This is a genomic window from Eubacterium album (genome assembly GCF_025336545.1).
GTDB classification, from domain to species: domain Bacteria; phylum Bacillota; class Clostridia; order Lachnospirales; family Lachnospiraceae; genus Eubacterium_U; species Eubacterium_U album.
In genome coordinates, this window is record NZ_JAODBU010000003.1 from 173,014 (window position 1) to 288,356 (window position 115,343).

The 115,343-nt window shown below is 32.6% G+C and carries 94 protein-coding genes and 1 other annotated feature (2 of these 95 only partly in view); of the genes, 84 read left to right on the forward strand and 10 right to left on the reverse strand.

Features of this window, described 5'->3' with window-relative positions:
- The 25 genes from N5B56_RS03400 to N5B56_RS03520 form a co-directional block, all read left to right on the forward strand.
- A protein-coding gene (locus tag N5B56_RS03400) for an HD domain-containing phosphohydrolase (RefSeq protein ID WP_260978388.1) crosses the window boundary here: on the forward strand, positions 1–992 show its 3' portion. It extends 1,399 nt beyond the left edge of the window; 992 of the gene's 2,391 nt are visible here — the last part of the coding sequence; its start codon lies off the left edge, out of view; its stop codon occupies positions 990–992.
- A gap of 142 nt (positions 993–1,134) precedes the next feature.
- Positions 1,135–4,152: a hypothetical protein gene (locus tag N5B56_RS03405; RefSeq protein ID WP_260978389.1), complete on the forward strand. Its 3,018-nt coding sequence runs from the start codon at positions 1,135–1,137 to the stop codon at positions 4,150–4,152.
- A gap of 1,053 nt (positions 4,153–5,205) precedes the next feature.
- On the forward strand, positions 5,206–6,291 hold the full coding sequence (locus N5B56_RS03410) for a HEAT repeat domain-containing protein (RefSeq protein ID WP_022089672.1): 1,086 nt from the start codon (positions 5,206–5,208) through the stop codon (positions 6,289–6,291).
- The gene (locus tag N5B56_RS03415; protein ID WP_260978390.1) at positions 6,288–7,691 is read left to right on the forward strand and encodes a glycosyltransferase family 2 protein; all 1,404 of its coding nucleotides are present in this window, start codon (positions 6,288–6,290) and stop codon (positions 7,689–7,691) included. The genes N5B56_RS03410 and N5B56_RS03415 overlap by 4 nt, the downstream gene beginning before the upstream one ends.
- A gap of 15 nt (positions 7,692–7,706) precedes the next feature.
- A complete protein-coding gene (locus N5B56_RS03420; RefSeq protein ID WP_260978391.1) occupies positions 7,707–9,881 on the forward strand; it encodes a family 2 glycosyl transferase in 2,175 nt (724 codons plus the stop codon).
- Between the two features lie 63 nt (positions 9,882–9,944).
- On the forward strand, positions 9,945–12,083 hold the full coding sequence (locus N5B56_RS03425; protein ID WP_260978392.1) for a family 2 glycosyl transferase: 2,139 nt from the start codon (positions 9,945–9,947) through the stop codon (positions 12,081–12,083).
- Between the two features lie 530 nt (positions 12,084–12,613).
- Positions 12,614–13,675, forward strand: a complete 1,062-nt coding sequence (locus tag N5B56_RS03430) for a leucine-rich repeat domain-containing protein (RefSeq protein ID WP_260978393.1) — start codon at positions 12,614–12,616, stop codon at positions 13,673–13,675.
- A 91-nt stretch (positions 13,676–13,766) separates the two neighbouring features.
- Complete coding sequence (locus tag N5B56_RS03435; RefSeq protein WP_346432187.1) at positions 13,767–14,606, forward strand: polysaccharide deacetylase family protein; 840 nt, start codon at positions 13,767–13,769, stop codon at positions 14,604–14,606.
- A 29-nt stretch (positions 14,607–14,635) separates the two neighbouring features.
- On the forward strand, positions 14,636–15,673 hold the full coding sequence (locus tag N5B56_RS03440) for a leucine-rich repeat domain-containing protein (RefSeq protein ID WP_117908644.1): 1,038 nt from the start codon (positions 14,636–14,638) through the stop codon (positions 15,671–15,673).
- An 84-nt stretch (positions 15,674–15,757) separates the two neighbouring features.
- Complete coding sequence (locus N5B56_RS03445; RefSeq protein ID WP_022089679.1) at positions 15,758–16,714, forward strand: glycosyltransferase family 2 protein; 957 nt, start codon at positions 15,758–15,760, stop codon at positions 16,712–16,714.
- A gap of 162 nt (positions 16,715–16,876) precedes the next feature.
- Positions 16,877–17,311, forward strand: coding sequence for a hypothetical protein (locus N5B56_RS03450; protein ID WP_022089680.1), 435 nt, complete (start codon positions 16,877–16,879; stop codon positions 17,309–17,311).
- The gene (locus N5B56_RS03455) at positions 17,311–18,285 is read left to right on the forward strand and encodes a hypothetical protein (protein WP_260978394.1); all 975 of its coding nucleotides are present in this window, start codon (positions 17,311–17,313) and stop codon (positions 18,283–18,285) included. Before N5B56_RS03450 ends, N5B56_RS03455 begins: the two co-directional genes overlap by 1 nt.
- Before the next feature lie 37 nt (positions 18,286–18,322).
- On the forward strand, positions 18,323–19,219 hold the full coding sequence (gene cdaA, locus N5B56_RS03460; protein ID WP_147585528.1) for a diadenylate cyclase CdaA: 897 nt from the start codon (positions 18,323–18,325) through the stop codon (positions 19,217–19,219).
- Positions 19,176–20,429, forward strand: a complete 1,254-nt coding sequence (locus N5B56_RS03465) for a CdaR family protein (protein ID WP_022089683.1) — start codon at positions 19,176–19,178, stop codon at positions 20,427–20,429. The genes cdaA and N5B56_RS03465 overlap by 44 nt, the downstream gene beginning before the upstream one ends.
- 15 nt (positions 20,430–20,444) lie before the next feature.
- Entirely contained in the window at positions 20,445–21,470 is a 1,026-nt protein-coding gene (gene galE, locus N5B56_RS03470; protein WP_022089684.1) for a UDP-glucose 4-epimerase GalE, read from the forward strand.
- A 15-nt stretch (positions 21,471–21,485) separates the two neighbouring features.
- Positions 21,486–22,799, forward strand: coding sequence for an LCP family protein (locus N5B56_RS03475; RefSeq protein ID WP_260978395.1), 1,314 nt, complete (start codon positions 21,486–21,488; stop codon positions 22,797–22,799).
- 239 nt (positions 22,800–23,038) lie between these two features.
- Complete coding sequence (locus N5B56_RS03480) at positions 23,039–24,655, forward strand: S1C family serine protease (protein WP_260978396.1); 1,617 nt, start codon at positions 23,039–23,041, stop codon at positions 24,653–24,655.
- A gap of 337 nt (positions 24,656–24,992) precedes the next feature.
- On the forward strand, positions 24,993–26,558 hold the full coding sequence (gene clpX / locus N5B56_RS03485) for an ATP-dependent Clp protease ATP-binding subunit ClpX (RefSeq protein ID WP_117908654.1): 1,566 nt from the start codon (positions 24,993–24,995) through the stop codon (positions 26,556–26,558).
- Positions 26,559–26,811: 253 nt separating this feature from the next.
- The gene (locus tag N5B56_RS03490) at positions 26,812–29,019 is read left to right on the forward strand and encodes a glycosyltransferase family protein (protein WP_260978397.1); all 2,208 of its coding nucleotides are present in this window, start codon (positions 26,812–26,814) and stop codon (positions 29,017–29,019) included.
- 4 nt (positions 29,020–29,023) lie between these two features.
- The gene (locus N5B56_RS03495; protein WP_243053238.1) at positions 29,024–30,229 is read left to right on the forward strand and encodes a nucleotide sugar dehydrogenase; all 1,206 of its coding nucleotides are present in this window, start codon (positions 29,024–29,026) and stop codon (positions 30,227–30,229) included.
- 32 nt (positions 30,230–30,261) lie between these two features.
- On the forward strand, positions 30,262–30,951 hold the full coding sequence (locus N5B56_RS03500) for a glycosyltransferase family 2 protein (protein WP_022089690.1): 690 nt from the start codon (positions 30,262–30,264) through the stop codon (positions 30,949–30,951).
- 3 nt (positions 30,952–30,954) lie between these two features.
- Entirely contained in the window at positions 30,955–31,314 is a 360-nt protein-coding gene (locus tag N5B56_RS03505; protein ID WP_022089691.1) for a DUF2304 domain-containing protein, read from the forward strand.
- 284 nt (positions 31,315–31,598) lie between these two features.
- The gene (locus N5B56_RS03510; protein ID WP_260978398.1) at positions 31,599–33,314 is read left to right on the forward strand and encodes a S8 family peptidase; all 1,716 of its coding nucleotides are present in this window, start codon (positions 31,599–31,601) and stop codon (positions 33,312–33,314) included.
- Positions 33,315–33,458: 144 nt separating this feature from the next.
- Positions 33,459–35,192: a proline--tRNA ligase gene (locus tag N5B56_RS03515; RefSeq protein ID WP_118565381.1), complete on the forward strand. Its 1,734-nt coding sequence runs from the start codon at positions 33,459–33,461 to the stop codon at positions 35,190–35,192.
- A 309-nt stretch (positions 35,193–35,501) separates the two neighbouring features.
- Positions 35,502–36,815 carry a HEAT repeat domain-containing protein gene (locus N5B56_RS03520; RefSeq protein ID WP_260978399.1) on the forward strand — a complete coding sequence of 438 codons (1,314 nt, stop codon included), beginning with the start codon at positions 35,502–35,504 and terminating at the stop codon, positions 36,813–36,815.
- Between the two features lie 151 nt (positions 36,816–36,966).
- On the opposite strand, the gene N5B56_RS03525 is transcribed toward N5B56_RS03520, so the two are convergent.
- Positions 36,967–37,503: a hypothetical protein gene (locus tag N5B56_RS03525; protein ID WP_117908662.1), complete on the reverse strand. Its 537-nt coding sequence runs from the start codon at positions 37,501–37,503 to the stop codon at positions 36,967–36,969.
- A 355-nt stretch (positions 37,504–37,858) separates the two neighbouring features.
- Here N5B56_RS03525 and N5B56_RS03530 point away from each other — a divergent pair, with 355 nt between their 5' ends.
- From N5B56_RS03530 to N5B56_RS03640, 23 genes are all read left to right on the forward strand, one after another.
- Positions 37,859–38,278, forward strand: a complete 420-nt coding sequence (locus tag N5B56_RS03530; protein ID WP_022089696.1) for a Fur family transcriptional regulator — start codon at positions 37,859–37,861, stop codon at positions 38,276–38,278.
- An 81-nt stretch (positions 38,279–38,359) separates the two neighbouring features.
- A complete protein-coding gene (locus tag N5B56_RS03535) occupies positions 38,360–39,400 on the forward strand; it encodes a metal ABC transporter substrate-binding protein (RefSeq protein WP_260978400.1) in 1,041 nt (346 codons plus the stop codon).
- 9 nt (positions 39,401–39,409) lie between these two features.
- The gene (locus tag N5B56_RS03540; protein WP_117908668.1) at positions 39,410–40,105 is read left to right on the forward strand and encodes a metal ABC transporter ATP-binding protein; all 696 of its coding nucleotides are present in this window, start codon (positions 39,410–39,412) and stop codon (positions 40,103–40,105) included.
- A complete protein-coding gene (locus N5B56_RS03545) occupies positions 40,105–40,944 on the forward strand; it encodes a metal ABC transporter permease (protein WP_178515310.1) in 840 nt (279 codons plus the stop codon). Before N5B56_RS03540 ends, N5B56_RS03545 begins: the two co-directional genes overlap by 1 nt.
- Positions 40,945–40,971: 27 nt before the next feature.
- Positions 40,972–43,398, forward strand: a complete 2,427-nt coding sequence (locus N5B56_RS03550; protein ID WP_260978401.1) for a DUF4125 family protein — start codon at positions 40,972–40,974, stop codon at positions 43,396–43,398.
- Between the two features lie 16 nt (positions 43,399–43,414).
- Positions 43,415–45,490: a YgiQ family radical SAM protein gene (locus tag N5B56_RS03555; protein ID WP_260978402.1), complete on the forward strand. Its 2,076-nt coding sequence runs from the start codon at positions 43,415–43,417 to the stop codon at positions 45,488–45,490.
- A 129-nt stretch (positions 45,491–45,619) separates the two neighbouring features.
- Positions 45,620–47,566, forward strand: coding sequence for an OPT family oligopeptide transporter (locus N5B56_RS03560; RefSeq protein ID WP_117908677.1), 1,947 nt, complete (start codon positions 45,620–45,622; stop codon positions 47,564–47,566).
- Between the two features lie 85 nt (positions 47,567–47,651).
- A complete protein-coding gene (locus N5B56_RS03565; protein ID WP_022089703.1) occupies positions 47,652–47,993 on the forward strand; it encodes a PqqD family protein in 342 nt (113 codons plus the stop codon).
- On the forward strand, positions 47,990–48,337 hold the full coding sequence (locus tag N5B56_RS03570) for a hypothetical protein (protein WP_118565373.1): 348 nt from the start codon (positions 47,990–47,992) through the stop codon (positions 48,335–48,337). The genes N5B56_RS03565 and N5B56_RS03570 overlap by 4 nt, the downstream gene beginning before the upstream one ends.
- Before the next feature lie 239 nt (positions 48,338–48,576).
- Positions 48,577–50,073: a coiled-coil domain-containing protein gene (locus N5B56_RS03575; RefSeq protein ID WP_117908683.1), complete on the forward strand. Its 1,497-nt coding sequence runs from the start codon at positions 48,577–48,579 to the stop codon at positions 50,071–50,073.
- 22 nt (positions 50,074–50,095) lie between these two features.
- A complete protein-coding gene (locus N5B56_RS03580; protein WP_117908685.1) occupies positions 50,096–50,533 on the forward strand; it encodes a GatB/YqeY domain-containing protein in 438 nt (145 codons plus the stop codon).
- Positions 50,534–50,955: 422 nt separating this feature from the next.
- Positions 50,956–51,936: a LacI family DNA-binding transcriptional regulator gene (locus N5B56_RS03585; RefSeq protein WP_260978403.1), complete on the forward strand. Its 981-nt coding sequence runs from the start codon at positions 50,956–50,958 to the stop codon at positions 51,934–51,936.
- A gap of 286 nt (positions 51,937–52,222) precedes the next feature.
- Complete coding sequence (locus N5B56_RS03590) at positions 52,223–52,873, forward strand: ribulose-phosphate 3-epimerase (RefSeq protein WP_022089709.1); 651 nt, start codon at positions 52,223–52,225, stop codon at positions 52,871–52,873.
- A 125-nt stretch (positions 52,874–52,998) separates the two neighbouring features.
- Positions 52,999–53,889 carry an allose kinase gene (alsK, locus tag N5B56_RS03595; RefSeq protein WP_117908691.1) on the forward strand — a complete coding sequence of 297 codons (891 nt, stop codon included), beginning with the start codon at positions 52,999–53,001 and terminating at the stop codon, positions 53,887–53,889.
- 325 nt (positions 53,890–54,214) lie between these two features.
- On the forward strand, positions 54,215–55,135 hold the full coding sequence (locus N5B56_RS03600) for a sugar phosphate isomerase/epimerase family protein (RefSeq protein WP_117908692.1): 921 nt from the start codon (positions 54,215–54,217) through the stop codon (positions 55,133–55,135).
- Positions 55,136–55,170: 35 nt separating this feature from the next.
- On the forward strand, positions 55,171–56,286 hold the full coding sequence (locus N5B56_RS03605; RefSeq protein WP_117908694.1) for a sugar ABC transporter substrate-binding protein: 1,116 nt from the start codon (positions 55,171–55,173) through the stop codon (positions 56,284–56,286).
- Positions 56,287–56,369: 83 nt separating this feature from the next.
- Positions 56,370–57,866 (forward strand): sugar ABC transporter ATP-binding protein, encoded by a 1,497-nt coding sequence (locus N5B56_RS03610; RefSeq protein WP_117908696.1) that lies wholly within the window; start codon positions 56,370–56,372, stop codon positions 57,864–57,866.
- A 1-nt stretch (position 57,867) separates the two neighbouring features.
- Entirely contained in the window at positions 57,868–58,845 is a 978-nt protein-coding gene (locus N5B56_RS03615; protein ID WP_117908698.1) for an ABC transporter permease, read from the forward strand.
- Positions 58,846–59,059: 214 nt separating this feature from the next.
- Positions 59,060–59,959, forward strand: a complete 900-nt coding sequence (locus N5B56_RS03620) for a ribokinase (protein ID WP_117908700.1) — start codon at positions 59,060–59,062, stop codon at positions 59,957–59,959.
- Positions 59,960–60,115: 156 nt separating this feature from the next.
- Complete coding sequence (locus N5B56_RS03625) at positions 60,116–60,856, forward strand: DeoR/GlpR family DNA-binding transcription regulator (RefSeq protein WP_260978404.1); 741 nt, start codon at positions 60,116–60,118, stop codon at positions 60,854–60,856.
- A gap of 80 nt (positions 60,857–60,936) precedes the next feature.
- Complete coding sequence (rpiB, locus tag N5B56_RS03630; RefSeq protein ID WP_022089717.1) at positions 60,937–61,389, forward strand: ribose 5-phosphate isomerase B; 453 nt, start codon at positions 60,937–60,939, stop codon at positions 61,387–61,389.
- 18 nt (positions 61,390–61,407) lie between these two features.
- Positions 61,408–61,644, forward strand: coding sequence for a hypothetical protein (locus N5B56_RS03635; protein WP_022089718.1), 237 nt, complete (start codon positions 61,408–61,410; stop codon positions 61,642–61,644).
- 118 nt (positions 61,645–61,762) lie between these two features.
- Entirely contained in the window at positions 61,763–63,394 is a 1,632-nt protein-coding gene (locus tag N5B56_RS03640; protein WP_022089719.1) for a Na+/H+ antiporter NhaC family protein, read from the forward strand.
- Between the two features lie 85 nt (positions 63,395–63,479).
- Here N5B56_RS03640 and N5B56_RS03645 read toward each other — a convergent pair whose 3' ends face one another.
- Positions 63,480–64,292 (reverse strand): polysaccharide deacetylase family protein, encoded by an 813-nt coding sequence (locus tag N5B56_RS03645; RefSeq protein ID WP_243002995.1) that lies wholly within the window; start codon positions 64,290–64,292, stop codon positions 63,480–63,482.
- A gap of 139 nt (positions 64,293–64,431) precedes the next feature.
- On the opposite strand from N5B56_RS03645, the gene N5B56_RS03650 reads away from it, so the two are divergent.
- The 7 genes from N5B56_RS03650 to N5B56_RS03680 all read left to right on the forward strand — a co-directional run bounded on the left by N5B56_RS03650 (position 64,432) and on the right by N5B56_RS03680 (position 72,593).
- Positions 64,432–65,064 (forward strand): peptidoglycan recognition protein family protein, encoded by a 633-nt coding sequence (locus tag N5B56_RS03650; RefSeq protein WP_260978405.1) that lies wholly within the window; start codon positions 64,432–64,434, stop codon positions 65,062–65,064.
- A gap of 90 nt (positions 65,065–65,154) precedes the next feature.
- Complete coding sequence (locus N5B56_RS03655) at positions 65,155–65,328, forward strand: hypothetical protein (RefSeq protein WP_260978406.1); 174 nt, start codon at positions 65,155–65,157, stop codon at positions 65,326–65,328.
- A 141-nt stretch (positions 65,329–65,469) separates the two neighbouring features.
- Complete coding sequence (locus tag N5B56_RS03660; RefSeq protein WP_260978407.1) at positions 65,470–67,245, forward strand: Ig-like domain-containing protein; 1,776 nt, start codon at positions 65,470–65,472, stop codon at positions 67,243–67,245.
- Positions 67,246–67,769: 524 nt separating this feature from the next.
- Complete coding sequence (locus N5B56_RS03665) at positions 67,770–68,354, forward strand: manganese efflux pump MntP (protein WP_260978408.1); 585 nt, start codon at positions 67,770–67,772, stop codon at positions 68,352–68,354.
- 109 nt (positions 68,355–68,463) lie between these two features.
- The gene (locus N5B56_RS03670) at positions 68,464–69,438 is read left to right on the forward strand and encodes a calcium/sodium antiporter (protein WP_178515323.1); all 975 of its coding nucleotides are present in this window, start codon (positions 68,464–68,466) and stop codon (positions 69,436–69,438) included.
- Between the two features lie 214 nt (positions 69,439–69,652).
- Positions 69,653–69,889: a binding site (T-box leader), on the forward strand.
- Between the two features lie 110 nt (positions 69,890–69,999).
- Positions 70,000–71,757, forward strand: a complete 1,758-nt coding sequence (gene aspS, locus N5B56_RS03675; RefSeq protein ID WP_260978409.1) for an aspartate--tRNA ligase — start codon at positions 70,000–70,002, stop codon at positions 71,755–71,757.
- A 185-nt stretch (positions 71,758–71,942) separates the two neighbouring features.
- A complete protein-coding gene (locus N5B56_RS03680) occupies positions 71,943–72,593 on the forward strand; it encodes an HAD family hydrolase (protein ID WP_260978410.1) in 651 nt (216 codons plus the stop codon).
- Positions 72,594–72,736: 143 nt separating this feature from the next.
- Here N5B56_RS03680 and N5B56_RS03685 read toward each other — a convergent pair whose 3' ends face one another.
- Positions 72,737–75,406 carry a YfhO family protein gene (locus N5B56_RS03685; protein WP_260978411.1) on the reverse strand — a complete coding sequence of 890 codons (2,670 nt, stop codon included), beginning with the start codon at positions 75,404–75,406 and terminating at the stop codon, positions 72,737–72,739.
- 423 nt (positions 75,407–75,829) lie between these two features.
- On the opposite strand from N5B56_RS03685, the gene N5B56_RS03690 reads away from it, so the two are divergent.
- Positions 75,830–76,549: a PIG-L family deacetylase gene (locus tag N5B56_RS03690; RefSeq protein WP_260978412.1), complete on the forward strand. Its 720-nt coding sequence runs from the start codon at positions 75,830–75,832 to the stop codon at positions 76,547–76,549.
- Positions 76,550–76,597: 48 nt separating this feature from the next.
- Here N5B56_RS03690 and N5B56_RS03695 read toward each other — a convergent pair whose 3' ends face one another.
- Together N5B56_RS03695 and N5B56_RS03700 are read right to left on the reverse strand one after the other, a co-directional pair.
- Complete coding sequence (locus N5B56_RS03695) at positions 76,598–77,278, reverse strand: ribonuclease H family protein (RefSeq protein WP_260978413.1); 681 nt, start codon at positions 77,276–77,278, stop codon at positions 76,598–76,600.
- Positions 77,279–77,298: 20 nt separating this feature from the next.
- Positions 77,299–78,258, reverse strand: a complete 960-nt coding sequence (locus N5B56_RS03700) for a L,D-transpeptidase (RefSeq protein ID WP_260978414.1) — start codon at positions 78,256–78,258, stop codon at positions 77,299–77,301.
- A gap of 272 nt (positions 78,259–78,530) precedes the next feature.
- Here N5B56_RS03700 and N5B56_RS03705 point away from each other — a divergent pair, with 272 nt between their 5' ends.
- The 4 genes from N5B56_RS03705 to N5B56_RS03720 all read left to right on the forward strand — a co-directional run bounded on the left by N5B56_RS03705 (position 78,531) and on the right by N5B56_RS03720 (position 83,482).
- Positions 78,531–79,859 (forward strand): glutamine synthetase family protein, encoded by a 1,329-nt coding sequence (locus N5B56_RS03705; protein ID WP_117908717.1) that lies wholly within the window; start codon positions 78,531–78,533, stop codon positions 79,857–79,859.
- A 17-nt stretch (positions 79,860–79,876) separates the two neighbouring features.
- Positions 79,877–80,425 (forward strand): ANTAR domain-containing response regulator, encoded by a 549-nt coding sequence (locus tag N5B56_RS03710; RefSeq protein WP_118565352.1) that lies wholly within the window; start codon positions 79,877–79,879, stop codon positions 80,423–80,425.
- Positions 80,426–80,459: 34 nt separating this feature from the next.
- Positions 80,460–81,680 carry an LL-diaminopimelate aminotransferase gene (locus N5B56_RS03715; RefSeq protein WP_022089735.1) on the forward strand — a complete coding sequence of 407 codons (1,221 nt, stop codon included), beginning with the start codon at positions 80,460–80,462 and terminating at the stop codon, positions 81,678–81,680.
- Between the two features lie 305 nt (positions 81,681–81,985).
- A complete protein-coding gene (locus tag N5B56_RS03720) occupies positions 81,986–83,482 on the forward strand; it encodes a pilus assembly protein TadG-related protein (protein ID WP_260978415.1) in 1,497 nt (498 codons plus the stop codon).
- A 106-nt stretch (positions 83,483–83,588) separates the two neighbouring features.
- Here N5B56_RS03720 and N5B56_RS03725 read toward each other — a convergent pair whose 3' ends face one another.
- Positions 83,589–84,428 carry a PD-(D/E)XK nuclease family transposase gene (locus N5B56_RS03725; RefSeq protein WP_118565349.1) on the reverse strand — a complete coding sequence of 280 codons (840 nt, stop codon included), beginning with the start codon at positions 84,426–84,428 and terminating at the stop codon, positions 83,589–83,591.
- Positions 84,429–84,762: 334 nt separating this feature from the next.
- Positions 84,763–85,410, reverse strand: a complete 648-nt coding sequence (locus N5B56_RS03730) for an orotate phosphoribosyltransferase (protein ID WP_117908729.1) — start codon at positions 85,408–85,410, stop codon at positions 84,763–84,765.
- Positions 85,411–85,817: 407 nt separating this feature from the next.
- On the opposite strand from N5B56_RS03730, the gene gatC reads away from it, so the two are divergent.
- The 16 genes from gatC to N5B56_RS03810 all read left to right on the forward strand — a co-directional run bounded on the left by gatC (position 85,818) and on the right by N5B56_RS03810 (position 104,575).
- Positions 85,818–86,111: an Asp-tRNA(Asn)/Glu-tRNA(Gln) amidotransferase subunit GatC gene (gene gatC / locus N5B56_RS03735; RefSeq protein WP_022089739.1), complete on the forward strand. Its 294-nt coding sequence runs from the start codon at positions 85,818–85,820 to the stop codon at positions 86,109–86,111.
- 32 nt (positions 86,112–86,143) lie between these two features.
- Positions 86,144–87,610 (forward strand): Asp-tRNA(Asn)/Glu-tRNA(Gln) amidotransferase subunit GatA, encoded by a 1,467-nt coding sequence (gatA, locus tag N5B56_RS03740; protein ID WP_118565348.1) that lies wholly within the window; start codon positions 86,144–86,146, stop codon positions 87,608–87,610.
- Positions 87,611–87,622: 12 nt separating this feature from the next.
- Entirely contained in the window at positions 87,623–89,050 is a 1,428-nt protein-coding gene (gene gatB / locus N5B56_RS03745) for an Asp-tRNA(Asn)/Glu-tRNA(Gln) amidotransferase subunit GatB (protein ID WP_118565347.1), read from the forward strand.
- A gap of 67 nt (positions 89,051–89,117) precedes the next feature.
- Entirely contained in the window at positions 89,118–90,560 is a 1,443-nt protein-coding gene (purF, locus tag N5B56_RS03750) for an amidophosphoribosyltransferase (protein WP_022089742.1), read from the forward strand.
- A 23-nt stretch (positions 90,561–90,583) separates the two neighbouring features.
- Complete coding sequence (purB, locus tag N5B56_RS03755) at positions 90,584–92,014, forward strand: adenylosuccinate lyase (protein WP_022089743.1); 1,431 nt, start codon at positions 90,584–90,586, stop codon at positions 92,012–92,014.
- Between the two features lie 130 nt (positions 92,015–92,144).
- Positions 92,145–93,398 (forward strand): FKBP-type peptidyl-prolyl cis-trans isomerase, encoded by a 1,254-nt coding sequence (locus tag N5B56_RS03760; protein ID WP_118565346.1) that lies wholly within the window; start codon positions 92,145–92,147, stop codon positions 93,396–93,398.
- Between the two features lie 32 nt (positions 93,399–93,430).
- Positions 93,431–94,603, forward strand: a complete 1,173-nt coding sequence (locus tag N5B56_RS03765) for an FKBP-type peptidyl-prolyl cis-trans isomerase (protein ID WP_022089745.1) — start codon at positions 93,431–93,433, stop codon at positions 94,601–94,603.
- 24 nt (positions 94,604–94,627) lie between these two features.
- Positions 94,628–96,565, forward strand: coding sequence for a DUF2142 domain-containing protein (locus tag N5B56_RS03770; protein ID WP_118565345.1), 1,938 nt, complete (start codon positions 94,628–94,630; stop codon positions 96,563–96,565).
- 16 nt (positions 96,566–96,581) lie between these two features.
- On the forward strand, positions 96,582–98,021 hold the full coding sequence (locus tag N5B56_RS03775) for a uracil-xanthine permease family protein (RefSeq protein WP_118565344.1): 1,440 nt from the start codon (positions 96,582–96,584) through the stop codon (positions 98,019–98,021).
- Between the two features lie 412 nt (positions 98,022–98,433).
- Entirely contained in the window at positions 98,434–99,033 is a 600-nt protein-coding gene (locus N5B56_RS03780; RefSeq protein WP_158574507.1) for a papain-like cysteine protease family protein, read from the forward strand.
- A gap of 5 nt (positions 99,034–99,038) precedes the next feature.
- Positions 99,039–99,515 (forward strand): hypothetical protein, encoded by a 477-nt coding sequence (locus N5B56_RS03785; protein WP_022089749.1) that lies wholly within the window; start codon positions 99,039–99,041, stop codon positions 99,513–99,515.
- 628 nt (positions 99,516–100,143) lie between these two features.
- Positions 100,144–100,449, forward strand: coding sequence for a transcriptional regulator (locus N5B56_RS03790; protein WP_022089751.1), 306 nt, complete (start codon positions 100,144–100,146; stop codon positions 100,447–100,449).
- Between the two features lie 271 nt (positions 100,450–100,720).
- Positions 100,721–101,374, forward strand: a complete 654-nt coding sequence (locus N5B56_RS03795; RefSeq protein WP_022089752.1) for a response regulator transcription factor — start codon at positions 100,721–100,723, stop codon at positions 101,372–101,374.
- 95 nt (positions 101,375–101,469) lie between these two features.
- Positions 101,470–102,897 (forward strand): sensor histidine kinase, encoded by a 1,428-nt coding sequence (locus N5B56_RS03800; protein WP_117908744.1) that lies wholly within the window; start codon positions 101,470–101,472, stop codon positions 102,895–102,897.
- Positions 102,898–103,689 carry a hypothetical protein gene (locus N5B56_RS03805; protein ID WP_117908745.1) on the forward strand — a complete coding sequence of 264 codons (792 nt, stop codon included), beginning with the start codon at positions 102,898–102,900 and terminating at the stop codon, positions 103,687–103,689.
- A 91-nt stretch (positions 103,690–103,780) separates the two neighbouring features.
- A complete protein-coding gene (locus tag N5B56_RS03810) occupies positions 103,781–104,575 on the forward strand; it encodes a M15 family metallopeptidase (protein WP_118565342.1) in 795 nt (264 codons plus the stop codon).
- 98 nt (positions 104,576–104,673) lie between these two features.
- On the opposite strand, the gene N5B56_RS03815 is transcribed toward N5B56_RS03810, so the two are convergent.
- On the reverse strand, positions 104,674–104,976 hold the full coding sequence (locus N5B56_RS03815; RefSeq protein ID WP_118565341.1) for a DUF6120 family protein: 303 nt from the start codon (positions 104,974–104,976) through the stop codon (positions 104,674–104,676).
- Between the two features lie 29 nt (positions 104,977–105,005).
- A complete protein-coding gene (locus tag N5B56_RS03820; RefSeq protein WP_022089757.1) occupies positions 105,006–105,338 on the reverse strand; it encodes a PadR family transcriptional regulator in 333 nt (110 codons plus the stop codon).
- Between the two features lie 297 nt (positions 105,339–105,635).
- Between N5B56_RS03820 and N5B56_RS03825 the strand changes: the two genes are divergently transcribed.
- From N5B56_RS03825 to coaBC, 5 genes are all read left to right on the forward strand, one after another.
- Positions 105,636–106,544 (forward strand): Rossmann-like and DUF2520 domain-containing protein, encoded by a 909-nt coding sequence (locus tag N5B56_RS03825; RefSeq protein ID WP_428979579.1) that lies wholly within the window; start codon positions 105,636–105,638, stop codon positions 106,542–106,544.
- Entirely contained in the window at positions 106,541–107,368 is an 828-nt protein-coding gene (panB, locus tag N5B56_RS03830; RefSeq protein WP_022089759.1) for a 3-methyl-2-oxobutanoate hydroxymethyltransferase, read from the forward strand. Before N5B56_RS03825 ends, panB begins: the two co-directional genes overlap by 4 nt.
- 154 nt (positions 107,369–107,522) lie before the next feature.
- Positions 107,523–108,365: a pantoate--beta-alanine ligase gene (gene panC / locus N5B56_RS03835; RefSeq protein WP_260978416.1), complete on the forward strand. Its 843-nt coding sequence runs from the start codon at positions 107,523–107,525 to the stop codon at positions 108,363–108,365.
- A 308-nt stretch (positions 108,366–108,673) separates the two neighbouring features.
- Positions 108,674–109,069 carry an aspartate 1-decarboxylase gene (gene panD, locus N5B56_RS03840; protein ID WP_022089761.1) on the forward strand — a complete coding sequence of 132 codons (396 nt, stop codon included), beginning with the start codon at positions 108,674–108,676 and terminating at the stop codon, positions 109,067–109,069.
- Positions 109,070–109,150: 81 nt separating this feature from the next.
- The gene (coaBC, locus tag N5B56_RS03845) at positions 109,151–110,341 is read left to right on the forward strand and encodes a bifunctional phosphopantothenoylcysteine decarboxylase/phosphopantothenate--cysteine ligase CoaBC (protein ID WP_117908753.1); all 1,191 of its coding nucleotides are present in this window, start codon (positions 109,151–109,153) and stop codon (positions 110,339–110,341) included.
- A 117-nt stretch (positions 110,342–110,458) separates the two neighbouring features.
- Here the strand turns inward: coaBC and N5B56_RS03850 are convergent, their stop codons facing one another.
- A complete protein-coding gene (locus tag N5B56_RS03850; RefSeq protein ID WP_117908755.1) occupies positions 110,459–111,265 on the reverse strand; it encodes a zinc dependent phospholipase C family protein in 807 nt (268 codons plus the stop codon).
- A 204-nt stretch (positions 111,266–111,469) separates the two neighbouring features.
- Between N5B56_RS03850 and N5B56_RS03855 the strand changes: the two genes are divergently transcribed.
- The 3 genes from N5B56_RS03855 to N5B56_RS03865 all read left to right on the forward strand — a co-directional run.
- Positions 111,470–113,056 carry a putative DNA modification/repair radical SAM protein gene (locus tag N5B56_RS03855; RefSeq protein WP_428979577.1) on the forward strand — a complete coding sequence of 529 codons (1,587 nt, stop codon included), beginning with the start codon at positions 111,470–111,472 and terminating at the stop codon, positions 113,054–113,056.
- On the forward strand, positions 113,056–113,820 hold the full coding sequence (locus N5B56_RS03860) for a TIGR03915 family putative DNA repair protein (RefSeq protein ID WP_118565337.1): 765 nt from the start codon (positions 113,056–113,058) through the stop codon (positions 113,818–113,820). The genes N5B56_RS03855 and N5B56_RS03860 overlap by 1 nt, the downstream gene beginning before the upstream one ends.
- Before the next feature lie 109 nt (positions 113,821–113,929).
- Positions 113,930–115,343, forward strand: partial view of a phosphoribosylformylglycinamidine synthase gene (locus N5B56_RS03865; RefSeq protein ID WP_118565336.1) — the start only. The gene runs 2,339 nt beyond the window's last position; 1,414 of the gene's 3,753 nt are visible here — the first part of the coding sequence; the start codon lies at positions 113,930–113,932; its stop codon lies beyond the right edge, outside the window.

Consider the following 115,343-nt stretch of genomic DNA (forward strand, 5'->3'; position numbering starts at 1 on the left):
CATGTCAGATTTTTACGGATGTGATAAAGAGAAATGAATTAGCAGCATCAAATGTTGTTACAGATGATGAAACAAATGAAAAAATAGTTATTCCTTCCTGTGCAGCAGTCCGTCGTGAAGATGGAACTTTTGAAGAAGTATTTAATCAGGGTGGAATAGAGGGGTGCGATTATGAAAAAATAATGTCAATGTATGATGGAACAGAAAAATCGAAAGTAAAGTTTGCACAGACATACATGGACTTAATATTTGTAAGAATTGATCAGGTTCAGATTATTTTTCATATAGAAAATTATAAAGATGGATTATCAGAAACATTCCAAAGTACGGCAATGATGATACATCACATAATGGAAATTGCTTTTTCAAATTACAATTTAAAAAGCAGAATAAAAACTGTACAGGAAGATGCCATTATATCATTAGCTGAAATGGTAGAATTCAGAGGAAAGCAAAATAAAGTACATTTATATTCTGTAAGTGCAGTAACAAAAGTTATTTGTAAAGCATTAGGATTGTCAGAAGAAGAAACACGTATTATTTCTATGGCGGCTATCGCTCACGATATTGGAAAGATAGCAATTCCAAATGATATATTAAATGGAGATAAACCATTGACTGATAAAGAGTATGAAATAATGAAAAAACATGTTGTATATGGATATAACATTTTGTCAAAAAACAGTGGTGACTTTATGGAAGCCGCAGCAGTAATAGCATATCAACATCATGAAAATTATGATGGAACAGGATATTTAGGGCTTTCAGGCGAAAATATTCATTTGTATGCAAGAATTGTAAAAGTGGCAGATGTATTTGATGCGTTAATGGAAAAAAGAACTTATAAAAAAGCATGGCCACCGCAAAAGGTTAGAGAATATATATTAGAAAAATCGGGAATTGAATTTGACCCGGCAATAGTTAAAGTATTCGATAAAGTATTTGATGAAGCAGTTGAGGCATCAAAGACTGCAAGAGAAAAGTATAAATAGCAATTAAAGTGTATGAAAAAACATACGAAAACCGTATAAAAATTATATGGGAATAATGCAAATTTAAATTACCAAAGATAATGATAACATAGCTTTAAATCTACAGGTATAAGCAGTATGGTTTTGAATTGAAAGGGATAAAATGAAAAAGACAAAAGGTAAGAAAAAGTTATTACTTATAATACCATTAATAATTTTGTTGGTTTTGGCTATTTCTTTTATAGGATGGATTGTAAAGCCGGCTAAGAAAATGAACATAGCTGTTTTGGATGCTACTGTTCCTGCGACAGATGGACAGGGAGTAAATCAGACTGACAGGTATTATAGAAAACATAGTGGATTTTTCTGGCTTTTAAATCAACAAAAATATGTTAAATCAAATGGAAAAAAATATAACTATAAAAAGGATTATTTTGGACCACAGATAAATGAAAATGGGGAATACACAGGAGAAAATCAGCTAGCTGACTTTGATAAAGTGCCGGATTTTCTATATTTGGCTGATGTTTATGGTTCTGAATTATATGACAATAAATATTCAGGGCTTTCATCGAAGGATATGAACATAGTTTCCCTTACTTATAGTACAGGCGGAACGGTTGTAGCTGAAACCGAACTTTTAGGCTCAACAACAGACGAAACCGTATGCAATGAAATCAAATCAATGTTTGGATTTACAACAACATCATGGAGCGGAAGATATGTTGTTGATTTAAATGATCTTTCAGATGTGCCTAAATGGGCACCGTCTACATATGAAAATCAGTATGGTGTGAAATGGCAGTTCTCAGGTCCGGGGCTTATACTTGCATCATCAGAAGGCGAAATAATTGTTTTAGAAGAAAAGACAGATTTTAAAAGCAAAAATTTAGTAAGCATAAGTATAAGTGATGAATTTAAAAAAGAATTTTCAGGCTCTAAAAAAAGCAATTTTTACAATTGGTTTGAGTTAGTTGAAGCAGAAAATGGAACGGATACTATTGCAAATTTTAAAATTAATGTAAATGCAACAGGAATGGAAAAGATAAAGGAAATTTCATCTACAAATAAATTTGCGGCAATAATAAGAAAAAGAAATAATAACAGCGGTGACACTTACTATTTTGCAGGAGATTTTAATGACTGTACAAGTGATAGCAGAATATATAGATTTCTAGCAGCAGACAAATTTTTCAAAGCTTTATCATTTGATAAAGAAGGAGACCTTAACCAATTTTATTGGAAATTTTACAATCCATTAATGAAGAAAATTTTGAAAGATACTTATAAGGGATTAGATGAGAAAAATGAAAAACAGTCTGAAAATGAAAAACAACTTGCAGTCCGTGTAAATGAAAACAAATTTCAGATTAAGAAAAATGATGATTATGAAAACCTTAATTTAAAAGCGGTAAATGTAAATCTTGATGAACCGGGAAGTGCTAATGCAACAAGAAATTACGGATATTACAAAGAACTGTTAGAGCAGGCAGTGGAAATGGGAGTAAATACCGTTAGAGTATATGAACTTGCACCACCTGAATTTTACAGGGCTTTATTTGAAATTAACCAGAACAGCGATGATAAATTATATCTTATTCAGACTATAAAAGGTATGGTAGCAGATACACAGGAAGAATGGCAAAAAACAATCGACACAATTATGAGTTCAATTCACGGAAATGGTGAAACCAAGAATGATTCAACTGATGAAGGGCAGGAAGATATTTTAAAATACCGACATGATGTGTCAGAGTATCTTTTGTCATATGTTTTAGATATATCGCCATCAGGTGAAGAATTGCAGACATTAAGCAATCAGGGTGAAACATACGATGGAAATTATGTTTCATCAATGGAAGGAATAGGAAGTTTATATGCAAAACGTCTGGACTATATTTATAAAAAATGTAGTGAAAACTATGGCGGATTAGTTCCGGTCGGAATGCATGTAAATGTTGAAAATCTTGAAAGTGCGTTTTGGAATGAAGACAATTACAATGGAGTTGTCAAATTAAGCAGTTTACAGTTAAATCAGGATGTACAGCAGTATTATTATGTTTCAACCAAGTTAAATGTGACAGATAATATTTTAAATAATAACCTTAATAAATTTGTCGGATTTACTGATTCTCAGGGTAATTTTAATTATGGAAGCTACGTTGAATACGTGAAAGAAAAAGTTTCACCATATGGACTTATGATAGACGGATTTGGAATTTCTACAAATGCAAATATATATGCGACAAATGGCATTTATTCAGGATTGGATGAAACACAGCAGGGAGAAATAATTGTCAGAATGTTGGATGCAATTCTTACTAATGGATGCATGGGAGGAATAATTTCTGATTTAAATGATTCATGGTCAGCAGTTTCAGATGAAGCAAAGGCATCAATTGTACCATTGACAAATAACCCACTTTGGCATGATTTGGGAGATCCTGCACAGACAACAGGAATTCTTGCAGTGAAAGCAGAAGAAAAAGAAGATGTCGGTCTTGAGTTAAAAGACTTCGAAGTAATGAGAAAAATGCAGTTAAGCGTAAATCCTGAATATTTATATGTGACGGTTGCGTTAGAAAAAGAAATAGATTATACAACAAATGAACTTATTGTAGGATTAGATACTTACGAAAGAAACAACGGAGAATATTTTTATAATAAAGGATATTTTGCAAATAGTTTATCAGGAATGGAATATATAATAAAAATTACCAGTGCGAAAGATGCAGCATTATATGTATGCTCATCATATGCAAGAGGTCAGGAGACAGTATCTTCTACAGAAAGTTATGATGGCAATTGGACAAAGGTAATGGACTTGACATATGGCAACTTCTCAACAAGTACATCACAATTTTTCATAGGAAGTACAAATGTTAGAATTAGAATTCCATGGACAGCATTAAATGTAACTGATCCGTCACAAAGAGTTGTAATTGAACAGAAAACACCGTTTGATGGAATTCAATATAAGACAACAATCACAAATGGATTTATTCCGTCATTATTTGTTGGTAATAGAGAAAGTGGAGATACAGAATATATTTTCCCACTTTCAAAGGATGCAGTTGGATATAAGACTTATAAGTATGAAACTTGGAAAGAGGTGGATTATACGGTTGAGCGAAAAGGTTCGTTTGGAACAATCCAAGCTTATCTCAAAAGCTATAATTAACCTTTTCGCTACTTGCCGTTGTATACGACATAATTAAAATAAAGAACGCTTTCGCTGCTTGTCGCTCGTAGCGGTACTGAAACTCCATCACATAGTTTGACTATTAAGCCAAACTATGCGCTGTCGTTTTGTACCGACGGCGCCAAATGCCCTTTATTTTAATTATGTCTATACCAGCGTCAAGCGGAATAAGGTTTTATAGAATTTTGTTGGGTAGATAGCGTCAAGCGGAATAAGGTTTATAGAATTTTGTTGGATAGATAGCGTCAAGCAAAATAAGGTTTTATAGAATTTTGTTGGGTAGATAGCGTCAAGCGGAATAAGGTTTTATAGAATTTTGTTGGGTAGATAGCGTCAAGTGGAATAAGGTTTATAGAATTTTGTTGGATAGATAGCGTCAAGCAAAATAGAGCTTTATAGAATTGTGTTATGAGTATAAGCATGGATGATGTAGTTTAATAAAACCAGGCTATGGTTAAAAGCAGGTAGGATACGCATTCATAGAACTGCGTAGAAAATTAGAGAAACCTGTAAAGCTTACAACTCAGGCGATTAATCGCTAGGGACATCTGTCCGGTTTATTGTTAGACACTTCACCGCTAGAGGAATCTGTTTAATTTATCACTCAGACACTTTACAGCTTGTGAAGCCTGTTTAGCTTATAGTTAGACACTTCACCGCTAGAGGAATCTGTTTAGTTTATCACTCAGACACTTCACAGCTTGTGAAACCTGTTTAGTTTATCGATAGGGCATTTGTCCCCGTCGGTTCAAAACGACAGCGCATAGTTTTGTAAAAAACTATGCGTTGGAGTTTCAGAACCGTTACGAGGGACAAGCAGCGAAAGCGTCCTAGAGATAAAGTAAACAGGGCCCCACAAGCAGCAAAAGCGTCCTAGAGATAAACTAAACAGGGCCCCACAAGCAGCGAAAGCGTCCTAGAGATAAACTAAACAGGGCCCCACAAGCAGCGAAAGCGTCCTAGAGATAAACTAAACAGGGCCCCACAAGTGAAAGTGTAGTGTAGGGCATTAAGAAAAAAGGAGGTGTGAATATGCGCTTTGAACTATTCTTAGTAATGATATTTTTCTTAAGCATATTACTAATATGCGCAGAACTTCTATGGTTGTATTTACTTGCAGACAATCAAGAAGAAAGCAAAGCAAAATTAAATAAAAAAGAAGCAAGATGCAGAAGAATTCTCGAGGCGATAATATGTGCACCAACTCAATCCGCTTGGGAATGCGAAATAAATGAATTAGTAAATCTTGTAGATAAAGATGATAGCTATATGGAGATACTTACAGACGTTTTTATGGAAAGTCTTGAAAAGTATGAAGAAATGAGCGAAAAAGACAAAAAAATAATCGGGAAAATAATAGAAAAAGTAAACCCTATAACTTACTACGAAAATATGATTAAAGAAAATGATGTAGTAAAAAAATGTTATGCATGCCAAAGATTAGCAGCTTTAGGGGCAGCAAATGACATAGAGGGAATAAGAGAATTGCTTAAGAGTCGAAACAGACAGTTAAGATATGCAGCAGGTAATTCACTTGCAGCATTAGGAGATAAAGAGGGAGTTGAAGAATTTATATTAGGTTTTCAGGATGATTATAAATATTCATACAGAGTAATTAATGAAGTTATTGACAGATATACAGGTGATTTGTATGAAATATCAAAGGATTTGATTGAAAAGGGAGATTCGTATTTAAAAGCAACAGTTATAAAAAGTATAGGAAAATATAAGATTAAAGAATTGGTGCCATATGTACTTGAGTGTACAAATGACACTGATATAAATATAAAAATTGCGGCGACGAAAGCAATGTGCTTTTGCGCTGAAAAAGAACATATTTTAACTTTAATAAGATTGTCAAAAGACCAAAACTGGGTAGTTAGGGAATTTGCCGTAAAGGCATTAGGCAATCTTAATACTGATGAGGCTATAGAAGCAGTTAAACAGGCAACTCAGGATGAACAATGGTGGGTTCGACAGACAGCTGCTGAGTCTTTAATTAAAATGGATTATTCTCTTGAACACATTGAAAGTGTAATAAAGGGATACGACAGATACGCAAGTGAAGCAGTGAAATATTCACTGTATAAGGTACTTAACATGGAGGAAAAGAATTGAACATAATAAGAAATTTTATTTTGTTTTTTAACTATTTCTGTATGGGGTATACAATTCTTCTTTCCTGTATTTATATTTTACAGATAATTATTTCATTTATAAAAATCAGGGAAGATGTAAAGATAGGTAAATCATCAGACTTTATGGAATATAAAGATTCCGAGAATCTGCTTCCGATATCTCTAATTATTCCGGCATATAATGAAGAAGATAACATTGTACAAAATGTAAAATCTCTGATGAAACTTAATTATCCTGAATTTGAACTAATAGTCGTAAATGACGGCTCAAAGGATAAAACCCATGATAAAATGATTGAAGCTTTTAAACTTTACCCAATAGAAAGTGCGCATATGAGACCGCTTGAAACAGCAAAGGTCAGAAATGTTTATTACAATGTGGAATATCCAAATCTGATTTACGTTGATAAGGAAAATGGTGGAAAATCAGATGCCTTAAATGCAGGTATAAATGCGTCATCATATCCGCTATTTGCCTGTCTTGATGCAGATTCAAGATTAGAGAGTGATTCTTTGTTAAGGCTTGGAAATGAATTTATTAAGGATACTACAACAGTAGTAGCCGGAGGACTTGTAAGAATTGCAAATGGTGGTGTAATCAAAGATGGAATATTTGAATCTTACAATTTGCCTGAAAAAGCAATAGAAAGATTTCAGACTGTAGAATATTTCAGATCATTTTTAGCAGGAAGAACAAGCTGGGGAGTGACAAATTCAATGCTTATTGTTTCAGGGGCATTTGGTGTGTTCAAAAAACAGGTTGTAATAGATGTGGGTGGATATAAGACAGATACAATTGGTGAAGATATGGAGATTGTAGTCAGAATTCACGAATATATGCTAAGAAACAAGATTAAATATAAAGTCAAATTTGTGGAACAGGCAATTTGCTGGACACAGGGACCGATGAGCTTAAATGACGTAAGAACGCAGAGAAGACGTTGGCAGGTTGGTCTTATGGATACATTACTTCATTACAAGAAATTAATTTTTAATCCTAAATATAAATGGATAGGAATGATGGCAGTGCCATATAATTGGCTTTTTGAATTGTTAGGTGCTGTGGTAGAAGTTTTTGGATATTTTATTATTCCATTTTCACTTATCATGGGAGAACTTAACATATTCTTCTTTGTAATGTATTTTCTCATGGCATCAATGCTTGGAATTATGATTTCTTTTGGCGGACTTATATTGGAACAGTACACAAAAAGAGGCGTAATGTCAGCAAAACAATGCGTACAGCTTGCACTTTATGGTATTTTGGAAAATTTCGGATACCGTCAGGCTATTACAATTTTCAGAGTAGAAGGAATGATTAAATATAAAAAGCTTAAAAACAGATGGGGTTCAATAAAGCGTAAAACAGTAGGGGATTAATGGAAAGGATGGCATATGAAAAAAGTAATAATTTCCGTTATTTCAACATTGCTTGTACTGGCTTTTATGGTGCAAATGGGCTGGCTGCAGGTGATAGGAATTAACAGATTTTCATTTGAAAAAAGTGACAATACACAGAATAAATTAGATTTTGAATGTGCAAGTGAAAATAATATAAACTATAGCTTTAGAACACAGGGAGATTATTTTTATCATTACGAAGATAATGAATGGAAAAAGATATTTATTACAGGAGTAAATATAGGTGCTACTGAACCGGGACTTTTCCCGGGAGACTTGACAATATCATATGACACGTATTTAAGATGGTTTAAATATATAAAAGAGATGAATGCAAATGTAATACGTGTTTATACAGCACTTAGTCCTGATTTTTACAGAGCATTATATGATTACAATATTGATAATGATGATCCGTTATATCTGATTCAGGGTGTGTGGATGGACGAAGAAGATATTGAAACATATGGTGATGTTTATGCGGAAAATGAAAAAATAAAAACAGAATTTACAAAAGATGCGTTAAATATGGTGGATATAATTCATGGAAATATCACTTTGCCTGAACGTTCAGGATATGCTTCGGGCACATATACTGCTGATGTTTCAAGATGGCTTGCAGGATGGCTTATTGGTATAGAATGGGACCCTAAATTAGTCGAAAATACAAATGTTTCAAATCCGGATAACATAAACTATGACGGAGATTATTTGTACACACAGGGAGCCTCAACATTTGAAGCATTTCTTTGTGAGGTTGGAGATAAAGTAATTGAAAGAGAAACAAAAGAGTATAAATGGCAGGCACCTGTAGCTTTTTCAAACTGGGTTACAACTGACCCTCTTACTCATGAAGATGAGCCACATCCGGATGAAGATTCAGTAACAGTAAATTTTGAAAATGTAAAATATAAGAACACATTTTTATCTAAAATGTATCTTTCATATCATATTTATCCATATTATCCGGATTCTTTGAATTATCAGAGAGATTATTTGGCATACCGCGATGACAGTGGAAAAGTAAATACTTATGAAGCTTATTTAAAAGATTTAAAATCTGTACATTCGATGCCTATTTTAGTTGCTGAATTTGGTGTGCCTACTTCAAGAGGCATGGGGCATGAAAGTGTTATGGGATATAATCAGGGACAAATAGATGAAACAAAACAGGGTGATATTTTAATAGATTTATTTGACTCTATTTACAAATGTAATTATGCCGGAGGTCTGGTGTTTACATGGCAGGATGAATGGTTTAAAAGAACTTGGAATAATGTTAATTTTGACATTGCAGATGAAAGACCTTTCTGGTCAAATCCTCAGACAACAGAACAGTGCTTTGGTTTAATGACATTTGACCCGGGAACAGATAACTGCATAAGTTATGTTGATGGTGATGTATCAGAATGGGGTAATGATACTCCTATAGTTGAAAACAGCTTAGGGAAATTGTATATGAAGAGTGATGAAAAGTATGTATATTTTATGGTGGATACATCGGATTACAATTTCAATTCAGATACATTATATATACCGATAGATATAAAAAATAATCAGGGAAATGATAGTTATGCTGATGCAGGTATTACATTTGATAAGCAGGCTGATTTCGTGATTTCAATTAATGGGAAAGATAACAGCAGAATTGTTTGTGATCAGTATTATGATGCATTCACATATCAGTATGGAGTGCAATATGGAATGATTGATGTTACTGATGATTTGCAACAGAAAAATACAGGAAAATTTATTCCGATGAATATGTGTTATGGATATGAATTAGAAATTCCAACAACGAAAGAAAAAGTAGGATTTAAATCATTTGAAACAGGAAAGCTTACCTATGGCAATGCAAATCCTACATCAGATGATTACCAGTCGTTAGCAGATTTTATTTATAAAGATGGAAAATTAGAGATAAAAATTCCGTGGCAGTTATTAAATGTCATGGACCCTTCATCAAAGAAAATAATGGATGATTTTTATACGGCACAAAGTATTACACCAACAGATTTGAATGGCATAACAGTAGGACTTGGAAAATCAGGCAACATAGAATTGACAGGAACTTATGATTATCAGTCATGGACAACACCAACTTCCCACGAACGATTAAAACCGGCATACTATGTGCTTCAGAAAAATTTGAAAAAATATAATGACTAGGTGTTAAGTATATAAGTAAGAAAGGAAATATAATTAAAGTTATATTGATTATATGGTATTTGAATGAAAAAAATAGTATCAATAATGTTGATATTTGCAATGATGACAGTTACGGTTTCCTGCTCAAAAAATGATAATAAAAGTGAGAAAAATATAGTCCCTGATAAAGAAACAGCAATTGAAAATGTTGACACGAACGGCAACAACATAGAGTTTGTAGCGCAGGGAGACTATTTTTATCACAATGATAATAAGAAATGGAACAGAGTGATTCTTAAGGGTGTAAATATGGGACTAACTCTGGCTACTACTAATTTAAACAATCCGGATGTAAGTTATGAAACTTATATGGAATGGTTTGAACAGATAAGTGAAATGAATGCAAATACAGTGAAAGTATTTACAATAATGAATCCAGATTTTTATCAGGCATTTTACGATTACAACAAAAAAGCAGAAAGCCCGTTATATCTTATTCAGGGAATATGGTTTAATGAAGATTATCTGTACGATGTGGCAGATGCACTGGATGCTGATAACATAGTAGCAGATGCTTTTGAGAGAAATATAACTGAAACAATAGATATAATACATGGAAATAGTGATTATACTTCGTATGGAAATATTAAAAATGCAGTATATCATAATGATATATCAAAATATGTTGCAGGATATATTTTAGGACTTGAATGGCCGGCAGAATTTGTTCAGAATACAAATTCCCACACGGATAGGAAAGCGTATTTTGGAGAGTATTTGGAAAATACAAATGATGCTACACCATTTGAAAGTTTTCTATGTGAAATGGGAGACAAACTTATAAGTTACGAAACACAAAGCTATAAAATGCAGATACCTGTAGCGTTTCTTAACTGGCAGACAACAGATACACTAAAACATAGCAATGAGCCGTTTGAGGAAGAAGACAGCGTATCGGTTAACACTGAAAATATTAAGTCAAATGAATCATATAAAGCAGGTTTATTTGCAGCGCTTGACATATATCCGTATTATCCGGAATTTATGAATCATCAAAAAGAATATGTTGATTATAAAGATTCAAATGGACAAAGTAATCCGTATGAAGCTTATTTGATTGATTTGAAAAAAGAATATACAGTACCTGTTATGGTAGCTGAAGTGGGGCTTCCAACCTCAAGAGGAGTTGCTCATGAAAGTGTAGTAGGATACAATCAGGGCGGACTTACAGAAAAGCAGCAGGGAGAATATCTGACTAATCTATTGACTTCAATTTATAAATCAGGTTATGCCGGAAGTATGATTTTTTCATGGCAGGAAGAATGGTTTAAGCAAACATGGAACACAGTGAAATATGCACCTGAAAACCCTGAATGCCGCACACCAAATGTTATGTCGGCAGAGCAGGGCTATGGAATTGTGGCAGTAGAACCGGGAGAAAATCAGATATGTAAAATAGATGGAAAATTAGATGAATGGTCAGATAGTGAAAATATTATAGACTCTGATGAGTACAAATTATATTCAAAATATGATGAAGGTTATTTGTATTTGGCTGTGCAGTTAAAAAGCAAAACGGATGGAAAAATATATGTTCCTATCTCAACATTGGGTGTAGGAAGTCAGAAAGATAATACAAGAAATATTGCATTTGACAAAAATACAGACTATATATTGGAAATAGACAAAAATGGAGAAACAAGACTTCTTACAGATGCATATTACAGTACGTTTCATTATATTTACGGTTACAGTAAAGGAGTGTTTGATTTTGACAATGATTATTCAGTAAAAAATTCAGGAGAGTATGTTCGCATTCAAATGTTTACTAGTAATGAAATGTATTTGCCTGATGACAATAAAACCATCGAACCTCAATTTTATGAGAGTGGACTATTGAAAGCAGGAATTACGGACCCTGACAGTGATAAATTTGATAACACTGCAGACTATTACACATCAGATAATGTAATGGAATTTAGAATTCCATGGTATCTGTTAAATGTAATGAACAGCACACAAGGAACTGTAATCGGCGATTTCTATAATGAAGGAAGCATTAATTTTACAGATGTACAAGAAATAAATATAGGTATTGGAAAAACAGGTGATAATATAGAATTAAAATCAATTCCATTTGAAGAAAAACAACAAAGTAGTTATCACACAAGACTGAAAAAGTCATATGAAATACTGAAAGAGTATTTGAAAAAGGTTAAATAATGCTATTGGAATAAATTATCGTTCGGTTGATACAGATGATGTCATATTAAATATATGCAGTTTTGTAATAGATTGTTTTGTTTATGCAATGTTTAATAAAATATGCATATATTTAAGTGAAAAACAAATTTTAAAACAAAAATAAATAGAATAGTTTAATAAAAAAGCATCTGCACAAATATTTATTATTAAAAAAAGAATATTGTGTAGATGTTTTTTTTTAATACAGATTAGTATGGATTAAACAAAAATTCAAATATAAAGAGTATTAAAATATACAAAATATACAATGCTTAATTGACACAAATAATATGAAATGTTAATATGAAAATGTAACTAGTATATATTATATAAAAATTTGAATACTGGTTTTAAAGGGGAGTGAAAAACATCTAATTATAATTCTTAACAAAAACTCCTAATAAAACTATAAAAGAATATTTGATAAAAATGAGCAACTGCAAAACTATACATATTTGCAAATGGAACACCATTAATTGCAAGAAGCATACCGGATTAAGGAGGTTGTTATGAAAAAAACGAGGAAAATAATAACATATACTTTAATAATGTTAAGCTTAATTATTTTATATTCAGGTAATACATACGCAGCAAAGAAAGTGAAAAACATACAGAGTTATGTATGGGTTAAAGATAAAATCGTTATAGGTAAGGCAAACAGAGCAAGCTTAAAACAATACGGATTTTATACTGTTTATAGTAAAAAAAATAAACTGGAAAGCAGCAATCCTAAAATAGCAACAGTCAACAAGTATGGGTTGGTAAAGGGCAAAAAAACAGGAACTGTGGTAATCACAAAATATAAAACTGATAAACAAGGAAGAAAAATCATTCTGAAAAAGTGTAAGGTTACAATAAAGAAAAAAATACCGATAGATGATAAATTTACTTATACAGTGAAAACTGATGAGACAGGGGCAGATTATATAAGTGATTTAAGATACATTGGATGTGAGACAGATGTTACAATTCCGGCTTATATTAACGGAATACCAGTAAAAAAATTAGATGATTCAGTATTTCTTACAAGCAAGAAATCCAAAGATAAGTTTAGTGGAATAAGTGTATCGGAAGATATTGAAAAATTATATATTGAGGATGGGATTACATGCGTACAGTGTATAGTATGGCCGTTGGAAAATATAAAAGAAATCAGATTACCGGAGACATTAGAAACATTAGATGGTTTAAAATTTGGAGGATGTGGAAAATTAAAAAAATTAAATTTTGAAGTTATATACAGATTTGGAATAATTCCTGACGGAATGTTTTCATCAGCATTAGATCTCGATAAGCCATTAGTTATTCCGGGAAATGTAAAAACAATAGGCAGATATGCGTTTGATGGAGCAGGAGTAAAAAAAGTAATATTAGAGGAAGGCGTAGAAATAATTGATCAGGGAGCATTTTCATCTTCTGATGTAACAAAGATAGAAATTCCTGAATCCATGAAAATTATAGGTGAATTGGCATTTCAGAACTGTAAATTAAAAACCGTAACTATTAAGTCAGGGGATATACGTGTTGGCACTACAGCTTTTGATAAAAATGTAAAAGTTATTTACAAATAAAAATAGTGATAAAAATACAAAATCCTATGTATAATTTATAAAAGATTGTGCATAGGATTTTTGCCAATTGTGAGAAGGTTAAATGCATATAATGTACGAAATAATCATAATGGCAAAATGGTATTTGACTATGAAAAAATTTATTAAGTGTGTAGCGGTAGCAATTATATTTACAGAAGCATTTTTTGTTGGTGTAGGAATAGGGGTGGTAAAAGACAGAATTATATCAAAGAAAAGCGTAACTGTAGCAAATGCAGGCGATTGGGGATTAGGATTTGGTGCTGAAGGAACAAAACCAACAGGAACGGAATCAGCAGATACTCTAAAAGAATATGATGCTTATTATATGGCGCAGAGTGATGAAAAAATATTGTATTTAACATTCGATTGTGGATACGAAAATGGAAATACTCCGGCGATATTAAAGGCATTGAAAAAACACAAAGTACCGGCAACTTTTTTTGTAGTAGGGCATTTCATAAATGAAAACGAAGATTTGATAAAACAAATGGTAAAAGAGGGCCATAACGTAGGAAATCATACATTTAATCATCCGAATGTTATAGGAATGTCAGAAGAACAATTTGGAAAAGAACTTTCAATGGTGTCTGATAAATTTAAAGAAATAACAGGAAAAGAGATGACTAAATTTTATAGGGCTCCTCAGGGAAAATTGAGTTTTGATAATTTGAAAATGGCACAGAAATTAGGATATAAAACATTTTTCTGGAGTCTTGCATATGTAGATTGGAATACGGATGCACAGCCTACTAAGGAAGAAGCATTTAGTAAACTATTGACAAGAGTACATCCCGGAGCAATTGTTCTTCTCCATAACACATCATCAACGAATGGAGAAATATTAGATGAATTACTAGAAAAATGGGAAGACATGGGATACAAATTTGGAAAGTTACAGGATATAAAGTAAATTAAAAGATAACAGAGGAGGAAACGACAATGAAAAAAAGATTTTTTATAATGTTGTTTTTATGTATGATGGTTCCGTGTATTCCTATAAATGCAGGAACAGGTACTAAATATGATAAAGAATATACAATTGAAAAAGGAAATATGAGATTTGAAGGCTCTATATTAGATAAAAAGAAAAGTTATAAGATTGTTACAGAAAATAAAAAAATCGTTAGTGCAACAAAAAGTAGTGAAAACGTGATTATAAAGGGAAAGAAAAAAGGAAGTACTTACATAACGATTTACGTTAAAAGGCAGGGAAAGTATAAAAAATATAATACAATAAAGGTTACGGTAAAAAATAAAATACCTATGAAAAGACAGTATAAATATATTATCTGCAACGAAAATGGAGATGAATATGTAAGTCTTGTTAAGTACAAATGTGATAATTCTAAAGTAAATATTCCTGAATTTATTGAAGGAAAAGTAGTGAAAAAAATAGAAAAGAACTGTTTTAGAATATTAGATGAGAAAACAAAGGTTAATCAATATATAACATCAGTAAATATAGGTAATGGAGTAGAAATAATAGGGAAAAGTGCATTTGGGAAATTGCATCAGTTAAAAGAAGTAACTTTACCAAATGGATTAAGAAAGATGGAAGATAGCGTTTTTATTGAGGATTCAAATTTGAAAAAAGTAAACAATATTGAGTTTATTTATAATTTGGGGTATGTTCCTCTATATACTTTTTGGAGATGTAGCAGTTTTTCACAAAGTATAATTATTCCGTCATACGTAAAAGAAATAGAAGATGGAGCTTTTTGCGGAACCGGAGTTAGTAATTTAGAAATAAAAGAAGGAACAGAAAAAATAGGATCACATGCTTTTGCCCAAATGAAATTAAATGTTGTGGTCTTACCTAAAAGTGTTAAAGAAATAGGAAGTGTGGCGTTTGCAGGTAATCCAATCGATACGGTAGTAATCAAATCTAAAGATACAAAATATGATGACATGACTTTTAGAAGCACAAAAATTGGTTTGCCAAATATATATGAAATATGGAAAATACCAACAGACTAATCGTTGTTCATAATGGAATAATGTGGTATATTTTAATAGCCGATAACCTAATGAAGGGACAATGTATATTTAGGAGGAGATATAATGAATAAACCAATATTGAACATAGTAATACCATGTTATAATGAGGAAGAGGTTTTACCAATTACAAGTAAACTTTTCTTAGATAAAATATATGAACTTATTAAAATTGGATATATTGATGATAAAAGCAGAGTGTTATTTGTAAATGATGGAAGTAAAGATAAGACTTGGGATATAATAAAGCAATTATCAAAGGAAGATGAACATTATCAGGGAATTTGCCAGAGCAGAAACAGGGGCCATCAGAATGCAGTATTGGCTGGAATGATGTATTCTATTGATAAGTGCGATATGATTATATCAATTGACTGCGATGGACAGGATGATATAAATGCAATGAATGAAATGATAGAAGAATATCAGAATGGTTGTGAGATTGTATATGGTGTCAGAAGTAAGAGAGATACAGATACAGTATTTAAGAGAGCAACTGCACAGGGATTTTATAAGTTCCTTAAATGGATGGGCGTAGAAACTGTATACAATCATGCTGATTACAGACTTGTATCGAATAGAGTTCTTAAAGAATTTAAGAATTTTAAAGAGGTAAATATTTTCTTAAGAGGAATGTTCCCATTAGTAGGGTTTAAAAGTACAAGTGTATTTTATGAAAGAAATGAAAGAATTGCAGGAGACAGTCATTATCCGTTATCAAAGATGTTGGCATTAGCGATTGATGGAATAACAAGTCTTTCAATTAAGCCAATCAGATTAATAACATCGCTTGGAATGTTCGTTTCAATAATAAGTTTTATTGGAGTAATATGGACGTTGATTGTACATTTCATAGGTAATGGCGTTGCAGGATGGGCAAGTATGACAAGCATAATATGTTTTTTAGGCGGTGTACAGCTTATAAGTGTGGGAATTCTTGGCGAATATATAGGAAAGATATATATGGAAGTTAAGGCAAGACCAAGATATATAATTAGTGAGACAACAGAAGAAGATAAATGATGAAATAACAACCTTTTTGTCTAAGGGAAGGAGAAAATGTAACAATATACAGATTCTCAACATAAATTCTCTATGACAGGAAGGTTGTTATAATTTTGTCACTATGATATAATTGTAGGCGATTTTATCGTGGATATTATTACTCAAATTTAGGAGAGTTATATGTTAAATAATGAAAAAATAAGCATAATGACAAAATTAGCATTATATGAACAGAAGAATGCTAAATCAGAGATAAAATATAGTAAATATTATAGAAGCGACTATTTGGCAATTAAGATGATTAAATCATTTGTTGCCGTAACGATTGCCTATGCACTGATGTTGGCTTTATGGCTTATGTTTAGTGCTGATGCATTTATTGGAAGATTAAAGACAACGAATTCATTTATGGCAGTAGTGATTTTAATTGTAATGTTTTATATTTTAATTACGGTTGTATATATGATATTTACATATATTTATTATTCAAAGAAATTTTCTGCCATTAGAGAGAATCTTAATAAATATAATGGAGAATTAAAAGTATTACATAAGATTCAGGAAGAAGAATATGACGCTATTATAAATAGCATGGAAGAGAGAGGTGAGGAATAGTGACAGGTTTTTTAGTTTTAAAGGATAAGATAGTAAATTTTTATAATGAACATGGAGCTTTGGTAAGACCTGTTATTAAGTTCTTAGTTACATTTGTTGCCTTTACTCTTATAAATAGTCATATAGGATATTTAGAGATACTAGATAACCGGCTTATGTTGTTAGTGGCAGCAATAGTACTTTCATTTGTACCATGGTCATTAATTGTAGTTGTATTTTCAGGTATGGTGATTGTTAATTTGTATGCTTTGACGTTAGAAATTGCAGCGGTAGTATTGGTATTAATGATAATAATGTTCTTATTATTTTTTAGATTTTCATCAAGAGATGGGATATTTATATTACTTATACCTATAGCATTCTACCTGAGAGTTCCATATGTCATACCTATTGTGGCAGGATTAATGTGTTCGCCTGCATCAATAGTATCAGTATCATTTGGAACAATAGTTTATTATATTTTAAATGTAGTTGAAACAAATGAAACAGCGATAAGTAATATATCGTCCGATAAAGCTTCTACAGCAGGAATCGGAACAGTAGTTTCCATGATAACAGGAAATAAAGAAATGATATTAACTGTTGTTGTTTTTGCTATAGTATTATTAATTGTTTATGCGATTAGAAGAAAGTCAATTGACCACGCTTGGATGAAAGCAATATTAATAGGTGGAACAGTTGAATTTGTAGCGTTACTTGTAGGAAGTTTAATATTAAACACAAAAGTTTCAATATTATGGCTTGTTATAGGAACAGCCTTGTCATTGGTAATCGCAGTTATTTTACAATTCTTTGTATTTTCTGTGGATTATACAAGAGTTGAACATACACAGTTTGAAGATGATGAGTATTATTATTACGTAAAAGCAGTTCCTAAGCTTAATGTTGCGGAACCGGAGATGAATGTAAAACGTATTAATGCCCAAAGACAACACAATAAAAATAAAATTAAGAAAAAGAGCAATAAAAATTAACATTTGTACGTTAATGTAATGAGAGAGGAGTGATAAAATGAGCATATTAAAAGAATATTTAGGAATTTTTTCTGACAAATATTTGACAATGCCTAAGATTTATGCAAGTGATATTGTGGAAATATTTATTATTGCTGTTCTTGTATATTACATTATGATATGGTTCCAAAGAAGCAGGGCATGGACTTTGTTTAAGGGAATTATAGTTATTGTACTGTTTATGTTTGCGGCAGTACTGTTTAACCTTACGACCATATTATGGATAGCAGATAAGACGTTAAGTGTTGGAATTATAGCAATTATAATTATTTTCCAGCCTGAACTTAGAAAGGCATTAGAGGAATTAGGTAAGAAAAATGTCATTTCCAGATATTTTAAATTTGGAAGTAATACAGGCGATGATAGATTTAGTGACAGATCAATTGAAGAAATTGTGAGAGCTACAGTCGACCTTGCTAAAGTAAAAACAGGAGCCTTAATTGTAATTGCAAAAGATCAGGATTTGACTGAATACGAGGAAACAGGAATAAGACTTGATGCAGATATAAGCAGACAGTTGTTCATTAATATATTTGAAAAGAATACTCCGCTTCATGATGGAGCAGTAATTATTGATGGTGATAAAATCACAGCAGCTACTTGTTATCTGCCTTTGTCAAACAGCACATCTTTGAGTAAAGATTTAGGTACAAGACACAGAGCCGGAGTTGGTATCAGTGAAGTATCTGACAGTGTTGTTGTAATTGTATCTGAAGAAACAGGAAGTATTTCTATTGCAAGAGATGGAAAACTTATTCGATATGCAGATGCAGCAACTTTGAAAAATGAACTTAAAAAAGTTCAGGCGAAGGAAGAAGTAAAGAGCAAAAAGAAGAAAGGGTGGAGGCGCAATGAAGTCAGTGACGAAAAAACTGAGAGAATCAATAACAAATAATATTATGTTAAAAATTGCGGCTGTTTTTATCGCGGCACTTATATGGCTTGCCGTTGTAAACTTAAGTGACCCGACTAAAACAATAACAATATATGGAATCCCAATAAATTTGACAGATGAGGAAGCCATTACAGACCAGAATAAAGTATATAAAGTTGACCAGAGATTAACATTAAATGTTACTATAACCGGAAAGAGATCCGTAATTTCAGAGTTGAGTTCAGATGATTTTACGGCTGTTGCACCATTAGATGAAATTTCAGTTGCCAATTCAGTTCAGGTAGAAGTTTCAGCTAATAAGAAAAATGTAGAAAATAAGATTTCAATTGTTAATCAGTCAGTAAAGGCAGTTTCAGTAGATGTTGAAGATTTAGTGGACGAGCAGTATCCTGTGGAAGTAGAAATTACAGGAGAACTTGCAAAGGGATATTATTTAGGAGGGTATAGCAACTCAAGAAATAATATTATTGTAACGGCACCGGAATCAGTACAGCATAAGATTGACAAAGCAAAAGTTATTGTAGATGTTTCTAATGCAAGCCAGAGTTTTGAAGAAAAATATAAAATTAAATTATATGATGAAAATGGAAATACAATTAAAAACACTAATGTAACTAAGAACTATAATAAGACAAAAGTAAGTATTGAAGTATTAAAGGGAAATACAATTCCTGTAGATGTTGAATATAGTGGTAAACCGGCAAAGGGATATGAAGTTACAGGGGTAGAATTTGAACCACAAAAAGTTACGCTTGTTGGTAAGCACAGTCTGATAGATTCACTAGAATCAATCAAAGTTCCGAAAGAGGATATCTCTGTTGATGGAGCAAAAGATACGGTTAACGTCGAAGTAAATCTTAATAAGTATTTACCGGATGGTGTAAGCGTGTCAGATTCGGCAAATGCTATTGCAACAATAACAGTTAAAGTTGAAAAGTTGGAAACAAAAAAATTTCAAATAAACAAAAGTGACATATCATTACAGAATATTGAAAGCGGATATATTGCAGAAATTTCCAGTGACTCAATTAGTGTATCGCTTACAGGGCTTAAGTCTGAACTTGATAAAGTTACACCAGATGATATTAAAGCAGTTGTAAATTTAAAAGGTATTAATTCAAATAAAACAGTTGATGTTTCTTTGACGGTACCTAATAATACAACATTAAAGAACAAAGTGTCTGTAAAGGTAAAAGTTACGAAGAAGTAAATGGAGGACTTGATTATGAGTACTATATTAGTAACCGGAGGAGCAGGATTTATTGGAAGTCATACATGTGTTGAATTATTAAATTCAGGATATGATGTAGTTGTTTTAGATAATTTGTCTAACTCATCAGAAGAATCCTTAAGAAGAGTTCAGAAGATTACAGGAAAAAGCCTGAAATTTTATGAAGGAGATATTGCTGACAAAGAATTAGTAGGTAAGATTTTAGATGAAAATAAGATTTTTGCAGTAATTCATTTTGCAGGATTAAAGGCAGTAGGAGAATCTGTTGCAAAACCATTAGAATATTACAGAAATAATATTTCAGGTACATTAGATATGTGCGATGTGATGAGAAACAAAGGGGTAAAGAATATTGTATTCAGTTCATCAGCTACAGTATACGGTGACCCGGCTACAGTACCTATTACTGAAGATTTCCCACTTTCAGCAACAAATCCATACGGAAGAACAAAACTTATGCAGGAAGAAATCTTTAGAGATTTCTATGTCGCTGATAAAGAATGGAACATTCTTTTATTAAGATATTTCAATCCAATTGGAGCACATAAGAGTGGAGAAATTGGAGAAGATCCTAACGGAATTCCAAACAACCTTATGCCATACATTGCAAAGGTGGCAACAGGTCAGCTCCCAAAGGTAAACGTATTTGGCAATGATTATCCTACAAAAGATGGTACGGGCGTAAGAGATTATATTCATGTAGTTGATTTGGCAAAGGGACATGTAAAGGCAATTCAGAAATTAGAAAAATGTCCTGATATAGGTGTTAAGGCATATAATTTAGGAACAGGAATCGGATATAGTGTATTAGATGTTATTGAGAACTTCAGCAAGGCCTGTGGAAAACAGATTCCTTACGAAATAACAGAAAGAAGACCTGGAGATATTGCAGAATGTTATGCAAATGCATCCCTTGCAAAAGAAGAGTTAGGATGGGAAGCAGAATATGGAATCAAGGAAATGTGTGAAGATACATGGAATTGGCAAAAGAAAAACCCTAATGGATATAAGGGAGTATAATATTGGAGAATACAAATGAGTTCAAAAAATAAAACAAAGCAGCAGAAGTTAAAGACTTTATCAAGATTAAAGAAGGTCCTGATATTTTTTGAAGCACTGTTTGCAGTATGTGTTATTTTAATGGGCACGGTAATGTTTGTGCCAGCTGTAAAAGGAGCAATTGTTGAAGGACTTACAAAAACACCGGTAGGACAAAATATAATAAAATTGTTCGGAAGCAAATCTTATGATAAAAGTGTATTTGATGGTGATTTTAACAAGAATCAAGTAGAAACAAATAATCTTCAATACAATTATTCTGAAGAATATACTAATTTTATTTTATTTGGAATTGATTCACGAACAAGTCAGTTTGACGAGGGTACAAACAGTGATTCAATGGTAATTGTAAGTGTTCACAATACTACAGGTGAAGTAAAGATGGTGTCTATTTATAGAGATACATTTTTGAGAATATATAATAGCGATGGAACATATAAATATTTCAAAGTAAATTCAGCATATTCAGTTGGTGGTGCTGAAGGAGCTATTAATACTTTAAATAAAAATTTGGATTTACAGCTTACAGATTACGTTACTGTTAATTTTGCCGGTGTAGCAAAGATAATAGATACTCTTGGTGGAATTAAAGTTAATCTTACAGATGATGAGGTTAATCAGCTTAATCATCATATGAAGAGTACAATCAGTACTACAGGAGAATATGCAAAGCCTATAGCCAAAAGTGGAAAGAACATAAAGCTGAATGGTATTCAGGCCACTACATATTGTAGAATCCGTAAGGCAACATTTTATGATCCGGACACTGGTAAAGCCATAAGGGATGACTTTGGAAGAGCTGCACGTCAGCGTTCTGTTATTATGAAATTAGTAGACAGAGCTAAAAAAGCAAGTGTAAGTGAACTTCAGCAGATGATAAACACTGTTTTAGATGGAAATACAAAGAAAGAAAAGATAATTTCTACAAGTTTTGATTTTGATCAGATAGTAGGAATGTTACCAATCATTTTTGATTTTTCATTGAGTGGAAGTGAAGGATTCCCATCAGAACTTACAACAGGAACAATAGATAATACAAGTTATGTTTTACCGCAGGGGTTAAGCCAGAATGTAACAGCATTGCATGAATTCCTTTATGGAGAAGAAAATTATCAGCCAACTTCAACTGTTGAAGAAATAGACAGTAGTATTGTCAGCCAGACAGGTGTTTCTTCAAGTTCTACAGGTTATAATCCTACAGAGATGGGTGGAACAAGTACAGATGAAGAGGAATCGCAGACAGAAGAGTATTATGATTACGATGATGGTGGCGATACAGAATTTCATTAAAGAAATATAAAAAATAGCTGAGAAGTATTTTAGAGAGCAAATGTGTAACTATTTACTTTTCGGCTATTTTTATGAGCAAGCCCATGTGGCTTAGACTTTTAGACTTTGGTATCAAAAATTGCTGTGATTTCAAAACTTTTTAACAAAGGGAACACAAAAACATCACAAATTAAAACTAAACTGTTACTTGTAATAAAGATAGACGTTACAAAGAATGTGTACAGAAAGGGGAAAGCAATATGTACGATGAAGAAAATAATGTTAACAGCAACCAGACAGAGGAAACTGTAAACGATAATCAAAATAGTAACAATGAAACAAATGGTAACGTAAACGGAAATAGTGAACAAAGTGACTCATATTATAATAGTGGCAACACAAACAACAATGGTCAGGGTTCATATTACAATAGTGGAAATAATTCATATTATAATCAGAGTAATAATTCGAACAACGGATATGATAATTCAAATTCAGGATATAACAATTACAATAATGGTTATAATAACTATAATGATAACAACAAAAAGCCAAAAAAGAATAAGACTGCAATTTTAATTTCATGTATAGCAGGTGTGGTTGTTGTTTTAGCTGTAGGAGTTTCGTTAATAACAAGTTCTATTGCTGGAAAAGGTAATAATACAAATAACATTTTATCATCAGATAACAGCAGCAAAAAGACAACAACAGCAGATAATAAAGATATTCCTAGTGTCGGCTCAACAGATGTTATTGAAGATACAAATTCAGGCTCAGATGGAAAAGTTGTAATAACAGATGTATCTGATGTTGTTTCAGACGTTATGAATTCAGTTGTAGCTATTACAAATACTACATTAGTTCAATCAAATTATTATGATAATTTTAGTTATTTCTATGGTTATGGTTTTGGAAATAATGATGGAAATAACAATGGACAGTCATATGAAGAACAGTCAGCAGGTTCAGGAATTATCGTAGAACAGACAGACACAGAATTGCTTGTAGTTACAAATAACCACGTAGTAGAGGGCGCAGATTCATTATCAATTCAGTTTGTAGATGGTGAATCAGTTGAAGGTAGTGTAAAAGGTACAGATACAAAGGCAGATGTTGCTGTAGTAGCAATTAAATTATCAGATATTAAGGAATCAACTTTAAAAACAATTAAGAAAGCAACACTTGGGAATTCAGATGAAGTAACAGTAGGTGAAGGTGTAATTGCAATTGGTAATGCATTAGGATATGGTCAGTCAGTTACATCAGGAATTATTAGTGCAAAAGATAGAGAAGTAACATTTGATAATAACAATACAATGAAATTACTTCAGACAGATGCGGCAATTAATGGTGGTAACAGTGGTGGAGCTTTAATTAATGCAAAAGGTGAAGTAATCGGAATTAACGTAGCTAAATATTCATCAAGTTCTACATCTTCATCAGCAAGCGTAGAAGGAATGGGATTTGCAATTCCAATTTCATCAGTAACAGATATTATTAATAATTTGGAACAGAGAGAAACAAGATCAAAGGTTTCATCAGATGAAAAAGGATATCTTGGAATCCAGGGATATAGTGTAACATCGGATGCAGTAGAACAGTATTCAATGCCGGAAGGTGTTTATGTATACGCAGTAACAGACGGTGCGGCAGCAGCAAAAGCCGGAATCGTAGCAACAGATGTAATCGTAGGATTTGACGGTCAGACAGTAAATTCAATGGATGATTTACAGAGTATATTGGAATACTATAAAGCTGGAGAAACAGTTACTGTAAAAGTCGCATACAGAGACGGAAGAGATTATAAAGAAAAAGATGTAAGCTTAACATTAAGTTCTTCAAGCGAAGCAGGAGCAAATGAACAGACAACAAAATAATATATAGACTATAAAGAGTGAATAAGAAGCCTATAGATTTGTTTTAAAACAATTCTATGGGCTTTTTGGTGTCGTTTATTCAAAGAAATTGCCATAGCATATGGTTTTGTGATAATATGTTACAAGATTTAAAAGAATCAGATATATAATGCCTGAGTCAAAAGGGCTAACCCCACATGAACTTGCTCATAAGTGGGTGAAAGACCTTAGGACCCGCGCCAATATGAGCAAAAAGCGGGAAGACTATCCCACGATATGCGAATGTTGGGTAGAATCAAAGTTGGGGTGCCCCTGAAATTATATAAAGTACTATGGTGATAACTGAAAGGAAAACAGCATGGATAAAGAATTTGAAACAAAAGAAGATATGAATATAAAAGAAAACAAAGAAATCATTAATGATAAAGAAACGACAGATGAATCATTAGACAATACTAATGAAACAAAAAAAGACTATATAAAAAAAGAAGACACAACTTCAACAGACAAAGATGATAATGAAGATGAATATGAAAAAATTTGTTATGTCTGCAGAAGACCTGAGAGCCGTGCAGGAAAGATGGTATCAATGCCGGGAAACATCTATGTATGTACAGATTGTTTGCAGAGAAGTTTTGATACAATGAATGATGGATTAGCAGGATTCCCGGGATTTGGCGGATTAAATGGTATGAATGTGAACATAAGTGAAGAGGATTTGGAAAAATTATTAAAAATGCCTAATGTAAGAATGGTTACAAGTGATGATTTTAATAGAGAAATTCCAAAAAATCAGAAATTAAAGAAAAAGAAAAAAACAGAAGAAAAAGAAGTTAAGACTATAGATTTGGCAAATTTGCCTGCTCCACATAAAATTAAAGAGCAGTTAGACGAATATGTGGTAGGTCAGGACTATGCTAAAAAAGTAATGTCAGTAGGTGTTTATAATCACTATAAGAGAGTTGCTAACACGATACAGGATGATGTTGAAATTGAAAAGTCAAACATGCTTATGATAGGACCTACAGGTTGTGGTAAAACATTTCTTGTAAAGACATTGGCAAAAATATTAGATGTGCCTTTGGCAATCGCAGATGCAACATCATTAACTGAGGCAGGATATATTGGTGATGATATAGAAAGTGTACTTTCTAAATTGTTGGCAGCAGCAGATAATGATGTAGAAAGAGCTGAGACAGGAATTGTATTTATTGATGAAATTGACAAATTAGCAAAGAAACAGAATTCAACAAATAGAGATGTAAGCGGAGAATCTGTTCAGCAGGGATTGTTAAAATTGCTAGAAGGCAGTGAAGTTGAGGTGCCGGTTGGAGCAACAAGTAAAAATGCAATGGTGCCTTTAGCAACAGTAAACACAAAGAATATATTATTTATATGTGGCGGTGCATTTCCGGGATTGGAAGATATTATTAAGGAACGTCTTAACAAGCAGGCAACAATAGGTTTTATGTCTGATTTGAAAGACAAATATGATAAAGATGCTAAAATATTATCTAAAGTAATAAATGAAGATTTGAGAAAATTTGGTATGATACCGGAATTCATTGGACGTCTTCCAATAATATTTACATTGGAAGGTTTGACAGAAGAAATGCTTGTAAAAATACTTACAGAGCCCAAAAATGCTATAATTAAACAGTACAAAAAGTTGCTGGCTATAGATGAAGTAGATTTAAGATTTACAGAAGATGCATTAAAAGAAATAGCTGCAAGAGCGATAAATAAAAATACAGGAGCAAGAGCTTTGCGGTCTATTATTGAGGACTTCATGCTAGACATTATGTACGAAATTCCAAAAGATGATAATATTGGAACAGTTACTGTGACAAAGGAATGCATAGAAAAGAAAGGTGCTCCTATAATCAGATTCAGAGGACAGGAATTACTTGAACAAAATGATTAGATTTTAGTCTGACTAATGATAAAGTCGTTTTATTAACGAACGAATTACCTAAATGATAAATTTATAGGCATAATATTAAAATGATTTATTTTATTAAGTTTATTTTAATAATTATGCAATAAAAATAAATGTTTGATAGTTTATTATATGATGGGTAGGATTGTGAGAGTGTAAATTTAGAACAATCTGCAACCCATATGTTAATATAAGCAAAACATAGGGACATGAGAGGAAAACGGTAGGAGATGTTATTGTGAAAAATATATATTCTGTTTTTAAAAACATAATAAATGGTCAGGATAGCTTAGAATGGGCGTTAGATTTAAATGATGATGATTTAAATGACAAAGAAAATGAAAGAAAAGAAGAAGTATTTAAAGTAATTAAATCAGACATAGAAAAACTTCCTAACAGGGGAATAAAAGGGAAACCATTAGTTTCCATAATAATTGTCAATAGAGAAACTGAAAAACTTGAAGAGCTAATAGAATCTTTGCAAAAATGCAAATTTTATGACAATTATGAAATTATTATCGTTGATGCATTATCAGATGGACATTTGACAGAATGTGTTGAAAAATGGAAAAAGAAAATGGCCTTAACAGTTGTTAATAATAAAAAGAAAATAACAACTTCTATGATGAATAATGCCGGCGTAAAGAAAGCAAAGGGTGAATACTTTGTATTTCTTGATAATAATGTAATTGTTTCAGACAGATGGCTAGATGAATTGCTATATGCTTATCAGAATTTACCGCAGGCAGGTATTGTGTCGGGAAGATTAATATATCCTGCAATGCCAAAAGATAATAAAAATAGTGGCAATAGTTTCTGTATTCAAAGTACAGGAATAGAAATTAAAGACTCAATTTTTGAAGATGCATATTTTATGCAACCATTTGATGTGGATAATAAAAAAGAAATATGTGAAGCGGATAAAGAAATAAAAGAGAGAGCAGCAGTGTCAGGGGCGATGATGTTAGTGAGCAGAGAAGTGTTCAATGAAATCGGACCTTTTGACAGAAAATATAATTTAGGCTACGAAAGTACAGATTTATGCCTTCATGGATTTTACAAAGGGTATAAGAATTATTATATTCCTACATCTAATGCTTTTTTCTGTGATACGGAAAATAAGTTGTATGATGATGAAACAAAGGACTTAAAGCGTATAAGAAAGAATGTAAAGGTATTTAAATGCGTATGGCAGAGCTATTTGCTAAGACAGGTTATTAAGGATAAAATAGAAGAAAATAATATTTTTACAAAAAATCCATTAAAGATTACAATAATAGAACCTGAAAATGATGAAAAGTGTAGAGATTTAGGCGAATCATTAAGTGATAAAGGTTATGATGTAGAATATTTAGAAGCAGAGAAATTACCTCATGCAGTAGGAATCTATACTGATGTCATTGTAGATGGAACAAATAATACAGAGAGCTCTGATTATACAGATACAAGAGATAGTGTTATAATAGTTCCTATAGAAAAATTTGATAAATTAGATGTTGATAAATTTAAGGATTTAGTATATGAAATTAATGATTATGTTGATCCAAAGGGAATAGACATATGTGGATCAATGCCAAATACAGAAGCGATTTATAATTGGGGAGATTATCATTATGCATTAGCACTTGCTAAATCTTTAGAGAAACTCGGTTATCATTGCACTGTTAAGACAAGAGATGAATGGTATGAGAGAAGTCGTAATGCGTATTCAATTGTTCTTAGAGGAAAATATGCATGCTATCCTAAGATAGAACAGAAGTATTCAATTATGTGGAATATTTCACACCCTGACAGAGTAAAAGTAGAAGAGTATAATTGTTTTGATATGGTTTATGCAGCTTCTGATGTAATTGAAAAACAGTTAAAGGAAAAAATAAAAGTTCCGGTAAAAACACTTATGCAGTGTACTGATCCGGAAGTTATGACTAATGTTAATGAAGAGGCAGAAAAGAAATACGAGCTTTTATTTGTTGGAAATTCAAGAAATGTATTTAGAACAATACTTAAAGATTTACTTCCTACAGAACATAAACTTACAGTTTATGGAGATGGATGGGATGAATTTCCTGTTAAAGATTATGTAGAAGCGAAGTATATGCCTAATGAGCAGGTTGGACAGGCTTATCACGATGCAAAAATATTATTAAATGACCATTGGGATGACATGAAGGATAATGGTATAATATCTAATCGTATATTTGATGCATTGGCAGCAGGGGCATTTATAATTAGTGATGATATGCCACAACTTCATAAATACTTTGAAGGTTGTCTGGTGACTTATAGAGACAGGGAAGATTTGAAAAATAAGATTGATTATTATTTGACTCATGAAGATGAGAGAAAAGAAATTGTAGGGAAAGGTAAAAAGATTGTATTAAGAAATCATACATTTGATGCGAGAGCAAAAGAAATCAGTTATGATTTGGAAAATAAAAAGGAGTAGGATTTTGAGTAAAATAGCAATAGCCGGAACAGGATATGTAGGATTATCAAATGCAGTTTTGTTAGCACAACATAATGACGTAGTAGCTGTAGATGTGATTGAAGAAAAAGTTAATATGATTAATAATAAGAAATCACCTATTGTAGATAAAGAAATTCAGGAATTCCTTACAGAAAAGAAATTAAATTTAAAAGCTACACTAGATGGTGAAAACGCTTATAAAGATGCTGAATTTGTCATTGTGTCAACACCTACAAATTATGACCCGGATAAAAATTATTTTGATACTTCATCAGTTGAACAGGTAATTGAACTCGTTCTTAAAGTAAATAAAGATGCTATAATTGTAATTAAATCAACAGTGCCTGTAGGATATACAGAGAGTGTCAGAAAAAAATATGATACGGAAAATATAATTTTTTCACCGGAATTTTTGCGTGAAGGAAGAGCATTATATGACAATTTGTATCCTTCAAGAATAATAGTTGGTGCACCTGATGATAATGAAAAAATAAAACAAGCTGCACACACATTTGCAAAACTTCTTGTGGAAGGAGCATTAAAGGAAAATATAGACGTTTTGTTTACAAAACCTACAGAAGCAGAGGCTGTTAAATTATTTGCTAACACATATTTAGCACTTAGAGTATCATTCTTTAATGAACTTGATACTTATGCTGAGGTTAGGGGACTTGACACAAAACAAATTATAGAGGGAATCGGACTTGACCCAAGAATCGGAAATTATTATAACAATCCGTCATTTGGATATGGTGGATATTGTCTGCCAAAAGATACAAAACAGCTTTTGGCAAATTATGAGAATGTCCCTAATAACATTATTGGAGCAATAGTAGAAGCAAATAACACAAGGAAAGATTTTATTGCAGAACAAATACTTAAAAAAGCAGGATTTCCACAGAACCAGAATGGCGTTGTAGGAATTTACAGGTTGACAATGAAGGCAAATTCTGATAATTTCAGACAGTCATCTATTCAAGGTGTTATGAAACGAATAAAGGCAAAAGGACTTAAAGTCGTTATATATGAACCTACGCTAAAAGAAGAAACATTCTTTAACAGTGAGGTAATAAAAGACGTTAATGAATTTAAAGAAAAATGTGACGTTATAGTTGCAAATAGATTTAATAATGATCTTGAGGATGTTTTAGATAAGGTTTATACAAGAGATTTGTATTTCAGAGATTAAGTGGTAGTATTTAAATTAAAGGAGAAAGATGCATGAAGAAATTGGTAATTATTCCTGCATATAATGAAAAGGACAGTATTGTAAATACTGTAAAAGATATTAAAGACAATGCACAGGGTTTTGATTATATTGTTGTAAATGATTGCTCAACAGATAATACTTATGATGTATGTGTAGAGAATGGATTAAAGGTAATTAATCTTCCATTGAATTTGGGAATTGGTGGAGCTGTACAGACCGGATATTTATATGCGTTTCAGAATGGATATGATATAGCAGTACAGTTTGATGGAGATGGACAACATGATGCAGCATACCTAAATGAGATGGCAGATTATCTTGTGAAAAATGAATGTGATATGGTAATCGGTTCAAGATTTATTGAAAAAGAAGGATTTCAGTCATCGTTTATCAGAAGAGTAGGAATAAAATATTTCACATTTTTAATTCATTTGCTTACAGGAAAGACAATAACAGACCCTACTTCAGGTATGAGAATGTGTAACAGAAGAACAATTGAAATGTTTGCTAAAGAATATCCTATAGATTATCCGGAACCGGAAAGTACGGTTCGTCTTATAAGACATAAGAGAAAGATTGAAGAAGTTCCGGTAATTATGAGAGAGAGAGCAGAAGGCGTTTCATCACTTTCATCAGTTAGACATTCGGTATACTATATGATAAAAGTATCCATAGCAATTTTGGTTGAGAAGTGGAGGTAGAATATGACAATTCGTTTACAGATTGTAATGACAGTAGTATTTTTATTGTTGTTTTGCATTATATATAATATGGTCAGAAAGAGAAAACTTGATTTAAAATTATCATTGCCATGGTTTATTGTGTTAATAGGACTTATAATTTTAGTCTGGATTCCTGATGCAATAGCAAAAATATCAGATTTAATGGGAGTATATTCTCCTGTAAATATGATTTTCTTATGTGGATTTGTATTTGCATTAATTTTAATATTTGTACTTACAACAACAGTTTCAAGATTAGCTGTTCGAGTAAGAAAGTTAACACAGATGGTAGGAATATTAAATAAAAAATTAGATTCAATAGAAAAAAATGAATTAAAATAATAAATAAAATTAATCACAATAAAAAGAATTCGTGTTGGTATATGCTGATGTGAATTCTTTTTTTCTTTCCGCCAAGTGTGAAAGAAGAAATTGTTTCTTGCCAGGCATGGGAAATCAAAGTTTATAACCGAACGGTGAGTGTGGTCACTATCTGATATTTTTTTATTGAGTAAAAATAAAAAATAGCTTTTGTGAAATATACAATAGATTGAATTTTAAAGAGAAAATAATCATATACTTTATAAAATAATATTGGAGAGGAAGATGACCAAAGCCATTAGGCAATGGCATCAGAAAATATGATGAGTGAATGTGCGGAAAGAATTATATCGGAAGATTATGCTGATTTTATAATAGAGATTGGATTTAGGGAAAATGAAGCACGGCAGGAATATAAAGATTTGTGCATACAGGATATAGGGTATAAATTTTCCGCCATATATTATCCATTATCTGAAATAAATCCGATAAGTGTGGGTGAGGATACATATATTGCAATTCCCAAACTTTTTGGACTTATGGATACGTCTGCAGTCGAAGCAACGGGAGCATTGCGACTGCAAAGAGTAAGAGGCACATCTTTAACAGGAAATGGTGTAATAGTTGGTTTTATAGATACCGGAATTGATTATACAAATGACATATTTAAAAATGTTACGGGTAGGACGAGAATTTTATCTATATGGGATCAAAGTGATCAGAGTGGAACTCACCCGAAAGGAATAGAATTTGGGAGTGAGTATACAAGGGAAGATATTGACAGGGCATTGCAAAGTGAAAATCCGTATTCGATTGTTCCAACTAAAGATACACAGGGGCACGGAACATTTATGGCAGGAGTGGCATGTGGAAGTGAGGATGTGGAAAATAATTTTATTGGTGCAGCAAATGAAAGTCAGATTGCGGTTGTAAAATTAAAAAAGGCAAAGAAATATCTTAGGGATTTCTATCTCATAGAGGAAAATGTTCAGGATGTATATCAGGAAAATGATATTATGCAGGCAGTGACATATTTGAGAAATCTGTCAAGAAGAGAAAGCAAACCACTTGTTTTGGTTTTAGGTTTAGGTACAGGAAGTGGTCAAAGGTCCGGAGGTTCAGCTTTATCCCAACAATTAAATGATTTGGGTGAAATGATTGGATGTTGCGTAGTTACTTGCGCAGGAAATGAAGGAAATGCAAGACTTCATTATAAAGGCAGCGTGTTAAATAAAGAATATGAAGATGTAGAACTTAGGGTGGGCGAAGGAACAAATGGATTTACAATGGAACTTTGGGGAAATTCACCGGATATAATATCGGTTGCTTTTATTTCGCCTTCGGGAGAAATGATATCAAGGATTCCGGCAAGAGTAGGGCAAAGTGATACGGTAGAATTTTTGCTTGAAAAAAGTAAAATAGATATCAGTTATAGTCTTGTTGAAGCAGGCGGTGGTGTTGAACTAATATTTATGAGATTTATAGACCCTACGCCCGGAGTGTGGATAATCAGGGTATATGGAAATAATATATTAGAAGGTGATTACAATATCTGGCTTCCCATAAAGCAATTTATAGACAAAGAAACATATTTCTTAAAACCAAATCCTGATATAACTTTGACAGTTCCTTCGACAACTCAGGCTACAATAACGGTAGCGGCATATGATAATATGACAAATGCGTTATTTACAGATTCAAGCAGAGGTTTTACCAGAACAAATGAAATTAAGCCGGATATTACTGCGCCTGGTGTAAATGTCTATGGACCCGGAATAAACAATAATTATGTGCGAAAGTCAGGAACATCGGTTGCAGCAGCTTTAGTTGCAGGAAACTGTGCACAACTTATGCAGTGGGGAATAGTGGAAAAAAATGAAACTCAAATGAAAACAAATTATATAAAAAACTTTTTAATAAGAGGGGCAATAAGGGATAGAAACATAGTTTATCCATCTAAAGAATGGGGATATGGTAAAGTAAATGTATATGAAGCCTTTAGCATACTTAGAAATAAATAATAAAGTGTACTAATTCTCATCACCCATAGAATAAAGTGTACTAACTGTTCTCTCCCATTGATTTTTTTATAAATATATATTAAAATAAAGCAGTTAAAGACATAGCACATTGTGCCAGAATTTACATTAGTGAAGGAGAGAACGATGAAATTATCAAAATTAGTTGGCGACAGATTTAAAGAAAGACCTGCAAATTGTCAGATTGACAGTCATGCACTTATGGTTAGAGGAGGCTATATTAAAAATGTAGCAAATGGAATTTATTCACAGTTTCCGCCGATGAAGAGAATTTCACAGAAAATAGAAGCAATTATCAGAGACGAAATGGATAAGATTGATGGACAGGAAGTTTTATTCCCTGTTGCATTACCGGGTAGTCTTTGGGAAGAATCAGGAAGATATGAAAGTGTAGGTTCAGAACTCTTAAGATTTACAGACAGAACAGGAAGTAAGATGGTTCTTGGAATGACACACGAAGAAGCATCAGTTCAGTTAGTAAGAGAATACGCTAACAGCTATGCAAAATATCCATTTATGATTTATCAGATACAGACAAAATTCCGTGATGAGGCAAGACCTAGAGCAGGACTTATCCGTGTACGTGAATTTACAATGAAAGATGCATATTCATTCCATACATCACAGGAGGATTTGGAACAGTACTATCACAAGTGCTATGATGCATACTGCAGAATTTTTGCAAGATGCGGAATTCCTGAAGTAGCAGTTGTAAAATCTGATTCAGGTATGATGGGTGGAAATATTTCTCATGAATATATGCTTCTTACACCGGCAGGGGAAGATTCAATAGCAATTTGTCCTGAATGTGGATACAGTGCAAATGTAGAAGCAGCAGAATCAATTGTAGAAAATGAAAACAAACTTCCAAAAGAAGAATTGAAGGAAGTTCCAACACCTCATGCAGGAACAATAGAAGAACTTTGTGATTTCTTAAAAATACCTGCAGAAAATACTGCAAAGGCTGTTGTATATCAGAGAAATGAAGATGACACATTTGTTGTTGCGTTTATAAGAGGAGATTTAGATATAAATGAAGCTAAACTTACAAAGGTAGTAGGTTGTGACATTCATCCGGCTGATATTGTTGATGACAGTGTATTAACAGCAGGATTTATCGGACCTGTTGGTATTTCTGATAAAGTAACTGTGTTCTTTGACAGTTCATTAAAAGGAATTGATTATCTTGTAACAGGTGCTAATAAAGTTGACACTCATTATACAGGATTTAATGTTGAAAGAGACTGTGGAGATGTTGAATATTATGATTTGGCAAAAATTGCCGAAGGTGGAATCTGCCCACAGTGTGGAAAGAAAACAATTACAATTTCAAGAGGAATTGAAGTTGGTAATATATTCCAGTTAGGAACAAAGTATTCAAAGGCTATGAACTTTACATATACTGATGAAAATGGAGAAACACAGTATCCTATTATGGGATGCTATGGTATTGGTGTAGGTCGTATGGCAGCTTCAATTTGCGAAGTAAGACATGATGACTTCGGACCAATCTGGCCAATTACAATTGCTCCATGGCAGGTACACATTTGTTGCTTAAGAAGTGATGATGAAGAATGTAAGGCTTATGCAGATAATTTATATGAAACACTTCAGAATAAAGGCATTGAAGTAATATATGATGACAGAAAAGCAAGACCGGGAGCTATGTTCGCAGATGCCGATTTACTCGGAGTTCCTGTACGTGTTGTAGTAAGTCCAAGAAATATGGGAGAAGGTGTTGTAGAAATCTCAACAAGAGATAAGAGCATTCAGCAGAAGACACCTACAGCTGATGCAGTAACAGAGGTTGAAAACATTATTGCACAGTTAAAAGAACAGATTTATTCACATGTAAAATAGCATTGAGAAATGTAACTTGATTGTTAGTAATTAAAAAGGTTAGAATGATGTATAACATCATTTTAACCTTTTTTATATTATAGCTACTATGCTACATTTTACTTTTTTTATTGTGAATTAATATAGTTGATGATACAATAAATTTAAAATAAATGATAAATTGTATTGTGAAAAACATTAATAAATGACTTAATCTCTGAACAGAACCAGATTGATGTATCAGATAGAATCTGACATTTCAATATGATGTTGTTTGGGGATTTTTTTACAGGAGAATGTAATGAAATTCTAATGGTTGAGGAAGGAACAATGATGAATTTTAAAGAAAAATGTGAGCTGTTGACATATCTACAAGAAAAATCATACGTGGAAGATTTTGATGAAAAAGATTATAGTATATTAAGTGAATTATCTTATGATGAAGATGCCTATATTAGAGCTGTTGTTGCAGAAACTCTAGTAGAGTCTAGTGATGAAAAAGGCGAACAGATATTGTTACGATTAACTAAAGACCATGATTGGCTGGTAAGGACAGATGCATGTGATTCATTGTGCATAAGTGAATCTGTTGATACATATAATCTGTTAAAAGAAATTGCAAAGAAAGATACAAGTGGTTTGGTGCGGGGATATGCAATATTGTCATTAGAAAATATTGCAAATAGAATTAATAGGGAAAATGAGTTGATTGAATTTTTGGAAGAAAGGATAATAAAGGAAAAAGTTCAGTTTACAAGAATAAATACATATACTGCTTTATATAAATTGGGACGAGAGAAATATTTGAAAAATTTATTATCTATGTTTAATTCAAAAAAATATGAGAATAGACATTCGGTAGTTGAAAGTTTACATGAAATTTTTGATGATAGCAATAAAAATGAGATTATTACAGCCTTATTAGAGCATAAGAAAGTTGAAACAGCGGGGTCAGTAATTTATAGAATTAATGATATAATTGAGGAAATATTCTTAATTGATTTAAAGGAAAAGTCAGATGAGAAAGGCATTGATGAGAAAGATTTTTGTAGATTGAAAGAGATTTCAGTCGAGGGAAGTTGTAATAATAGAGGTTTCGCTGCTAGAGTATTAGTTAATTCGAATTTGAAAGAAGGAGAAAAAATATTGCAACGATTAGCTCATGATAATGATCTATTTGTGAGAATGGAAGCATGTGATTCATTATGTAATGGTAAATCCTTAAAAACCTATAAATTACTAAAGAATATAGGAGAAAAAGATACAAGTGGTTTGGTACGAGGATATGCAATAGCATCATTGGGAGATGTAGCGATTGAGATAAATCAGCAGCATGATTTAATTGAATTTTTGAAATGTAGATTGTTAAATGAAAAAGTTGAGTTTGCGAGAATATATATATTTAGTGTTTTATATAGTTTAGGTATAGAAGAATATTTAGCGAATTTATTATCAATGTTAAATTCAAAAAGATATCAAAACAGACAGACAGTAGTTGAAAACTTAAGTGAAATTGTAAATGATAGTAATAAAGAAGTGATACGTACAACATTAATTGAACATAAGAAAATTGAGACTAAATGTTCAGTTATTTCTGAAATTAATGAAGTACTTGAACAGATAGAAAGAGATTGGGATGAATAAAACAAGAAGTTATTATTTGGCAACGGTAATCTGTTTTGGTGGTCTTTTCCTGAAAATTTCGAAATTCCATAGCATAAATATAAAAGAATAATAAACTAAAAAAGGATTGATTCTATAATTTATATAGGTCCAATCCTTTTTTGTTATACAATTATCTTCTTCTGGCATATTTGCCTTTTTTCTTATTAGGATTAATCTTCTTTTGTTTTTTCTGAGTACATTCGCCAAAGAAATAAATAATTTTTCGCCCATTTTCTTTATAGTGTTCCTTCACGAACAAAAAGTATATGAAGAAAATTACTCCAATTATCATTATGTTAGGATTCTTATTCATAAACCAAAACATTAGCAATAAAGATACAATGGACAAAATAACAACAATATTAAAAATTGCTGACATAAAAGTAAAACCTTTTATAAAACATAAACCATCCTTTTCGATAATCTTACCAGTGAAAACATTGTTGATTGATGTAATAAAATCCTTTTGTTCATTGCCACTTATGTAATAAGTGCATAATTTTTTCTTTTCTTCATCATAAGAAACATGAACACCTGGTTCTTTACCTTCAAATGTCTCAATAGACCAATATCCGAAAGGCTCTTCGTCATTATAATGTTCTGCTTTTTTTAGTCGGTTTACCAAAGTGTTTAAGGGCATATTAGCCTCGAGATTTACGTATCGCATAAAATCACCTCATATCATTTAGTAACAGGTCGGTGAAGAATTATTAAATAAATAACACTTCGCCAAAACTTAATAAAGATTATAACATATTAAAGATGTCATGGTCAAAAAGTTTAAGCTCACATAAGTTTGATTATGAGTGAGTGAAAGAACTTTTGCCCCTGGCATCAAATTAAATTACAAGATAGCAAATTATACTTCAAAATATAACACGAAAAAAATGAGAACAAAATGAAAAAGATTTTCAAATTCGTTGACTAAAACAAAAAATAAGAGTAAAATGAAAAAGATTTTCAAATTGGATGATAATATAATGTACCAAATATATATATTTTCTGAAAGGCAGGAATATAAAATGAGTGGAAATAAAAATTATAAAACTAAACAGCAAAGTGCCATTATGGATTGTATAAAGACAAATGCTAATGGTTATGTAACAGTTAACGATATATGGAATTACTTAAAAGAACATAATTACTCAGTTGGACAGACTACAATATACAGACATTTAGATAAAATGGAAGAGGCAGGAATTGTAACAAGATTAAAAGTAGAAGGACAGGCAGGAGCATGCTATAAATATTTGAATCCTCAAGAAAAGATTGAAGATGGATTTTACATAAAATGCGAAGAATGCGGGGAGGTTACAAGAATGGAATGCCATCATTTAGAAGAAATATACAGACATATTGGTGATGACCATAATTTCAGAATAAATCCTAAAAAGACTGTATTTTATGGAAAATGTGAAAAATGTCAAAAGTCAGATAAATAGAGTTATATAAAAAACCGGAAGGCAGAAAGAATTATTGAATCTAATAAAAAAGCCGGAAAGCAGGTAAGCAGATTAATGAAAATGAAAAAAATATTAACAATTATCTTATCTATAATTGTGGTAGTATCGTTTAACGGATGTAAAGCTACACAGAATACAGAACCACAGGATGATGCAAGAATAAAGATAGTAACTACATTATTTCCATATTATGATTTTGTAAGAGCAGTTACAAAAGGAGTAGATGGAATTTCGATTACAATGACGGTTGCACCGGGACAGGACAGCCACTCGTTTGAGCCGACACCGAAAGACATAATAAAAATTGAAAATGCAGATTTGTTTATATATAACGGAGGCACTTTAGAAACATGGGTTGACTCTGTTTTAGGGGCATTGTCAAATGATGAACAGGTTATGCGAATGATGGACTATGTTGATGTTATGGAAGAAGAAACGGTAGAAGGAATGGATTTGAGATATGAGCATTCCCATGACCATAGTGAAGAAATGCATAGTCATAGTGAAGAAAGTGAGCATTCATATGACGAAGAAAGTGAACATTCACATGACGAAGAAAGTGAACATTCACATGATGACAAGGAATATGATGAGCATATTTGGACATCACCTGTAAATGCAATGAAGATGGTTGGGTATATATGTGATGAAATGATAAAGATTGACCCTGAAAATGCAGAAATATATAAAGCAAATGCGGATGAATATATAGGAAAAATACAAAACATTGATACACAGATAAGGAAAATTGTAAATAAGATGGACAAAAAAGAAATTATATTTGCAGACAAATTTCCATTATTATATTTTGCAAAAGAATATGGATTAAGTTATTATGCAGCATTTCCGGGATGTGCCGAAGACACAGAGCCAAGTGCAAGAACAATAGCGTTTCTTATAGACAAAATAAACGAAGATAAAATTAATAAGGTTTACTATTTGGAATTAAGCAGTAAGGCAGTGGCAAATACAATATGCGAAGACACAGGAGCAAAGGCATATGAGTTTAACAGTTGTCATAATATAACGGAAAAACAGTTTCAAAGTGGAGTTACTTATGTAGACCTGATGACAAAAAATCTTGAAGTATTAAAAAAATAGAGAGCAGGGATTGATATGATATTTGAATGTGAAAACGTAACGTTAGGTTATGAGAATAAAATAGTTATATCGAATTTATCATTTACAATTGATAAAGGAGATTATGTGTGTATTGTAGGTGAAAATGGAACAGGAAAAAGTACATTAGTAAAAACAATTCTTGGCCTTATAAAACCTCTTGAAGGAAAAATGAATTTAAAAGAAGGAAAGATTGGTTATCTTCCGCAGCAGACAATGATACAGAAGGATTTCCCGGCAAGTGTATGGGAAGTTGTATTATCCGGAAACTTAAATAATAAAAGAAAAATTCCATTTTACACAAAAGCAGACCGACAGGAAGCAATGAAAAATATGGAAAAACTTGGGATAACTAATTTAAAAAAGACATGTTACGGAGAACTTTCAGGAGGACAACAGCAAAGAGTACTTTTAGCTAGAGCATTATGTGCAATGAGCAATGTACTTATTTTAGATGAACCTGTTACAGGACTTGATCCTACAGCAACAAAGGAAATGTATGAATTAATAAAAGAATTAAATGTGAAAGACAATGTTACGATAATTATGGTAACACATGATATTGAAAATGCAGTAAATTATGCTAATAAAATATTGCATTTAGGACGAAAGAAATATTTTTACGGAACTGTAGAAGAATATGAAAAATCAAATACATCAGATGCTTTTTTAGGAGGTAATGAATAATGTCAGTAATTATAGAAATGATGTCATATCCATTTATGCAAAGGGCATTTATAGGTGGATTATTAGTGGCATTATGTGCTGCACTTTTAGGAGTGAGTCTTGTATTAAAGAGATATTCAATGATTGGAGACGGATTATCTCATGTATCATTTGGGGCACTTTCAATTGCGGTAGCATGCGGATTTGCACCAATAAAATTTTCAATACCTGTAGTAATTATTGCAGCCTTCTTTCTTCTTAGAATGGCTGAAAATGGAAAAATGCACAGTGATGCGGCAATTGCAGTTGTTTCAGCGTCAGCACTTGCAATTGGTGTAATTGTTACAAGTCTTACAACAGGTTTAAGCACAGATGTATACAGTTATATGTTCGGAAGTGTTCTTGCAATGTCAAAAGATGATGTGGAAATGAGTGTAATACTTTCGATTATAGTATTAATAGTATTTGTATTTTGTTATCACAAAATATTTGCAGTTACATTTGATGAAAATTTTTCAAAAGCATCAGGAGTTAAAGTTAATTCTTATAATACATTGATTTCTATCTTTACAGCAGTTACAGTAGTAATAGGTGTAAAAATGATGGGAGCGATGCTTATTTCAAGCTTAATAATATTTCCTTCCCTTACATCAATGAGAGTATATAAAAGTTTTTTAAGTGTAACAATATGTTCAGCTGTAATAGCGATGATTAATTTTATTGCAGGACTTATTGTATCATATGTATTATCAATACCGGCAGGTGCAAGTGTAGTAGTGGCAAATTTAATTATGTTTGTTGCGTTCATTATTGTTGGAAATATATTAAATGTAATTCGATTGAGAAAATATAGTAAATAAAATAGAAAAGAAAGGAAAGGACGAGCTATGGATATTCAGGTATTTTTAAATGGGTTAGATAAATTATTTGCAAAAAAGGCGATAGATGAGGTGGAGCCATTTTTAAATGAAAGTATGGAAAATGCAAAAAAAGAAAATGACAAATCAGCTCAGTTTACCATATTAAATGAAATGATGGGATTCTTCAGAGATACAAGTCAGTATGACAAGTCTATAAAAGCCTGTAATCAGTGCCTTTCTTTAATGAAAGAAATGAATATTGAAGGAACGGTTGATTATGCTACTTCTTTGCAAAATATAGCAAATGCCCATCGTGCTGCAGGTAAACTTGAACAGTCACTTATGTTTTACAATGAGGCAATGAAAATTTATGAGAAAAATATTGAACCAAATGATTTTAGAATGGCAAGCATAAATAACAATATAGCCCTTCTATATCAGGAAATGGGAGATTATGTAAATGCAGTAGCGCATTTGAAAATGGCATTGTGTATTATTGAACAACTAAGTGATTCCAGAATAGAGGTGGCAGTTACCCATTCTAATCTTGGAGCATCTTTGGTTCAGTTAGGAAGAATTGATGAAGCTGTAAAACATTTGAATAAAGCATTAGCACTTTTTAGACAGGATGAGGTAAAAGATTTTCATTACAGTGCCGCTTTATCAGCGATGGCATCATTAAAAGCTCAGATAGGAGAATATGAAGCAGCAGCTAAATTGTATGAGGAAGCCTTAGATGAGATAAGAATTAATATGGGCAAAGGAACTGCATATAAAATAACAGAAGGTAATTTACGACAGATTTACAGTATTTTAGGAGTTCATACAAATTTAGATTCAGATAAAATAGAAAATGGAGTTGAATTAAGCAGAAAATTTTATGAGACATATGGAGAACCGATGATTCACGAAAAATTTTCTGATTACGAAAATAAAATCGCAGTAGGTCTTGTTGGTGAGGGCTCGGAGAGGTTTGGATTTGATGATAAATATTCAAGAGACCATGATTTTGGTGCAGGATTTTGTATGTGGGTTAGCACATCTACATATGATGCAATAGGCAAAGAATTAGAAGAAGAATATGAAAAAATAATTTCTGAACATGAAGAAGAATTTATGAAAAAATACGGATTCTTAAATGAAAATGAAAAATCATATAAAACACCAACAGCTGATGGAAGATGTGGCGTATCAAAAATAGGTGATTTTTATGAAAAATATACGGGATATAAGTTACCACCAAAGACTGTAGGCGAATGGATAGAAATTGATGATTACAAATTAGCGACAGTAACTAATGGAGCTATATTTAAGGATAATGAAGATAAGTTCTCAACAATAAGAAGTGAGTTCGCAAACATTCCGGAAACAGTAAGAAGAGTTAAAATTTCAAGAGAATTAGCAGCAATGGCACAGACGGGTCAGAGCAATTACGAAAGGGCAATGGCAAGAAAAGATTTTGTTACTGCGAATATTTGTATTTCAGAATTTATGCAACATACAATGAAAATTGTTTATTTGCTTAACAGAAAATATGCTCCATATTACAAATGGATGCTTAAGGGAATGAAAGAACTGGAAATTTTGCCGGAGGTATCTGCGGTATTAAAGGCTTTAGCTGACTTGCCTGACCAAAGAGAAAACTGGGAAGATTATTCATATTCAAGTCGTGATAAGAACGAAAATGATATGAAAGTTGCAGCAATTGAAATAATCAGCAAGATGATAATAGAACAGCTAATTAAACAAAATATTATCGAAGAAGGCAGTTGCACAACAACATTTTTAAATGATTATTCAAGAATAATTATGGAGAATCTGACTTTGAAAAATAAAGAAAACGCATTTGACAGGGAAAAAGTAATAGATAAAATTATAGATTTGGAGTTTGAAGCATTTGATAAAGTACAAAATGTAGGTGGAAGAGCGGAATGTCAAAACAATTTTCCAATGTTTTACATTATGCGTAAAAGCCAGTATTTGACATGGACAGATGAAATGCTTTCATGCATACTTGAACTGTGGACGGAAAACAGGGAAAAAGGACTGAATATGATTACGGAAAAATATGCAAGGATGATGGAAAGCACTTCACCTGATGAATATGCTGAATTTGCAGATAAGCTTCCTAAAAAAACAGAGAAGACAAGAAAAATTGTGGATGAAATCGCAAAAATTCAGGTTGATTGGATGGAAGAGTTTTCAAAAGAATATCCAAAACTTGCAAATAATGCAAGAGACATAACCAGCGATTCTGATAATTTATATAACACATCTTATGAAACATATTTAAAAGGTGAGTTGTTGACATATTCAGAAAAATTATTAAAATTGTATGGGCAGTTTGTAATTAATCTTGCAAAAGAAGGCAAAAATCTTGCGGAAATGACAATAAAAAATACAGCTTTACTGTCAGGTTACAAATCGTTAGATGAAGCAGAGAAAAACAATTAGTATAAGGAATAAAAGTATGAGTTTTTTACCGGTATCAAAACAGGATATGATAGACAGAGGAATAGAGCAGTTAGACTTTGTCTATGTAATAGGGGATGCGTATGTTGACCATCCTTCATTTGGACACGCAATAATAAGCAGGGTTTTAGAATCTCACGGATATACAGTTGGAATTATTTCACAACCGGACTGGAAAGACGACAATAGTATTAACATATTAGGAGAACCAAGACTGGGATTTTTAGTAATGGGCGGAAATATGGATTCTATGGTTAATCATTATTATGTATCTAAAAAGCATAGAACAATGGATGCATATACGCCGGGTGGTGAAATCGGAAAAAGACCGGACCATGCAACGGTAGTATATTGTAATCTTATACGTCACACATATAAAAATAAGCCAATTATAATAGGCGGAATTGAAGCATCTTTAAGAAGAATGGCTCATTATGATTATTGGAGTAATAGTTTTAAAAGATCAATTTTGTTAGATAGTCAGGCGAATCTTATATCATATGGAATGGGTGAAAAATCTATTGTTCAGATAGCTGATGCCTTAGATAGTGGCTTAGACGTAAATGACATTACTTTTATACCGGGAACAGTATATAAGACAAAGAATTTAGATTCAGTATATGAACCGATTATTCTTCCAACTTATGAAGATATGAAAAATGACAAATTAGAATATGCTAAGAGCTTTAAAATTCAGTCAGAGAATACAGATCCATTTAATGGTAAAACTTTAGTAGAAGAATATCCGAATGGAAATTTTGTAGTGCAGAACCCACCACAGGAACCACTAACTCAGCAGGAAATGGATGATGTGTATGATTTGCCTTATATGAGAACTTATCATCCGATGTATGAAGGAATGGGTGGAATTCCGGCAATTCAGGAAATACAGTTTTCGCTTATAAGTTGTAGAGGATGTTTTGGCGGATGTAGCTTTTGCGCACTTACATTTCATCAGGGAAGAATTATACAGACAAGAAGTCATGAATCAATTATAAATGAAGCACAAAAAATAATTGAGATGCCAAACTTTAAAGGATATATACATGATGTAGGAGGACCTACAGCAAATTTCAGACATCCGTCATGTAAAAAACAGTTAAAATGTGGCGTATGTAAAAATAAGCAGTGTCTTTTCCCGGAACCTTGTAAGAATTTAAATGTAGACCATAAAGATTATTTGTCACTTCTTAGAAAATTAAGAAGTCTGCCAAAAGTAAAGAAAGTATTTGTACGTTCAGGAATAAGATTTGACTATCTTATTGCAGATAAGGATGATACGTTTTTTAAGGAATTGGTAGATTATCATATTAGTGGACAGCTTAAGGTTGCACCTGAGCATATTTCAGATAAAGTATTACAGAAAATGGGTAAGCCAAAGAATGCTGTCTATGAAAAATTTATAGATAAATATAAGAAATTAAATAAAGCTGCAGGAAAAGATCAGTTCGTAGTCCCTTATCTTATGAGCTCTCATCCCGGTTCAGATATGAAAGAGGCAGTAAAACTTGCAGAATATTTAAGAGATATAAATTATAATCCACAACAGGTTCAGGATTTTTATCCAACACCGTCAACAATGTCAACAGTAATGTATTACACAGGAGTTGACCCTAGAACAATGGAACCGGTGTATGTGCCTAAAAATCCACATGAAAAAGCAATGCAAAGAGCATTAATGCAATATAGAAATCCTGCTAACTATGAATTGGTAAAGGAAGCGTTGCAAATAGCAGGCAGAGAAGATTTAATTGGATTTGGACCGGAATGTCTTATCAGACCAAGACAATTTTCTAAGGAAAAACAGATGTATGGTAAGAATGGTGCAAATAAAAATAAAAGACAAAATAGTGGAAAGAATGATAAGGGTACAAATAGCAGAAATTTAAGAAACAAAAAAGGTGAAAAACAAAATAATAACAGCTCAAATGGTAAAAATACTAATAGGGATAAAATAAAGAAATTAGATAAAAGTAATAAAAAATCATTACAAAACAGTAGAAAATCACCAAAAAAAATAAAAAACGCACTAAAAAGTAAAAAAAATGTAAATAAAAGTAATAAAAAACAATAAAAAAGGTGGCTTGTTTAATGAATTTTTAGTATACTATAGTTTCGAGTAATATATAAAAAGATGCATGATATTAGTATCATCATCTGATATTATAGCTTTGCTATAAAAAATAAGAACAGGAGATAAAACATGGAAAAAAAGAATGAGTTTAAACCATTTATTCCTGCAGACAAAATTGTGCCTGAATTTACAGTGACATCTGTTATTCTTGGTGTTATTTTAGCAGTAATCTTTGGTGGAGCAAATGCCTACTTAGGACTCAGAGTAGGTATGACAGTATCAGCTTCGATTCCTGCAGCCGTTATTTCAATGGGTGTTATAAGAGTTATCATGAGAAAAGACTCTATCCTTGAAAATAATATTGTTCAGACAATAGGTTCAGCAGGTGAATCGTTAGCAGCCGGAGCAATTTTTACTATTCCGGCAATTTTTATCTGGGCATCAGAAGAAGGAAGTGGAATAAGTGAACCATCATTTATTACAATAGCCCTAATAGCACTTTGCGGAGGTATACTCGGCGTGTTATTTATGGTTCCGCTTCGTACAGCCTTAATAGTTGAAGAACATGGAGTTCTCCCATATCCTGAAGGAACAGCTTGTGCAGAGGTTCTTTTAGCAGGAGAAGAAGGTGGAAGGAAGTCAAAAGTAGTATTTTCAGGACTTGGAATTGCAGCATTATACAAATTTGTAGCTGATGGGTTAAAATTATTCCCAAGTGAAGTTGATTTTTCAATGCAGGGAAGTTACACATGTGGCATAGGTATGGATGTACTCCCGGCTTTATCAGGTGTTGGTTATATCTGTGGTATAAAGATTTCAAGTTATATGTTTGCAGGTGGTGTATTATCATATCTTGCATTAATACCGGCTATAGCATATTTTGGTGGAGACGCAGCCTCAAAGGTTGTCGACGATGCCGGAAAAGCAATTGCATTTAATCAGTTAGCACCGGGACAGATTTGGAGTAATTACATCAGATATATCGGTGCAGGTGCAGTAGCAGCAGGTGGTTTAATAAGCTTAATTAAGTCATTACCTACAATGGTTAAAACATTTAGTCGTGCAGTTAAAGGATTTGGTAAAAAAGGTGAAGCAGGAGATAGAACTCAGAGAGACATTCCAATGTCAGCAGTTCTTGGCGGAATCGTTGTTATAGCAGTAGCTATATGGTTACTTCCTGAAATACCGGTATCATTTGTAGGAGCAATTATTATTGTTGTATTTGGTTTCTTCTTTGCAACAGTATCATCTAGAATGGTTGGTATCGTAGGAAGTAGTAACAATCCTGTATCAGGTATGGCAATCGCTACATTAATTGTTACAACAGCTATCTTAAAAGCAACAGGAAGTACTGGTGCAAGTGGTATGGTAGCAGCAATCTCAATTGGAACAGTTATTTGTATCATAGCAGCAATGGCAGGTGATACATCTCAGGATTTAAAAACTGGATATATCGTAGGAGCAACTCCTGCAAAACAGCAGATTGGTGAATTAATTGGTGCTGTAGTATCAGCAATTGCCATTGGTGGTGTTATGTATCTTTTAAATGCAGCATGGGGATTTGGCTCAGAACAGATTCCTGCTCCACAGGCAACTTTAATGAAAATGGTAGTAGAAGGAGTTATGGGGGGAACATTACCTTGGGTATTAATATTTATGGGTGTGTTTATCGCAATAGTTGTTGAAATTCTTGGAATTCCTGTATTAGCATTTTCAATTGGTTTATATTTGCCAATTCATTTAAGTGCACCTATTATGGTTGGTGGTGTGATTAAATGGCTTATGGAAAATAAGAGAAAATATGCAAATGACAAAGAAAGAAAAGATTCAGTTGACACAGGCGTATTATATGCAGCAGGTATGATTGCAGGTGAAGGTATAATAGGTATTCTTCTTGCAGTTTTAGCGGTTGTAGGATTGGACAGTGTAATTGATTTATCATCAGTATATGGAGATGCTTTCCAGTCAGCAGGTAACTGGGTTGGATTAGTAGCATTTGTATTATTACTTTCAACATTATTTATCTTCACAAGACCAAAAAATGCAGTTGAAGTTGATGCAAAATTAGATAAATAAATTAGAAGCAAATTTAGAACAATAAAGCAAGGCACTGCTACAGAAAATGTGGTAGTGCCTTAAATAGTTAATAATTGGAGCGGCTATGAAGAAAGAAAATTATATTGATAATATTCCTAAAATAAATAAAAAATGGGAAATATTAGAAGATGGAATAGTTGAAGTTACAATAGAAAATAAAGGATTTTATAATACGTTGGCTCAGAAGTTATTTAAAAAGCCAAGATACAGTTTTATAAAATTAGATGAGTATGGAAGTTGTGTGTGGAAACAGATTGATGGTAAAAAAACAATATATGAAATTGGAAAAATATTAGAAAAAGAACATAAAAAAGCAGGAGCTCAGTTGTATGAAAGACTTGCTAAATATTTTAAAATTTTAGAAACAAATAAATATGTCGTATTTGTAAATGAGGAAGATAAATGAAATTAGTAACGGTAATTGTAGGAGTTTTATTATTTGCACTGGCTACAATGATTATTTATGGTTGGGGAATAGTAAAACAGAAAAATGAGTCACAGGATTTAATGAATCTTTTATTTAGCAAAGGTGAAAGTAAAGTAAAAAAATACTTAAAAAATCATGAGTACATTACAATAACAGATGTTGAAAAGTTAAGCGAAAATTTAGAAGCAAAACAGATATTTTCACCTAATAAAATAGTTGTAAAAGATAAGAAAGATTATGCAAAACAGCTTATGAATTATATGGTAAAAACAGGTCAGGTTGAAACAGAAGGAAACAGATATAAAAAGATAGGAAAACATTAAGACTTTGTGCTTATGTTATAATATGATGTTGGGGGCAAAAGCCCTTGACTTTGATGCCTATGTATTGTTAAAAATGTTAATGAAAAGCAGTTGAATTTGTGAAAATGTTAATAATATTAAAAATATCTCGAAATACTTTAAATTGTATTTTGTAATAGCATATTTTATATGGTATACTAAAGTATAAAAGTAAAAATACACGAATTAAGTGCTATATATGTACAGAGGAGGGTGTATCAATGGGATACGAAGAGTTGCAGGTGCGATGGATGTATTCAAAATTACCTGAAACTAAAGCAGAAGTTTTGAAACCACTATTACCACCTGAAAGTATATTACTAAACGTTGTTCTACAAAGAGGACGTTGGGACGAGTATGGTATATTGATGACAATAGATGCGACCTGTAAGGGAACCGCAGGATATCATGCAGCTTCGTTTTTTAAAGATTTTATTGTTATAACTGATGCCGGCATGAATCAGGAAAGAACTTTTGGTACAGGAAAGGTAAGAGGAATTATTCCTTATATAACTATAGAGAGATATGAAATTGCAAGTAATCAGATAAGTGAAGATTATACTGAATACTTTCTTGTTTTTTATATGAAAGACAAGAGAGAAAAGTTTTCATTCAGATTATTTGAAAAGAGAAAATATGATGATAACTTTAATTATCCATGGGAATTTACACCAAAAATGAACGGACGTGATATTAATTTCTATGACAAGGTAATGAAAGAAGTAATGGCAGACCCAATAGATTATGAAAGCAGGGCACATCTACTTTTGAAAGTAATGGGAATGCGTGAAGAAGGATTTACAAGAAAGTTCTTCGAACAGGAAATGGGTAAGTCGGAAGAGGAATTTTGGAAATCAGTTATGAAATTCCTTCAGGCTGAAAAAGAGGCCGGAAATAAAGAATTTGGAAATATTTATGATGAATACTCTAAGATAAGGGATGAGTCACAGAATTCAATTATAGAATTTAACAGAAGTATTAAGGAAAATCATCTTAGAGTAAAGAATATTGAAGAAGAAATGAGCAGACTTCAGGCAGAAATTCAGAATCTTGGAAGATTTTCTAAGAATATGAAGAATGAGAAACTTAAGCAATTAAGTGTAGACATGCAGATGATGCCTGAAATTACAAGAGAAAACGATGAGTTAAAGAGACAGATTGCAGAACTTAATGATAAAATTTATTCTGTAAGAAAGACTAAGCTTATTCAGGTATTTGAAACATTAGCTGCTGACGATGGAAATGACAAGGTTATTAATTGTGTATCAAATCTTATAAAAGCAACAGGAAAGATTTCTATTGAAGATTTGATATTTATAATAGACATGCTTGATTGGAAACATTATCCGCCAACAGAAACTGAGGCAAGAGCAGAGCTTACACCGCTTATTGCACAGGGCAAAGCAGTATATGAAAATGGTATTGTATATGATAAGTCAAGCATTGATGAATCATTACTTGAAGAAATTGAAGCAAGAAAAGATGAAATAGCTCAGGAAACATTTGACAGTTGTAGAGATAAGATTTATGACACAATATGTGCGCAGGTTATTAAGAGCAGAGTTGTAAGACGTCAGGCAATGGAAGATATGCTTAACCGTGAAATGATGGGCTCAATAGAATGTTTATCTGAGAAGTTTAATCAGGAAATTATTGATATGCTTATCAATAATGGCGTAATGAAAGATATGAATAAAATTTTTGTTGCATTAAAATAGCAACTGGAAAGAAGGCATATAAATGGACATTAAAACATTACAAAAAGACATGATTGCAGCTATGAAGAACAAAGACAAACCAAGAAAAGAATCAATTTCAGCACTTATTCAGGCTGTAAAGAAAATGGCTATTGATGAAGGATGCCGAGATGACATTCCAACAGAAATGGTTGACAGAGTAATTTTAAAGGAAATGAAAACTGTAAAAGAGCAGATTGATTCATGTCCGGCAGACAGAACAGATTTAAAAGATGAATATCAGGCAAGATACGATGTGTTTAGTGAATACGCTCCACAGCTTATGTCAGCAGAAGAAGTTGAAGCAATCTTAAAAGAAAAATTTGCAGATGTTCTTGCTACAAAGAATAAAGGTATGATTATGAAAACAGTTATGCCTGAATTTAAAGGTAAGGCAGATGGTAAGGTGATTAACCAGACGGTAGCAAAGCTTTGCCAGTAGATTAAATCTTAAAATAAATATAAAAAAATAAAAGCATCACAAATATGACAATTGATTAGTCGGATTTGTGATGCTTTTATTTTTTATGGTGTTGAGTTATTGCTGTTCGGGATATCGAAGTTGTAAAAGGTCTCAATGCGCTTACCAAAAATCTGGAGACCTGCAAAAACGATAACGGCTACTAATATTAACAGTAGTCCATATTCAACAAGACCTTGTCCATCTTCATCAAAAATAAAGTCTAGAATATTATTCATGTTAAAACCCCTTTTCTATTGAAAATTTACCTAATACTATAATATAATAACGTTTCATTTTTTACAATAAATATAGTGAATAAAAATGTATTTATTGATGTTTTATGCTAAAATTAGTAGAATATTTAAGAGATAAAATATAGCAAAATAGAAGGATTAAATGCAATGAAAAATAATGTGTCTATCAAAGATATTGCGAAAATGGCAGGGGTATCAATTGCAACGGTATCGAGAGTAATTAATAAAAGTGGAAAAGTGGCAAAGGAAACGGAAGAAAAGATTCTTCAAATTATGAAAGAAAATAATTATGTTCCAAATTTGTTGGCAAAAGGAATGCGAACTAATAAGGTTACGACCATAGGTATTGTTATACCTGATATTTCAAATGAGTTTTTCAGCAAGATAGCAAAACAAATTCAGACGTTATTTTTTAATAAAGGTTATGCATCAATTATATGTAATACAAGTGAAGATGATAAAATAGAAAAGCAATGTATAGAAATGCTTCAGGCACAGCAGGTAGGAGGCATTATCCATATTGTTTCAGAAAAAGCAAATAAAGAAAACAAAATATTAATTCCTACAGTATATTTAGATAGAGAGCCCAAATTTAGTAATAAAAGAAAAGATATGGCGATAATAGAAAGTGATAACTTATCAGGTGGATATATAGCAACAGATGCAATGATAAAGAAAGGATGTAAAAATATAATTTGCTTAAGCCCTAAAGACGTTGTTTCTACTCATAAAAAAAGATGTCAGGGCTATGCATATGCAATGAATGAGAACGGATTAAATCTAAAGATTATAATTGTAGATAATGTGTCTTTAGAAGAAGGATATAATAAAACAAAAGAATATATAAAGAATAATAAAATAGATGGGATTTTTGCAACTACAGATATTATAGCAATAGGAGCTATAAAAGCTATAAAAGAAGCAGGATTTAAAATACCGGAAAATGTAAAAGTATTTGGATATGATGCAAGCAATATGTCGGAAGTGATAGAAACACCATTGTCAACAATTGTTCAGCCAATTGAAGAGATGACATTGGCAGCAGTAGAAATGTTGGAAAAAAATATGAATGGAGAGAAGATAAAAGAAAACAGATTGATACTTCCGGTGAAAATAAAAGAAAGATAAGTACAGGTTAGATATTATTTTTAATAAAAATATGGTAAAAAAGAACACGTTATAAATAAAAAATAGAATTAAAACGATTTTAATAAAAAAGGAGTTAATGTTTAGCTCCTTTTACTTGACAAGAAAAATGTAAACGTTTACACTAATGATAACATAAGAAAAAAATTTATACAAAATGTAAACGCTTACATAAGATAAGAACTTAAAAATAAAAAGGTAATATGAAAAGCAATTCAAGAAAATATTTAAAGTTAATTGAATTGCAGAGTGCAGAAAGGAGAATACAATGGAAAAGTTATTATGTCCATCAATGATGTGCGCAAATTATGGAAATTTAAGTGAAGAGGTAGAAAAGTTAGAGAAGGCAGGAGCAGATATATTTCATATAGATATAATGGATGGACAGTTTGTTCCTAATTTTGGAATGGGACTTCAGGATGTGGAGTTTATATGCAAAAAAGCAACGATACCTGTAGATGCCCATTTAATGATTGAAAATCCCGGAAGTTATGTTGAAAAATTTGCAAAAATGGGAATAAAAATTATTTATATTCATCCAGAATCAGATGTTCATCCGACAAGAACATTACAGTCCATTATAGATGCAGGAGCGACACCAGGGATAGCAATAAATCCGGGAACGGCAGTAGCAACGATTAAGCCATTATTGCCATTTGTAAAATATGTAATGGTAATGAGTGTAAATCCGGGATTTGCAGGACAAAAATATATCAGCTCTGTTGATGAAAAAATTAAGGAATTAATTGAATTAAAAGAAAAATATGGATATGAAGTAATGTTAGATGGAGCATGTTCTCCGGAAAGAGTAGAAACATTATCTAAGATGGGTGTAAAAGGATTTATACTTGGAACATCAGCTTTATTTGGAAAGGGAAAACCATATAAAGAACTTTTAGATGGATTAAGAGCATTATAGAATATGCGAAATTTGCATGACATCATATAGATGAAAAGAAAACGTATTAAGTTTATTTGGCAAAATGACACAGATAATTGATTGCCTGGTAGAGTGGTTAATGTGTATTAATAGGAGAAAACAAAATGAGTGTAATAGGAATAGATATCGGAGGAACAAATATCCGAATAGGTCATGATTGTAATGGTAAACTCAAGGATTTTGTTAAAATATCCACTAAGGAAAATTTAAAAGAAGGAAAAATAGTAGAGTGTTTAGCTAATATAATAAAAAAATATATAGGTGAATATTGCAAGGATGAAGAGATACAGCAGATAGCAATAGGTATACCTGCAACTTTGAGTGCTGATCGAAAAGAAATTTTGCAGGTTCCCAATATAAAAGGAATGAATAACATAAGACTGGGAGAGGAATTGGAGAAAGTTCTTGGAATTAAAGTGGCACTGGAGAGAGATGTTCATATGCTTTATTTTTGGGATAAATATGAGCAAAAAATTGCAGATGATGGAATTGGAATAGGAATATATATTGGTACAGGAGTTGGAAATGCAATATTCATAAATGGTAAACCTCTTGCAGGAAAAGATGGAGCAGCGGGCGAATTGGGACATATACCAATGATTGGAGGAAAAGAACAGTGCGGATGTGGAAATCTTGGATGCTCTGAATGTTATGCTTCAGGATGGAAACTTGTACAAATTAAAGATAAATGTTTTCCTGAAACAACTATGAATGAATTATTTGTAAAACATAGCAATAGTCATATATTACGTGAGTATGTAGATGCCATAGCTTGTGTGGCTTGCAGTGAAATAAATATATTAAATCCGGATTCCATAATATTTGGTGGTGGTGTAATTAATATGAAAGGGTTCCCAAAAGAACTTTTGGAAGAAAGATTGTATGTTCATGCAAGAAAACCATATCCGGCAGAGAATCTGGATATTAAATATTCTGTAGATAAACCTGATAATGGAGTAAAGGGTGCAATAATTTTTGCAAAAACTTTAATATAATTTCAAAAATATTCAAATTGTTGAAAAGAGAAATTAGAAATATTCTAGTTTCTCTTTTTTTACTGTAAAATTAGTCTAAACTAACTTAAGAATATTTGGTAATAATTTCTAAAAAGAAAAAGGATGCTAAATTTAAATGAAAGAAAATGAAACGTTTTTAATTAGAAAAAATTGTGCATAATGCACATAATATCGAGCCAATAATTGTAATAATAGTTGAAAATGATGAAAGATATTGACAAAAAAAGGCAAAAGACATACAATTATGACAAGAGATGAAAATAAATGAAAACAAATGACATAAAAATAAAGAAAGGATGAGCATATGAATTACGCAGGAAGATTTAATTCTTTTATTTTAAAAGGTCAAAATGTATTTGATGCAATTAAAGCGTATCATGAAATGGATGGAATTACTCATTTAGAGTTTAACTATCCGGAACATTTTGAAGGATATGATTTAGAAGAAATTAAAAAAGCAATGGGTGATTTAAAGGTAAACGGTTTAGCAGTTCGTTGGAGAAATGATTTTACAAACGGTGATTTAACTAATCCTGATCCAGAGCTTAGAGAAAGAGCAATAAGGTATTGCAAAGAGGCAACAGATATTTGTAGAGAACTTGGAGGAACCTACATTACATTATGGTTGGAAAACGATGGTTTTGATTATGCGTTTCAGGTTGATTACGAAGAAGCATGGAAACAGATGATAGATGCATTCAGAGAAATAGCAGACTATGGACCGGATATGAAGTACAGCATAGAATATAAACCGTTTGAACCGAGAAACTTCTCAATGGTTGACAGTACAGGAATGACATTACTTCTTATTAAAGAAATTGATAAACCAAATGTTGGATGTACATTAGATTTTTGCCATATGTTAATGAAGAGAGACTCCCCGGCATATGGACTTGCACTTGCAGCAAGTATGGGAAAACTTTACGGATTGCATATGAATGACGGATATTCACAGATGGACAGCGGAATGATATTTGGTTCAGTTAATATAGCTCATGCAGCAGAATTTATATATTACTTAAAGAAATATAATTATCAGGGAGTTGTATTCTTTGATACATTCCCAATAAGAGAAAATGCAAAACTTGAAACACAAGCAAATATTAATTCATTCGAAAAGATTTCTAAGATAGTAGATGAAATCGGAATGGACAGAATAGCCAAAGTAGTATCTAAACGTGACGGAGTTGAGGCACAACGCCTTGTTCTGGACATGTTAAAATAAGGAAAATTAAAGCATAAGAAAAGGAGAAAATGCAAATGAGAAAGAAAATTTTAGCAACAGCATTAGTTGCAACAATGGTATTTGGTTTAGTAGGATGCGGAAGTGGCTCAGGAGATAGCAGCCAGGCATCAAACAGTGGTTCAGGTTCTTCAGCAAAAACACAGACAGAAGAATTTAACCCGGACACAGTTGAAGATAGTATGACAATCGAAGAAATTCGTCAGAACTTAGGAGATGAAGTTAAGGTTAAAGGTGGACTTCAGTTAGGAGCTATCGCAAAATCATTCTCAAATGAATTTTGGCGTAACTTCAAGAATGGTTATGAAGCAGCAGAAAAATCACTTAAAGATGCAGGAGTTGATGTTAAAATCAAAGTAGACGGAACAACAGATGAAAGTGATGAAATCGGACAGCAGACAATGACAGATAACTTAGTTAACCAGGGATATAACGCATTAATGTTAAGCCCAATTTCAGATTCAAACTTAACATCATCAGTTGACAATGCTAAGACAAAGAAGATTCCTACAATCAACGTAAATGACGGTTTAATTTCAGCAGCAGATTATTTCGTAGGACCTGATGCTTACCAGAATGGTGAATTGGCAGCTGAATGGGTTTCAAAACAGCTTGGTGACAAAGGCGAAGTTGCTATCGTAGTAGGTATGGCAAAGGCATTTGCAGCTCGTGAAAGAACAGCAGGATTCAAAGGATGGATTAAGGACAATAACTCAGGACTTAAAGTAGTAGCAGAACAGAATGCTGACTGGGATAGACAGAAAGCAAAAGAATTAGCAAGCACATGGATTCAGCAGAACCCTGACTTAAAGGCAATCTTCTGTAACAACGATGATATGGCTTTAGGTGTTGTTGAAGCAGTAGAAGAAGCAAAAGCAGACATCTTAGTAGTAGGTGTTGACGGTATCGGCGAAGCTTATGATTCAATTAGAGAAGGCAAGTTAGATGCAACAGTTGACTCATTTGGATACTATATGTCACAGGTTGCTACAGAAGTAACATTACGTGTATTAGCAGGACAGGATATTCCAAGAGTAACACATACACCACAGGCTCTTATTGATTCAACAAACGTAGACAAAGACGCAGCTGAAATCATTGGATGGACAGATGCTAAATATGTAACTGAATAGTAAAAAATAAAAAGGAACAGTTAGGTTTAGATAATGGGAGAAAGTGAGAACTTTCTCCCATCTATAAAGAAGGAGGAACTATTATGGCGAAGGCTGTTGAATTTGTTAATATTAACAAACGCTTTCCAGGAGTACACGTCCTTAAAGATATATCTTTTTCAGTAGAAGAAGGAGAAGTTCACGCACTATTAGGTGAAAATGGAGCAGGAAAATCAACTCTGCTTAATATTCTTCATGGTGTTTATCCGGAATATGAAGGTGAAGTAAGACTTCATGGAGAAAAAGTAAGCTTTAAAGACACAAATGATGCTATTGTAAATGGCAAAATATCTAAAGTTCATCAGGAAACACTTGTAGTAAAGGATCTTACAGTTGGTCAAAATGTAACAATGGGTTATGAACCTAAAAAAGGAATTTTTATAGATTTCAAAAAAATGAATAAAGAAGTAGATGAAATATTGGCAGAATTAAATTGTAACTTCAAATCATCTGATTTAGTTAGTACATTGACAGCAGGTGAAATGCAGATGTTAGCAATAGCAAGAGCGTTGTATCATCATTCAACGATTATTTCTCTTGATGAGCCAACAGCATCTATTACATTAAAAGAAACAGAAGCCCTTTTCGATGTAGTTAGAAAATTGAAAAAACAGGGTGTTACAATTCTTTATGTAAGCCATAGACTGGAAGAAATTTTCCAGATTTGCGACAGGGCTTCCATTCTTAGAGATGGTGAATACATTCAGACAATGGATATTGCAAACACAACAAGAGATGAACTTATACATGCAATGGTTGGTAGAAATGTATCAGCAGTTGCATCAAGACTTAAACCAAGTCCAAAAACTGATGAAGTTGTATTGAGTGTAGAACATTTAACAAATGAAAATTATAACGATGTTAGTTTTGAACTCCATAAAGGTGAAATTCTTGGTTTCTTTGGCCTGGTAGGTGCAGGAAGAACAGAAGTAATGAGAACCATTATAGGAGCGGATCAAAAAACATCCGGAAAGATTATCCTTAAAGGAAAAGAAGTAAAGAATGGCTGGAATACTACAAAAGCGTTGAAGGCCGGAATAGGATTATTACCTGAAGATAGAAAAACACAAGGATTTATGAATCTTTCTAACAACTATGAAAATATAGCAATTTCAAGTTTGGAAAAATATATGAAAGGTCCGTTTACGGATGAAAAGAAGAAAATAAAAAATGCAGAACGCTTTTTTGAAGAAATGGATGTACATCCAAGAAGAGTTGATTATCTGACAAGTAACATGTCAGGTGGAAATCAGCAGAAAGTAATTTTAGCAAGATGGATGGCTACAGATGTAGATATAATCATATTTGATGAACCTACAAAAGGTGTAGACGTAGGTGCTAAAGCAGAAATTTACAGATTGATGGAAGAACTTGTTGAAGAAGGTAAGAGTATAATCGTAGTTTCTTCAGAGTTACCGGAAGCAATGGGTATTAGCGACAGAATCATCGTAATGAGTGAAGGAAAAGTAACAGCTGAACTTACAAGTAAGGTTGATTTTGTAGAAGATTCAATTCTTGATTTGGCAATTGGAGGTAATTAGAATGAAAGGTATATGGAATAAATATAAACGTGAATTTGTAGTGTTAATAGCTACACTTGCAATGTGTGTAGTATTCACAGTGTTAAATAAAAATTTCTTAAATTACAGTAACTTTTTAACAGTTTTGCAACAGATGGTATTAAATGGTATACTTGCCGTAGGTATGATGTTTACAATCATTACCGGAGGTATCGATCTTTCAGTAGGATGTACATACGCAATCACAGGTATTGTAGTAGCTTCATGTACAGTTAACTATGGAATGAATCCATTTTTAGCTATTTTAGTAGGTATATTAATTGGAGCAGTTCTTGGAGCATTCAATGGTTTCCTTATTAATCAGTTAAAACTTCAGCCTTTCATTGCTACATTAGGTACAATGAGTTTATACAGAGGTATTGCTTACGTAGTAACAGGTGGTGTTCCTGTAACTAATGTTCCAACATCATACAGAGACATTTTCAATGGAATCGTGTTTGGTGGTGTAAGAAACTACATCATCGTAATGGTAGTAGTATTCGTAATAGCTCACATTCTTTTATCAAAAATGAGAAGCGGAGATTACTTATATGCAGTAGGTGGAAATGAAGAAGCAGCTAAATTATCAGGTGTTAACGTAATTAAAACAAAGTATATCGCTTACATTTTCTGCGGAATATGTGCAGCAATAGCAGGTATGATTATGTTAGCAAGTTTAGGTTCAGCAGAAGCTACAGCAGGTCAGGCTTATGAAACAAATGCCATCGCAGCAGCAGCTATCGGTGGAACAAGAATGGCAGGTGGTAAAGGTACAGCACTTGGAACATTCATTGGAGCATTAATGCTTGCAGTATTAAAAGTAGGTATGGTAGTTATCAACGTTGACTCTTTCTGGCAGTTCGTTGTAACTGGTATTATAATCATTGTAGCTTCATACTTTGAATTTATTCAGCAGGATATTAAAGGATTTGTTGCACGTCATAAAAAAGCTGCAAACTAAATAATGGCATTATATTATGAACATTATAAGAAACTAAAATAAATATTTGATTTAAGAGGTGCAGGAATATTAATTTAAATATTTATGCACCTCTTGTTGTATAATTACATAATGTAAGTGTCAAAAGAATAAATGGCGATTGTGTTTGTGAAAATAAGAAACTTGTGTTGACACTTAGCAATGTGAACGGAAAAATGTCAAAGGAGAAACATAAATGAAAGATAAGATTACAGTTATTGGTAGCCTGAACTATGATATTATTTTAAAAATATCAAGATTGCCATATAAAGGAGAAACATTACCGGCAAATGAAGCTGCATATAGTGCGGGTGGAAAAGGCGCAAATCAGGCAGTTCAGGCAGCAAAGCTCCATACACCGACATATATGGTTGGTTGTGTTGGAACAGATGCAGCAGCAGATTTCCTTGTAAGTACAGCAAAGCAGTATGGAGTAAATACAGATTATATTAGAAAAGTTCCGGGAAGCAGCGGAATGGGAATTATAAACGCAATTGATGACGGTAGTGTATTTGCTTGCATAGTAAGAGGCGCGAATTATGAAATCACAAAACAGGATATCGACCATGCAATGCCTGCATTAAAGGAATCGAAAGTATGTATTTTGCAAAATGAAATTCCTGTAGAAATGATTGAATATGCAATTGATAAAGCTAAGGAAGCCGGATGTATTGTAGTTTTAAATGCGGCTCCGGCGATAGAACTCAAAGATGAATATTTGGCGAAAACAGATATATTAGTTGTTAATGAAGTAGAAGCAGCTTTTTATTGCAAGACAGAAATTGATTCTCTTGATAAAGCAAAAGAAGAAATAAAGAAAACTGCTGAAAAATATGGAAACAATGTAATCTTTACATTAGGTAAGGATGGAGCGGTTGTATACGAAGATGGTAAAATAGAAGTAATTCCGGCAATGAAAGTAGATGCGGTAGAAACTACAGGTGCCGGAGATTCATATATTGGAGCAGTAAGTCATTCGATAGTTGAAGGAAAAGGATTAATAGAAGCTTGTAAATTTGCAACAAAGTGCAGCGCAATAACTGTATGCAGATATGGCGCACAGCCTTCAATGCCAACTTTAGAAGAAGTTGAATAGAAATGACAAAAAATGACAAAAAATGATTGAAAAGTTTTCCGCAAAAGTATAAACTATAAATAGGTATAATTTATCTAATAAAACCAAGAAGGAATAGGATATAGAAAGTATAAACTATAACTGTTTATTTATACTTTTCAATGTTAGGAGGCAGATATGATTCCATATGAAAGAAGGTTACAAATATTAGATTTACTGGAAAAAAGCGAAGTTGTATCTTTGGATGAGTTCTGCAAATCTTTAGGGGGCGTATCGGAGTCTACCGTTAGAAGAGATTTGAAGACTATGGAAAAAGAAGGAGAGATAACTCTTCTTAGAGGTGGTGGTGCATGCCTAAAGAGGGGAAGTTATGAAGTGCCTGTAATTTCTAAGTTTGGCAAAAATGTTGAAGAGAAAGAACGTATCGCAAAGTATGCGGCTGATTTAGTTAAAGACGGTGAATCAATTTATATTGATTCAGGCAGTACAGCTTTAATGATGATAAAATATTTGAGAGAAAAAAATATTACTGTTGTAACAACAAATGCAATGATTTATCAGGAGTTGCAGACCAATAATATTAAATGTATTGTTGCAGGAGGAGAGATTAATATAACAACTGCATCAATAATAGGAATTACAACAAATAATTTCCTTAAAAAATATTATTTTGATAAAGCATTTATTGGAATGTCCGGTTTCTCAGAAGGGGCAGGATTCAACACACCTGATTTACTTGAAGCTGAAAAGAAGCGTATAGTACATCATAATTCAACAAAATCATACGTTCTTGCAGACAGCACGAAATCAGGCAAAAATACATTATGCAAAGTTATGGAATTAGAGGAAGCAACAATAATTTGTGATAAGAAAACAAGTGTTGTTGAAGCAGGCAATAATTACATAATAGCAGAATAAACATAGTATTAAATTTGTTGCAAAAATTTTCACAAAAATAAAACATGTGAATACAAAAATAAATATTAGAGGTGTGAACTATGAAGATAGGAATTGGAAATGATCATGTTGCAGTAGACATGAAAAATGAAATTAAAGAATATCTTGAAAGCAAAGGATATGAAGTTGTAAACTTTGGAACAGATTCTAAGGAAAGATGCAATTATCCTGTTTATGGTGAGGCAGTAGCAAATGCTGTTGTAAGTGGAGAAGTAGACTGTGGTGTTTTAATTTGTGGAACAGGCGTAGGAATTTCACTTGCAGCTAATAAAGTTAATGGAATAAGAGCATGTGTATGTAGCGAACCATATAGTGCAAAATTATCGAAGCAGCATAATAATTCTAATATCATAGCATTTGGCGCAAGAGTAATTGGTGTTGAAACAGCCAAGATGATAGTAGATGAGTGGTTAAATGCTGAATATGAAGGCGGACGTCATCAGGTTAGAATTGATATGATTAAGGAAATTGAAGAAAAGCAAAAACAAAAATAAAAAAGGAGATAGAAAGCTATGAAGGTAAAAAATATTTCAAATCCCGAAGAATTTTTAAAGGTTATTGACAGTTGTGAAGGCAAAGTAGAATTAATTACAGATGATGGAGACAGATTAAATTTAAAATCAAAATTATGCCAGTTAGTTTCATTATCAACAATTTTTTCGTCAGCAGCAAAAATACCTGAAATGGAAATTATTGCCCATGAATTGGAAGATTCTAAAAAGATAATGGATTATCTTATGCGTGGATAAATAAAAAAGTAACTTAATATTTAAAGGAATAGTAATAAAGCCGATGCGAAAGCATCGGCTTTATGTTATAATGTGCGATATGGGTAATGAAATAAAAAAAGACAAGGAGAAGAGTTTTATGAAACGAAGAAACAAAGGTTTAATGTTGCTTGTTACATTGCTGTTGATAACATTATTTTCAACAACGGTATTTGCAGCAGATGAAGCAGAGTATGTTCCTAAATTATTTGGGACATTTTGGGCGTTGATACCGCCACTTGTGGCAATTGTACTTGCATTGATTACAAAGGAAGTTTATAGTTCATTGTTTATCGGAATTGTAATTGGTGGAGTACTATATGCGGGTGGTTCATTTGAAAAAACACTTACACATGTACTTAGTGATGGAATAGTTGGTTCACTTTCAGATTCTTATAATGTTGGTATTTTAGTATTCTTAGTTGTTCTTGGAACAATAGTTGCATTGATGAATAAGGCAGGAGGATCAGCAGCGTTTGGAGAATGGGCTTCTAAGCACATTAAGACAAGAGTAGGAGCACAGCTTGCAACTATAGCACTTGGTTGTTTGATTTTTGTAGATGACTATTTTAACTGTCTTACAGTAGGTAGTGTTATGAGACCTGTAACAGACAGACATAATGTATCAAGAGCTAAGCTTGCATATTTAATAGATGCTACGGCAGCTCCCGTATGTATTATTGCACCGATTTCTTCATGGGCAGCAGCAGTTACAGGATTTGTAAAAGGTGAGGACGGATTTGTAGTATTTATAAAATCAATACCATATAACTATTATGCTTTATTGACGATTGTTATGATGATTACAATTGTTGTAATGAAAGTAGATTTTGGCTCAATGGCAAAGCATGAAGCAAATGCAGCTAAAGGAGATTTGTTTACAACAGGTAAAAAAATATATGAAGAAATTGATAATGAAGGAAAAGAGAAAAAAGGTAAAGTATGTGACCTTGTAGTTCCTGTAATTACACTTATTATATGCTGTATTATTGGCATGATTTATACGGGAGGATTTTTCTCAGGTACAGATTTTGTGACAGCATTTTCAAATAGTGATGCATCAGTTGGTTTAGCATTAGGTAGTATATTTGCACTTGTTATTACATTAGTATTTTATGTTGTACGAAGAATATTACCGTTTAATGAGTGTATGGATTGCCTTCCGGAAGGATTTAAGGCAATGGTTCCTGCAATTCTTATTTTAACATTTGCATGGACATTAAAGAACATGACAAGTAGTTTAGGAGCAGCAGAATTTGTTGAAGTAATAATGAAGAATAGTGCTGAAGGTTTTGCAATATTCCTTCCTGCGGTTATATTTGTAGTAGGATGTGGACTTGCATTTGCAACAGGTACATCATGGGGAACATTTGGTATCCTAATTCCTATTGTTGTACAGGCATTCCAGAAAACTGATCCTGCAATGATGATTATTGCCATATCTGCATGTATGGCAGGAGCTGTTTGCGGAGACCATTGTTCTCCAATTTCAGATACAACAATTATGTCATCGGCAGGAGCACAATGCGAACATACAAATCATGTATCTACACAGATTCCATATGCAGTAACAGTTGCTGTAGTTTCATTTATAACATACATAATTTCAGGAGCATTGCAGAAAGCAGCAGGAATTGGATGGGCTGCACTTCCTATCGGAATTATTCTTATGATTGGAACTATTGTAGGAATTAAAGTTTTAGGCTCGGGAAAAGAAGTAGTTAATGATTAGTATTATTAAGCTAGATTTCTTAATTGTAAATATATTTAGCGTTAATATATAAAACAGAGGAGTATCCGTAGAGGGTACTCCTATTTTATTGGGAAGAAGCCGGTTGCTCATTTTTTATTTGTTTTCCCTCTGAATCTATATGATAATTATCAGTATAAATAAGCTGTGAAACAGGCACAATCTCATATCCTTTTTCTTTTAAACCTTCAATTACTTTAGGAAGAGCCTGAATAGTATATTTTGCACTATTATGCATTAAAATGATGGCGCCGGGTTTTAAAGACTTATTATTAAGAACTTCATTTACAATTGCATCAACACCATAGTTTTTCCAATCTAGAGAATCTACAGACCATTGTATTGTAAAATAACCACATTCTTTTGCTTTAACAATAACATGATTATCATAATCGCCGTAAGGAGGTCTAAACAAATTCATTTGATAGGAAGTAAGATTTTTAACGTTTTCGGTAACAGTATTAAGTTCATTGCATATTTCTTCGTTTGACAGAGAACTCATATTCTTATGATTTGCACTATGATTGCCTAAATCATGCCCTTGCTCGTAAATCGCTTTTACGTCATTAGGGTATTGCTTAACCCAGCCACCTGTCATAAAGAAAGAGGCTTTAATATTATTTTCTTTTAAAATATCTAATATTTTTTGTGTATCATCATTTCCCCAGGCAGCATCAAAACTAATGGAAACCTGAGGTTTAGCAGTATCTACACAATAAATTGGAAGTTCTTTTGCAGTAGATGAAACAGGGAGAGAATCAAATGTATCTTTATAGGAAAAACCCTGAAAATAATATGTAACACCAATTGCTAATGCGATAAAGAAAAGCCAGGAAATACTCCTTTTTGTCATACTAAGATATTCAGAATTATTTGACATTGTAACCTCCTATGTTTTATTGTACAGTTTATGAAAAATACGGGATGGATATGATTACAAATTTATAAATTATAGAGTATAATAAGCCGTGGAAAATATATGAAATTTTATTTAATTAAGAAACATAGGATGGCATAAAATGAGATACATGAGAAAATCAAAACGTAGAAAAGAAAGAATTAAAAAAATCGGAATATTATTAATAGTTGCATTAGTGGCTATGGTTGCATGGAAGGCAAGTGAAATTTATTATGGCAAAATAAATTTGAGTAAGTTGGAAAATATGGAACGACCGGAATGGATAGATGTACAGATTATAGATGTTGATGGTGCATCAAGAAGTGGAGAAAAACTTGACAGCATTAAAGATATAGTTATTCACTATGTCGGAAATCCGGGAAGTACGGCACAGCAAAACCATGATTTTTATGCTGGAAATCAGTCAAATGTAAGTTCTCATTTTGTGGTAGGATTAGATGGCGAAGTAATTCAATGTATTCCGCTAGATGAAATGTCAGCAGCAAGTAATTGGCGAAACAATGACACTATATCGATAGAGGTATGTCATCCGGACAAATCAGGAAAATTTAATAAAAAGACTTATAAATCTTTGGTAAAACTTACTGCATGGCTCGAAATGGCATGTGGGTTAAATGAAGACCATGTAATTAGACATTATGATATAACAGGAAAAGAATGCCCAAGATACTATGTTAAACATGAAGATGCGTGGAAAAAATTTAAAAAAGATGTAAAGAAATACAGAAAATAATCTGAAAAAACCATAAGAAAATACTCACGTGAAAATAACAAAAAAGAAAATGTTATACGAATATAATCACTGAAAAGAAGCGAAGCGGATTTGGCATGTCAGGAAGAAAAAATAAAAGAAAATTTGCCTAAAGTGGCTATTATATGTGAATATGATGCAATGCCTGAAATTGGACATGGTTGTGGGTATTCGGCAAGTTGTGCAGCAGGAATTATATGTGCACTTGCAATTAAAGAAGAACATAGTGAGTATAGAAACCGATAATTGGGATTTTATATCCTAAATAAAAAGGCAAAACTGGGGCAAATTCTTAATTTTACTAATTTGCCCTTTAAGAAATAAAAAAATGTATTATAATATGTTAGGTGTGTAAAGCACAAAAATATATGAGTAAGGAAGAAAAGAATGGGAAATCAAGTAAAAAAAATGGGAAAAGCATTAATGCTTGTTCTTGCAATGTTAGTATGTTTTAACATTGGTGTTATGGCGCAGGAAATAGAGGCAACAATGGCACCGGAAAATGTAAAAGAAGCAGAAACGACAAAGGTAGCAGGAGAAACAGAAACAACAAAACATACAGGTGAAGTTGAAACAACAACTAAAGCAAATGAGACAGAAACAACAAAGCCTTCAGGAGAGACAGAAACAACAACCCCTAGTGAAAACAATAATGGAACAAATACAACGCAGCCAAATGTAAGAATTTTATTTGTTGGTAATAGTTCAACTTATTATAATGATATGCCACAGATGGTAAAAGGACTTGCACAGGCTGATGGAGTGAATGTAACAATTCAGGCACTTACAGCAGCAAATTACAAACTTTATCAGTTCGCTGATGAAAAGGACACATATGGTTCTCAGCTTATAAGTGCATTAAAAAATTATAAGTGGGATTATGTAATTCTTCAGGATCACAGAGAAATGATTATCACAGATATTGCAAAAACTCAGACAGCAATCGAAACATTAAAACCATTAATTCAGAGTTCAGGTGCAAAGATGCTTCTTTATGATACACAGGCTGATTATATTGGAAGGAGTTTTACTGCAACAGGATATAGCTATTATTTATCACATAATGAAATACAGCATTATATGATAAAGGGTTATTATATGATGGGAAATAAGTATGGCGCGCAAGTTATTTCATCAGGAGTTAATTTTGAAAGATGCTTAAAACAGTTTCCTGATATAAAATTATACAATGCGGATAACATACATCCTACACCTACAGGAAGTTATTTGGCAGCGTGTACAATTTATGGAACAATATTTAATACAACAGCATTAGAAAATAAGTATTTACCTGAAAGTGAATACGATTCTAATGGACTTCTTAAGAAAGTTACTAAAGAAGCTGCTTTAAAAATGCAGGCTATAGCAGACCCAAGACTGACAATTGATACTTCATATGTAGAGGTAAATAAAGGATTTAATTCAAAAGTAACAGCAACATTGATTGCAAATGAAAAGAATGAAATTTTGAAAGATTATAAAAATGAAATTCAGTATTCAAGTTCAAACGATACAGCTATTTCAGTAAACAAATATACCGGAAGTTACAATGCAATTGGCGTTGGAGATTCAATGATAATGGCAACAACAGACAGTGGATTGATTACAATGTGTACAATAAGTGTAAAGCAGCCTTCGACATCATTTGCAATTAACGAAACAGGAATAGCCAAATTATATAAGGGCGATACTATTCAGTACACAACAAAGATAGCACCAAGTGATACAACAGATACAGTTAAATGGACAAGTAATAACACATCTGTAGCAACTGTAAGTGATACAGGTCTTGTTACAGCAAAGAAAGTAGGAACTGCAAAAATAACAGCAACTACAACAAGTGGTATTAAGGCAGTACGTTACATAAGAGTAAAACTTATTAAACCTAAAAATGTAAAAGTTAAGAAGCTTTCAACAAAAGCAAAAGGAAGAAGATATGCAAATATAAGAATTACATGGACAAAGAATACTAATGCAGTTAAATATTATGTATATCGTTCATCAGGTTCAGGATACAAAAAAATTGCTACAACTAAAAAGCCAAAATATATAGATAAAAATAAGAAAAAAGGTGTTAAATACTATTACAAAGTTAGAGCGGTTTATTCAAACTCTAAATGCAATAGTTATTTGTCAGAGACAAAATCAATTTCTTTAAAATAATAGAGAAATTGGTTAGAAATTAAGAATGATTAATCTATTAGAAATGACAGATGAAACAGAATAAATTAAGACAATAGTTTTAAATAAAAACGGAGTTGACATTTTACGACTATTTAAATATAATTACACGAGAAATTAATAGTCCGTGAGGGAGTAGTTCGCGTGAAAGCGTGATTTGTCAACAATCCCGATAGCATAAGCTATCTGGCAAATATTAAAGAATGAGACTTATGGTTTTGAAGATACTAATAATAATTAGTGTCTTCAAAATTATGAGTCTTTTTTATACCTGTAATGTCAAGGCATAGACATATGAGATTAAATCTGTTTTGAATATGACAAAAATGTATATTTTAGATATCGTTAAAACATTAGATTGTTAAAATGTATATTTGGGACAAAAGACGTTAATTTTTAAATAATTTACATGGGAAATAAATTATTAAGTATAAATACAAGATATATACTATGAACAAATCGGATATTAAATCTAATTCTATTATACAAAAGGGCAGGAGATAAAAATGGAATATTTAGTTGAGTTCTTATTGTTGGGAGTTGGACTTGCAATGGATGCGTTTGCAGTGTCTATTTGCAAAGGATTAGCTATGCGCAAAGTCAATAAAAAACAGGCAGTTGTCATAGCGTTGTTTTTTGGTGGCTTTCAGGCAATTATGCCGATAGTCGGATGGTTTTTATGTAAGGGTTTTCAAAACTATATAGAAGCTTTTGATCACTGGATAGCTTTTGCATTATTGGCATTTATTGGAATGAAAATGATTATAGAAACATTGAGTGAAAAGGAAGAAGATGTAGTTGTTGAAAAAATGGATCCGCCACTTGACATGAAAGAAATGCTTATGCTTGCAATTGCAACAAGTATAGATGCATTGGCAGTTGGTATATCTTTAGCAGCTCTTGACAGACCAATAGTGGAATCATCAGCCATTATCGGTGTGGTTACATTCGTTATATCTATTATTGGTGTTTATATTGGAAACTTTTTTGGAAACAGATATAAGAAAAGAGCAGAGTTTGCAGGTGGAATCATTTTAGTACTAATAGGTGTAAAGATTTTATGCGAACATATGGGATGGATAGCATTTTAAATTTTGAAAAGAAAATAAAATGAAAGAAATTCATTTTTAATAAATGTTTTCGACAAATGGCTGCCGACCGGAGGGAAGGGCAGTACATCTTTTTATGGAGGAAAAAGATATGATAATAACAATAATAACGGCATTATTACTTTTAATAGTTGGATTTATATTGCTGGTTAAAGGAGCAGATTTTTTTGTAGAAGGAAGTGCAAGTGTAGCAAAGAAGTTAAAGATTCCATCACTTGTAATTGGAATGACAATTGTGGCAATGGGAACAAGTTTGCCTGAATGTTCAGTCAGCATTATTGCTTCAATGAATGGAAGTAATTCTTTATCAATCAGCAATGCAGTTGGTTCAAATATATTTAATCTTATGGTTGTGTGTGGAATTTGTACTTTGTTTATTCCACTTGAAGTAGCTAAGGATACGATAAAAAGAGACTTCCCACTTTCAATAGCATGTGCACTCCTTTTATTATTTACGGGTTATACATCAATGACATTGGGTAGAACAGAAGGAATAGTATTTTTAATCTGCTTTGCATTTTTTATTCTTATAATGGTTAAAAGCACAATGAAATCAAGAAAGATTTCAAATGAGGAAATGCAGGAAATAGATGAAGAAATCGAAGAAATATCAGAAAATTTGTCAGGAGTTAAATGTCTGTTATATATAGTTGGTGGAGCTGTTGCAATAAAATTTGGTGGTGATTTTGTAGTAAACGGTGCAACTTCAATAGCAAGAACAGTAGGAGTAACAGAAACAGTTATAGGGCTTACAATTGTAGCACTTGGAACCAGTCTTCCTGAACTTGTTACATCAATTGTGGCAGCGAGAAAGAAAGAAGTTGATATGGCTGTTGGCAATGTAATAGGTTCAAATATTTTTAATATATTAATGGTACTTGGAATTGCAGCAACAATAAGTCCAATTACATTTTTAACAGAAAATATAATAGACATTATTGTATTAGTAATATTTAGTGGACTTGTATGGGCATTTGCCTGGACAAAGAAACAGCTTGATAAAAAAGAAGGAATAATAATGTTAGTCCTTTATGTTATTTATACAGTCTATATTCTTATGAGATAAAAAAATAAACTATACTTATAATGAAATAATTACAGAATTAGAATTTTAGTATACTTATAATAGATTATTGATGAATAATTTTGTAAACACAAAAAAGTTTATCTTATAAACACAATTTTATAAATACAATTTTATCAACAAAAAAAGTTTAGTTTGACAATAAAAAAAGAGTGGTTTATAATCACATTAATTAGGTGCATTTGCACAATATATCAGTAAGGCTATGACGAAGAGAAGTAACATAGATTATCGCTTCCAGAGAGCGGATGATGGTGAGATGTCCGCAGAATGAATTTATGTGAATAACACTTTCGAGCTGCAATCCGAAAGCAATGGCAAGTAGGTGCGACGTGGTTGTACGACACACAACAGGGTTTATCCCATGAGTGGCTGCAATGCAGCAAATCAGGTGGTACCGCGGAATAAGTTAGATTAACTGTCCGTCCTGAACTGTAGTAGTTTAGGATGGGCTTTTTTTGTTTGAATTTGCTATAAAATTTGAACAATATAGTTTAATTGTTTTCCTAAACAATATATAAAAATATGAAGGAGACTAACAGAATGGATACAAACACAAATAACATTTATCGTGATGTTACAATGGACAACATATCTGAAGCAAATGTTGGACAGACAATGAAGATTTGCGGATGGGTTGAAAACATCCGTGACCATGGTGGTGTTTCTTTTATCGATTTAAGAGACATGTATGGCCAGATGCAGGTAGTAATGAGAGATACTTCATTACTTGATGGAATTAATAAGGAAGATTGTATTTCTGTAGAAGGACCAATTCAGCATAGAGATGAAGAAACGTACAATGATAAGATTGCAACAGGAACAATCGAATTAGAAGCACAGAAAGTAACGGTTTTAGGAAAAGTTTACAGACAGCTTCCATTTGAAATAATGACATCTAAGGAAACAAGAGAAGATGTCAGATTAAAATATCGTTATCTTGATTTAAGAAATAAGAAAGTAAAGGATAACATGATTTTCAGATCAAAGGTTATTTCTTTCTTAAGAGAAAAGATGACAGAGATGGGATTCTTAGAAATTCAGACACCAATTCTTTGTGCATCATCTCCTGAAGGCGCAAGAGATTACATTGTACCTTCAAGAAAATTTAAAGGAAAATTCTACGCTCTTCCACAGGCACCACAGCAATATAAACAGTTGCTTATGGTATCAGGATTTGACAAATATTTCCAGATTGCACCATGTTTCAGAGATGAAGATGCAAGAGCAGACCGTTCACCTGGGGAATTTTATCAGTTAGATTTTGAAATGAGTTTTGCTACTCAGGAAGATGTTTTCAGAGTAGGTGAAGAAGTATTAAGTGCAACATTTGAAAAATTTGCACCTGAAGGATTTGAAGTAACAAAGGCTCCATATCCTATTATCAGTTATAAGCAGGCAATGCTTGAATTTGGTACAGATAAGCCTGATTTAAGAAACCCATTAAGAATAGTTGATGTTACAGACTTCTTCCAGAGATGTACATTTAAGCCATTCCATGGCAAGACAGTAAGAGCTATTAAAGTTCATGCTGATATGTCAAAGGGATTCCATGAGAAATTATTGAAATTTGCTCAGAGCATCGGAATGGGAGGACTTGGATATCTTGAAGTTAAAGAAGATATGACATATAAGGGACCAATTGATAAATTTATTCCGGATGATATGAAGACAGAAATTAAGGAGATTGCAGGATTAGAAGCAGGAGATACAATTTTCTTTATCGCTGATAATGAAAAGCAGGCTGCTTTATATGCAGGTGAAATACGTACAGCATTAGGAGAAAGACTTGATTTAATTGAAAAGAACGCATATAGATTCTGTTACATCAATGACTTCCCAATGTATGAATATGATCCTGAAGCAAAGAAGATTATATTTACACATAACCCATTCTCAATGCCACAGGGTGGACTTGAAGCATTAGAAACAATGAAACCTGAAGACATTCTTGCATACCAGTATGATATTGTATGTAACGGTGTTGAATTATCATCAGGTGCTGTTAGAAATCATGATATGGAAATCATGGTTAAGGCATTTGAAATTGCAGGTTACACAGAAGATGATTTGAAAGAAAAATTCGGAGCACTTTACAATGCATTCCAGTTTGGAGCACCTCCACACGCAGGAATGGCTCCTGGTGTAGACCGTATGATTATGCTTCTTACAAATGAAGAAAATATCAGAGAAATTATTCCATTCCCAATGAATGGTAACGCTCAGGATATGATGTGCGGAGCTCCTGGTGAAGTTACAGAACAGCAGCTTAGAGAAGTTCATATTAAAGTTAGACAGTAATAAAGATATAAATACAGATCCCGGGGTTTTAACACTTGGGGTCTGTTTTACTTTATATAATGAGTTGGGCATTTGCGTAAATAATACAAAGCAATATGACAAAAAGCAATTTTATTAACATATTTTAAAATGAAATTAAACATTTAAACATATGTAGAAATGGGATAAGCAGATTGGAGAAAAATATGTACGATACAGTTATTTTTGATTTAGATGGAACGTTACTTAACACAATAGATGATATAGCAGCAGCAGTACAATATGCTCAGAAAAAATATGGCTTTCCGGTTCACACAGTAGACGAAGTAAAAAAACACGTCGGAAATGGTCTTAGACTTTTGATGCACCGTTCAATTCCTGAAGGTGAAAATAATCCGGATTTTGATAAGATATTTGCTGATTTTAGTGAGTATTATCAGAAACATTGTCAGGTAAAAACAAGAGCTTATGACGGTATATTAGATTTGATAAAAGAATTAAAAAAACGAAATATTAAAATGGCAATTGTATCAAATAAGAATTACAAGGCAGTTGAATCTTTGAAAAATATTTATTTTGAAGGTTTAATAGATGTTGCATTAGGAGAAAATGAAGCTGCCGGAATTAAGAAAAAACCGGCAAAAGACATGGTTATGTCAGCACTCGATAAATTAGGCAGTACACAGGAAAAATCAATTTATGTAGGAGATTCAGAAGTTGATAGTCAGACTGCTGTTAATTCAGGACTTGATTGCATTCTTGTAAGTTGGGGATTCAGAACAAAAGACATTTTAGAAAAACTTACTTATAAGAAAATAATAGATGAACCAATGAAGTTATTAGATGTGATTGCGTAAGTAATATAATAAAGAGGGGCGAATTTATTCGTCCCTCTTTATTATTAAATATAGATTATAAAACATTTGTTAGGCAGGTATTGACCATTTTTCTGTATTAAATAAACAGGGTTTTCATTGTATCTAATGTTCGACCCACTTTATCATTGGTTACTTTCAAGACTATCATTCTGATAAACAATATTTCCTGAAAGACCATTTGAGTACGTAAGTTTTTTCCGTTTAAAATGGTTCAATATCTGAATCCACAATCGAATAAAATCATTGCCACAAAATATAAGAAAAAGAACAAGTCCTAATAAGGATGTGTATTTACCAACCTTTATAAGAGGTGCATGATAGACTAATTTAATAATATGATGTCCTGCTGAAAGAGAAAATCCTAAAAAAGCATTATCAGTCATAAAGTAATCAATTTTTTGGCCGTCCACATATACTGAGAATCCTTTATCGTAAGGAATTGTTGTAGTAAAATAACTATCTTTATCTAAAGTAATGTTCCCTGTAATCATATTATTTTCATAAGCAACATCAGTCATCATTGTAATGTTATTTTTTAAGGCAGAAACCTGGTCATAATCAATTTTATAAATTTCAAATTCACTGAATTCAAAACTACATCCTTTAGGAAAACGAATGTTTAATATATTATTGTCAGCAGAATCTGATACAACAAATTTAAAATTGAAATTTTTATTAGGATAAGCAGAATTAAGACCACTTAAACTATTTTGAATACCATTAATTTTAATTGTTGAACGGTTTCTACCATATCCTTTGATATTGCATTTTATAATATAAATACAGTCCTTTAAATTATCAGGAATCTCAACATTAAAAGTTTTTGCACCCTTCATAGTATCAACATGATAATATCCATCTGTAGTACGCTCTAATTTTAAATCCATATTAAGATTAACCTTCTTTAACATAGAATGATAAGAAGAATTAACATCATCATCAACAACAATATATTTTAATAAAGCAATCTCTTTTTCTTCAGGTGAAAGAGAAAGATATTCGTCTAAACTCATAGTATCTTTAGATGCAAATCCAAGAGAATAAGCATTATCTGATTTATATACCTTGACATTGCCTGCCTGACAGACTGCCTTGTATCCTGCAGGAGCAGTTGTTGTGGAAGCAATGTATTTAACACCCATAAGTGTTTTAAACAAAACATCATTTGATGAAGTGATGGAAATGTCATTAACGGTAGGGTTACTAAGCTGAAGGTCATAATTACACATATTTAAATAAGGCTTATTAAAAACAGATGAGTAACAACCTTCTGAAAAATATTTCTTTCCATATATGATATTATTTGTAAATTTACTATCAGTTATATTGCTCGTTCTGAAAAATGTATCATCACCATTTAATGCAATTGCAATAGCAGCGTTTTTACTTTTATCATAATATTTTGCAGCATCTTTTTTTGCAACCAAAGTGTCAGAAGCATTTCCAACATAGCAACAGAAAATGGCAATTAAAATTGTAGGCAACATAAAAACATAGTTCTTTTTTATTTGGCAATAGGCAGCAATAAAACAAAAAGTAATTATAAGGTCAATAACTATTGCAATGTATATTGGATTTTCATGCATATATGCAGAAATTGCAATAAGAACTAATATGCCAAATGTAACGAGTGCTAATTTACCGGTTTCATATTTTTTAGCTAATAAATCCCTTACAAAAAATGCGGTAACAAGCAAAATTAAAGGAACAAATGGAATAAGAGCTTTCCCTCTAATGTATAGAAAACCGTTTAATAAATATTGACCTACAGGAAATGCTGAAACAAACAAAATACAAATGCAAAGAAACTTCTTTGAAAAATCTTTACTTAATATTAATATGCAGGCTAAAGCTAAAAATGCAATAGCAGTCACACCCATTCCATAAGGTGTGTAAAACATTTCGTTATTAGGAAACTGAGGTATAAATAATTTAGCTAAAGAAATTGATTTACCATCAGAGGAACCACGTCCTGATAAAATAGCAGCAAGACTTGGAAGTAAAATTACTGCGGAAAGCAAAATTCCAATAAATGAACTTGCACCATATCTTAAAGCAAAGAACCAAAACGGCTTTTTACCAGCAGGAAGTTTGTAGTATAGTTCCTGATTTTCTTTGTACTCAAAAAATTTGTAAATAGCATAAATACTTATGGCAACAATTCCTGACACAGCAAAGAAATAACTTGTTAAAAACATACATGTAATGCTTAGAATAAGAAGTATCTTTCTGTCTTTTTTATATAAACGGTCAACACCAACTAAAGCTAATAATAAAAATGGAATATAATCCATGAACATTACCTGCTTATGGCTGTGGTACAATAATGGACCGGCGCAGGCAAATAAAAAAGTAATAAAATAAACAGTGCTTCGATTCATGTTGTTGTGTGATTTAAGCCAAAAGTAGAAAATATAAACAGATAACAAAACAACTACAATACTTGAAATGCTTATATATAATGCCATTTGGACATTTGGTAAAAAATAACTTATTAAAATAATTGGATTCATAAATCCGTAATAAGAAAAATTATACGCATTTTGTCCGGCACCTAAATTAAGATTAAACTCAGGAAAAAGTCTGCCTGTATCATAAAATGACTGCCTAAAATAATCAGGGAGTACACTGTGCTGGGACAGCCAGTCTACGGAAGAACCATAAATATAATCAGAACCTGTTATAAGAAAGACAATTCCAAGAATAAAAGCAGTCACCAAAGAAAGGTAAATGAAATCATTTAACTCTATATATTTTTTTTGCGATTTTTTAATAGATTTAATAAAATTCATAACTTACTCCTTTTCCCGCTAACAAATTTTATTTCAAATTAATAAGTACTAACTGCATTAATAGAATTATTAATAAATATGCCAAATAATCATCAAAACAGTTAATAACTTTATTTTTATATTACATAAATAATGTACAATTCAAAATTTAAAGAACCATATTGAAATATCTTAAGTATTCTTTAAGAATGAAAAAAAGACCGCTTCGTATGTTACAATAAGTCGAAATAAAAACTTACCGGATAATCTTTAAAATAGAAAATAAAATGAACTAAGTTTAGATTTTATAAATATTTCCGATGACGAGTTACTGATAAAAGGAAAGGAGAAAGTAGCAGACAATATTTGGTGCTAAGAAAGCAAAAAATACTTATTTTGTAAAATTTCAGGGCATACGATATAGTCGGCTACTAAAGATAATTTATGAAGAAAAATGTAAAAACAAAGAAAAAAATAGCGATTGTTTCTACAGTAATTGTAATAATAGCAATAGTTGTGGCAACGATAATGGGAACAGAATATGGCAAATTTTTATTTATTCCGTCCGTAAAAAATAAGCAATTGGATGAACTTGATTTAGAAAAATATAATAAATTAATGATTGTGGCACATCCGGATGATGAACTTATATGGGGTGGAGCGCATCTTTTAGAGGATGATTATTTGGTTGTATGCATAACAAGAGGATATGATAAAACAAGAAAAAAAGAATTTGAAAATGTAATAAAAGCAACAGGTGATAAAGGAATTATATTGTCATATCCTGATAAAATAGCAGGTCAAAGAAGTAATTGGGGCAGATGGAAGAAAGATATTGAAAAAGATATTGAGACAATAATCAATTATAAGAATTGGGACGAAATAGTAACTCATAACGAAAAGGGAGAATATGGGCACATACATCATATAATGACACACAATATTGTAGATGAAGCGTGTGATAAAACAGGAACTGATGCAAAAGTCATGTATTTTGGAAAATATTATAAGAAAATAAATTTACCCGAAACAGGGCTTGAAAAGATAGATGAAGATTTGCTTAAACAGAAAGATGAAATATCAAAACTTTACCCAAGCCAGAAAAAGACAATTGATAAATTGCATCACATGTTTCCGTATGAAAACTGGACAGAGAGGAAGTAAGAAAAAATATGGGAATAGATTTCGTACAAATCTATTCCCATATTTTTTCTAATCTATCCCGCAGGCTTTTTTTGCAAGCATATCAGCAAGATCGTTATATTTGTCACCGGAATGACCTTTAACTTTACAAAATGTAATGTCAACTTTTTTCTTTGCCTGTTCATAGTATTTTTTATAGGCAATTGTGCCGGGCTTATTTGCACGCCAATCGCCCGTACACCATTTTTCTATACCGGCATAATCGTGGTAAATTGCGATATGTTTTATGCCGTGTTCTATAGCAAAATCCATTGCTGCCATTGAACCAAATATTTCACCTGAGACATTTCGCATAGAAGCGAGTTCAGGGTCATCAAAATCTTTAGAAAGATGAAATTCCTCTCCATTATAGAAAATAACACAACCATATGAAAAATGCTTTGTAGCAATATTATAACTTCCGTCTACATAAGCAACGGCTTTTACGGAATTGGAAAATGGTTTGTCATCATCTTCAACAGATTCTTTTATGACAGGAAAATCAGAATCATCAACAGAATCGTCAGATGCCATATCGAAGAGAGACATCTGCTTACTTTCCAAATTAAGATATGCGTAAGCGTCAGCCATATTTGTGAAACTTTTATACAAGGCACCGGGATATCCGTTTACACTTGCTTTACATTCATCCCACGTTTCAAATATTCCGTTTGTTCTTCCAACTTTAACAGCGTATATTTTTTTTGCCATAAAACATATTCCTTCCGTAATTATTTTGTGGTTGTTTCTAAATCCTTTTTGGATGTAGTTTTAGAAACTGATTTATCTTTAACTTTAGAAGTAGTTTCTGAATTGTTTTTAGAAGTAGTTTCTAAATTATTTTTATTAGAAGTAGTCTCAGAAGGATATTCCATATATTCTTCGCTTTCATCAGTCTCTTTACCATCTTTCCAAGGATTTCCTGCAACCGGGTCAGTAGGGTCCCAATTAGCTCTCTCATCGTTTAAGTCGATTTTTTTTACTTTTTTAATTTTTACAGGTGGAACTTCTGAATCTGAATCGTAAATTGTAACAGGAGTTCCTTTTGGACAATTATCATATATCCATTTTATTCCGTTAATGTTAAGTCTTACACAGCCAAGGGAAGCGTTGCTTCCAAGTTTATTATATTCTTCACTTTCCAAATCATCGTTGTGTGCACTGTAATATGGAATAGAATGAAGCATGATTGAACCGTTGATACGGATTGCATATTGGGCATAAGAACCATCAACCATTAGTCTCCAAGGATAATAATCGCTTGTTTTAAATGAACCTGTAGGGGTGTCTTTTACATCTTTTCCGACAGAGCACATAAATCCTTTATAAGGAATGGAGTATCTTCCGTTCTTGTCAATTCCATATATAATTACATAATTCTGAGTTCTGTTAACTCTTATCTGATAAGGAAAATCAGCATCAAAATCAATCAAATGCTTTGCAGCATCGCCTGAAGGAACTGTACTCATCTCTTCTATGGCAGAATCAGCAGGATTGTATGATGTTGTTTCTTCAAATGAAGATGAATCTTCGGTATTTTTTGTTGTAAGTTTTTCGGAATTACTTTTATTATTCATATTTGCATCAGACCTGTGTTCGGTTATTGATATTAAGAATATGCTGATTATTGCAAATAATGCTAAAAATATTATTACAAGTACGTATTTGTTTATTGGATTATTTTTTTTCATGTGTATTAATTCTCATCTTTCAAGTTTTGTCATATACAGTAAATAGAAAGGCACATATTAATCATAATATGATGCCGGAACAAAAAGTCACCGACTTTGATGCCTGTTTTCTCACATAATTCTATTGTAAAAACGGAGTAATTGCAATAGGCGGATTTTGTAAATTTAATTAAATTTTATTTAAGAATCTAACGTTGACTATCAAATTGTGGTTTGTTATTATTTTATAAGGGTTAGACGCCACATACTTTGTTTTGTGAAAGGAGAAACACATGAGATATACAAAACAAGAAATTATTAAAATTGCAGATGAAGAAGATGTTGAATTTATACGTCTTCAGTTCACAGATTTATTTGGAACATTGAAGAATGTTGCAATAACAAGAAGTCAGTTAGAAAAAGCATTGGATAATAAATGTATGTTTGATGGTTCTTCAATTGAAGGATTTGCCAGAATCGAAGAGTCAGACATGTATTTATATCCTGATTTAGATACATTTGAAATATTACCTTTCAGACCGCATCAGGGAAAAGTTGCAAGACTTATTTGCGACGTATATAAAACAGACGGAACACCTTATGAAAGTGATCCAAGATATGTCTTAAAGAAAGTATTAAAAGAAGCAGAAGATATGGGCTATACATTTAATGTAGGACCTGAATGCGAATTCTTTTTATTCCACACAGATGACAATGGATGTCCAACAACAATTACACATGAAAATGCAAGCTATTTTGATTTAGCACCTACAGATTTAGGTGAAAATGCAAGAAGAGACATGGTTCTTAATCTTGAAGATTTAGGATTTGAAATCGAAGCATCACATCACGAAGTAGCACCTGCACAGCATGAAATTGATTTTAAATATGATGAAGCATTAAAGACTGCTGATAATATTATGACATTTAAGCTTACAGTAAAGACAATAGCTAAGAGACATGGACTATATGCATCATTTATGCCTAAGCCAAAATACGGAGTATGTGGTTCAGGAATGCATACTAATATGTCATTGTTTAAAGAAGGAAAAAACATTTTTGCAGATGAAAATGATGAAAGAGGATTAAGTAAGGAGGCTTACAGTTTCATAGCAGGTATCATGGAACATATGAGAAGCATTTCAGCAATTACAAATCCTATCGTAAATTCATACAAGAGGCTTGTACCGGGTTATGAAGCACCTACATACATTGCATGGTCAGCTACTAACAGAAGCCCGCTTGTAAGAGTACCGGCAGCCAGAGGTGTAGGTACAAGAGTTGAACTCCGTTGTCCGGATTGTGCAGCTAATCCATATTTGACATTAGCCGTATGTCTTGCAGCAGGACTTGATGGAATTAAGAGAGGATTAGTTCCGAAAGAAAGTGTACAACAGGATATTTACTCAATGACAAGTAAAGAAAGAGATGAGGCGGGAATTGAAAACCTTCCAAAGAATCTTTATGAAGCTGTTAAGGAAATGAAGAAATCTTCATTTGTTAAGGATGTTTTAGGAAAAGAAACATTTGATAAATATGTATATGCAAAAGAATCCGAATGGATGGAATACACATCTCAGGTTACAGATTGGGAAATTAACAAATATTTAGACAGAATTTAATAACCGGAGGAATGAACGTGGTTGGAATTATAGTAGCATTTCCAAAACCTGAAGACAGCCGGGCAATAAGGAGTTTGTTATCCCGAAATGGCTTTAATGTAGTGGCCAATTGTACTACTGGTGCCAGTGCAATAAACAGAGCTGATGATATTGGCGAAGGTATTATTATAACAGGATATAAACTGCCTGATATGTTATACAGTGATATTGTAGACAATGTAGGAAGCAGTTTTGAAGTGATATTACTTGCATCAAAAAACAGACTGATGGAAGATAATACCGGGGTGGCAACTCTTGAGATGCCATTAAAGGTTAGAGATTTGATTAATTCCGTTGAAATGATGGAAAATCAGATTTTGTCAAAAAGACATAAGACAAAGCGCAAACCGGGTACTAGGAGCCCGGAAGACCAGGCGATAATTAATCAGGCAAAAGAGGCATTAATGACGGTACAGAATCTGACTGAAGAACAGGCACACAGATATTTGCAAAAGAACGCTATGGATAGCGGGTGCACAATGGTTGAAGTGGCAAAGATGGTTTCAGTTATGTTGTATCGCGATTAACATATATTAATTAACATTAGGAGGATTGAAAAAAATGTTTAAAATTAATGAAAATTACTTGAAACTTAGGGGAAGTTATCTTTTCTCAACAATTGCAAAAAAAGTTGCAGCTTACCAGGAAGCACATCCTGATAAAGAATTAATCAGATTAGGAATTGGAGATGTTACATTGCCATTAGCACCGGCAGTAATTGACAGCCTTCATAAAGCAGTAGATGAAATGGCATCTGCAGAAACATTTCATGGATATGCACCTGATTTAGGATATGAATTTTTGAGAAAAGCAATTGCCGACAATGATTACAAGGCAAGAGGTGTTGAGATTGCGCTTGATGAAATATTTGTAAGTGATGGTGCTAAATCAGATTCAGGTAATATTGGAGATATTTTCTCACAGGATAATAAGATTGCAGTATGTGACCCTGTTTATCCTGTATATGTAGATACAAATGTAATGGCAGGAAGAACAGGAACTTTTCTTGAAGATGAAGAAAAATGGAGTAATGTAATTTACATGCCATGTACTGCTGAAAATAATTTTGTACCTGAACTTCCTAAGGAAACACCGGATATCATTTATCTTTGCTATCCAAATAACCCAACAGGTTCTACTATTACAAAAGCACAGTTGCAGGAATGGGTTGATTATGCAAATAAAGTAAAAGCTGTTATTATTTATGATGCTGCATATGAAGCATACATTTCAGAAGAAGATGTTCCACATACAATCTATGAATGTGAAGGTGCTAAAACATGTGCCATTGAATTGAGAAGCTTTTCAAAGAATGCCGGATTTACAGGGACAAGACTTGGTTTTACAGTAATTCCTAAGGAATTAAAGCAGGGAGATGTAATGTTAAACAGCCTTTGGGCAAGAAGACACGGAACAAAGTTTAACGGAGCTCCATACATTATCCAGAGAGCCGGCGAAGCAGTTTACTCAGAAGCAGGAAAGAAGCAGACAGCTGAGCAGGTAGCTTATTACATGAACAATGCAAAGACAATTCGTGAAGGTCTTTCTGAAGCAGGATATAAAGTATCAGGTGGTGTTAATGCACCTTATGTATGGCTTCAGGTACCTGAAGGAATGACATCATGGGAATTCTTTGACTACTTATTAGAAAATGCAAATGTAGTAGGAACACCTGGTTCAGGATTTGGACCAAGCGGTGAAGGATACTTCAGACTTACAGGATTTGGAACATATGAAAATACAGTTAAGGCTATTGAAAGAATTAAGGCTTTGAATAAATAGAGGATGTATCGTAAGGTTGAAAGTATAAAACTTTAGTAAGTACAACTATAGAATAATTGAAATAAAAATATGGACTATTAATTGATAAGTTTTCTTACAGTAGGCAGGCAAAATAGTATAGCCTGAAACTTAATAATATTATTAATTGATAGTCCTTTTATTGTTGCTTTTGTGAAAAAAAGTAGTGAAAATAACCAAAAATACAAAAAAAGGTTGATTTTATAAAAAGAAAATTTGTATAATGTATTTAATATAGATACGTGATAAATAGTTAGTTTATTTATTTTTGTATGGAGGGTTAAACAATGGAGAGGTTTTTAGGAAATCGTAAAGATAAAGACGAAGAAGGATCAGTTATAATTCTTGTTGCAGTTCTTATGGTTGTATTTCTTGGAATGGCAGCATTAGTTGTTGATTTAGGCGCAGATTATGTGTATAAGGCAAAGATGCAGACAGCGTGTGATACTGCATCAAGAGCAGCAGCTTCAGCCTTGCCAGATACTACGAAAGCTACGGAACTTGCTAAGTATTACATGAAGGAAAATGGGTTCACGGACACAAGAAATGTGCAGGTGGAATTTAAAGATTCTAACTCAAAAGTGCAGGTATATCTTAAAGAGGAAAGAAAGACAACGTTTGCAAGAGCCCTTGGTATTAAGAGTAATAAGATAAGTACGGTTGCAGTAGCTACAAAAGGTGGAACAAGCAATCCGAGAGGATTTAAATATGCAATATTTTCCGGAGATAAAGATGCAACATTGAAACTTGGAGGAGTTTATAAAGTTGATGGAGCAGTGCATGCAAATGGAAAAATTTGGTCTGACCCTGGAAATGGATATGCATTTTCTTTTGAAGCTTCAAAAGGATTTGATAAATTGAATTCATCGACAACAAAGGTTGGTGTTAAAAATGGAGATAATGTAAATCTTTTAGATGTTACAACTGATGATGCTAAGAAACATATAAATTCAAATGCACGATATGAAGAAATGCCTACTTATTTAGGAGAAAACATTGAAAAGTTAATTGTAAAGCCTTCAGTTCCAGAGAACTTTGATTTGACGATAGCTGAAGTTAATAAAAAAGGAAGTGAAGGTTATAAGAGCATTAAATATATAGGAAATGAGACGTGGTGGGAAGGTACTTGGTCATTTGGAAATGATTTGTTAATAGATAATAGTTCTAGAAGTGGAGACTATAATTTGGGAGGAAGAAAACTAATAATCAATGGAGATTTGTATATAAATGGAGATGCAAACAAAAACACTACATTATCTTTTTCTTCGGGAGGAATAGAGATAAATGGAAATGTATATTGTACTGGCAAATTAAAACTAGCTGGAACAAAAGTGCATATTAAGGGAAATGTATATTGTGTTGGAGATTTGTATTTGGAATCAGGAGATGTAAAGTTTGACTCTACATATATATATGCAAATAGTTTTACAGCCTCTAATGGTTTTGTGTTGTCAGGAGCATTGGTAACGGAAAAAGATATAAACATTACTGGTGCCATGGCACAGATAAATAGTAGTTCTGATTCTACAATGACTATGTATTCAAAATATGGAAATATAAATGGTGGACAGGCATCATCAGAATATCACGGACTTGTATTTGCACCAAATGGAGATATATCATGGTGTGGTAATTCTATTAAAATATATGGTAGCATTATTGGAAAAACAATTAGTGGAATACCGGCAGATGTTATTATTCATCCATTGGATAGAGATTTAGAATATGATACAAATAATCCTAATGGTTCAGCTACGGGTAGTGGAATAATGTTAGTTAAATAATTTAATTATGATTATAGATAAAAAAACACTTTGGCAAAACGACTTGTCAAAGTGTTATTTTTTATCATCGAAAACCTGAACTTAGAAAAAATTACACCATTCATATTTAAACTCTTGTAACCTGTTCTTCTAATTCTTTTAATTCGTCAATTGATAATGTGGGAACATATGTAGCAATTTCATCAAGGGACATTTTGCCGATTTTTATCATCCGTTCTGCAGTTTCTTTCGCAGTTGCCTTAGCAGTTTCTTTTGCAACTTCATTTCTCATATCTTCTAATATTTGTGACATAGATGCAACACCTTCTTTCTCTTCTTTGAAATATCTTGCTTTTTTTGCTAATTCTTTATAATTCATATCGTTAGGATTTGTACATGAAAAATCATGCATGAGTCTTCCAATCGCATCATTTCCCCGATATGCTCCATTAACATATATTATATGAGAGCCATCACCAAAAAGTTTCTTTTCGCCTTCCATCACAACGTATCTGTCTATATGATATAAAGGTTGATTTCCATGCATAACATCATTTTCTGTAATGAAAATCACATAACTATCGGGCATGTTATCAGTACTATCACCAGGCTTTAATATATGAGCGTCTAACAGGCTGCTGTTATAACGGGCTCTTTTGGAACCTGCACCTTTATTAGCTCTTTGAATTTCAATATCAAATTTTCTACCGGTACTGTCTGATGCATGCACATCTAATACAGCAGAGCGTCCTTGTAGATTTTTAAGAGGATCCTGTGTCTTTATAGACTTAATAATAATATCATCTTGGTTCAATATTATTCTAAGTATTAGTTCAACAGCTTCGAAGTTATCTTCTAAGCATACTGTCATAAAATCATCATCTATATATCGTAGAGCCTGTAGGCGTTCTAAATCTTTATTGTTTTGTAGTTGTTCACTTATGCTCAATCTTTTATTACCTTTCATTATAATTGTTCTTTTGTTCATTGACAACTATATAAAAATCTAAATTATGCAGAAATAATACTTTATTACGTAGATAATTTGATTTATACCATAGTTTTCACCGATTGTACACATACTGTATGTGTACAACTAATTATACATCACAATTTATCAAAATGTCAATAACAACAATATGTTGCGTATTACTAGCCGGAATAATATTAAATATTAGCAGAGAAAAATAAGATTTTACATAAAAAGGTATTGCATTTAGTCGATGCAATACCCTTAAAATATTATTACTATTCAGTTTTATATTTCGTATAGTAGTCTGACCTTTAATGCAAAGATTACATTATAATTCACTATACCCATATCCATTAACGATGGCTTCAATTTTCTCATTTGCCTTGCACATAGGGCAATCATTGTGAGAGTAAATGTTGTATCCCGGAATATCATCTGCCTTAAACAGAGAATCGATGTGGTAACCGTCAACGTTATCAACGGCACTGAATATAGCAGATATACCCTGAAGAATTCCACCATAGTAGGAAACACATTCAATACAATTCTTTACAGTAGTTCCGGTACTTGCAGAAGCAAGCAATAAAAGAACATTTCTATTCTTAATTTCATGCTTAAGATTATCCCTAAATATCATAAGGCCGTTAGAATCATATTCAGGTGAAATAACATAAATTGTCTTGTGTGCATTCATAGATAATACTCCGGCCTTAGTAAGTTCGCTTGCTAAGAAAGCTCCAATGACCTCGCATCCGTCCATACATACGATTGTGTCAATAGGTTTCCCCATAACGTTGTAGTAATCCTTCATTGCGACTGCAATCTGCTCAGCTTCACGTTGTCTTGTTTTCATTGTAGTCATATCAAGATAATGACTAACGTGTGAATGAGTAGTAGCAAAATGTCCCTTTATAACTTTAAGGGCAATGTTAGGATTTTTTGAAGCATAATATTTTACAATTCTTCCCTCGTCCATAATGTGTCTACCTCCTTGTAGTAACAGAGCATTATGCTCTTTATTATTTATAAAATCTGAGAAATTGTTTCTACTCAAATTTATTTGTCTCCGCTCAAAAATATACTAATATTATACATCACAAAGCTGACAAATGAAATAATTAAGTGTAATTTAAAGGTTAAAAATCGTTATAAATTTAGTGGAAATATTTAAAGGAATAATAATAAAACCTGCAATATGAATAAAAATAAAGAAATTAGTGAAACTATTTGCAAGTAATACGGTGATTATGCTATATTGAAGAGTAGATGTTTATGGTTTAATGGGGTAAGTCTGTATATTTAATATAAAAGTTAATTTATTTGAATAAAACAGATTGTTCATTATAATAACCATAACTTAAAGGAATGCTAGAGGAGGAAGATATGGCAAATATAATTTCAGACGAGACAATAGAGTATGTTGGAATTTTAGCAAAGCTTGAACTTTCAGATGATGAGAAAGAAAAAGCAAAGAGTGATATGGGCAGAATGCTTGATTATATTGATATGTTAAATCAGTTAGATACAAGTAATGTTGAGCCAATGAGCCACATATTCCCTGTAAACAATGTATTTAGAGAAGACGTTGTTGTAAACGGTGATGACAGAGAAAATATTCTTGCAAATGCACCGGAGGAAAGAGGCGGAGCATTTGTTGTTCCAAAGACAGTAGAATAATTTACTTACAGCAAATGAAAGGATATAGTGTTATGAATTTAATGAGTTTAACAGCCGTTGAACTTGGGAAAAAGATTAAAAGCGGCGAGGTTAAAGTTGTAGATGCGGTAAATGATGCATTTGCTCATATAGAAAAGCAGGACAAGACAATTAATAGTTTTGTTACTGTAACGAATAAAGAAGAGGCATTAAAGAAAGCTGAAGAAGTTCAGAAGTTAATTGACGAAGGAAAACTTACAGGACCATTAGCAGGCGTGCCTGTAGCTATTAAGGATAACATGTGTACTAAAGGCATGCTTACAACATGTAGTTCTAAAATTTTAGGAAACTTTGTTCCTACTTATACAGCTACAGCAGTTGAAAATCTTGAAAAAGCAGGAGCAGTTATAATTGGAAAGACTAACATGGATGAATTTGCCATGGGAAGTACTACAGAAACTTCTGCATTTGGAGCAACAAAGAATCCTTGGAACACAGAACATGTACCGGGTGGTTCATCAGGTGGTTCATGTACAGCTGTTGCATCAGAAGAATGCTCATATGCTTTAGGTTCAGATACAGGTGGATCAATCAGACAGCCAAGTTCATTTTGCGGAGTAACAGGAATTAAACCAACATACGGAACGGTTTCACGTTACGGACTAATTGCATACGGTTCATCATTAGACCAGATTGGACCTGTTGCAAAAGATGTTACTGATGTAGCTACAATACTTGAAACAATAGCGGGTCACGATGAGAAAGACTCAACATCAGTTAAGAGAGACGATTATAACTTCACTGAAGCATTAGTTGATGATGTTAAGGGATTGAAGATTGGTATCCCTAAAGACTATTTTGGTGATGGATTAGATAAAGAAGTAAAAGATTCTATTTTAAATGCAGTAGAAGTTTTAAAGAGCAAAGGCGCAATCGTAGAAGAATTTGATTTAAGCCTTGTTGAATATGCAATTCCTGCATATTATGTAATTGCCAGTGCGGAAGCAAGTTCAAACCTTGAAAGATTTGACGGTGTAAAATACGGATACAGAACACAGGAATATGAAGGTCTTCATAACATGTATAAAAAGACACGTTCAGAAGGTTTTGGTGAAGAAGTTAAGCGTAGAATTATGCTTGGTTCATTTGTATTAAGTAGTGGATATTATGATGCGTACTATTTAAAAGCTTTAAGAACAAAAGCTTTAATTAAAAAGGCATTTGATGAAGCATTCGCTAAATATGACGTTATTATCGCACCGGCTGCACCTACAACAGCTCCTAAGATTGGAAGCAGTCTTGCTGACCCTATTAAGATGTATCTTGGAGATATTTATACAATATCAGTTAATTTGGCAGGTCTTCCGGGAATTACGGTTCCTTGTGGAAAGGATTCTAACGGACTTCCAATAGGAATGCAGATTATTGGAGACTGCTTTAAGGAAAAGACAATTATAAGAGCAGCATATGCTTATGAACAGACAAGAGAATATGAGCATTGCCCATTAGTAGAAGCATAAGGAGTGAAGTAAATGAAACAGTACGAAACAGTCATTGGACTTGAAGTTCATGTAGAATTAGCAACAAAAACAAAGATTTTTTGCTCCTGTTCAACAGAATTCGGAGGAGCACCAAATACACATACATGTCCTGTCTGTACAGGAATGCCGGGTTCACTTCCTGTATTAAATAAGCAGGTTGTTGAATATGCAGCAGCAGTAGGACTTGCAACAAATTGTAAAATCACACAGAATTGTAAATTTGACAGAAAGAATTATTTTTATCCTGATAATCCACAGAATTATCAGATTTCACAGTTATATCTTCCAATCTGTAGAGACGGATATGTAGAAATTGAAACAGAAGAAGGAAAGAAAAAAGTAAGAATCCACGAGATTCATATGGAAGAAGATGCAGGTAAGCTTGTACATGATGATTGGGCTGACTGCTCATTAGTAGACTTTAACCGTTCAGGTGTACCGCTTATTGAAATTGTATCAGAACCAGATATGCGTTCAGCAGAAGAAGTAATTGCATACCTTGAAAAATTGCGTATGATAATTCAGTATTTAGGAGCTTCTGACTGTAAGTTAAATGAAGGTTCAATGAGAGCTGACGTTAACCTTTCAGTAAGGGAAGTTGGAGCAGCTGAATTTGGAACAAGAACAGAAACAAAGAACCTTAACTCATTTAAGGCGATTGCAAGAGCAATTGAAAATGAAAGAGAAAGACAGATTGATTTATTAGAATCAGGACAGGAAGTTGTTCAGGAAACAAGAAGATGGGACGATACAAAAGAGTATTCTTATGCAATGCGTTCAAAAGAAGATGCACAGGATTACAGATATTTTCCGGACCCTGATTTGGTTCCAATCAATATTAGTGATGAATGGTTAGAAAGATTAAAATCAGAACAGCCTGAATTCAGAGATGAAAAGAAAGAAAGATACATTGAAGAATATGGACTTCCTGAATATGACGCGAATCTTTTGACTTTATATAAACCTTTAACAGTTTTATTAGAAGCAGCAGTTGCAAATGGAAGCAAACCAAAAGAAGCCAGCAACTGGTTGATGGTAGAAACAATGCGTCTTGTAAAGGAAAAAGGAATTGAACCTGACGAGGTTAAATTCTCTGCCGATAACTTTAGTAAGTTCTTAAAACTTATTGATGACAACGTAATTAACAAAACAGTTGCCAAAGAAGTATTTGAGGCAATGTTTAATGATGACATAGACCCTGAAAAATATGTAGATGAACATGAATTGAAGATGGACAACAATACAGATGACCTTAAGAAGATAATCGAGGAAGTCATTGCTAACAACCCTAAGGCAGTTGCAGATTATCAGGGTGGAAATCAGAAGGCGATTGGAGCATTAGTAGGTCAGACAATGAAAGCTACACAGGGTAAGGCTAATCCGCAGATGATAAATCAGATGCTTAGAGAGTTGCTATAGTTGTCGCATTGATATATAATGCAATGGAAAAATATAAAAGTTAGTATACGTAGGTGGAGAAAAGAAAATGAATAGTATCGAGCTTCAACAAAATTGGGAAGATGATGGACTGCATGAAGAATGTGGTGTGTTTGGTATGTATGATTTAGATGGCAATGATGTTGCATCATCCATTTATTATGGATTATTTGCACTGCAGCACAGAGGACAGGAAAGCTGTGGTATTTCTGTATCAGACACGTTTGGACCTAGAAAAGTGGATTTGTTAAAAGGAATGGGACTTGTAAATGAAGTATTTAACAGCGAAAATTTGTCAAAACTTCACGGAAATATCGGTGTAGGACATGTTCGTTATTCTACAGCAGGTGAAAGTATTCCTAGTAATGCACAGCCACTTGTAATCAATTATGTTAAAGGAACATTGATGCTTGCTCACAATGGTAATTTGATTAATGCAAATGAACTTCGTGATGAGTTAGCATATACAGGAGCAATTTTCCAAACAACAATTGATTCGGAAGTTATTGCTTATCTTGTTGCAAGGGAAAGAATTAATGCAAAGACAGCACAGGAAGCAGTTACAAATGCGATGAAGAAATTAAAAGGTGCTTATGCACTCGTAATTTCAAGTCCTCGAAAACTTATTGGTGCAAGAGATCCATTTGGTTTTAAACCATTATGTATTGGCAAAAGGGACAATGCTTATATTTTAGCATCTGAAACATGTGCCCTTGATACAATTGGTGCTGAATTTGTAAGAGATGTACTTCCGGGAGAAGTTGTAACTATTGACAAAGATGGAATTAAATCAGATACATCAATGTGTCTTCCTAAGGCAAAAGAAGCAAGATGTGTATTTGAATATATTTACTTTGCAAGACCGGACAGCAATTTTGATGGAGTGAGTGTATATCATTCAAGAATTATGGCAGGAAGATTCTTAGCTATGGATTCCCCGGTTGAAGCAGATGTTGTTGTGGGTGTACCTGAATCAGGAAATGCAGCAGCCATGGGTTATGCAATGGAATCAGGAATCCCTTACGGAACAGCATTTGTCAAAAACAGTTATGTTGGTCGTACATTTATTAAACCTCAGCAAAAGAGCAGGGAATCAAGTGTTAGAATTAAATTAAATGTTTTAAAAGAGGCAGTTTGTGGTAAACGAGTAATAATGATTGATGATTCAATTGTAAGAGGAACCACAAGTGATAGAATTGTTCAGATGTTAAAGGATGCAGGTGCCACAGAGGTACATGTAAGAATCAGTTCACCACCATTCTTATATGAATGTTATTTTGGAACTGATATACCATCAAGAGATCAGTTAATTGCCCACAATAGAACAATAGAAGAAATCAACGAAATAATCGGTGCAGATTCATTAGGATACCTTAGAGTTGAAAGATTAAAAGAAATCGCAGGCGGACTTGGGATTTGCACAGGATGTTTTGATGAAAAATATCCAATGGAGCCACCAAAAGAGGATATCCGTGGAGAATATATAAAATAAGGTCAAATGTTAAGGAGGAATTTATGAACGACAGATACCAAAGCCCATTATCAGAAAGATATGCAAGTAAGGAAATGCAGTATATTTTTTCACCTGATATGAAGTTTAAAACATGGAGAAAATTATGGATTGCATTAGCAGAATCTGAAATGGAATTAGGATTAAACATTACACAGGAACAGATTGATGAACTTAAGGCTCATGCAGATGATATTAACTACGATGTAGCAAAAGAAAGAGAAAAATTAGTTCGTCATGACGTAATGTCTCATGTTTATGCTTATGGTCAGCAGTGCCCTAAGGCAAAGGGAATTATCCATTTAGGAGCAACATCATGTTACGTTGGTGATAACACAGATATAATTATAATGACAGAAGCATTAAAACTTGTTAGAAAGAAATTAATTAACGTTATCAATGAACTTGCTAAATTTGCTGATAAATATAAATCTCAGCCTACATTGGCTTTTACACATTTTCAGCCTGCACAGCCTACAACAGTAGGTAAGAGAGCAACATTATGGTTAATGGAATTAAAATTAGATTTGGATGATTTAAATTACATGATTGACAGCATGATGTTGTTAGGTTCTAAAGGAACAACAGGAACACAGGCAAGTTTCCTTGAATTATTTGAAGGAGACCATGAAAAGATTAAAGAACTTGAAAATAAGATTGCAAAGAAAATGGGATTTGAAAAATGCTTTCCTGTTTCAGGACAGACTTATTCAAGAAAGATGGATACAAGAGTATTAAACGTTGTTGCAGGAATCGCAGCAAGTGCTCATAAATTCTCAAATGATATTCGTTTGTTACAGCATTTGAAGGAAATTGAAGAACCATTTGAAAAGAATCAGATAGGTTCATCAGCAATGGCTTACAAGAGAAATCCTATGAGAAGTGAAAGAATCGCATCTCTTGCAAATTATGTTATGGTTACAGCATTAAATCCGGCTATTACATCAGCAACACAGTGGTTCGAAAGAACATTAGATGATTCAGCAAATAAGAGATTAAGCGTTCCGGAATGCTTCCTTGCTATCGATGGAATTCTTGATTTATACTTAAATGTAGTAGATGGTTTAGTTGTATATCCAAAGGTTATTGAAAAGAGACTCATGAGTGAACTTCCATTTATGGCAACAGAAAATATTATGATGGATGCCGTTAAAGCAGGTGGCGACCGTCAGGAAATGCACGAAAAGATTCGTACACTTTCAATGGAAGCAGGAAAGAACGTTAAGGAAAAAGGCTTAGACAACAATTTACTTGAACTTATTGCAAATGACCCATCATTTAACATGAGTTTAGAAGACTTACAGAAGACAATGGACCCAAGTAAGTATGTAGGACGTTCACCTGAACAGGTTGAAGAATTCTTGAGAGATGAAATTCAGCCAATTCTTGATGCAAATAAAGAAATCTTAGGATTAACAGCAACAATTAACGTATAAATTTAATTGTGACGTAATTGTGAACAAGCAATAAAGTCTTTAAATATTAAATAAAATGTGATAAAATCGGTTGTATGTGTGTGACACGAAATACAACTGATTTTTTCAGTTATGAAAAGAGGAGAACAAGATGTTTAAGAAAAGTTTAGCAGTGGCAATGGCTGTGATGATGACAATATCATTAGCAGGATGTGCCGCAGGGGAAAAGATAGCAGACGCTACAGGAAAGAGAAGCGACTATGATAAATGTAAATCAAGTTACTATGGAACAGTTAAGTTAGCTGATTACGATCAATTTGAAATGTACTCAGATGAAGTTAGTATTTCAGACGATGATGTAGATAGTGAAATTAACTCAGTACTTGAATCAGATAAGTCATACGAAGATACAGATGAAACAGATGTTACAGATAAGTCAATTGTTGACATCAGTTATGTTGGAACAGTTAAGGTAAAGAAAAAAGATTTTGCATTTGATGGTGGTACAGCAGATAACCAGACATTAGATATTGCAAACAGCTCATATATTGAAGGATTTGCTGAAGGTTTAGTTGGACATAAAGTAGGAGAAAAGGTTGAATTAAACTTAACATTCCCTGAAAATTATACAAATTCAACAAAAGATGCTGATGGTAACGAACTTAAATTAGCAGGAAAGAAAGTTAAATTTGAAGTAACAATTAATAAGATTGTAAAAGAAGTTACACCTGAACTTACAGATGATTATGTAAAGAAGAATTTAAAAGACAAATATGGTGTAGAAACAGCCGACGGCTTAAAAGAGTATTTTAAGAATCAGTTAGAAATTTCAAAAGTTGGAAGTACAAATGCATTAGCTGATTACGTTGAAAAATGTGATGTCAAAGTAGATGAAGATGGTGTAAAGAAAGAGGTTGATAAACAGCTTTCAAGCTTTAAGGATACATTAGAACAGCAGTCAATGACAATGGATGATTACCTTACACAGTATGGTAATGGAGAATCAGAAGCAGATTTAAAGAAAAAGATAAAAGAAAGCATTACAAATCAGTTTAAGACATACGCGGTTATTTGTGCAGTAGTTGAAAAATCAGGAACAGTATTAAAAGAAGAAAGATACAATAAATGGTTAAAGCAGATTGCAGCACAGAGCAAGTATGAAAAGGTTGATGACTTTATCAATGCTTATGAACAGTACTATAAATCATATTACGGACAGGAAATTGATGCCGAAGATACATTTACAATTCAGTGCACATATCTTGACGCAATGGAAATCTTAATTGATAAAGGAAATGTTAAGGAAGGTACAAGACCAGAAGAAACAACAACAGAAGCAACAACAGCAGCAGAAGATGCATCAGTAGAAGAGACAACAGAGGCAGAAGAAACAACAGCTGAATAATTGGTGGGATTACTATAAAGGAGCGTATTACAATGAAAAAAGCTATAGCATTAACACTTACATTAGCAATGGCAGTAACAATGGCAGGTTGTGGTAATAACCAGAAGGGAACTGTTACCAGTGCCAGTGGTAAAAAGATTTCAACAGATTTAATAAAGGGCTCAATTAAACTTGCTGATTACAAAGGATTAGAAGTTTATGAAGATGAAATTAAAGTTGAAGATACAGAAGTTCAGAGCCAGATAGACAACCTTTTAAAAGAAAAGCAGGACAGCAATGTAGTTACAAAGGGTAAGGTTGTAGAATCTGATACAGTTAATATTGACTATACAGGAACAATTAAGTTAAATGGCGAAGATTTCAAGTTTGACGGTGGTTCAGCAACTAATTATGATTTAGACATTGACAACAGTCAGTTTATAGATGGATTTGCAGAAGGGCTTGTAGGACATAAAGTTGGTGAAGAAGTAACTCTTAACCTTAAATTCCCTAAAGATTATTCACAGACATCTAAGGATGCAGACGGCAATGAATTAACTCTTGCAGGAAAGAAAGTCAAATTTGTAGTAAAGATTAATTCAAGAAAAGTTCTTCCTGAACTTACTGATAAATTTGTAAAAAAGAATTACAAAAAACAGTACGGAACAAAGACAGTAGATGAATTAAAGAGCTATATAAGCAATCAGCTTAGAACAAATAAAATTGTAAATGCAGTATTTAGTGATTATGTTGATAAATGTGATGTTGCAGCTTACGATGAAAAAGAAGTTGAAAGCATAGAAGATTTCAATAACAGCGCAATGGCTTCACGTCTTCAGTCTAAGTACAAGACAAATCTTGACACATATCTTAAAGCATGCAAGATGTCAAAGAAAGACTGGAACAAGAAGATGGAAGATTCAGCACAAAAAACTGCTAAGCAGGCAATGGTAATTGAAGGAATTGCAATTAGCGAAGGTCTTTGGGCATCAGAAAAGGATTACAATGCAGGACTTAAGAAAGTAGCTACATCAATGGGATATAAGTCTGTTGATGAATTAGAATCATATTTTACACAGTATCAGGCATACTATGGACAGGTTATTATTAAAGAATCAGTTGCATTTAACGAAGCTGTAAATCAGCTTATCGCAGATAATGCAAAAATATTAGAAGGTTCAAGACCGGCAGACGAGACAACAACAGAAGAAACAACAGCTGAGTAGAATAAATAAGGTTAAGGAAGTTAGATGAAGAATATATCATTAGAAAAAGTTAAGCCTCAGATTCGAATTATTTTAGAAATTGCATTTGCAATAATTATTGCAGTTGTAATTGAATTTGGGATGAACTATCCTTCCCTGACAAAAAGCTATGAAGCAGTTTTGTTTAGTAATTCAGGTGAATTGAATGAAGATGGTGATTTAGTTTATTCACAGAATATGGACAAGGCTGTTTACGTAAACAAATTAAAAATTAAGGCTGAGACTTTGGAGAAAAATTCATACACTGTAGTGGCTACCGTTGTTAATGATTTTGGAAAGACAAAGTCAGTTGAAATTACAGATAAGGCATACCCGGAATTCGGGTATGCCTATACGAATGTTAGGGAGAAAGTTTCAAAACTCCAGGTAATATTTACTTCTCCGGAAAAAATCAATGTAAGTGAGATATCATATTCAAATAAGGCGAATTTTAATGGCTATAGAATGGCATTTTTTGCTTTAGTTATTTTCTTAGGCCTGATATTAATTTTTGAAAGAGAAATATATTTAAAAAAAGTCCAGATTTTCTATCTTATATTTGCACTTGGATTTGGAAGTCTGATTATTATGGCTTCAGGTCCTGTGTCAACGACATGGGATGAAGAAGTTCATTATAATTCAATTTATACATTAAATTTTCATCAGAAAGTTAATTGGAATGAAGCATCAAAGTTAAATTGCACAAGAGAGGCTCCGGTAGCAAATACAAGAGAAGAGCTTAAAATGTTAAACAAGTACATGAATAACATTTCTAATAATGCATTAAAACAGCAGAAACCGGTTGGACTTATCAATAAAGGATATATAGTTTATCTGCCGATGATTGTAAGTTATCATATTTGTGAGGCGATAGGATTGCCTTATACGATGCAGTATACAATTGGAAGATTTGGAAATCTTATATTCTGTGCATTGCTTAATTGCTTTGTTATTTATGTGGCAAGGAGAAAGAAGTTACTTGTTGCTACATTAGCATTAATGCCTACTTTATTATTTCAGGCAAGTTTATACACTTATGATGGAGTAATATTTGCATGTATGAATCTTGGATTTGTACTTTGGATGAATTTAATGGATGACACAAATAATGACAAAGAAACGACATGGAAACAGATTGCACTTGTGGCAGTGTTACTTGGCATAGGATGTATTGCGAAACCGGTTTATTTTCCTGTTATGATTTTGATGGTTCCTATATTGTGGAAAATAATAAAGGACAGAGTGAAAGAATCCGCTAATGGAAAGAGGACAATAGCTCTTATAGCAGTTGCAGTAATTGCAGTGTGTATGGTTATGGCACTAATTTCCATGAGACATGTAATCATAAATTTATTACAGGGTAATTCAGGTTATGGTGGAGACACCAGAGGTGGAAATACGGGAATTATCGGTCAGTTAGTTTCAATAATTAAACATCCGATAGCATTTATTAAGATGTTTATCCATGAGATATTTACTTTTGATAATTTTAGAAACTTTGGAGATAAGACGAAAAATCAGTTTTTACCAAGTAATTTAATGTTTTTAAATTTATATGGACTTGGAATGCTAAAAGATGCATGGTCATTTGTTCTATTACCTGTTCTTGCAATGTTGTTTCTGACAAATACAGATGATGAACAAAATGAACCTAAAAATATAAAGACAATTAGAGTTGTAAATGGAATTGCAGTTGTATGTAGTGTGGCTTTGGTATGGCTTGCTATGTATCTGGCATTTACACCTATTGGAGCGGATGCAATAGAAGGAGTTCAGGCAAGATATTTTATACCGCTTTTGCTTCCGGCTGCGTACACTTTATGGAATAACAGAATTCAGATAAAGGTATCAAAGCAGCGATATTATCAAATTGTGCTAGGAGCGGCATTGGTGTTAGCCGGTGTATGCTTTTATCAAACGTTAATCTGTGGTAGATTAATATAAACTTTAGGAGGAAAAAATGAACAAAAACGAGAAAAACACAATTGGTGAATACGGTATTTACGATGCCAGTGTTCTTGGAGTACCAAAGATGCTTGTACTTGGTTTACAGCATACTTTCGCTATGTTTGGCGCAACAGTATTAGTTCCGCTTCTTACAGGGTTGGATGTTGCAACAACATTATTGATGGCAGGTTTAGGAACTTTATTATTCCACTTTATTACAGGTAGAAAAGTTCCTGCATTCCTTGGCTCATCATTCGCCTTTTTAGGTGGATATGCAGCTGTAGCCGGATTGAAGCCTGAAGGCTCAGATATTAATATGCTTCCATATGCATGCTTAGGTGTTGCTGTGGCAGGTCTTTTATATTTGGTAGTTGCAGCATTGTTTGCAATATTTGATATAAAGAAGATTATGAAATTTTTCCCACCTGTTGTAACAGGACCAATTATTGTAGCAATCGGTTTAAGTCTTGCAGGAAGTGCAGTTTCAAACTGTCAGACAAACTGGGTTATTGCTTTAATTGCATTAGGTGCAGTAATTGTATTTAACATTTGGGGAAGAGGAATGGCAAAAATCCTTCCAATTCTTTTAGGTGTATTAGTAGCAATTGCAATAGCAGTTATTTTAGCTATCACAACAGGAAGTCATGTATGGGTTGATGGAAATGAATATGTGGCAATGTTTGGAAACCCAAATTTCTTATTAGTATCAATTGATAAATGGATTAATTTTAAAAATGCAGCTTGGATTGGATTACCAATTCATGGTAATGAAATTGTATTTGGTAATGTGCCGGATGCTAAATTAGCAGTAAGTGCAATTATCGCTGTTGTTCCAATCGCTATTGCAACAATGATGGAACATATCGGAGATATTTCAGCAATCAGTGCAACAACAGAAAGAAACTTCCTTGCTAATCCTGGTCTTAAGAGAACATTAGTAGGAGATGGTCTTGCAACAACTCTTTCAGCTTTATTTGGTGGACCGGCTAACACAACATATGGTGAAAACACAGGTGTTCTTGCTTTAACAAAGGTTTATGATCCAAAGGTAGTTGAAATTGCAGCAGTATTTTCAATCTTACTTTCATTCTCACCAAAGGTAGCAGCAGGAATTAACCTTTTACCAACAGGTATTATCGGTGGTATTTCATTTGTACTTTATGGAATGATTTCAAGTATCGGTATAAGAAACATGGTAGAAAATAAAGTTGATTTAACAAAGAGCAGAAACCTTATGGTTGCCGCAATTATTTTAGTATGTGCATTAGGTATTACATCAATTGACTTCTCAATCGGAAGCTTTGATATTAGCCTTACATCACTTGCAGTTGCCGCAATCGCAGGTATTTTATTAAATGCAATTCTTCCTGGAAATGACTATGAATTTAATGATGAAGAATTAGTTAAAAAAGAAATTGAAGAAGTTGCAGCACAAAAGGCTGAGCAGAAATAGAAACGCAGAAAAATAGATTACAGATAAATTAAAACCTTCAAAATGGGAGAAATCTTATTTTGAAGGTTTTTTATTTTGTAAAGTATGCTTTTTTGTACAAATAAAGAAATATACCGATTTTGACTTCAGTATTTGTATTGTTATATATAGGCAATGTAATTTTTAATTAAATTGATAAATCATTTTATTATATTAATGAAAAAAAGGATATATTTATTATTATTTATTATTACACGAATAATAAAATATAAAATATACAAATATATCATAGAAGAAAGCATATGTTGACAAAAATATTGCTAATGATATAATTGAATTAAAAATATATAGTAACAGGAGGTAAGAATATAATGAAAGAAAAATTGTATGGAGCGAAGAAGGTTTATTTAAAAGCTATTTGTTAAAAATGAATATGAATAAAAAAATTGATTACATAATAAAAGGGATAAATATAAAAAATGATACTAATAGTGGAACTATTAGTTGTGAAATAGCTGATAAGGCGACATATACCCCGGAATTTCTCAATACAGCAAGTAATGTAGTTGTATGTGGATTGTTTAATCAACAAGGGCAAGGAAAATATGGATTATGTTGGGCGGCATCTGTTGCAACTATAGTAAACTATAGAAATGGAACGGCATATACAGCTAAAAATGTTGCGGATAGAATGGGAATAGAATATAATACAGGTGGAACATTAGAAAATGCGTCTTTAGCATTAAATCTATATGGAGTTATGTATAAGGCAATATATAACCAAATTAGTTGGACTCTGGTAAAAAAGAATATTGATCAGAAGAGACCTATTTATGTTGCAGCAACTTCGAGTGGAAACGGACATGCGGTTGCATGTTTTGGATATAAAGTTAATAATCAGAAAAAGTATGTATATTTTTGGAATCCTGGTACACAGAGTACTTCTATTGTATTATACAAAACGGCCGGAACAACGTTTTCATATAATAATAGTGTATGGACTTGGAAATATACAGCTGCTAGAAATGGATAAGAGTAATGAAGATAAAAGTATATATATTTGGTATAATAATTATAGTTGGATATTTACTCACAGCATGTAGTAATGATGAAATAAATACAAAAAATGAAAAAACTGATAAAAATAATATTCTTAACAATAAAGAATATAATAAGATTGTTTATTGGATAGGTGGGCAAGGTATTGAAATAACTGATAAAGTAGATGTAGAAAATATAGTAGAGATTTTATCAACTGTTCCGGTGGAACGTAAAGAAAAAGCAGAAGAACGGGCAGGTGGAATTTTCTTGGATTTAATAAGTGATGGTAATCAAGAGGAAAGAATAGTAATATTAAGCGATTATATTTCTTACAATAATGAATATTATTATACAAAATATGATGTTATTCCAAGTGTTGAAGAAATTATTGAAGATGAAGCAAAAAAAAATGGACTAGAATATTTATTTGAAGATACATCGACTGGTCATCAGGGGAAAAAGAAAGTTAAGTAAATAATTTATATAATATATTTCATAAAAATAAGATAAGTATTATATTTTTATATATTATATGAATTATAAAAAAATAGTTTAAGATAACAAAAATAGATAATGTTAATATTTGTAAAAAAGATAATCGATTCGTATAATTGATTATCTTTTTTCTTGACAATTTTACAATATAACTTTAAAATAAAAATAACTTTATAATATAAAGTGAATGAAAGAAGGGCAAGTAATAGATACTATTTATCAACTCTTAGTATCTGGGGAATATTAGCAATATCAACACCATTTATATTGTTTGCAACAAGATTAGTGCTGGCTTTAAGTAAAAGTGAATTGGTAACTGATAACTTAGTATTCTTAACAGATTATGAGAACTTAATTAATATAGTGTTAGTTTGCATTGCAATAATTACTGTTGGATATATAGTAAACAAAAGAGGGTTAGTGGGATTGGCAATTTTAATTCTGTTTTGTTTTATAACTATTAAAGTATTGCCAACTGTAAATATTTATATTAAATTAAATTTGGATAACCAATTACAAATAAGCATATCCTCCATATTTTATTGTGTAGTTAATATATTTGGATATATCGGTCTAGGTTTAATATTGTTACGTCAGGAGAAAAAAAGTGCAAATATCTAATATACCGGAAGCATTTAGTTTATCGATAAGATTAAAGTTAATAAGTTGTTTGCTTAATGGAGAAAAGACTTTTAAAGAATTAAAGCAGATTACAAAAGCTACAGATGGTAATATCAGTGTGCAATTATCCAAATTGGAAGAATGGGGATATATTGAATCGAAAAAAACTATATGCGGAAAAAGACCTAAAACAAGTTATAAGATAACAGAATTTGGAATAGAACAATTTGAAGCCTATGTTAATTTATTAGAGAAAATACTCAATGGTACTTTTATTAATAATACAGAGTGATTCATGGAAAATTGTATAAGTAAATAAGATTCTTACTAAACATTAATAGTGGTTATAATAGAAAAATAAAAACAGATAGTTGTTACAGTGTGCCAATCTTCAAAAGTTAGAACAGAAGCTAACGATTGAAAGGTGGCACTTCGTAATAAAGACTATCTGTTTTTATTTTTCTAAAGTATGCTTTTTGGATGCCGTTTTGATGTATAATTAATTTCAAAATATACGAAAAATACATAAAATGCAAGAAAGCATGGCAGGAGTAATATAACAAATGATTAATATATTAGTAGTCGAAGATGATAAACCAATTTCAGATTTAATAAAGATGAGTTTAAAAAGAGTGGGGTATTTATGTGATACAGCATTAGATGGTGAAATTGCAATAGATAAAATAAATGAAAAAACATATGATTTAATTTTATTGGATATTATGTTACCTAAAGTAAATGGTTTTGAAATTTTAGAATATATAGAACCACGTAAAATACCTGTAATTTTTCTGACAGCAAAAAATTCAGTTGAGGATAAGGTTAGAGGACTTAGAATGGGAGCAGAAGATTATATAGTAAAACCATTTGAAACAACAGAATTGTTGGCAAGAGTTGACGTTGTACTTAGAAGATATAATAAGACAGACAATGTAATTAATATAGCAGGATTGCAGATAGACATGATTTCAATGAAAGTGAGCCGCGATGGAAAGGAAATTTTGCTGACACCAAAGGAATATAATATACTGTTATTATTTGCACATAATCCAAATGTGGCACTTTATAGGGAAACAATATATGAGAGAGTTTGGGGAGAAGAATACGAATATGGTACAAAAACTGTTGATTTGCATATACAAAGATTGCGAAAAAAAGTTGGATGGCAGAAAGAATTAAAAGCAGTTAATAAAGTAGGATATAGATTAGAAGTATAGAACAAATTTAAAATAAAAGCAGGACTAGGTTACAAATGAAAAATATATTTTTAATCAAAGAAGTATAGATAAAGGATAAAGATTGGAATAACGGAATGAAATTTAGAACCAAAGTAGTTGTATGCATGATAAGTATACTTTCAATTATATTTGGTGCAGGCTCAAGTGCACTGATTTTGAACTCATTTAACAGCGCATTGGATAGGGAAAAGAAAAGTGCAATCCAGTCATATGAAATGATATTAAATACACTAAAAGTAGTAAATGGTGTAGAAGCGTGGGCTGACAGCAAAGATATATCAAATACAATTAAGGAAATGTCAACTCAAAGAAATACATCATGGGCTGGAATACATATTTATACAGAAAAAAATGAATTGTATAAAGATGGAAAAATGAAAGATAAATCGGGAAGTTTATTAGAAAGTACAAAATCAAAGAAAAATGTCGACGAGAAAAGTTGCATTACAAAAGTAATAGCAGGAAATGATAAAGAAAAATATCTTAAAGTTTCAGGGGCATTAAAAGTAGGAAAAGAAAAATGTTATTTAGATGTAGCATATGATATTTCACCGATATATGAAGAAAGGGATAAACTACAGCAAATATATTATGAAGTATTTGCAATAATGATTGCTTTATGTGGAATACTTTCGTACAGCAATTCATTTATAATGACAAGACCATTAGTAAGATTGTCAAGAACATCAAAAGCAATTGCCGCAGGTAATATTTCGTATCGTTCAAGAATAAAGACAAAAGATGAAATAGGAACAATGGCAAGGGAATTTGATAAAATGGCGGACAAACTGGAAAATAATATAATTGAATTGAAGGATACAATGGAAAGTCAGAATCAGTTTATAGGAAATTTTACTCATGAACTAAAGACGCCTATGACCTCAATTATAGGATATGCGGATTTGTTACGAAGTCAGGCACTGACAATGGATGAACAGGTAGAAGCAGCAAATTATATTTTTTCAGAGGGCAAGAGATTAGAAAGATTGTCACTAAAACTATTGGACATATTTGTAACTGAAAATAGTGAGGTGAAATTGGTTTTAGTTTCGCCGGGGAAAATAGTTGAACAGTTAGTAGAAAATCTTAAAGCTGATTATTTGAAAAGAAATATTGCATTAAAATATAACTATGAAAAAGGAGTCTGCCTGTTAGAACCAGACCTTGTGCGTTCCCTTATAATTAATTTAATGGATAATAGTAGAAAAGCAATGACTGATAACGGGCATGGTATAATTAGTGTAGAAGTTAAAATGACAGATAATGGTTGTTCAATTATCGTAAAGGATAATGGAAAAGGAATGCCGCCGGAAGCATTACAACACATAACAGAAGCTTTTTATAGAGTTGATAAATCACGTTCAAGAAAACAGGGTGGAGCCGGATTAGGATTGGCGCTGTGTGCAAAAATTGTAGAAGTTCATAATGGCGATATTAAATTTGAAAGTAAAGAAAATGAAGGAACAACTGTAACGGTAGAACTGAAGGGAGGAAGAGCATAAATGTGGTATAGAATTAAAACAATAGCTTTGGTTGCCATAATGATAACTGTAGGTGCTCTTTTCCCAAAAACAGTTTTAACATATCAGGATAAAATTCTTCAGGGAAAAGTATCTAAATATAACATAAATCAAATTGAATTTAAAACTGAGAATGAAATATTTAATATATTAAACAATATATCAAATAATAATTTTTACTATTCGCGTGAAATAGTAAGTGGTATGGAAAAAAGCAGAGCTGAAATATATGAACAGGAAAAATCATTTTTGAAAATTATAAAAGAATATTGTTCTTCAGATTTAGACTTTGAGAATATAAAGTATCATAATGAATCAGCAGATTTATATATAGAAGACTCACAAAATTCAATATATGTAAACGATAATTTGAATTATGGAATATCAGGAACATCCAATGCAACTGCTAGTGATGAGAACAAAAAAAATAGTAAGATGCAGAAAAAAATTATGAGTGAAGCAACTGCAACTAAAATGGTTATATGGAATTGTAATTTAGAAGGTATTGAGGGAATTAGTATAAACATGCAGATAGAGGATGCAACAGGGCTTGTATGTGGATTTTCAATAGATTATGAAAATGTAGAATATACACCATTTATTACTGATGTAGAAGAATTTGTAAAAGCACTTGGAAAATATTATGGAGTGGAAGCGCAAATTAATAATAAAAATTACGGGCAGATAGAAATAATGTTATCTGATAATAATTCAAAAAAACAAATTATAGTGTATATGAATACCGATAAATACGGAGTTTATTTTAATCAGTAAATGATGCCAAAACGATGCCAAAACATAGCCGTTTTTTAGAAACACTTTACTATGATGATTTATAACAAAAAATCATAGTGAGGTGTTTTTTATGTACACAAGTGAAAATGGATACAAAATAAGAAAAGAAAAGGAAAGGGGCAATGAAATAAAAAAATTAAGAAAAAGTAAATTGAAAAAGTGCATAGGTGTATTAGGAATATTAATAGCATTGATTATTATTACAGGGTGTGTGAATAACTTTGGAAAATTTGTGATTACTAAAAATAATGTAAGAGCTGCTAATAAAAATGAGAAAACTATAGAAACAACTAAGCCATCTAAAAAATCAGATTGGAAATTGATTCTTGTGAATTATCAAAATAAAATTAACAGTGATACAAAAATTGATGTGGTGCAATTGAAGAATGGACAGGCAATAGATAAGAGATGTTATGAAGAATTACAGCAAATGATGGATGATTGCAGAGATGAAGGACTTGACCCTATTATTTGTTCATCATATAGAAGCCATAGAAAGCAAAAGATTTTATATGAACAGAAAATTTATGATCTTTTAAATGAAGGTTATTCACAAACGAAAGCAAAAAACGAAGCCGCAACCGTAGTGGCTATTCCGGGAACAAGTGAGCATGAAATCGGGCTTGCAGTAGATATAGTAGATGATAACTATCAAATGTTAGAGAACGAACAGGAGAATACACCGGTTCAAAAATGGTTGATGAAAAACTGTTGGAAATATGGATTTATATTGAGATATCCTGAGAATAAGAAAAAGATAACAGGTGTAATATATGAACCATGGCATTACAGATATGTCGGTAAAACAGCAGCAAAAGAAATAATGAGTAAGGGAATTTGCTTAGAAGAATATTTAGATGAATAATAACAGGTTGAGAGTGAAATAGAAGAGTAAAAAATAACCTTCAAAAAATAGAAATGTTTCTTATCTTTGAAGGTTGTTTTATTTCTGATAATCATAAATTATATAACAATTGAAAATAACAGAAGAACTGCAATAATAGTAAGAAAAACACAACTTACTATATTTAATTTATGTACATTATAGTACAAATTGTTGTTAGCATTCCAAACAAAATATGAATTAATTACATCATCAGGAGTACCAAAATTTTTATATAGTTCTTCAAGAGAAGAAATATTATATTCGTTACAATATTCTTCAAGATAGTTTTGCAATTTTTCTATATATAGTCTTTCAGATTTACCTATAATGGGAAATGCTGATTTTACGTTCTTAACATACATCTTACATACTCTATTCATTATATAGTTTATCCCCCTTTCGTAAAAAATTAATTAAGTGAATCTAAAATAGTCTTAACACCATTTATAGTATTGTTGTAATTATTTGATAATTGCTCAAGATAATTAATACCTTCATCTTCAATGTGATAGTAAATTCTAGTTCTCTTTCTACCAACTAATTTAGAATATTCACTAATTTTTCCTTCATTCTCAAGCTTGTATGTAGCTGTATAAATAGTATTTTGAGAAATAGAAAGAAGTCCACCTGATTTCTCTTCAATGCTTTTAGTAATCTCATATACATAAGCATCGTGATTCTTTAAAAAAGATAGAATAAGTAATTCAGTTATTCCATTAATAAAATAATTTCGTTCAGCCACAATTACACCTACTTTCAAATGATGTGACAAGTATAATATATTTAATTATATAAATCAATATTTTGAATAACAAATTATATAGGTTATAAGAATAACATTGAAAGATGGCAGGCTATTCTTATTTTAAGGCTATATATTTTTTCTATATTTAAAAGTTCAAAATGTAGATACCCTTGCGAAATTTTTGTAATTGTGATAGAGTGTCTCGAGGAAAGACCGCTATGTTATTGCGGCTTTATGGATGGTATTCGAAAGAAACTATACCAAAAGACAATTTCTTATATTAATAATTTGAGTGTGCATAGCCGATATTTCATTTTAGAAAATCGGACTCATTATCCCGTAACTAAGGTTAGGAGGGATGCCATGAAAATTGGATTTATAGGAGCAGGGAAAGTTGGCTTTTCCCTTGGAAAATATTTTGCTGAAAATGGTCAGAATGTTTGTGGCTATTACAGTGAATTTGAACATGATGCTGTGGAAGCAGCAGAATTTACAAACAGTAAAGAATACAAAGAAATCAATGATTTAATAGCGGATAGTGATGTGATTTTTTTGACGGTATCTGATGGGCAGATTAAGTCTGTATGGAATCAGTTGAAAAGTCAGCACATTAAGAATAAGATTATTTGTCATTGTAGTGGCGCTATGTCGTCAGATGTCTTTTCGGATATAACCGACATGAATTGTTACGGTTACTCCATCCATCCACTCTTTGCAGTAAGTAATAAATACGATTCTTACAAAGAGCTTTCCAATAGTTATTTTACAATTGAAGGTGATACAAAATATTTAGACCGGATGATTAGTCTATTTGAAAATCTGGGAAATAAAGTTATTACCATAGACAAAAAAGATAAAGTCAAATATCATGCTGCGGCAGCTGTTTGCAGTAATCTTGTGGTAGGACTTATTAACATGAGTGAAAATCTGCTTAAGGAATGTGGATTTGATGAAAAAAGTGCTCATGAGGCAATTACGCCTATCGTTATGGGAAATATCAAACATATTATTAATGACGGAACGGTTAATGCACTTACGGGACCTATTCAGAGAAATGATATTGGCACAATAAAAAAACATTTGGAATGCCTTAATGATGATGAAAAAAGAACATATAAGGCAGTATCTTTGGAAGTTTTGAAAGTTGCGGAGAACAGAGATAAAAATATTGATTATAGTGAGATGGAGGAAATATTAAAATGAAAACTACAGTAACAACACTTCAGAATATGAAAGCAGAAAATAAAAAAATTGCAATGCTTACATGTTACGATTATTCAACAGCAAAGCTTATGGACGAGGCAGGAGTTGATACAATTTTAGTAGGTGACTCTCTTGGAAATACAATGCTTGGTTACGAAGATACAATCAGCGTAACAGTGGAAGATATGATTCATCACTGCGCAGCTGTTGCAAGAGGGGCAAAGAACCCGTTAATCGTTTGCGATATGCCATTTATGTCATATCAGTCATCAGTATATGATGCAGTTGTAAATGCAGGTCGACTTATGAAAGAGGGACGTGCGCAGATGGTAAAATTAGAGGGCGGAAAAGAAGTTTGCCCACAGATAGAAGCTATTGTTAAAGCATCAATTCCGGTTTGTGCTCATTTGGGACTTACACCACAGTCAATTAACGCACTTGGTGGATATAAGGTACAGGGAAAGACAGAAGATGCAGCTCAGAAATTAATAGATGATGCAAGAGCAGTAGAAGCAGCAGGAGCTTCAATGCTTGTACTTGAATGTGTTCCTGAAAAGCTTGCTACAAAGATTACGGAAGAACTTTCAATTCCTACAATTGGAATTGGAGCAGGAGCAGGTTGTAGCGGACAGGTTTTGGTATATCAGGATATGCTAGGAATGTTTACAGATTACGTTCCAAAGTTTGTTAAGAATTTTGCAAATGTTGGTGAAGTAATGAAAAACGCGTTCAGACAGTACAAAGAGGAAATTAACAATCAGACTTTTCCGGCTGCAGAACATTCATATAAAATAGATGATGAAGTAATAGGAAAATTATATTAAAGAATTGTAAAAAGCGAATAGCCGCCGACCGAAGGGAGGGGCAATACAGAATACAGGAGGAAACAAAATGAACGAAGTTCATTTTCTATAAATGTTTCCGACGAATAGCCGCTGACCGAATGGAGAGGCAATACAGATTACAGGAGGACGAACAATGAAAGTAGTAAAAACAATTAAAGAAGTTAGAGAAAATGTAAATACTTGGAAAAAAGAAGGACAGACAGTTGGATTTGTACCAACAATGGGATATCTTCATGAAGGACATGGAAGTCTTATAAAGAAAGCAAGAGAAGAAAATGATAAAGTTGTAGTCAGCATATTTGTAAATCCAATGCAGTTTGGACCAACAGAAGATTTGGAAAGTTATCCAAGAGATTTAGAAAAGGATAGCAAATTCTGTGAAAGCCTTGGCGCAGATTTGATTTTTAATCCTGAACCTGAAGAAATGTACAAAGATGGTTTTAGTTCATACGTTGATATGTCAGTGTTGACAGAAGAATTATGTGGACTTAGCAGACCTGTTCATTTCAGAGGTGTATGTACAGTAGTAAGCAAATTATTTAACATCGTAAACCCTGACAGAGCTTATTTTGGCCAGAAGGATGCTCAGCAGTTAGCGATTATTAAGCATATGGTACAGGATTTAAATTTTGATATTGAAGTTATCGGTTGCCCTATAGTAAGAGAAGAAGATGGACTTGCAAAGAGTTCAAGAAACACATATCTTTCAGCAGAAGAAAGAAAAGCAGCTTTAATTTTAAGCAGAACAGTTAAGCTTGGAAGAGAAATGCTTGAAGCAGGTGAAACTGATGCGGATAAGATTGTTGAAGCTATGAAGAAAAATATTGAAACTGAACCACTTGCCCGAATTGATTATGTTAAGGCAGTTGATGGACTAACAATGCAACAAATCAAGAAAGTCCAGAAGCCAATGTTAGTAGCTATGGCAGTTTACATCGGAAAAACAAGATTAATAGACAATACCATTTGGGATTAAGCCAAGCCATGCACCTGCAAATAATTTTTTCAGATGAGAGCTTGCTCTCAAATATGAAAAAAATTATTTGCAGGTATACGGCGCAGCCGTCCATGATAAAATGCGGAGCATTTTAGAATGGGGCATGGCAAAAAAAATGCAGGTATACGGCGCAGCCGTCCATGATAAAATGCGGAGCATTTTAGAATGGGGCATGGCAAAAAAATGCAGGTATACGGCGCAGCCGTCCATGATAAAATGCGGAGCATTTTAGAATGGGGCATGGCAGACGGAATACAATGTAAAAATAAAAGCGGAAGGAAATAAAAATGCAGATAGAAATGTTAAAAAGCAAGATACACCGTGCAACAGTAAAACAGGCAGAATTAGATTATGTAGGAAGCATAACAATTGATGAGGATTTATTAGATGCAGCAGGAATTTTAGAATATGAAAAAGTTCAGATTGCTGACGTAGATAATGGAAATAGATTTGAAACTTATGCAATTGCCGGTGAACGCGGTTCAGGAATGATTTGCTTAAATGGAGCAGCAGCACATTGTGTATCATTAGGCGATAAGGTAATTATTATGTGTTATGCACAGATGACACCTGAGGAAGTTAAAGAAAACAAGCCAAAGGTTGTTTTCGTAGATGATGACAACAAAATTACAAGACTTACAAATTACGAAAAACATGGAAGATTATTTGACTTGGAAAAATAGAAAACATGGGAGATTGCCTGATTTAGAAAAATAGGATAAAATAGGGAAGAATATTTGATTTAGAAAAATAGGAGAACCGTTATGTTAAAAGGAAAAACAGTAGTGTTAGGCGTAACAGGAAGCATAGCAGCGTACAAAATTGCAAGCTTGGCGAGTGCTTTAGTAAAACTTCATGCAGATGTAAATGTTATAATGACTAAAAATGCAACAAATTTTATAAATCCTATTACATTTGAATCGCTTACGGGAACAAAATGCCTTGTAGATACATTTGACAGAAATTTTGAATTTCAGGTTGAACATGTGTCATTAGCACAGAAAGCGGATATATTTATGGTGGCTCCTGCCAGTGCAAATGTAATTGGAAAGATTGCAAATGGTATTGCGGATGATATGCTTACGACAACAATTATGGCAGCAAAATGTCCTAAATATATTTCTCCTGCAATGAACACGAATATGTTTGAAAATCCTATTGTTCAGGACAATCTTAAAAAACTAAAGGATTATGGCTATGAAGTTATTGAACCGGCAGTAGGATATCTTGCATGTGGAACTACCGGCAGTGGAAAAATGCCTGAACCTGAAGTGCTTCTTTCATATATTATGAAAGAACTAGCATTTGAAAAAGATTTGAAAGGCAAAAAGATTTTAGTTACTGCGGGTCCTACGAAAGAAAAAATTGATCCTGTTCGTTTCATCAGCAATCATTCTACAGGAAAGATGGGTTATGCAATTGCAAAAAATGCAATGCTTAGAGGTGCAGATGTAACTTTGGTTAGTGGACATACTTCTATAGAAAAACCTGATTTTGTTAAAGTTGTGGATGTCGAAAGTGCACAGGATATGTACGAAGCAGTAGCAGCTGAATTTGACAATCAGGATATTCTCATAATGAGTGCGGCAGTTGCCGATTATCGTCCGGTTAATCCTGCGGATAACAAGATTAAGAAAAAAGAAGGAGATTCTTCAATAGAATTAGAGAGAACAACGGACATCATTGGAACGCTTGCTCCTAAAAAGAAAAATCAGTTTGTATGTGGCTTTTCCATGGAAACTGAAAATATGCTTGAAAATTCAAAAGCAAAACTTGAAAGGAAAAATCTCGACATGATTGTTGCAAACAACTTAAAAGTTAAAGGTGCCGGATTTGGAACAGACACAAACATAGTAACAATTATTACTAAGGATGAAGTAAAAGAGTTGCCAATTATGTCTAAAGACGAGGTAGCAAATGCTTTGCTTAATGAAATAGTTAAAAAACAGAAATGAAAATAAACATATTTCAGACAAAATACTTTTAGTGTTAATACGAAAGGTATTTTTATGAATTGAAACAAACAACGGGTAAATAGCTTGACTGGCTATTTACCCGTTGTTTTATTTATTTTAATTAAGCCTGTTACCGTTAAAGTCATAATGGAATCTTGGTGACAAAGCAACTGAACCGGACAATACTTTTCTGTAGTTTTTTATAAGTGATACAGCCACAGGAACAGAATCTCTTAACATTTTTTCTAATTCAATTGTATTTTTACGACATTTCTTATTTGCCTCAGGTTCAATCATGTGACCTTTAAAAGATTTATAATGAAATGTTCCACGCATGAGAATGTCAATTATTTTTTGCTTTGGCTTTCTAGGAGCAACAAATAAATGCTTAATAAGTCGCATCCATCGCATGCATTTATGTGAAGCAATTGTTGAAAGTCCTTTATAAAATACAGCAGCACTTTTGGCGGTGGCATAATCTGTAGAAACAAGTTTGTGCATTGGGTAGCGTTCAGGTTTAAAACCATCTTTTGAAAGCAAAAGATTCTCCAAATCACCTTCAATTTCTATGTGACCGCAACCTGTTTCATTCATACTTAAATTAACATAGGGATGACAAATGCTGTCCAATGTAAAATGGCATATAAATCCCATGATATAACTGAATTCTGCACTGTGAATTCCATATTTATGTACTACATCAATGGAATTAAGCATAAATGTGTAAGCATCGGATTTGTGAAGTTTAACACCATATTGGTTGATTTTGTTCATTGAAAAGGCTCTGTAGAAAAATAGATAATCAGGGCCCTGAAGTCCAAGTCTGAATGAATTTGGATATCTTCTGATAATTTCTTTATATTCAACGGGCAAATTTTTAATTACAAGTTTGCCAAATTTGTTATGAGCATATAATGAGGGCATAGTAATTCCTCCTTCTTAAGTATAAAACTTTTGTATAAATTCTTCTGTAGTTAGCCGTACCAAGTTTTTTCACCCGCGTATGAGTAAACTCAAGTGGGCTTAGAAACTCCAACGTTGATACCTACGGATTGTTTCGTGCTACGCACTCTTTACCCTAGCCTCGTATAATTTTATTTTAGCACAAATTAAAAAAAAAATAACATTATGAATATTAAATTTTCATTAATAATGTATTACTCAATAAAAAAGTTACAGAATTTGACTATTGCAAATTGTGCAAAAGGGTGTTATCATCATAACAGAACGTATGTTCGACAGAAAGGCGGTGACACATACATGGATAGCATGGAATTGAGTAATAAATCAGACGTAATTAGTATTGACAATTTAAGTAAAGAGCTTAATGATGCTACATATAATAAAACCAGCGTTATTGATGACAGTAAATTTAATACAGATTCCGTGGAAGTTAATGTTACTCATAATCTTAGCATGTCAGAGAAGTTAAGAATATTGACAGATGCTGCCAAGTACGATGTGGCGTGTACAAGTAGTGGCGTCGACAGAAGCAATAAGGGAAGTGGACTTGGAGATACTCATGCGTGTGGAATATGTCATACATTTGCGGCGGATGGAAGATGTGTGTCACTACTTAAGATATTATTTACTAATGAGTGTATATATGATTGCAAGTATTGTGTTAACAGAGTTTCTAATGATGTGCCGAGGACAACATTTACACCTGATGAAGTTTGTAAATTAACCATAGAGTTTTATAGAAGAAATTATATAGAAGGGCTATTTTTGAGCTCGGGAATAGTTAAGAATCCTAATCATACAATGTCACTTATTTATGAAGCAATTTGGAAATTGAGAAATATACATCATTTTTATGGCTATATACATGTAAAAGTAATTCCGGGTACATCACCTGAAATTATTGAAAAATTGGGTTTTCTTGTTGATAGAATGAGTGCCAACTTAGAATTGCCAACGCAGGAAAGCCTTTCTGAACTTGCACCGAACAAGCATCATAAGAATATAATTACACCCATGAAACAGATTAAAGATGGAATGGGTCATTTGCTTCCGGGGAAGAATGACGGATATTATTATCCAATGAAATATGGAGGTTATAAGAGTTCTAAATTTGTCCCGGCAGGGCAGAGCACTCAGATGATTATTGGAGCAACAAGAGAAACAGATTACCAGATATTAAATGTAACAGCTACATTGTATGAGAAGTTTAAACTTAAGAGAGTGTTTTATTCAGGATTTGTAGATGTGAATCATAATATAGAGGCACCATCTTTGGGAGGTCATAGCATTTTACTTAGAGAACATAGATTGTATCAGGCGGATTGGCTGTTAAGATATTATGGCTTTACGGCAGGTGAATTATTAAGCAAAGAGAAGCCTAATTTTAATATGGCGTTAGATCCTAAATGCGACTGGGCTATTAATCATATAGAACAGTTCCCTGTGGAGATTATGAGGGCAGATTATTATACGTTGTTAAGAGTTCCGGGAATTGGTGTAAAGTCTGCAAAACGAATTGTGTCAGCAAGACGATATGGTAAGTTGGAGTTTTCTAATTTAAAGAAGATGGGTGTTGTATTAAAAAGAGCAGCATTTTTTATAACATGTAACGGAAAGACAATGATGCCTCTTAATATGAATCAGGATTATATAGCACGTTCAATAGCGGATAGTGACAGAAAGAATACTTATGCCATTGATAATAATATTACTTATACGCAGATGAATATATTTGATATGGGGGTGAACTGATGAATGAATTTAAGGAAATAACTCTTGTATGTGATGACTCATTTGATGGAATTATGACTGCTGTATATGACGGATGGGTTTTAATGCTTAAGGGTAATAAAGTAAAGATTTATCCGGGAGATGATTATGCATATGAGTTGTTTTGTGAGAACATTAATTGTAAGACTAACGTAAAGAAGGCAATTAGTGTTGCACAGGCAATTCAGCAGAAGATATCGGTTGAAGCATATGAATATGTTTTCAGGGCAGCACATCATTATGATAAGAATCGCGGGAATGCTATTTTGGAATTCCTTAAAGTGGGATTTAGAGCAGGTAGTAGAACTACTAAGATGCTTAGTGAAAATAGAGTAATGACCGTAATGGAATTGGCAAGAAAAGTTTCTAATGAGGCGAATGTATTCAGAGAAATATTAAGATTTAAAGAAATTAACGGTAAATTTTTATTTGGCACAATAAGTCCTAAGTGTGATGTTTTACTATTAATTGAGAATCATTTTACATGCAGATATCCTGAAGAAAACTGGATTATATATGATGATATTAGAAAAAAAGCGCTAGTTCACAGGTATAAAAGTGAAACAATAGTTGTATCCGGAGAAGAGCTAGATAGAGTGATTGATCAGATTGATATAGATGATGATTATGAGGAATTGTGGAAAGTATTTTTTGATGCGATAGCGATAGAAGAGAGAAGAAATGAAAAGTGTCAGATGAGACACGTCCCTAAATGGTATAGAAAACATATGAATGAATTTAATTAAAACATTTTTAAAGTGTACTTATTAAAAAAAAAGTGCTATACTATCGAATAAGTATGGGTTATGTCGCAATGACATAATCCATAATAAAACTACTATTCAGGAGGAACTCATGAGCAAGGTAAAGAGAGTTTATGTGGAAAAGAAACAGCCATATGCTGTTAAAGCCAAGGAACTTACAGAGGATATCAAGGGTTATTTAGGAATCAACACATTGGATGCCGTAAGAGTTTTAGTAAGATATGATGTTGAGAATTTATCTGAAGACACTTATAAGAAAGCATTAACAACAGTATTTTCTGAACCACCGGTTGATAATGTTTATGAAGAAAATTTTCCGTTTAACGAAACAGACAGAATTTTTAGCGTGGAATATTTGCCGGGACAGTTTGATCAGAGAGCTGATTCTGCAGAACAGTGTGTTAAGTTTTTAAATGAAGACGAGAAGCCTGTAATTAAAAGTGCAACAACATATGTTTTAGAAGGACATATGAGTGATGAACAGTTTGAACAGGTTAAGTCATATTGTATTAACCCTGTAGATTCAAGAGAAACAGGTTTAGAAAAACCTGAAACACTTGTAACAGAATTTGAAGAACCTGCAGATGTTATTATATTCGATGGCTTTAAGGATATGGAGGAAGCACCACTTAAAGAATTATATGATTCTTTAGGACTTGCTATGACATTTAAAGATTTTCTTCACATTCAGAATTATTACAAGAATGAAGAAGACAGAGATCCTTCAATAACAGAAATAAGAGTATTAGATACATATTGGTCAGATCATTGCCGTCATACAACATTTAATACAGAACTTACAGATGTTACATTTGATGATGGATATTTTAATAGTCCACTTGTTAAGACATACGAAGAGTATATGGAAACAAGAGAAAGTGTTTTCAAGGGTAGAAAGGACAAGTTTGTCTGCTTTATGGATTTAGCACTTATGGCTATGCGTAAGTTAAAGATGGAAGGTAAATTAGACGACCAGGAAGAATCAGATGAAATAAATGCATGTAGTATTGTTGTGCCTGTAGAAGTTGACGGCAAGGAAGAAGAATGGCTTGTTAACTTTAAGAATGAAACACACAACCATCCTACAGAAATTGAACCATTTGGTGGCGCTGCAACATGTTTAGGTGGAGCAATCAGAGATCCATTGTCAGGACGTACATATGTATATCAGGCAATGCGTGTAACAGGTGCAGCTGATCCAACTAAGTCAATGAGCGAAACTTTAAAGGGTAAATTACCACAGAAGAAGATTGTTCAGGGAGCAGCTAATGGATATAGTTCATATGGTAACCAGATTGGTCTTGCAACAGGATATGTTAAGGAAATTTATCATCCTGATTATGTTGCTAAGAGAATGGAAATCGGTGCGGTTATGGGAGCAGCTCCTAGACGTGCAGTACAGAGATTAAATTCTGACCCGGGTGACATTATTATCTTATTAGGTGGTAGAACAGGAAGAGACGGTTGTGGTGGAGCAACAGGTTCTTCAAAGATTCATACAGAAC

What these genes read in the sequence shown, in the direction of transcription:
- N5B56_RS03405 (WP_260978389.1), top strand. Translation starts at nt 1,135, where the DNA reads ATGAAAAAGACAAAAGGTAAGAAAAAGTTATTACTTATAATACCATTA.
- N5B56_RS03410 (WP_022089672.1), top strand. Translation starts at nt 5,206, where the DNA reads ATGCGCTTTGAACTATTCTTAGTAATGATATTTTTCTTAAGCATATTA.
- N5B56_RS03420 (WP_260978391.1), top strand. Translation starts at nt 7,707, where the DNA reads ATGAAAAAAGTAATAATTTCCGTTATTTCAACATTGCTTGTACTGGCT.
- N5B56_RS03425 (WP_260978392.1), top strand. Translation starts at nt 9,945, where the DNA reads ATGAAAAAAATAGTATCAATAATGTTGATATTTGCAATGATGACAGTT.
- N5B56_RS03430 (WP_260978393.1), top strand. Translation starts at nt 12,614, where the DNA reads ATGAAAAAAACGAGGAAAATAATAACATATACTTTAATAATGTTAAGC.
- N5B56_RS03435 (WP_346432187.1), top strand. Translation starts at nt 13,767, where the DNA reads ATGTACGAAATAATCATAATGGCAAAATGGTATTTGACTATGAAAAAA.
- N5B56_RS03440 (WP_117908644.1), top strand. Translation starts at nt 14,636, where the DNA reads ATGAAAAAAAGATTTTTTATAATGTTGTTTTTATGTATGATGGTTCCG.
- N5B56_RS03445 (WP_022089679.1), top strand. Translation starts at nt 15,758, where the DNA reads ATGAATAAACCAATATTGAACATAGTAATACCATGTTATAATGAGGAA.
- N5B56_RS03450 (WP_022089680.1), top strand. Translation starts at nt 16,877, where the DNA reads ATGTTAAATAATGAAAAAATAAGCATAATGACAAAATTAGCATTATAT.
- cdaA (WP_147585528.1), top strand. Translation starts at nt 18,323, where the DNA reads ATGAGCATATTAAAAGAATATTTAGGAATTTTTTCTGACAAATATTTG.
- N5B56_RS03465 (WP_022089683.1), top strand. Translation starts at nt 19,176, where the DNA reads ATGAAGTCAGTGACGAAAAAACTGAGAGAATCAATAACAAATAATATT.
- galE (WP_022089684.1), top strand. Translation starts at nt 20,445, where the DNA reads ATGAGTACTATATTAGTAACCGGAGGAGCAGGATTTATTGGAAGTCAT.
- N5B56_RS03475 (WP_260978395.1), top strand. Translation starts at nt 21,486, where the DNA reads ATGAGTTCAAAAAATAAAACAAAGCAGCAGAAGTTAAAGACTTTATCA.
- N5B56_RS03480 (WP_260978396.1), top strand. Translation starts at nt 23,039, where the DNA reads ATGTACGATGAAGAAAATAATGTTAACAGCAACCAGACAGAGGAAACT.
- clpX (WP_117908654.1), top strand. Translation starts at nt 24,993, where the DNA reads ATGGATAAAGAATTTGAAACAAAAGAAGATATGAATATAAAAGAAAAC.
- N5B56_RS03500 (WP_022089690.1), top strand. Translation starts at nt 30,262, where the DNA reads ATGAAGAAATTGGTAATTATTCCTGCATATAATGAAAAGGACAGTATT.
- N5B56_RS03505 (WP_022089691.1), top strand. Translation starts at nt 30,955, where the DNA reads ATGACAATTCGTTTACAGATTGTAATGACAGTAGTATTTTTATTGTTG.
- N5B56_RS03510 (WP_260978398.1), top strand. Translation starts at nt 31,599, where the DNA reads ATGGCATCAGAAAATATGATGAGTGAATGTGCGGAAAGAATTATATCG.
- N5B56_RS03515 (WP_118565381.1), top strand. Translation starts at nt 33,459, where the DNA reads ATGAAATTATCAAAATTAGTTGGCGACAGATTTAAAGAAAGACCTGCA.
- N5B56_RS03520 (WP_260978399.1), top strand. Translation starts at nt 35,502, where the DNA reads ATGATGAATTTTAAAGAAAAATGTGAGCTGTTGACATATCTACAAGAA.
- N5B56_RS03525 (WP_117908662.1), bottom strand. Translation starts at nt 37,503, where the DNA reads ATGCGATACGTAAATCTCGAGGCTAATATGCCCTTAAACACTTTGGTA.
- N5B56_RS03530 (WP_022089696.1), top strand. Translation starts at nt 37,859, where the DNA reads ATGAGTGGAAATAAAAATTATAAAACTAAACAGCAAAGTGCCATTATG.
- N5B56_RS03535 (WP_260978400.1), top strand. Translation starts at nt 38,360, where the DNA reads ATGAAAAAAATATTAACAATTATCTTATCTATAATTGTGGTAGTATCG.
- N5B56_RS03545 (WP_178515310.1), top strand. Translation starts at nt 40,105, where the DNA reads ATGTCAGTAATTATAGAAATGATGTCATATCCATTTATGCAAAGGGCA.
- N5B56_RS03550 (WP_260978401.1), top strand. Translation starts at nt 40,972, where the DNA reads ATGGATATTCAGGTATTTTTAAATGGGTTAGATAAATTATTTGCAAAA.
- N5B56_RS03555 (WP_260978402.1), top strand. Translation starts at nt 43,415, where the DNA reads ATGAGTTTTTTACCGGTATCAAAACAGGATATGATAGACAGAGGAATA.
- N5B56_RS03560 (WP_117908677.1), top strand. Translation starts at nt 45,620, where the DNA reads ATGGAAAAAAAGAATGAGTTTAAACCATTTATTCCTGCAGACAAAATT.
- N5B56_RS03565 (WP_022089703.1), top strand. Translation starts at nt 47,652, where the DNA reads ATGAAGAAAGAAAATTATATTGATAATATTCCTAAAATAAATAAAAAA.
- N5B56_RS03570 (WP_118565373.1), top strand. Translation starts at nt 47,990, where the DNA reads ATGAAATTAGTAACGGTAATTGTAGGAGTTTTATTATTTGCACTGGCT.
- N5B56_RS03575 (WP_117908683.1), top strand. Translation starts at nt 48,577, where the DNA reads ATGGGATACGAAGAGTTGCAGGTGCGATGGATGTATTCAAAATTACCT.
- N5B56_RS03580 (WP_117908685.1), top strand. Translation starts at nt 50,096, where the DNA reads ATGGACATTAAAACATTACAAAAAGACATGATTGCAGCTATGAAGAAC.
- N5B56_RS03585 (WP_260978403.1), top strand. Translation starts at nt 50,956, where the DNA reads ATGAAAAATAATGTGTCTATCAAAGATATTGCGAAAATGGCAGGGGTA.
- N5B56_RS03590 (WP_022089709.1), top strand. Translation starts at nt 52,223, where the DNA reads ATGGAAAAGTTATTATGTCCATCAATGATGTGCGCAAATTATGGAAAT.
- alsK (WP_117908691.1), top strand. Translation starts at nt 52,999, where the DNA reads ATGAGTGTAATAGGAATAGATATCGGAGGAACAAATATCCGAATAGGT.
- N5B56_RS03600 (WP_117908692.1), top strand. Translation starts at nt 54,215, where the DNA reads ATGAATTACGCAGGAAGATTTAATTCTTTTATTTTAAAAGGTCAAAAT.
- N5B56_RS03605 (WP_117908694.1), top strand. Translation starts at nt 55,171, where the DNA reads ATGAGAAAGAAAATTTTAGCAACAGCATTAGTTGCAACAATGGTATTT.
- N5B56_RS03610 (WP_117908696.1), top strand. Translation starts at nt 56,370, where the DNA reads ATGGCGAAGGCTGTTGAATTTGTTAATATTAACAAACGCTTTCCAGGA.
- N5B56_RS03615 (WP_117908698.1), top strand. Translation starts at nt 57,868, where the DNA reads ATGAAAGGTATATGGAATAAATATAAACGTGAATTTGTAGTGTTAATA.
- N5B56_RS03620 (WP_117908700.1), top strand. Translation starts at nt 59,060, where the DNA reads ATGAAAGATAAGATTACAGTTATTGGTAGCCTGAACTATGATATTATT.
- N5B56_RS03625 (WP_260978404.1), top strand. Translation starts at nt 60,116, where the DNA reads ATGATTCCATATGAAAGAAGGTTACAAATATTAGATTTACTGGAAAAA.
- rpiB (WP_022089717.1), top strand. Translation starts at nt 60,937, where the DNA reads ATGAAGATAGGAATTGGAAATGATCATGTTGCAGTAGACATGAAAAAT.
- N5B56_RS03635 (WP_022089718.1), top strand. Translation starts at nt 61,408, where the DNA reads ATGAAGGTAAAAAATATTTCAAATCCCGAAGAATTTTTAAAGGTTATT.
- N5B56_RS03640 (WP_022089719.1), top strand. Translation starts at nt 61,763, where the DNA reads ATGAAACGAAGAAACAAAGGTTTAATGTTGCTTGTTACATTGCTGTTG.
- N5B56_RS03645 (WP_243002995.1), bottom strand. Translation starts at nt 64,292, where the DNA reads ATGTCAAATAATTCTGAATATCTTAGTATGACAAAAAGGAGTATTTCC.
- N5B56_RS03650 (WP_260978405.1), top strand. Translation starts at nt 64,432, where the DNA reads ATGAGATACATGAGAAAATCAAAACGTAGAAAAGAAAGAATTAAAAAA.
- N5B56_RS03660 (WP_260978407.1), top strand. Translation starts at nt 65,470, where the DNA reads ATGGGAAATCAAGTAAAAAAAATGGGAAAAGCATTAATGCTTGTTCTT.
- N5B56_RS03665 (WP_260978408.1), top strand. Translation starts at nt 67,770, where the DNA reads ATGGAATATTTAGTTGAGTTCTTATTGTTGGGAGTTGGACTTGCAATG.
- N5B56_RS03670 (WP_178515323.1), top strand. Translation starts at nt 68,464, where the DNA reads ATGATAATAACAATAATAACGGCATTATTACTTTTAATAGTTGGATTT.
- aspS (WP_260978409.1), top strand. Translation starts at nt 70,000, where the DNA reads ATGGATACAAACACAAATAACATTTATCGTGATGTTACAATGGACAAC.
- N5B56_RS03680 (WP_260978410.1), top strand. Translation starts at nt 71,943, where the DNA reads ATGTACGATACAGTTATTTTTGATTTAGATGGAACGTTACTTAACACA.
- N5B56_RS03685 (WP_260978411.1), bottom strand. Translation starts at nt 75,406, where the DNA reads ATGAATTTTATTAAATCTATTAAAAAATCGCAAAAAAAATATATAGAG.
- N5B56_RS03690 (WP_260978412.1), top strand. Translation starts at nt 75,830, where the DNA reads ATGAAGAAAAATGTAAAAACAAAGAAAAAAATAGCGATTGTTTCTACA.
- N5B56_RS03695 (WP_260978413.1), bottom strand. Translation starts at nt 77,278, where the DNA reads ATGGCAAAAAAAATATACGCTGTTAAAGTTGGAAGAACAAACGGAATA.
- N5B56_RS03700 (WP_260978414.1), bottom strand. Translation starts at nt 78,258, where the DNA reads ATGAAAAAAAATAATCCAATAAACAAATACGTACTTGTAATAATATTT.
- N5B56_RS03705 (WP_117908717.1), top strand. Translation starts at nt 78,531, where the DNA reads ATGAGATATACAAAACAAGAAATTATTAAAATTGCAGATGAAGAAGAT.
- N5B56_RS03715 (WP_022089735.1), top strand. Translation starts at nt 80,460, where the DNA reads ATGTTTAAAATTAATGAAAATTACTTGAAACTTAGGGGAAGTTATCTT.
- N5B56_RS03720 (WP_260978415.1), top strand. Translation starts at nt 81,986, where the DNA reads ATGGAGAGGTTTTTAGGAAATCGTAAAGATAAAGACGAAGAAGGATCA.
- N5B56_RS03725 (WP_118565349.1), bottom strand. Translation starts at nt 84,428, where the DNA reads ATGAAAGGTAATAAAAGATTGAGCATAAGTGAACAACTACAAAACAAT.
- N5B56_RS03730 (WP_117908729.1), bottom strand. Translation starts at nt 85,410, where the DNA reads ATGGACGAGGGAAGAATTGTAAAATATTATGCTTCAAAAAATCCTAAC.
- gatC (WP_022089739.1), top strand. Translation starts at nt 85,818, where the DNA reads ATGGCAAATATAATTTCAGACGAGACAATAGAGTATGTTGGAATTTTA.
- gatA (WP_118565348.1), top strand. Translation starts at nt 86,144, where the DNA reads ATGAATTTAATGAGTTTAACAGCCGTTGAACTTGGGAAAAAGATTAAA.
- gatB (WP_118565347.1), top strand. Translation starts at nt 87,623, where the DNA reads ATGAAACAGTACGAAACAGTCATTGGACTTGAAGTTCATGTAGAATTA.
- purF (WP_022089742.1), top strand. Translation starts at nt 89,118, where the DNA reads ATGAATAGTATCGAGCTTCAACAAAATTGGGAAGATGATGGACTGCAT.
- purB (WP_022089743.1), top strand. Translation starts at nt 90,584, where the DNA reads ATGAACGACAGATACCAAAGCCCATTATCAGAAAGATATGCAAGTAAG.
- N5B56_RS03760 (WP_118565346.1), top strand. Translation starts at nt 92,145, where the DNA reads ATGTTTAAGAAAAGTTTAGCAGTGGCAATGGCTGTGATGATGACAATA.
- N5B56_RS03765 (WP_022089745.1), top strand. Translation starts at nt 93,431, where the DNA reads ATGAAAAAAGCTATAGCATTAACACTTACATTAGCAATGGCAGTAACA.
- N5B56_RS03770 (WP_118565345.1), top strand. Translation starts at nt 94,628, where the DNA reads ATGAAGAATATATCATTAGAAAAAGTTAAGCCTCAGATTCGAATTATT.
- N5B56_RS03775 (WP_118565344.1), top strand. Translation starts at nt 96,582, where the DNA reads ATGAACAAAAACGAGAAAAACACAATTGGTGAATACGGTATTTACGAT.
- N5B56_RS03780 (WP_158574507.1), top strand. Translation starts at nt 98,434, where the DNA reads ATGAATAAAAAAATTGATTACATAATAAAAGGGATAAATATAAAAAAT.
- N5B56_RS03785 (WP_022089749.1), top strand. Translation starts at nt 99,039, where the DNA reads ATGAAGATAAAAGTATATATATTTGGTATAATAATTATAGTTGGATAT.
- N5B56_RS03795 (WP_022089752.1), top strand. Translation starts at nt 100,721, where the DNA reads ATGATTAATATATTAGTAGTCGAAGATGATAAACCAATTTCAGATTTA.
- N5B56_RS03800 (WP_117908744.1), top strand. Translation starts at nt 101,470, where the DNA reads ATGAAATTTAGAACCAAAGTAGTTGTATGCATGATAAGTATACTTTCA.
- N5B56_RS03805 (WP_117908745.1), top strand. Translation starts at nt 102,898, where the DNA reads ATGTGGTATAGAATTAAAACAATAGCTTTGGTTGCCATAATGATAACT.
- N5B56_RS03810 (WP_118565342.1), top strand. Translation starts at nt 103,781, where the DNA reads ATGTACACAAGTGAAAATGGATACAAAATAAGAAAAGAAAAGGAAAGG.
- N5B56_RS03815 (WP_118565341.1), bottom strand. Translation starts at nt 104,976, where the DNA reads ATGAATAGAGTATGTAAGATGTATGTTAAGAACGTAAAATCAGCATTT.
- panB (WP_022089759.1), top strand. Translation starts at nt 106,541, where the DNA reads ATGAAAACTACAGTAACAACACTTCAGAATATGAAAGCAGAAAATAAA.
- panC (WP_260978416.1), top strand. Translation starts at nt 107,523, where the DNA reads ATGAAAGTAGTAAAAACAATTAAAGAAGTTAGAGAAAATGTAAATACT.
- panD (WP_022089761.1), top strand. Translation starts at nt 108,674, where the DNA reads ATGCAGATAGAAATGTTAAAAAGCAAGATACACCGTGCAACAGTAAAA.
- coaBC (WP_117908753.1), top strand. Translation starts at nt 109,151, where the DNA reads ATGTTAAAAGGAAAAACAGTAGTGTTAGGCGTAACAGGAAGCATAGCA.
- N5B56_RS03850 (WP_117908755.1), bottom strand. Translation starts at nt 111,265, where the DNA reads ATGCCCTCATTATATGCTCATAACAAATTTGGCAAACTTGTAATTAAA.
- N5B56_RS03855 (WP_428979577.1), top strand. Translation starts at nt 111,470, where the DNA reads ATGAATATTAAATTTTCATTAATAATGTATTACTCAATAAAAAAGTTA.
- N5B56_RS03860 (WP_118565337.1), top strand. Translation starts at nt 113,056, where the DNA reads ATGAATGAATTTAAGGAAATAACTCTTGTATGTGATGACTCATTTGAT.